The 115343-nt window shown below is 64.9% G+C and carries 108 protein-coding genes and 2 tRNA genes (2 of these 110 cut by a window edge); 39 read left to right on the forward strand and 71 right to left on the reverse strand.

The window, feature by feature from the left end:
- The 5 genes in view from F562_RS0108200 to F562_RS0108225 are tightly spaced (at most 58 nt apart) and all read right to left on the reverse strand, a layout consistent with a single transcriptional unit that may run on beyond the window.
- On the reverse strand, positions 1-925 hold the 5' portion of the coding sequence (locus F562_RS0108200) for a 2Fe-2S iron-sulfur cluster-binding protein (RefSeq protein ID WP_018156466.1). Its footprint begins 41 nt before the window's first position; 925 of the gene's 966 nt are visible here — the first part of the coding sequence; its start codon is at positions 923-925; its stop codon lies beyond the left edge, outside the window.
- Positions 922-2778, reverse strand: a complete 1857-nt coding sequence (locus F562_RS0108205) for an NAD(P)H-dependent oxidoreductase subunit E (protein ID WP_018156467.1) — start codon at positions 2776-2778, stop codon at positions 922-924. The genes F562_RS0108200 and F562_RS0108205 overlap by 4 nt, the downstream gene beginning before the upstream one ends.
- Positions 2779-2780: 2 nt before the next feature.
- Entirely contained in the window at positions 2781-4862 is a 2082-nt protein-coding gene (locus F562_RS0108210) for a molybdopterin oxidoreductase family protein (protein ID WP_483782826.1), read from the reverse strand.
- A 58-nt stretch (positions 4863-4920) separates the two neighbouring features.
- Positions 4921-6261: an aspartate aminotransferase family protein gene (locus F562_RS0108220; protein WP_018156470.1), complete on the reverse strand. Its 1341-nt coding sequence runs from the start codon at positions 6259-6261 to the stop codon at positions 4921-4923.
- Positions 6254-7777, reverse strand: a complete 1524-nt coding sequence (locus F562_RS0108225; RefSeq protein WP_018156471.1) for a CoA-acylating methylmalonate-semialdehyde dehydrogenase — start codon at positions 7775-7777, stop codon at positions 6254-6256. Before F562_RS0108225 ends, F562_RS0108220 begins: the two co-directional genes overlap by 8 nt.
- A gap of 113 nt (positions 7778-7890) precedes the next feature.
- Here F562_RS0108225 and F562_RS0108230 point away from each other — a divergent pair, with 113 nt between their 5' ends.
- Positions 7891-9486, forward strand: a complete 1596-nt coding sequence (locus F562_RS0108230; RefSeq protein ID WP_018156472.1) for a PucR family transcriptional regulator — start codon at positions 7891-7893, stop codon at positions 9484-9486.
- A gap of 15 nt (positions 9487-9501) precedes the next feature.
- Here F562_RS0108230 and F562_RS20135 read toward each other — a convergent pair whose 3' ends face one another.
- Both F562_RS20135 and F562_RS0108240 read right to left on the reverse strand, forming a co-directional pair.
- The gene (locus F562_RS20135) at positions 9502-11220 is read right to left on the reverse strand and encodes a YihY/virulence factor BrkB family protein (RefSeq protein ID WP_018156473.1); all 1719 of its coding nucleotides are present in this window, start codon (positions 11218-11220) and stop codon (positions 9502-9504) included.
- A 94-nt stretch (positions 11221-11314) separates the two neighbouring features.
- Complete coding sequence (locus F562_RS0108240) at positions 11315-12220, reverse strand: LysR family transcriptional regulator (protein WP_018156474.1); 906 nt, start codon at positions 12218-12220, stop codon at positions 11315-11317.
- 72 nt (positions 12221-12292) lie between these two features.
- Between F562_RS0108240 and F562_RS0108245 the strand changes: the two genes are divergently transcribed.
- The 4 genes from F562_RS0108245 to F562_RS0108260 are packed head-to-tail and all read left to right on the forward strand — an operon-like array spanning position 12293 to position 18709.
- Entirely contained in the window at positions 12293-14332 is a 2040-nt protein-coding gene (locus F562_RS0108245) for an NADH:flavin oxidoreductase (RefSeq protein ID WP_018156475.1), read from the forward strand.
- Between the two features lie 19 nt (positions 14333-14351).
- A complete protein-coding gene (locus F562_RS0108250; protein ID WP_018156476.1) occupies positions 14352-15617 on the forward strand; it encodes an aromatic ring-hydroxylating oxygenase subunit alpha in 1266 nt (421 codons plus the stop codon).
- Positions 15614-16702, forward strand: a complete 1089-nt coding sequence (locus tag F562_RS0108255; RefSeq protein WP_018156477.1) for an FAD-binding oxidoreductase — start codon at positions 15614-15616, stop codon at positions 16700-16702. Before F562_RS0108250 ends, F562_RS0108255 begins: the two co-directional genes overlap by 4 nt.
- A gap of 54 nt (positions 16703-16756) precedes the next feature.
- Entirely contained in the window at positions 16757-18709 is a 1953-nt protein-coding gene (locus F562_RS0108260; RefSeq protein WP_018156478.1) for a BCCT family transporter, read from the forward strand.
- 65 nt (positions 18710-18774) lie between these two features.
- On the opposite strand, the gene F562_RS0108265 is transcribed toward F562_RS0108260, so the two are convergent.
- Positions 18775-18850 (reverse strand) — tRNA-Lys (locus F562_RS0108265).
- Positions 18851-18986: 136 nt separating this feature from the next.
- On the opposite strand from F562_RS0108265, the gene tdh reads away from it, so the two are divergent.
- Together tdh and F562_RS0108275 are read left to right on the forward strand one after the other, a co-directional pair.
- Positions 18987-20024, forward strand: a complete 1038-nt coding sequence (gene tdh / locus F562_RS0108270; protein ID WP_018156479.1) for an L-threonine 3-dehydrogenase — start codon at positions 18987-18989, stop codon at positions 20022-20024.
- A 55-nt stretch (positions 20025-20079) separates the two neighbouring features.
- A complete protein-coding gene (locus tag F562_RS0108275; protein WP_018156480.1) occupies positions 20080-21276 on the forward strand; it encodes a glycine C-acetyltransferase in 1197 nt (398 codons plus the stop codon).
- 68 nt (positions 21277-21344) lie between these two features.
- Here the strand turns inward: F562_RS0108275 and F562_RS0108280 are convergent, their stop codons facing one another.
- Together F562_RS0108280 and F562_RS0108285 are read right to left on the reverse strand one after the other, a co-directional pair.
- Positions 21345-21644 carry a GroES family chaperonin gene (locus tag F562_RS0108280; RefSeq protein WP_018156481.1) on the reverse strand — a complete coding sequence of 100 codons (300 nt, stop codon included), beginning with the start codon at positions 21642-21644 and terminating at the stop codon, positions 21345-21347.
- Between the two features lie 31 nt (positions 21645-21675).
- Positions 21676-21945: a DUF3618 domain-containing protein gene (locus F562_RS0108285; protein WP_018156482.1), complete on the reverse strand. Its 270-nt coding sequence runs from the start codon at positions 21943-21945 to the stop codon at positions 21676-21678.
- A gap of 76 nt (positions 21946-22021) precedes the next feature.
- Between F562_RS0108285 and bcp the strand changes: the two genes are divergently transcribed.
- Positions 22022-22492 carry a thioredoxin-dependent thiol peroxidase gene (gene bcp, locus F562_RS0108290; RefSeq protein WP_018156483.1) on the forward strand — a complete coding sequence of 157 codons (471 nt, stop codon included), beginning with the start codon at positions 22022-22024 and terminating at the stop codon, positions 22490-22492.
- A 21-nt stretch (positions 22493-22513) separates the two neighbouring features.
- On the opposite strand, the gene F562_RS0108295 is transcribed toward bcp, so the two are convergent.
- Entirely contained in the window at positions 22514-23938 is a 1425-nt protein-coding gene (locus F562_RS0108295; protein ID WP_018156484.1) for a GntP family permease, read from the reverse strand.
- Positions 23939-24052: 114 nt separating this feature from the next.
- On the opposite strand from F562_RS0108295, the gene F562_RS0108300 reads away from it, so the two are divergent.
- Positions 24053-24134 (forward strand) — tRNA-Leu (locus tag F562_RS0108300).
- A 32-nt stretch (positions 24135-24166) separates the two neighbouring features.
- Here the strand turns inward: F562_RS0108300 and F562_RS0108305 are convergent.
- The 6 genes from F562_RS0108305 to F562_RS0108330 all read right to left on the reverse strand — a co-directional run bounded on the left by F562_RS0108305 (position 24167) and on the right by F562_RS0108330 (position 29608).
- Positions 24167-25726, reverse strand: coding sequence for a molybdopterin-dependent oxidoreductase (locus F562_RS0108305; protein ID WP_018156485.1), 1560 nt, complete (start codon positions 25724-25726; stop codon positions 24167-24169).
- Position 25727: 1 nt separating this feature from the next.
- A complete protein-coding gene (gene rdgB, locus F562_RS0108310) occupies positions 25728-26336 on the reverse strand; it encodes an RdgB/HAM1 family non-canonical purine NTP pyrophosphatase (RefSeq protein ID WP_018156486.1) in 609 nt (202 codons plus the stop codon).
- Positions 26336-27094 (reverse strand): ribonuclease PH, encoded by a 759-nt coding sequence (rph, locus tag F562_RS0108315; protein ID WP_018156487.1) that lies wholly within the window; start codon positions 27092-27094, stop codon positions 26336-26338. The genes rdgB and rph overlap by 1 nt, the downstream gene beginning before the upstream one ends.
- Before the next feature lie 86 nt (positions 27095-27180).
- Positions 27181-27954: an MBL fold metallo-hydrolase gene (locus tag F562_RS0108320; protein ID WP_018156488.1), complete on the reverse strand. Its 774-nt coding sequence runs from the start codon at positions 27952-27954 to the stop codon at positions 27181-27183.
- Positions 27951-28775 carry a glutamate racemase gene (gene murI / locus F562_RS0108325; protein WP_018156489.1) on the reverse strand — a complete coding sequence of 275 codons (825 nt, stop codon included), beginning with the start codon at positions 28773-28775 and terminating at the stop codon, positions 27951-27953. Before murI ends, F562_RS0108320 begins: the two co-directional genes overlap by 4 nt.
- Positions 28776-28831: 56 nt before the next feature.
- Complete coding sequence (locus tag F562_RS0108330; protein WP_018156490.1) at positions 28832-29608, reverse strand: fumarylacetoacetate hydrolase family protein; 777 nt, start codon at positions 29606-29608, stop codon at positions 28832-28834.
- Between the two features lie 33 nt (positions 29609-29641).
- Here F562_RS0108330 and F562_RS0108335 point away from each other — a divergent pair, with 33 nt between their 5' ends.
- Positions 29642-30526, forward strand: a complete 885-nt coding sequence (locus F562_RS0108335; protein ID WP_018156491.1) for a hypothetical protein — start codon at positions 29642-29644, stop codon at positions 30524-30526.
- Here the strand turns inward: F562_RS0108335 and cimA are convergent.
- From cimA to F562_RS0108385, 10 genes are all read right to left on the reverse strand, one after another.
- Entirely contained in the window at positions 30501-32078 is a 1578-nt protein-coding gene (cimA, locus tag F562_RS0108340) for a citramalate synthase (protein WP_018156492.1), read from the reverse strand. The genes F562_RS0108335 and cimA overlap by 26 nt on opposite strands.
- A gap of 247 nt (positions 32079-32325) precedes the next feature.
- On the reverse strand, positions 32326-33150 hold the full coding sequence (locus F562_RS0108345) for an HAD family hydrolase (protein ID WP_018156493.1): 825 nt from the start codon (positions 33148-33150) through the stop codon (positions 32326-32328).
- Positions 33150-34244, reverse strand: a complete 1095-nt coding sequence (locus F562_RS0108350; RefSeq protein WP_018156494.1) for a branched-chain amino acid aminotransferase — start codon at positions 34242-34244, stop codon at positions 33150-33152. The genes F562_RS0108345 and F562_RS0108350 overlap by 1 nt, the downstream gene beginning before the upstream one ends.
- 94 nt (positions 34245-34338) lie before the next feature.
- Entirely contained in the window at positions 34339-35391 is a 1053-nt protein-coding gene (locus F562_RS0108355; RefSeq protein ID WP_018156495.1) for a 3-isopropylmalate dehydrogenase, read from the reverse strand.
- Between the two features lie 182 nt (positions 35392-35573).
- Positions 35574-36515, reverse strand: coding sequence for a quinone oxidoreductase family protein (locus tag F562_RS0108360; protein WP_018156496.1), 942 nt, complete (start codon positions 36513-36515; stop codon positions 35574-35576).
- Entirely contained in the window at positions 36512-37489 is a 978-nt protein-coding gene (locus F562_RS0108365; RefSeq protein ID WP_083915612.1) for a DMT family transporter, read from the reverse strand. The genes F562_RS0108360 and F562_RS0108365 overlap by 4 nt, the downstream gene beginning before the upstream one ends.
- 85 nt (positions 37490-37574) lie before the next feature.
- Positions 37575-38279: an alpha/beta hydrolase gene (locus F562_RS0108370; protein WP_026181120.1), complete on the reverse strand. Its 705-nt coding sequence runs from the start codon at positions 38277-38279 to the stop codon at positions 37575-37577.
- A 384-nt stretch (positions 38280-38663) separates the two neighbouring features.
- Positions 38664-39695 (reverse strand): ketol-acid reductoisomerase, encoded by a 1032-nt coding sequence (gene ilvC / locus F562_RS0108375; protein WP_018156500.1) that lies wholly within the window; start codon positions 39693-39695, stop codon positions 38664-38666.
- A gap of 63 nt (positions 39696-39758) precedes the next feature.
- Positions 39759-40274 carry an acetolactate synthase small subunit gene (gene ilvN / locus F562_RS0108380; RefSeq protein ID WP_018156501.1) on the reverse strand — a complete coding sequence of 172 codons (516 nt, stop codon included), beginning with the start codon at positions 40272-40274 and terminating at the stop codon, positions 39759-39761.
- Position 40275: 1 nt separating this feature from the next.
- A complete protein-coding gene (locus F562_RS0108385; protein WP_018156502.1) occupies positions 40276-42150 on the reverse strand; it encodes an acetolactate synthase large subunit in 1875 nt (624 codons plus the stop codon).
- A gap of 358 nt (positions 42151-42508) precedes the next feature.
- Between F562_RS0108385 and F562_RS0108395 the strand changes: the two genes are divergently transcribed.
- Genes F562_RS0108395 through F562_RS0108415 form a run of 5 tightly spaced genes read left to right on the forward strand, consistent with a single transcriptional unit; the run spans position 42509 to position 46461 of the window.
- Positions 42509-43018, forward strand: a complete 510-nt coding sequence (locus F562_RS0108395; protein ID WP_018156504.1) for an FBP domain-containing protein — start codon at positions 42509-42511, stop codon at positions 43016-43018.
- Positions 43019-43064: 46 nt separating this feature from the next.
- Positions 43065-43508: a winged helix-turn-helix transcriptional regulator gene (locus F562_RS0108400; protein ID WP_026181121.1), complete on the forward strand. Its 444-nt coding sequence runs from the start codon at positions 43065-43067 to the stop codon at positions 43506-43508.
- Between the two features lie 57 nt (positions 43509-43565).
- Positions 43566-44924: an MFS transporter gene (locus tag F562_RS0108405; protein ID WP_156822586.1), complete on the forward strand. Its 1359-nt coding sequence runs from the start codon at positions 43566-43568 to the stop codon at positions 44922-44924.
- Positions 44921-45457: a PaaI family thioesterase gene (locus F562_RS18530; protein ID WP_018156507.1), complete on the forward strand. Its 537-nt coding sequence runs from the start codon at positions 44921-44923 to the stop codon at positions 45455-45457. The genes F562_RS0108405 and F562_RS18530 overlap by 4 nt, the downstream gene beginning before the upstream one ends.
- Positions 45454-46461 carry an NADP-dependent oxidoreductase gene (locus F562_RS0108415; protein ID WP_018156508.1) on the forward strand — a complete coding sequence of 336 codons (1008 nt, stop codon included), beginning with the start codon at positions 45454-45456 and terminating at the stop codon, positions 46459-46461. Before F562_RS18530 ends, F562_RS0108415 begins: the two co-directional genes overlap by 4 nt.
- A 53-nt stretch (positions 46462-46514) precedes the next feature.
- Here F562_RS0108415 and F562_RS20140 read toward each other — a convergent pair whose 3' ends face one another.
- From F562_RS20140 to F562_RS0108445, 6 genes are all read right to left on the reverse strand, one after another.
- Positions 46515-47912 (reverse strand): HNH endonuclease signature motif containing protein, encoded by a 1398-nt coding sequence (locus F562_RS20140; RefSeq protein ID WP_245553633.1) that lies wholly within the window; start codon positions 47910-47912, stop codon positions 46515-46517.
- A gap of 142 nt (positions 47913-48054) precedes the next feature.
- On the reverse strand, positions 48055-49647 hold the full coding sequence (locus F562_RS0108425) for a hypothetical protein (protein ID WP_018156510.1): 1593 nt from the start codon (positions 49645-49647) through the stop codon (positions 48055-48057).
- The gene (locus F562_RS0108430; RefSeq protein WP_018156511.1) at positions 49617-50399 is read right to left on the reverse strand and encodes an ABC transporter ATP-binding protein; all 783 of its coding nucleotides are present in this window, start codon (positions 50397-50399) and stop codon (positions 49617-49619) included. Before F562_RS0108430 ends, F562_RS0108425 begins: the two co-directional genes overlap by 31 nt.
- A 49-nt stretch (positions 50400-50448) precedes the next feature.
- Positions 50449-52200 carry a dihydroxy-acid dehydratase domain-containing protein gene (locus F562_RS0108435; RefSeq protein WP_018156512.1) on the reverse strand — a complete coding sequence of 584 codons (1752 nt, stop codon included), beginning with the start codon at positions 52198-52200 and terminating at the stop codon, positions 50449-50451.
- A 45-nt stretch (positions 52201-52245) separates the two neighbouring features.
- Positions 52246-52770, reverse strand: coding sequence for a SixA phosphatase family protein (locus F562_RS0108440; RefSeq protein ID WP_026181123.1), 525 nt, complete (start codon positions 52768-52770; stop codon positions 52246-52248).
- A 17-nt stretch (positions 52771-52787) separates the two neighbouring features.
- Positions 52788-53705: a 2-hydroxyacid dehydrogenase gene (locus tag F562_RS0108445; RefSeq protein WP_040385661.1), complete on the reverse strand. Its 918-nt coding sequence runs from the start codon at positions 53703-53705 to the stop codon at positions 52788-52790.
- 61 nt (positions 53706-53766) lie between these two features.
- Between F562_RS0108445 and F562_RS0108450 the strand changes: the two genes are divergently transcribed.
- Entirely contained in the window at positions 53767-54879 is a 1113-nt protein-coding gene (locus F562_RS0108450) for a PQQ-dependent sugar dehydrogenase (RefSeq protein ID WP_018156515.1), read from the forward strand.
- Here F562_RS0108450 and F562_RS18540 read toward each other — a convergent pair.
- From F562_RS18540 to gatC, 7 genes are all read right to left on the reverse strand, one after another.
- A complete protein-coding gene (locus F562_RS18540; protein ID WP_018156516.1) occupies positions 54857-55468 on the reverse strand; it encodes an HdeD family acid-resistance protein in 612 nt (203 codons plus the stop codon). The genes F562_RS0108450 and F562_RS18540 overlap by 23 nt on opposite strands.
- A gap of 144 nt (positions 55469-55612) precedes the next feature.
- Positions 55613-56026, reverse strand: coding sequence for a class F sortase (locus F562_RS18545; protein WP_281164209.1), 414 nt, complete (start codon positions 56024-56026; stop codon positions 55613-55615).
- A gap of 321 nt (positions 56027-56347) precedes the next feature.
- Positions 56348-56950, reverse strand: a complete 603-nt coding sequence (locus F562_RS0108465) for a class F sortase (protein ID WP_156822588.1) — start codon at positions 56948-56950, stop codon at positions 56348-56350.
- A gap of 5 nt (positions 56951-56955) precedes the next feature.
- Complete coding sequence (locus F562_RS0108470; RefSeq protein ID WP_018156520.1) at positions 56956-57576, reverse strand: hypothetical protein; 621 nt, start codon at positions 57574-57576, stop codon at positions 56956-56958.
- A 170-nt stretch (positions 57577-57746) separates the two neighbouring features.
- The gene (gatB, locus tag F562_RS0108475; protein WP_018156521.1) at positions 57747-59252 is read right to left on the reverse strand and encodes an Asp-tRNA(Asn)/Glu-tRNA(Gln) amidotransferase subunit GatB; all 1506 of its coding nucleotides are present in this window, start codon (positions 59250-59252) and stop codon (positions 57747-57749) included.
- Positions 59249-60799, reverse strand: coding sequence for an Asp-tRNA(Asn)/Glu-tRNA(Gln) amidotransferase subunit GatA (gatA, locus tag F562_RS0108480; protein WP_018156522.1), 1551 nt, complete (start codon positions 60797-60799; stop codon positions 59249-59251). The genes gatB and gatA overlap by 4 nt, the downstream gene beginning before the upstream one ends.
- A gap of 51 nt (positions 60800-60850) precedes the next feature.
- The gene (gene gatC / locus F562_RS0108485; RefSeq protein WP_018156523.1) at positions 60851-61147 is read right to left on the reverse strand and encodes an Asp-tRNA(Asn)/Glu-tRNA(Gln) amidotransferase subunit GatC; all 297 of its coding nucleotides are present in this window, start codon (positions 61145-61147) and stop codon (positions 60851-60853) included.
- A gap of 224 nt (positions 61148-61371) precedes the next feature.
- Here gatC and F562_RS0108490 point away from each other — a divergent pair, with 224 nt between their 5' ends.
- A complete protein-coding gene (locus F562_RS0108490; RefSeq protein WP_018156524.1) occupies positions 61372-62124 on the forward strand; it encodes a D-Ala-D-Ala carboxypeptidase family metallohydrolase in 753 nt (250 codons plus the stop codon).
- 41 nt (positions 62125-62165) lie between these two features.
- On the opposite strand, the gene lepB is transcribed toward F562_RS0108490, so the two are convergent.
- Positions 62166-62822 (reverse strand): signal peptidase I, encoded by a 657-nt coding sequence (gene lepB, locus F562_RS18550; protein WP_018156525.1) that lies wholly within the window; start codon positions 62820-62822, stop codon positions 62166-62168.
- Between the two features lie 123 nt (positions 62823-62945).
- On the opposite strand from lepB, the gene F562_RS0108500 reads away from it, so the two are divergent.
- Genes F562_RS0108500 through F562_RS0108525 form a run of 6 tightly spaced genes read left to right on the forward strand, consistent with a single transcriptional unit; the run spans position 62946 to position 66513 of the window.
- Positions 62946-63566 carry a DUF6230 family protein gene (locus tag F562_RS0108500; RefSeq protein ID WP_018156526.1) on the forward strand — a complete coding sequence of 207 codons (621 nt, stop codon included), beginning with the start codon at positions 62946-62948 and terminating at the stop codon, positions 63564-63566.
- Between the two features lie 15 nt (positions 63567-63581).
- A complete protein-coding gene (locus tag F562_RS21040) occupies positions 63582-64112 on the forward strand; it encodes a DUF6114 domain-containing protein (protein WP_211206441.1) in 531 nt (176 codons plus the stop codon).
- Positions 64102-64776 (forward strand): DUF6230 family protein, encoded by a 675-nt coding sequence (locus tag F562_RS0108510; RefSeq protein ID WP_156822589.1) that lies wholly within the window; start codon positions 64102-64104, stop codon positions 64774-64776. Before F562_RS21040 ends, F562_RS0108510 begins: the two co-directional genes overlap by 11 nt.
- Entirely contained in the window at positions 64773-65168 is a 396-nt protein-coding gene (locus F562_RS0108515; RefSeq protein ID WP_018156529.1) for a DUF6114 domain-containing protein, read from the forward strand. Before F562_RS0108510 ends, F562_RS0108515 begins: the two co-directional genes overlap by 4 nt.
- Positions 65165-65824 (forward strand): hypothetical protein, encoded by a 660-nt coding sequence (locus F562_RS0108520; RefSeq protein WP_018156530.1) that lies wholly within the window; start codon positions 65165-65167, stop codon positions 65822-65824. Before F562_RS0108515 ends, F562_RS0108520 begins: the two co-directional genes overlap by 4 nt.
- A complete protein-coding gene (locus F562_RS0108525) occupies positions 65821-66513 on the forward strand; it encodes a DUF6230 family protein (protein ID WP_018156531.1) in 693 nt (230 codons plus the stop codon). The genes F562_RS0108520 and F562_RS0108525 overlap by 4 nt, the downstream gene beginning before the upstream one ends.
- Before the next feature lie 6 nt (positions 66514-66519).
- Here the strand turns inward: F562_RS0108525 and F562_RS0108530 are convergent, their stop codons facing one another.
- The 4 genes from F562_RS0108530 to F562_RS21275 are packed head-to-tail and all read right to left on the reverse strand — an operon-like array spanning position 66520 to position 70017.
- Positions 66520-67113, reverse strand: a complete 594-nt coding sequence (locus F562_RS0108530) for a TetR/AcrR family transcriptional regulator (protein ID WP_211206442.1) — start codon at positions 67111-67113, stop codon at positions 66520-66522.
- Between the two features lie 2 nt (positions 67114-67115).
- Positions 67116-68321 carry an NAD(P)/FAD-dependent oxidoreductase gene (locus F562_RS0108535; protein ID WP_018156533.1) on the reverse strand — a complete coding sequence of 402 codons (1206 nt, stop codon included), beginning with the start codon at positions 68319-68321 and terminating at the stop codon, positions 67116-67118.
- Complete coding sequence (locus F562_RS0108540; RefSeq protein ID WP_018156534.1) at positions 68318-68509, reverse strand: ferredoxin; 192 nt, start codon at positions 68507-68509, stop codon at positions 68318-68320. Before F562_RS0108540 ends, F562_RS0108535 begins: the two co-directional genes overlap by 4 nt.
- Positions 68506-70017 (reverse strand): fatty acid desaturase, encoded by a 1512-nt coding sequence (locus tag F562_RS21275; protein WP_281164102.1) that lies wholly within the window; start codon positions 70015-70017, stop codon positions 68506-68508. The genes F562_RS0108540 and F562_RS21275 overlap by 4 nt, the downstream gene beginning before the upstream one ends.
- 137 nt (positions 70018-70154) lie before the next feature.
- Between F562_RS21275 and F562_RS0108550 the strand changes: the two genes are divergently transcribed.
- The 4 genes from F562_RS0108550 (at position 70155) to F562_RS0108565 (ending at position 72718) form a co-directional block, all read left to right on the forward strand.
- Positions 70155-71237 (forward strand): beta propeller repeat protein, encoded by a 1083-nt coding sequence (locus tag F562_RS0108550; protein WP_051080161.1) that lies wholly within the window; start codon positions 70155-70157, stop codon positions 71235-71237.
- 84 nt (positions 71238-71321) lie between these two features.
- A complete protein-coding gene (locus tag F562_RS0108555; protein WP_018156537.1) occupies positions 71322-71624 on the forward strand; it encodes a hypothetical protein in 303 nt (100 codons plus the stop codon).
- A gap of 35 nt (positions 71625-71659) precedes the next feature.
- Positions 71660-72154 (forward strand): helix-turn-helix domain-containing protein, encoded by a 495-nt coding sequence (locus tag F562_RS0108560; protein WP_018156538.1) that lies wholly within the window; start codon positions 71660-71662, stop codon positions 72152-72154.
- A 3-nt stretch (positions 72155-72157) separates the two neighbouring features.
- Positions 72158-72718 carry a PIN domain-containing protein gene (locus F562_RS0108565; protein WP_018156539.1) on the forward strand — a complete coding sequence of 187 codons (561 nt, stop codon included), beginning with the start codon at positions 72158-72160 and terminating at the stop codon, positions 72716-72718.
- Positions 72719-73110: 392 nt separating this feature from the next.
- Here F562_RS0108565 and F562_RS0108575 read toward each other — a convergent pair whose 3' ends face one another.
- From F562_RS0108575 to F562_RS0108600, 6 genes are all read right to left on the reverse strand, one after another.
- A complete protein-coding gene (locus tag F562_RS0108575; protein ID WP_018156540.1) occupies positions 73111-73578 on the reverse strand; it encodes a mycothiol transferase in 468 nt (155 codons plus the stop codon).
- Between the two features lie 129 nt (positions 73579-73707).
- Positions 73708-75840 (reverse strand): NAD-dependent DNA ligase LigA, encoded by a 2133-nt coding sequence (ligA, locus tag F562_RS0108580; RefSeq protein ID WP_018156541.1) that lies wholly within the window; start codon positions 75838-75840, stop codon positions 73708-73710.
- A 39-nt stretch (positions 75841-75879) separates the two neighbouring features.
- Positions 75880-76881, reverse strand: coding sequence for a uroporphyrinogen decarboxylase/cobalamine-independent methonine synthase family protein (locus tag F562_RS0108585; protein ID WP_018156542.1), 1002 nt, complete (start codon positions 76879-76881; stop codon positions 75880-75882).
- Positions 76878-77798, reverse strand: a complete 921-nt coding sequence (locus F562_RS0108590; RefSeq protein ID WP_018156543.1) for a septum formation family protein — start codon at positions 77796-77798, stop codon at positions 76878-76880. The genes F562_RS0108585 and F562_RS0108590 overlap by 4 nt, the downstream gene beginning before the upstream one ends.
- 49 nt (positions 77799-77847) lie before the next feature.
- Positions 77848-78936, reverse strand: a complete 1089-nt coding sequence (gene mnmA, locus F562_RS0108595) for a tRNA 2-thiouridine(34) synthase MnmA (RefSeq protein ID WP_026181129.1) — start codon at positions 78934-78936, stop codon at positions 77848-77850.
- The gene (locus tag F562_RS0108600; protein WP_018156545.1) at positions 78933-80141 is read right to left on the reverse strand and encodes a cysteine desulfurase family protein; all 1209 of its coding nucleotides are present in this window, start codon (positions 80139-80141) and stop codon (positions 78933-78935) included. Before F562_RS0108600 ends, mnmA begins: the two co-directional genes overlap by 4 nt.
- Before the next feature lie 104 nt (positions 80142-80245).
- Between F562_RS0108600 and F562_RS0108605 the strand changes: the two genes are divergently transcribed.
- Complete coding sequence (locus F562_RS0108605) at positions 80246-81412, forward strand: hypothetical protein (protein ID WP_156822592.1); 1167 nt, start codon at positions 80246-80248, stop codon at positions 81410-81412.
- 85 nt (positions 81413-81497) lie between these two features.
- Here F562_RS0108605 and F562_RS0108610 read toward each other — a convergent pair whose 3' ends face one another.
- The 4 genes from F562_RS0108610 to F562_RS0108625 all read right to left on the reverse strand — a co-directional run bounded on the left by F562_RS0108610 (position 81498) and on the right by F562_RS0108625 (position 84629).
- A complete protein-coding gene (locus tag F562_RS0108610) occupies positions 81498-82454 on the reverse strand; it encodes an electron transfer flavoprotein subunit alpha/FixB family protein (protein WP_018156547.1) in 957 nt (318 codons plus the stop codon).
- A 26-nt stretch (positions 82455-82480) separates the two neighbouring features.
- The gene (locus F562_RS0108615) at positions 82481-83263 is read right to left on the reverse strand and encodes an electron transfer flavoprotein subunit beta/FixA family protein (RefSeq protein WP_018156548.1); all 783 of its coding nucleotides are present in this window, start codon (positions 83261-83263) and stop codon (positions 82481-82483) included.
- A gap of 74 nt (positions 83264-83337) precedes the next feature.
- The gene (locus F562_RS0108620; protein ID WP_018156549.1) at positions 83338-84126 is read right to left on the reverse strand and encodes an enoyl-CoA hydratase/isomerase family protein; all 789 of its coding nucleotides are present in this window, start codon (positions 84124-84126) and stop codon (positions 83338-83340) included.
- Positions 84123-84629 (reverse strand): hypothetical protein, encoded by a 507-nt coding sequence (locus F562_RS0108625; protein ID WP_018156550.1) that lies wholly within the window; start codon positions 84627-84629, stop codon positions 84123-84125. Before F562_RS0108625 ends, F562_RS0108620 begins: the two co-directional genes overlap by 4 nt.
- 81 nt (positions 84630-84710) lie before the next feature.
- Here F562_RS0108625 and glgX point away from each other — a divergent pair, with 81 nt between their 5' ends.
- The 5 genes from glgX (at position 84711) to F562_RS0108650 (ending at position 89485) form a co-directional block, all read left to right on the forward strand.
- Positions 84711-86840, forward strand: a complete 2130-nt coding sequence (glgX, locus tag F562_RS0108630; protein ID WP_040385271.1) for a glycogen debranching protein GlgX — start codon at positions 84711-84713, stop codon at positions 86838-86840.
- Between the two features lie 58 nt (positions 86841-86898).
- On the forward strand, positions 86899-87090 hold the full coding sequence (locus F562_RS0108635; protein ID WP_018156552.1) for a hypothetical protein: 192 nt from the start codon (positions 86899-86901) through the stop codon (positions 87088-87090).
- Between the two features lie 32 nt (positions 87091-87122).
- Positions 87123-88046: a peroxiredoxin family protein gene (locus F562_RS20145; protein ID WP_018156553.1), complete on the forward strand. Its 924-nt coding sequence runs from the start codon at positions 87123-87125 to the stop codon at positions 88044-88046.
- A gap of 66 nt (positions 88047-88112) precedes the next feature.
- The gene (locus F562_RS0108645; RefSeq protein WP_018156554.1) at positions 88113-89015 is read left to right on the forward strand and encodes a diacylglycerol/lipid kinase family protein; all 903 of its coding nucleotides are present in this window, start codon (positions 88113-88115) and stop codon (positions 89013-89015) included.
- A 29-nt stretch (positions 89016-89044) separates the two neighbouring features.
- Complete coding sequence (locus F562_RS0108650; RefSeq protein ID WP_026181131.1) at positions 89045-89485, forward strand: SRPBCC family protein; 441 nt, start codon at positions 89045-89047, stop codon at positions 89483-89485.
- 9 nt (positions 89486-89494) lie between these two features.
- Here the strand turns inward: F562_RS0108650 and F562_RS0108655 are convergent, their stop codons facing one another.
- Both F562_RS0108655 and F562_RS0108660 read right to left on the reverse strand, forming a co-directional pair.
- Positions 89495-90682, reverse strand: a complete 1188-nt coding sequence (locus F562_RS0108655; protein ID WP_018156556.1) for an ABC transporter permease — start codon at positions 90680-90682, stop codon at positions 89495-89497.
- On the reverse strand, positions 90679-91557 hold the full coding sequence (locus F562_RS0108660) for an ABC transporter ATP-binding protein (protein WP_018156557.1): 879 nt from the start codon (positions 91555-91557) through the stop codon (positions 90679-90681). The genes F562_RS0108655 and F562_RS0108660 overlap by 4 nt, the downstream gene beginning before the upstream one ends.
- 121 nt (positions 91558-91678) lie before the next feature.
- Here F562_RS0108660 and F562_RS0108665 point away from each other — a divergent pair, with 121 nt between their 5' ends.
- Positions 91679-92794 (forward strand): MBL fold metallo-hydrolase, encoded by a 1116-nt coding sequence (locus tag F562_RS0108665; protein WP_245553635.1) that lies wholly within the window; start codon positions 91679-91681, stop codon positions 92792-92794.
- Here the strand turns inward: F562_RS0108665 and F562_RS0108670 are convergent.
- On the reverse strand, positions 92791-93204 hold the full coding sequence (locus F562_RS0108670) for a hypothetical protein (RefSeq protein WP_018156559.1): 414 nt from the start codon (positions 93202-93204) through the stop codon (positions 92791-92793). The genes F562_RS0108665 and F562_RS0108670 overlap by 4 nt on opposite strands.
- Positions 93201-93566, reverse strand: a complete 366-nt coding sequence (locus F562_RS20570) for a hypothetical protein (RefSeq protein WP_083915614.1) — start codon at positions 93564-93566, stop codon at positions 93201-93203. The genes F562_RS0108670 and F562_RS20570 overlap by 4 nt, the downstream gene beginning before the upstream one ends.
- A gap of 112 nt (positions 93567-93678) precedes the next feature.
- On the opposite strand from F562_RS20570, the gene F562_RS20770 reads away from it, so the two are divergent.
- The gene (locus F562_RS20770; protein WP_156822593.1) at positions 93679-94323 is read left to right on the forward strand and encodes a hypothetical protein; all 645 of its coding nucleotides are present in this window, start codon (positions 93679-93681) and stop codon (positions 94321-94323) included.
- Here the strand turns inward: F562_RS20770 and glgP are convergent.
- Together glgP and F562_RS20575 are read right to left on the reverse strand one after the other, a co-directional pair.
- Positions 94320-96914 carry an alpha-glucan family phosphorylase gene (gene glgP / locus F562_RS0108685; RefSeq protein ID WP_018156562.1) on the reverse strand — a complete coding sequence of 865 codons (2595 nt, stop codon included), beginning with the start codon at positions 96912-96914 and terminating at the stop codon, positions 94320-94322. The two genes, F562_RS20770 and glgP, sit on opposite strands and share 4 nt — an antisense overlap.
- An 80-nt stretch (positions 96915-96994) precedes the next feature.
- Entirely contained in the window at positions 96995-97372 is a 378-nt protein-coding gene (locus tag F562_RS20575) for a hypothetical protein (RefSeq protein WP_018156563.1), read from the reverse strand.
- 151 nt (positions 97373-97523) lie between these two features.
- On the opposite strand from F562_RS20575, the gene F562_RS0108695 reads away from it, so the two are divergent.
- Genes F562_RS0108695 through F562_RS0108710 form a run of 4 tightly spaced genes read left to right on the forward strand, consistent with a single transcriptional unit; the run spans position 97524 to position 105376 of the window.
- The gene (locus F562_RS0108695) at positions 97524-99578 is read left to right on the forward strand and encodes a maltotransferase domain-containing protein (protein WP_425386853.1); all 2055 of its coding nucleotides are present in this window, start codon (positions 97524-97526) and stop codon (positions 99576-99578) included.
- A gap of 3 nt (positions 99579-99581) precedes the next feature.
- On the forward strand, positions 99582-103355 hold the full coding sequence (gene glgB, locus F562_RS0108700) for a 1,4-alpha-glucan branching protein GlgB (RefSeq protein ID WP_018156565.1): 3774 nt from the start codon (positions 99582-99584) through the stop codon (positions 103353-103355).
- The gene (gene pgm / locus F562_RS0108705; RefSeq protein ID WP_018156566.1) at positions 103352-105001 is read left to right on the forward strand and encodes a phosphoglucomutase (alpha-D-glucose-1,6-bisphosphate-dependent); all 1650 of its coding nucleotides are present in this window, start codon (positions 103352-103354) and stop codon (positions 104999-105001) included. The genes glgB and pgm overlap by 4 nt, the downstream gene beginning before the upstream one ends.
- A 48-nt stretch (positions 105002-105049) precedes the next feature.
- Positions 105050-105376, forward strand: coding sequence for a hypothetical protein (locus tag F562_RS0108710; protein ID WP_018156567.1), 327 nt, complete (start codon positions 105050-105052; stop codon positions 105374-105376).
- 152 nt (positions 105377-105528) lie between these two features.
- On the opposite strand, the gene F562_RS0108715 is transcribed toward F562_RS0108710, so the two are convergent.
- The 10 genes from F562_RS0108715 to meaB form a co-directional block, all read right to left on the reverse strand.
- Positions 105529-106770: an ATP-grasp domain-containing protein gene (locus F562_RS0108715; protein WP_018156568.1), complete on the reverse strand. Its 1242-nt coding sequence runs from the start codon at positions 106768-106770 to the stop codon at positions 105529-105531.
- Between the two features lie 30 nt (positions 106771-106800).
- On the reverse strand, positions 106801-107553 hold the full coding sequence (locus F562_RS0108720) for an esterase family protein (RefSeq protein WP_018156569.1): 753 nt from the start codon (positions 107551-107553) through the stop codon (positions 106801-106803).
- 44 nt (positions 107554-107597) lie between these two features.
- Complete coding sequence (locus F562_RS0108725; protein WP_083915505.1) at positions 107598-108344, reverse strand: alpha/beta hydrolase; 747 nt, start codon at positions 108342-108344, stop codon at positions 107598-107600.
- Between the two features lie 15 nt (positions 108345-108359).
- On the reverse strand, positions 108360-109397 hold the full coding sequence (locus F562_RS0108730) for a co-chaperone YbbN (protein WP_018156571.1): 1038 nt from the start codon (positions 109395-109397) through the stop codon (positions 108360-108362).
- A gap of 82 nt (positions 109398-109479) precedes the next feature.
- Positions 109480-111237, reverse strand: coding sequence for a coenzyme B12-dependent isobutyryl-CoA mutase large subunit (gene icmA / locus F562_RS0108735; protein ID WP_026181133.1), 1758 nt, complete (start codon positions 111235-111237; stop codon positions 109480-109482).
- 491 nt (positions 111238-111728) lie between these two features.
- Positions 111729-112247 carry a MarR family winged helix-turn-helix transcriptional regulator gene (locus F562_RS0108740; protein WP_018156573.1) on the reverse strand — a complete coding sequence of 173 codons (519 nt, stop codon included), beginning with the start codon at positions 112245-112247 and terminating at the stop codon, positions 111729-111731.
- Positions 112248-112279: 32 nt separating this feature from the next.
- Positions 112280-112813 (reverse strand): GNAT family N-acetyltransferase, encoded by a 534-nt coding sequence (locus F562_RS0108745; protein ID WP_018156574.1) that lies wholly within the window; start codon positions 112811-112813, stop codon positions 112280-112282.
- A gap of 6 nt (positions 112814-112819) precedes the next feature.
- Positions 112820-113125, reverse strand: coding sequence for an MTH1187 family thiamine-binding protein (locus F562_RS0108750; RefSeq protein ID WP_018156575.1), 306 nt, complete (start codon positions 113123-113125; stop codon positions 112820-112822).
- A 21-nt stretch (positions 113126-113146) separates the two neighbouring features.
- Complete coding sequence (locus F562_RS0108755) at positions 113147-114823, reverse strand: NAD(P)/FAD-dependent oxidoreductase (RefSeq protein ID WP_018156576.1); 1677 nt, start codon at positions 114821-114823, stop codon at positions 113147-113149.
- Between the two features lie 47 nt (positions 114824-114870).
- A protein-coding gene (gene meaB / locus F562_RS0108760) for a methylmalonyl Co-A mutase-associated GTPase MeaB (RefSeq protein WP_018156577.1) crosses the window boundary here: on the reverse strand, positions 114871-115343 show its final stretch. 490 nt of this gene lie beyond the right edge of the window; 473 of the gene's 963 nt are visible here — the last part of the coding sequence; its start codon lies off the right edge, out of view; it ends in the stop codon at positions 114871-114873.

A 115343-nucleotide genomic window follows, 5' to 3' on the forward strand; every position in this document is an offset into this window, starting at 1 on the left:
GCTGGAAGCCGAATCGCCCTTTAATGCAAAGGTTTCCGTGGCCGACGGAGTGATCGTGCGGCGAGGAGACCTTGACGATCTCGTTGTCCTGTACGTGCAGCGTGAGGTTGCAACCCACACCACAGAAGGTGCATACCGTCGTGGTCTCGGTCTGCCGCTCCTCGTCCCAGGTGCCAGCGTCGCGCATGTCGAACTCCGACTTGAACGACAGCGCACCGGTGGGGCAGACCTCGACGCAGTTGCCGCAGTAGACGCAGGCCGAATCGGGAAGCTCGACGGAGAATTCGGTTGAAATCTGGGAGTCGAATCCGCGTCCCGCCACCTGGATGGCAAAGGTGTTCTGCCACTGCTCGCCGCAGGCGTCGACGCACTTGTAGCACAGAATGCACTTGCTGTAGTCGCGCACATAGAGGTCGTTATCGACCTTGACGGGCTGCTCCATCGTGGCCGCGGTCGACCCGTCAGGCAGGTGGTGCTCCCCCGGCTCGTGCACGTCGCGGTCGAATTGTTCGCCAGCGGGTGGACCGAATCGCTCCGGATCGGCGGCATAACGCACCATCCAGTCCGCGACCCGCGGTGTGGTCGATAGGTCGACCGAGGACCCAAGCATTTCCAGCACGAGCCGGCGGCTGTGCCGCACTCGCTCAGTGTCGGTCTTGACCTCCATGCCTTCCTGCACCCGTCGGGAGCAGGACGGGACGAGCACGCGTGACCCTTCGACCTCGACCATGCAGACGCGACAAGCGTTCTTGGGCGTGAGGGTGTCGCCGTAACACAGCGTCGGGGTGTCCTCACCCGCTGCGTCGCAGGCAGCCAGGATGGTGCTGCCTTCGGGAACGCTCACCTCTCGCTCGTCGACGCTGACTGTCACGAGCCGGGTGGGCATACCCATGTGCACAGGTGCCCGGTTATCGGTGGTGGTCATGTCGACTCCTCCAGAACTCCGACTCGGTCGATCGCGGACTCCACCGCATTCCACGCTGCCTGACCCAGGCCGCAGATTGAGGAGTCTTTCATCGCCAAGCCCACATCGCGCAGCAACAAGATGTCCGATGCCGTGGCGGTCGGGTCGTCGTCCCGGCGCGTACTGATGCGCACGAGCGCCTCCTCCTGCCGGACCGTGCCGACCCGGCATGGCACGCATTGACCGCACGATTCATCTCGGAAGAAGCGAGCGATGCGCACCAGGATGCTCGGCAGGTCAACCGTGTCGTCGAAGGCCAGCACCACTCCCGAGCCGAGTGTCGTACTGCGCGACCTGGTGCCTTCGAAGGTGAGCGGGATGTCGAGCTCGTCTGGTCGGACGAATCCACCGGCAGCACCACCCAACAACACCGCCTGAAGCGAATTCCCCTGCGACACACCGCCTGCGAGCTCTAAAACCTCACCGAGGGTCACCCCGAATGGCACCTCGTAGACGCCAGGCCGCGCTACATTGCCGGACACGCAGAAGAGCTTTGGCCCCGTCGAATCCCCGGTGCCGAGCTCGGCATAGGCGGTACTGCCGATCCGCATGATCAGCGGGACATTGACCAACGTCTCGACGTTATTGACCACGGTCGGCTTCCCAAAGAGCCCCGCCTCGAACGGGAACGGGGGCTTGCTGCGCGGTTCGCCGCGATAGCCCTCGATCGAGTTGAAGATCGCGGTCTCCTCACCGCAGATGTACGCCCCAGCACCGCGCCGGATCTCAATCTCGAAGGAGTAGCCACTGCCGAGGATGTCTTCTCCGAGATAGCCATGTGCGCGCGACTGCTCAATCGCGTTGCGCAGCAACCGAAGTGAGCGTGGGTATTCACCGCGCAGATAGATATAGCCGCGCTCGGCACCGATCGCATATCCGGCGATCACCATCGCTTCGATCAGCGAGAACGGATCGCCCTCGAGGATCGCGCGATCCTTGAACGTACCCGGCTCGCTCTCGTCCGCGTTGCACACGAGATAGCGCGGCGTCGCCTCCTGAGCGGCAGTGCTTTCCCACTTCACGGCAGCCGGGAAGGCGGCACCGCCCCGTCCGAGCAGCTTGGCCGCCTTAACTTCTTCAACGACCTTCGCCGGCTGCAGTTCAAGGGCCCTACGAAGACCCGAATATCCTTCTGCGGCAACGAAATCGGTCAGGCTCTCTGGGTCAACCGCACCGACCCGCTGCAGCAAAAGCAAGCCGTCTTGTCCGGCCTGGGGAACGGCCATCGTGGCCGCGGCCTCGGAGGTCACGGCAGCAGGTCCGATCTCCAGCGCTTGCAGCACTTCGTGGGATGTGGTCGGCCCGAGGGTGCGCTCGATCGCCGGATCGCCGGCCTCCACGGCGAGCGCCGCTGGCGATCGCTCACAGATACCCAGGCATGGGCTGTGCTTCCAGCCGGCCACCGCGCTCGGAGGGCCGAGTCGCTCCTCAAGATCGGCGCATACTTGCTTCGAGCCTTTCGCCTCGCAGGCAATGTCGGTGCACACGTGGACGATTCGCCGAGGCCGTGGGTGCGTCGAGAACAACGCATAGAACGTCGCCACGCTGTAGACGTCGGCGGGCGGGATGCTCAAGCGGCGACCGACATAGTTGAGCGCACCGGGGCTGATCCAACCCACCCGGTCATTGACGGCGTGCAAAGCCTCCAGAACCAGGTCCCGCCGCGAGCGCGCACTCTGCCCACCAAAGGATCGCCGGTGGTCTTCGGCGGCACGCTCGCCGCCGTACCACCCGCTGTCCGCGACGCCAATCAGACGATCGACAGCCTCGCGTTCGTCCGCACTTGGCTCAGCATCGGTGAACTTCAGGTCCAAGGTCAGGTCTCCTGTCCGGCGGTGACCAGGTCGGTCGTCTCGACCGGTGTGTGCACCTTTTCCAGTTTGACGGCAGTGGCCTTGAACTCGGCCGTTCCCGCGATCGGGTCGTTCGCTTCGATGGTCAGGGCATTGGTGTCAACATCGTCCGGGAAGTTGCACACCATGAAGACCAGGCCGGGGCGCAGTGCCGGTTCACGGCGGGCGGGCGCCTCGACTGAGCCTCGCCGCGAGGCGATGCGGACCAGGTCTCCATCGTTGAGCCCGTAGGCCGCTAGGTCTTCGGGACACATGTCGACGGTCGTGCCGAGGCGGAGCGGGGAGTTATAGCCGCCGGACTGCACGCCCGTGTTGTAGTCACTTAGCCGGCGACCGGTTGTCAGCCTCAGCGAGAACTCCTCGTCAAGCTGATCGACCGGGAGCTCGTGCTGGACGATGCCAAACGGCGCTGGCCGGCCGCGCAAGTCCGGATCCTGCTCCCACAGTCGAGCGTGCAGGAACATGGTCTCGGGGCCGTCCTCGTCTGGGAAGGGCCATTGAATGCCGCCGCGCTTCTCCAACTGTTGATAGCTCATACCCGCGAAAGCCGGTGAAAGAGAACGCACTTCGTCCCAGATCTGCTCAGACGACCAGTCCTCCCAGCCGGAGCCCATCCTGCGGGCGATCTCCTTGATGATGGTGATGTCATCCCGGGCTCCCTCGGGTGGTTCGAGGGCCTTGCGTACCCGCTGAACGCGCCGCTCACTGTTGGTGAACGTCCCCTCGCTTTCACACCACGCCGCGGCTGCGGGCAGCACCACGTCGGCAAGTTCAGCAGTTTTGGTGAGGAAGATGTCCTGCACCACAAGGTGATCCAGATCGCCCAGTCGTTTCCGAACCGCGGCTGAGTCCGCGTCCGATTGCACGGGGTTCTCGCCCACGACGTAGAGGTGCGTGAGGTGCCCCTCGTCCATCGCCTCCATCATTTGCGACAGATGCATACCTTTGGTCGGAGGCAAACTGACGCCCCAGGTGTCCTCAAACTTCGCTCGCGCCTCGTCGTCCTCGACATCCTGGAAGCCGGGGAACTTGTTGGGGATGGCACCCATATCGCCACCACCTTGGACATTGTTCTGTCCCCGCAGCGGCACCAAGCCGGAGCCATACTTCCCGACTTGGCCGGTGAGTAGCGACAGGTTGATCAGCGCGCGGACGTTGTCCGTTCCGTTGTGATGTTCGGTGATGCCGAGCGTCCAACACAGTTGCGCGCGCTCGGCTTTCGCATAGTCATGGGCCAGCGCCTTGATGAGTTCGGCAGGCACACCGGTCTCACGCTCGGTGGCCTCCAACGTCCACGGTTCGGCCGACTCGGCAAACGCCTCAAAGCCGGTCGTCCCCCGTTCGATAAAGGTGCGATTGACCAGCCCGGCATGGATGATCTCGCGGGCGATGCCGTAAGCCAGCGCGATGTCGGTACCGACATCGAGACCGACCCACGTATCAGCCCACTCGGCCGTCTTGGATCGACGCGGGTCGACGACGTAGACCTTGGCTCCGGAGTTGATCGCCTTCAGCGCATGCTGGAAGAAGATCGGGTGCGCTTCACGGGCGTTCGACCCCCAGAAGACCAACAGATCGGCGTCTTCTGCTTCGCGGTAGGAAGTGGTGCCACCGCCAGCACCGAACACTGCCACCAGACCGGCGACACTAGGAGCGTGTCAAGTTCGATTGCAGGAGTCGATGTTGTTGGTGCCGATCACCGATCGGGTGAACTTCTGCGCCATGAAGTTCATCTCGTTGGTCGATCGTGAGCACGAGAACATCCCGAACGAATCGGGTCCATGCTCCCTGAGGTTGCGTTGGAATCCGGCGGCGGCCCGGTCGAGGGCCTCGTCCCAACTCGCCGGTCGCAGCTCGCCGTGCTCGCGGACCAATGGCTGGGTCAGTCGGGTGTAGTTGCGTGGCATGGCCTCGTCCTTCGTGCCGAGCGTCCAGGCGGGTACGCCTGCACCTCCAATTCCACCACGACACCTAGGGTGTTGGCAGCCCATCGCCAACCTCGTTCTGTGCCGACTGCGCGATGACGCGACGCAGGGCCTAGACATGCAGTTGCCCCGGACGCAACTGAGGCGTCCGGGGCAACGAGCAGGGGCATTCTTGGTGCTATCCCGCAGCGGCGGTCAGCGCGTCATCCAAGATCGAGATTCCTTCAGCAGCCTCGTCCGGCGAGATATTCACCGGCGGCACCAGGTGAACCCGGTTGAAGTTGGTCATCGGCAGCATCCCGCGCTTCTTGCACTCGGCGACGACTGCTGACACCTCCGGGCTACTGCCGCCATACGGCGCCAACGGTTCCCGAGTCTGCGAATCCCGCACCAATTCGATGGCCCAGAATGCGCCCGTGCCGCGGACCTCGCCGACCCACTCGTGCTTGTCCACGAGCGCCTTCAGGCCCGGTTCAAAGACATCGCGACCCAATGCGGCCGAGTGCTCGACGGTGCCCTCGTCTTCCATCGTCCGGATGGTGGCGACTGCGGCGCCACAAGCCAATGGGTGACCCGAGTAGGTCAACCCGCCGGGATAGGACCGCTCCCGGAAGGTCTCGTAGATCGCGTCGCTGATCGCCACGCCACCCAGTGGGACATAGCCGGAGTTCACCCCTTTGGCAAAGGTCAGGAGGTCTGGAACGACATCATCCCGATTGATGGCGAACCACTCACCGGCACGTCCGAAGCCGGCCATCACCTCATCGGCGATGAGCATGATTCCGTGCTCATCGCACAGCTCCCGGACACCCTTGAGGTAGCCGGGCGGCGGGACCATGATTCCGGCTGTTCCCGGGATGGACTCCAGCAGGATCGCCGCGATTGTGCTCGGCCCTTCCAGCGCAATGAGCTGCCGCAGGTGCGCCAGAGCGCGGCTGCACTCTTCCTCCTCGGTGGTCGAGTAGAACGCGCTGCGATACAGGAACGGCCCGAAGAAGTGGATCGTGCCAGCCGTCGCATCATCACTGGCCCAGCGCCGCGGGTCACCTGTCGCGTTGATCGCGAGGTGGGTGCCGCCGTGGTAGGAGCGGTAACGGGACAACACCTTGTGCCGTCCGGTATGCAGCCGCGCCATCCGAATCGCGTGCTCGTTCGCGTCGGCCCCACCGTTGGTGAAGAAGACGCGGTTGAGGTCACCCGGGGTGTGGTCAGTGATGAGCCGAGCAGCCTCCGAGCGGGCGGCGTTGGCATACGGCGGAGCCACCGTGCACAAGGTCGCCGCTTGCTCCTGGATTGCTTTCACCAGTCGAGGGTGCTGGTGCCCAAGGTTGGTGTAAACCAACTGCGAGGTGAAGTCGAGGAGCCGGTTGCCCTCGCCATCCCAGATATGACTGCCCTGCGCCTTGGTGATGACGATGGGGTCCAACGCACCCTGGGCAGACCAGGAATGAAAGACGTGCGCCCGGTCGAGTTCGTACGTGCGCTCGGGGCTGAGGTCAGCGAGATCCGAATCAGTCATTTTGCGGGAACCCCAATTCCAGTCCGCCGGCAGGGCGTGCTGCCGGATTGATCCACTTGGTGGTGACGGCCTTCGTCCGCGTGTAGAAGTGGACACCGTCGGGCCCGTAGGCGTGGCTGTCGCCAAAGAGGCTGTTCTTCCAGCCGCCGAAGGAGTAGTACGCCACCGGCACGGGAATCGGCACGTTGATGCCGATCATGCCCACCTGCACATCCTGCTCGAAACGGCGCGCGGCTCCGCCGTCGTTGGTGAAGATCGCGGTGCCGTTGCCGTACTGATTGGCGTTGATCAGCTCCAGCGCCTCGTCGTAGGACTGGACCCGAACGACCGACAGCACCGGGCCAAAGATCTCCTCGGTGTAGATGTCCATGTCGGGCTTCACCTGGTCGAACAGCGTGGGGCCGAGCCAGAATCCGTCCTTGCCGCCGCGAGCCTGGACGCCGCGTCCGTCAACGACGACCTTGGCGCCAGCCTCCTCACCAGAGTCGATGAAGGCAGCGACCTTGTCGCGGTGAACCTTGGTGACCAAGGGGCCCATGTCGGCTTCCTTGCCCTCACCGGTCGCGGACTCGCTGCCGTCGCCGACGACGATGTGCCCGGTGCGCTCGGCGATGCGGGCCACCAGATCATCGGCAATCGGCTCGACGGCGACCAGGACGCTGATGGCCATGCAGCGCTCGCCAGCGCTGCCGAAGCCAGCGTTAACCGCGGCGTCAGCGGCGAGGTCAAGGTCAGCGTCAGGCAGGACCACCATGTGGTTCTTGGCTCCGCCGAGTGCCTGCACGCGCTTGCCTGCGCGGGTGGCCTCCTCGTAGACGTACCGAGCGATGGGGGTGGAACCGACAAAACTGATGGCCTCGACGTCCGGGGAGGTCAGGAGCGCGTCAACGGCGGTCTTGTCGCCCTGCAGGACATTGAAGACACCGTCCGGCAGACCGGCTTCCTTCCACAACTCGGCGAGCCAGATGGCCGACGAGGGGTCCTTCTCGCTGGGCTTGAGGACGACCGTGTTTCCTGAAGCAATCGCGACGGGGAAGAACCACATCGGCACCATGGCCGGGAAGTTGAACGGGCTAATGATGCCGACGACACCAAGCGGTTCCTGACGGGAGTGGACGTCGATGCCGGTCGAGGCGTTTCCAGAGTGGCCACCCTTGAGCAGATGCGAGATGCCACAGGCGAATTCGACGACTTCCTGGCCGCGAGCGATCTCGCCCAAGGCGTCACTGTGGACCTTGCCGTGCTCGGCGGTAATCAGCGCTGCCAGTTCCTGCTTGCGCTCAGCGAGTAGTTCGCGAAAACGGAAGATGATTGACGTACGCCGCGCAAGCGAGGTGTTGCCCCACTCGGCTGCCGCTACCTTGGCCGAGGCGATGACGTGTTCGGCGTCCGCAGAACTCGCGAGCGCGACCTGGCCGCTGACCTCGCCGGACGCGGGGTTGGTGACATCGCCCCATTGCTTCGACGCGCCGTCATAGCGGGCACCGTCGACCCAGTGCGGAATGGTGCTGGACATGGGTCCTCCGTTTCGATGACTGATGTGACTAAGGATGGCGGAGGGAGCCCCTGGCCGGAAGGAGTCAATGTGTAGGCTTCAGCGCGAATCAACGTCAAAGTGTCGGAGTTGTCATGGACGAGCGTCCCGCCAGCACCTTGAGTGTGCGCGACGTGCTCGCGACGCCGGTACTGCGCGCCGCGGGGCCCGAGGTGGTGGCTGGGCACGACGGCCTCGCCGGACGCGTCCGATGGGTCCACTCTGCCGAACTTGCCGACATCGCGCCTCTGTTGCGACCCGATGATCTCCTGCTCAGCACTGGTATCGCCATGCCGGACACCCCTGCAGAACTTGCCGAGTTCGCCTCCAGCCTCGCCGATACCGGCGCCTCGGGGATCGTCATCGAACTCGGTCGGCGCTGGCAGCGCATTCCCCAGTCGCTCATCACGGCGTGCGACAACCTGGGCTTGCCGCTGGTCGCACTACGGCAAGAGGCCAGATTCGCCGCGATCATCCAGGACGTCGGCGAGCGCCTGGTCGCCTCACAGATCGCTGAGCTGCGTGAAGCGCAGCGCGTGCACGAGACGTTCACCGAGTTGAGCGTTGCCGAAGCAGGACCGAGGGACATTCTCGAAGCAGTGCAACGCCTTTCGGGCAGCACCGTTGTCTTGGAAAACGAGAACCACCAGATTCTCGACTTTCGCAGCGGCACGGACGATCCAGCAGACATGCTGCTCAACTGGGGCCCCAGTTCACGACGGTTGCAGGTACATGGCCGCACCAGTTGGGACGCCGACGGCGGATGGCTCATCAGTCGCGTCGGCCGCCGCGAACGGCGGTGGGGCCGGCTACTCATTCGCGCCACCCAACCCCCACCGGGTCGACTGTTCGCTGTCATCGAGCGCGCCGCGGCGGCACTCGCGATGGATCGCCTTCATGCCCGCCAGCAGGACAGCGTCGTGCGGCGCACTCATCACGAACTCATCGTCGGTCTTCTCTCCGACCCGCGTTCGCCAGACCTAGCCAAGCGGTGCGAGCTCGCCGAATTTCCTGTCGAGCGAAGGCAATTCGTGGGAGTCACCATCAATCCCCGACCCAATCCGGGTGAGAACATTTCGCGCACTCCTGACGTGGATGAGTTGGTCGCGGCCGCCGTCCACGCCGCCCACGAGCAGCGCACTCCTGCCTTGGTGTGTGAGGTCGACTCCGACGTGCGCCTCCTGCTCTCACTGGATGCTGGGGCGCAGGTCGCACCGATTGTCACCGCGATCACCCGCGCTCTTGAGCACCGGGGCCGCATCGTCGCCGGTGCCGGTCGTCCCGTGCCGCGGCTTACCCAAGCCGACCGCACGTTGCGGGAATCCCACCAGGTCGTCCAGGCCGTACGCGGTGACAGCGCCGGAGTCCATTGGCTGGAAGACGTCCACCTGCGCGGACTGCTGGCATTGCTCGCCGAAGACGACCGGCTCGGCTTGTTCGTCGACCGCGAGCTCGCGGCGCTTCGGGACTATGACGCCTCCCACGGCACCGATCTGGAGGCCGCCGTCCGCGCCCTGCTGGAGCACCCGACCAGCAAGGTCGCCGCCGCCGCGGCCCTCCATCTGTCCCGACCGGTCTTCTATGACCGGATCGCCAAGGCTGAGCGCGTTCTCGGAGTCGATGTGGACGACCCGCATATTCGCGCATCACTCCACGTCGCGATGCTCGCGGCTGAGCTCACTCCACCCTGAGTCCCCTGGCGTGGGTTAGGACGAGCCCTTCACATCCCGACGCTTCGGAAGCGGCACAACCTCGGGCTGTCGAGGGTTCTCGTCGTACCAGGTGTGGCGACGCTCTTCGCGACCATTCACGATGTCATCGCGCAGCGGGCTGGGCATCGGCACCTTGACGGGCTTGGGCGGCTTGGGTGGCGGCGGGTTGGCTGCCTTCTCCGCCTGCTCGGTACGGAAGGTCACCCGGCGCTTGGCACGCTCGATGTCCGCGGCATCCCGCTCTGGCGTGCGGCGCGGGGCATAACGGGCTCGGACCATCTCCCGGTGCGCCCACTCTTCCTCGATCGGCGTGGGCTCTTCCTTTGGCTCCTTGGCCGCTTGCTTCGCCGCCTCCTTGGCGCGCTTCTTCTCCCGCTCTGCTTCGACCTTGGCGGCCTTGCGCTCCTGGTCCTCAAGTCGGTCGCGGATGACCCGCTGGCGCCGCATCTCAGCCAGTTCAGCGGTCCTGCGCTCGTGGCGCTCCTGCTCGATGGTGGCGCGCATCGCAGCGGTCGTCACCGGCGCCGGTTCCTGATTCGTCACGTCATCTCCTGCGTCGTCGGCGGTCGTTTTCGCGGCTCGCTGGGCCTCAAGCGGGTCCTGCGACTCGCCCCCGTCTGCCACCTTGCGCACCGCGGCCGGGGGCTCCCGATCCAGCACGGGCATACCGCGCTCGTCCAAAGTTTCTTCGGCGTCGCGGCGCAGGACGTATGCCTCGGTGACGTTCTGGTCGAGTTTCTCCTGGGCCTTGATGATGGCCGCATCGTTGCGCAGCGGCAGCAAGATCATCGTCTCGGCCGGGAGTCCCGACTTGAGTTGGCGGGTGCGCTCAAGTTCGGCATCGAGCTCGGCACCAAACAGCATGATGAGGTTGGTCAGCCACAGCCAGAACATGAACAGCGCTGCGGTCGCGAACGGGCCGAACGTCTCCTGATATTTCGCGCCCGCGGACAGGCCGACGTAAGTAGCGAAGCCGATCGTGGCCAGGATCCACGTGACAAACGCGAACAGCGCACCCCAGGAGAAGAACATCCGCCGCGGCTTGCGCACGTTCGGCGTTGCCCAGTAGAGCAGCCCGATGATCGTGATCACCATGAACGCCATGAACGGGAGCTTCACCATGTCCCAAAGGCCCGCGGCCTCAGTGCCCAGCCCGACAGCATCGAAGATGGTCTTGGCCAAGGAACCGGACAGCACGGTTGCCACGATGATCGTCACGATCATCAGGGCCTGAATGGCGGTCACGACGTAGAGCCATGGCCGTAGCGCAAAAACGGGCCGTCCTTCCTGGACGTTGTAGATACGGTTCATCGCCCGGCTGAAGCCGCCGACATACCCGGAGGCCGACCACAAGGCCGTCACCACACCGATAACCAGGGTGAGGCCGGCGCCTTTGCTGTCCGCGAAGTTGTTGACGATAGTGCCGACCGTGGACAAGTCCTCCCTCGATTTTCCGGTCAGCTCAACAAGAATGTCCATGATTGCGTCCGGCTTGACCACCTGGCTGATCAACGCCACCACCGCCGCGAGCGCCGGGAACAACGAGAACAAGCCGTAATAGGTCAGGGTGGCCGCGGTGTCAGTGCTGCCGTCTCTGCCGAACTTCGCAATCGCTCGCTTGAACGCAACTTTCACGTCAGGCTTCGCAGTTACCTGCGGTATCTCGGTGGGTCGCTCGATGACGTCCGGGGTCTCCAAGGCATCCACGGCCATGTCTGAACTCGTTCCTTCATGACGGACAGGTCTGGGAGCCAACCTATCTGCGGACCACGATGCCGTGCGCGATCGGGTGCAACCGCCCGTGATCTTATGCGTCCATTTGTGCCCGGGTGCGAAGATGAGCCAGAGCCGCAGACAGCATGGGCTGATCCGCGCTGCCCCGTCGGATCGCAGTGAGGATGTGCCGCGCTGGCGGCGGATCACCCCCCAACGGCACCCGTTTCACCCGCGGATCCTCGGGCAGGCGCCCCAAGCGCGGCACGATCGCGACACCGAGACCCGCGCTGACCAGGGCCGCCCCGGTATCCCACTCAGCCGACTCATGCGCGATGGACGGCGTGAAACCGGCGTACGCGCAAGCCGCCAACACCAGGTGACGGTAGGGACTGCCGGGCCGATCCAGAATCCAGTCCTCACTGGATGCGTCCTGCAGTAGCACCGAATCTCGCTGGGCAAGCGGGTGATCTGCCGGAACCAGCAAGTCGATCGGGTCATCCAGCAGCGATTGTTGCTCGAATCGGCTGTCATTTCGTCGAGGCGTCGAATCGGTCGCCACGATGACGGCGAGGTCGGCCCGCTCGGCCAACAGCAAGTCAAAGCACTCCGCCGGATTCGCCTCGACGATCCGCACTGTCCCAAAGGGGAACGACTCTTGCACCGCGAGCACCGCACCCGGTAACAGTGCCGCCGCTGCCGTCGAGAATCCGCACAACGTCAGCAAACCGCCGTGCTCACGGACGTTCGCCGCAATCTCGGCCCGCAACTCCTCCCAGCGCGCATTCATCTCATCGGCGCCCTCCAGCAGGATCTGGGCCGCAACCGTCAATCGGACGTTGCGGCCGTCCGGCTCCAACAACGGAAAGCCCAGATCGCGCGACAGCGCGCGCAGTTGGTGTGAGACGGCCGACGGTGTGTATCCCCAGGCGTGCGCGGCCGCCGTCACCGTCCCCAGTTCGGACACTGTGCGGAGTACCCGGATCCGCTGATCAATCATGCAGAAACCGTACGCTTTTACATGCAAAATCGTGCGCTTTTCTTCAGCAGTGATCCGCGTCACGCTAACGGCATGGCTACCTTCGACCCGCTGCTGGAGCCGTACGACCTCAAAGGCGTCAGGCTGCGGAACCGCGTCGTCAGCACGTCGCACGAGCCGGCGTACGGCGACGCGGGCATGCCCAAGGAGCGCTACCGCGCCTATCACGTCGAGAAGGCCAAAGGCGGCGTCGGTCTGACCATGATGGGTGGATCTGCGGTGGTCTCCCCCGACAGCCCGCCGTCCTTCGGCAATCTCCTGCTCTGGCAGGACGAGATCGTGCCGTGGCTGCGCGATCTCGTCGACGAAGTGCACGAGCATGGCGCGGCCGTGATGACCCAAATCACCCACTTGGGGCGACGCACAAGCAACTACACCGACGACTGGCTACCGCTGGTCTACCCCTCGCCGCTGCGCGAGCCTGCACATCGCGCGTTTCCCAAGGCTGCGGAGCGGTGGGACCTGGACCGCATCACGAGAGACTTTGCCGATGCCGCCGCCCGATGTCAGGCGGCTGGCCTCGACGGGATCGAACTCGAGGCGTACGGCCACCTGCTCGACGGATTCTTGTCACCGCTGACCAACCACCGTACGGACGAATATGGCGGAGACTTGCAACACCGCATGGCGTTCCCCCGTCAGGTGATTCGCGCGATCCGGGAAGCCGTCGGCCCTGAATTCATCGTGGGCATCCGGATGTCCATGGACGAGGACCGCCCTGGCGGCCTCCAGCCCGAGGAGACCTTGGAGGCGCTGCGTCACTACGTCAGCGACGGCGTCGACTTTCTCAGCCTGATCAAGGGCACGATCGACAGCGACGCCACCCTGGCCAAGGTGATTCCCTCGATGGGAACGCCCTCCGCACCGTTCTTGGAGTTCGCCGGACAGATCAAGCGGGCGGTGGAGATCCCCGTGATGCACGCCTCGCGAATCTCCGATGTCCCGACCGCACGCCACGCCATCCGCGAGGGACTCCTCGACCTCGTCGGCATGACCCGCGCCCAACTCGCGGACCCTTACCTCGTAGCCAAGGTCGCCGCGCGCGCGGAAGACCGCATCCGGCCCTGTGTGGGGGCGAATTACTGCCTCGATGCCATCTACGAGTCGGGCGACGCCAAGTGCCTGCATAACCCGGCCACCGGACGAGAGTTGAGCCTCCCGCAGGTAGTGCAGATCTCCCCTGGTGCCAAGCGTCGGGCCGTCGTCGTCGGCGCGGGACCCGCGGGCCTTGAGGCTGCGCGCGTCCTGGCCGAGCGTGGGCATCGCGTGACCGTCCTCGAAGCCGCCGACGAACCCGGCGGTCAGGTCCGGCTGGCGTCCCAATCACCCCGTCGACGCGACCTCATCGGAATCACCGACTGGCGGGTTGCCGAAGCACAACGAGCCGGGGCCACCATCAAATACGGCGTCTACGCCGAGACCGACGACGTCCTGAACGAGGAGCCCGACCTGGTCATCGTGGCGACCGGCGGCATGCCAAACCGCGAATTCCTCGACGGCGGAACGTCTTTGGTAAGCGACAGCTGGGACGTGCTGGAGGGGTCAGTTCGCCCGTCGGGTGACGTCCTGGTCTACGACGACAACGGCACCGAACCTGGCCTTGACGCTGCCGAGCACCTCGCCAGCGCTGGCGCACGGGTCCACTTCGTCACCCCCGAGCGCACCCTCGGCATCGGCGTCGGTGGGATGAATGCCCCCGCCTACTTGAAGGCCTTCGCGGAGCATGACGTGGAGGTGAGCCTGGCATACCGGCTGGAACGGGTGACCCAACAAGACGGCCGACGGGTAGCGCACCTTCGCCACGAGTACGCCAACCGCACCCGCGAGGTGGTTGTCGATCGAGTCGTCGTCGAGCACGGGACCCTCCCGAACGACGAGCTCTACACCAAGTTGCTTCCCCACTCGGTCAACCTTGGCGAGGTCGATCACGAAGCGCTCCGCGCCGGGACCGTCCAGTCCATCGCCACCAATTCCGCGAGTGGGTATCAACTTTTTCGCATCGGCGATGCCGTGGCGAGTCGCAACATCCACGCCGCGATCTACGACGCGCTCCGCCTCTGTCACCCGTTCTGAACGCTAGGAGTCACCCGCCATGACCATGCTCGACGCCGCACCGACTGCACTGTCGGCATCCACCAAACTGCACCAGCGGCGGCGACCTGGGCATGCCTTAGACGGTGAGTTCTACACGTCTCCAACGGTTTTCGAAGTCGATATCGATGCCGTCTTCTCCCGAACGTGGATCTTCGTCGCGACTGAAGCCGAGATCAGAGAACCTGGCGACTACCTGACCGTTGAGATCGGCCGCTCGTCAGTCATCGTTCTGCGCGACGACGACGAACAGGTCCGCGCTCTTCACAACGTGTGTCGGCACCGGGGCTCGCGACTGCTCACCGAGGCGCGTGGGGACGTCGGCAACATCGTGTGCGGCTACCACCAGTGGACCTATTCCACCGATGGCACGCTCCTGCACGCCGGGCAGCAGGCTCCGAGCTTCGACAAATCATGCTTCGGCCTCAAGCAGGTCGCGGTCCGCTCCGAAAGCGGACTGATCTTCATCTGTCTCGCCGACACCCCTCCGACCGACTTTGACGAGGTGTCCGCTCGCGTCTCGCCATACCTCGCGCCCCACGCACTCGAACGCACCAAGGTGGCGGCACAGATCGACCTCGTCGAGCACGCAAACTGGAAGCTCGTGATGGAGAACAACCGGGAGTGTTATCACTGCGAGGCTGGCCACCCTGAGCTGACCGAAACATTCTTCCCCACGTATGGCTATGCGCCAGAGGACATCCCACCACGACTGCTGCCCGCACATGCCCGCTACCTCGCTGCCGAGGCGGAGCTCAAGCGGGTGTGCGACGACCGGGGGTATGCCCACGAACTCATCGAGGAGTTGTCGGGCCGCCCGTCGGCCATTCGCGTTGAGCGCGCAGCCCTTGACGGCGCAGGCGAGTCCTACACGATGGATGGAACCGCCGCATGCCGGAAACTGCTTGGCGATCTGGACACCGCCCGCCTCGGACGGATGAGCCTGCATCACCAGCCGAATATGTGGTCCCACTTCATGGCCGACCATGCTGTGGTCTTCTCCGTTCTGCCGCTCGCAGCAGACCGCACGCTGGTCCGCACCACGTGGCTCGTCCACCAGGACGCGGTTGAGGGCGAAGACTACGACCTCGACCACCTCACCGACGTCTGGATCAAGACCAACGAGCAGGACGCGACCTTCTGCCGTCGCGCCCAAGAGGGCGTCACTGATCCGGCCTACGAGCCTGGCCCCTATGCCCCCACCGAATACCACGTTGATGCCTTCGTCACGTGGTACACGGAACGACTGCAGGAGGTTTCACGATGACGGAAATCATTGGTTCGCAGGTCTTTTCGAGGACCGTCGACCACACCCCAGCCCTCGTGCACGAGGTCGACGGGGTGTTGCTCTGCACAGCAATTGACGACATCACCCACGACGTCCGCTCGTTCACGTTCGCCATTCCTGGCGGAAGCGGACTCGACTTCGATCCCGGTCAGTACCTCACCCTCAACCTTCCGGTCGATGGTGCATACGCCGAGCGCTGCTACACCATCTCTTCCACGCCGACTCGACCTGAGGCCCTGACCATCACGGTCAAGCGAGTGCCCGGCGGGCCGGTGTCGAACTGGCTACACGACCACCTCTCGGTGGGCGACACGGTCTTCGCCCGCGGCCCCTTTGGAGACTTCAGCCTGGCGCACCACCCAGCCGATCACTATCTGTTCCTGTCCGCGGGCAGCGGCATCACCCCGACAATGTCAATGCTCAGGTCACTCGTCGACCGCGCGGATTCCACGCAGGTCACATTCGTCCACAGCGCACGGACCCCCGACGACATCATCTTCCGTGCGGAGTTGGCCGAGTTGGCGGGATACGCCAACGTCAACATCGCCATCCTCTGCGAGGATGACGCCCCACACGAGGTATGGGAGGGACCACGCGGTCGACTTAACCCGTTGGCTCTCCTGACGGCGTGTCCCCAACTGCTCACCACGGAGATCTTCACCTGCGGCCCCCCGCCCTACATGGCCGCGGTGCGCGAGTTGGCCGACCTGCTCGGCGTCGACCCCGCCCGCTATCACCAGGAGTCTTTCCTGCTCGGGGCTGATGACACCGGGCAGTCGGAGGTCACCTCGACCACGTCGGTCTCCCACCAGGTCACCTTCCAGCGCAGCGGGCGGGTGATCGAGTGCGCTGAGTCGACTCCACTCCTCACGGCGGCAGCTCATGCGGGCCTGTCTCTGGCGTCCTCGTGCGGCGAAGGTGTTTGCGGCACTTGCAAACTCGATCTTCTCGAGGGGGACGTCGACATGCAGCACGCAGGAGGAATCCGCCCACGTGAGATCGCTGCGGGAAAGATCCTCATGTGCTGCTCAACGCCGTGCACTGACCTGGTGATCGACGCCTAGACCGCCTACGGTGGCTGGGACAAAACTGCCAGGACCCCGACCTGAGGAGCTCCGATGAGTGCACCATCCAGTAGTGCGACCAAGACTGAGAGCCCACCGGGCGGAGGACTATCGGAGGGAATCTTCAAGCCCGTCTTTATCCCGGCATCGGTTGCGATCCTTGGCTTGATCACGATCGTGGTGATCTTTCGGGACCAAGCCGAGGATGCCACCGGGACCCTCAATCAATGGGTGACCGACGGGGTCGGCTGGTGGTACGTCATCGCGGTCAACATCTTCCTTATCTTCTGCTTCTACTGCGCCTTCTCCCGTATTGGCCGCATCCGCCTCGGCCGCGACGACGAGCAGCCCGAGTTCGGCATCGCATCCTGGTTCATGATGCTGTTCAGCGCCGGAATGGGTATTGGTCTGGTGTTCTTCGGCGTAGCGGAGCCCCTGACCAACTTCATCACTCCGCCGGAGGCCTACGGCGATGCACCACAGAGCATGGAGGCCGCTCAGCACTCCGTCGGACTGATGATGCTCCAGTGGGGCCTGCACCCGTGGGGAATCTACGCGGTGGTCGGCCTCGGTCTGGCCTATATGTCGTTCCGGCGCGGCCGTCCGCTTGCCGTGCGGTGGCTGCTCGAGCCGCTCATCGGCCGTCAGCGTGTCGAAGGCTGGATGGGACACGCCATCGACACCATCGCGATCGTCGGAACCCTGTTCGGCATCGCCACGTCCTTCGGCTTCGGCGTCAGCCAACTCATTGCTGGCTTGGAGTTCCTTGGCTGGGCCGAGGAGTCCAACGAGCTGATCATCGGTCTCATCGCAGCCATCACCGGCATCGCGATCTGGTCGGTTGTCTCCGGTGTGCACAAGGGCCTGAAATGGTTGTCCAACATCAACATGACCATCGCCGCGAGCCTGGCGCTGGTCATCTTTATCGTCGGGCCGACGATTTTCTTCTTGAAGGCGATTCCGGACAACTTCGGCGAGTACATCACCATCCTTCCCGACAGCATGTTCCACACCGGGCCGTTCTCGTCCGACGGCTGGGAGGCCACATGGCCGCTCGGCTACTGGGGCTGGTGGACCAGCTGGGCGCCCTTCGTGGGCATGTTCATTGCACGAATCTCGCGCGGCCGTACTATCCGCGAGTTCATCGTGGGGGTCTTGCTCGCGCCCACGATGGCCAGCCTGGTGTGGTTCACCATCTTCGGCGGCGGCGCGATCTTCGAGCAGCGGGAGAACAAGTCCGTCATCACCAACCCTGATGAGGGCGTGAACAGCACCACGGCGCTGTTCCAGTACTTCGACACCCTGCCGATGACCACCGTGCTATCGATCACTGCGATGGCTGTGGTGGTCTTCTTCTTCGTCACGTCCTCTGACTCTGGGTCACTGGTGATCGACATGCTCGCCAGCGGTGGACGCGTCGACACTCCCGTGGCAACCCGGGTCTACTGGGCGGCACTGGAGGGTGTGGCCGCTGCCGTACTGCTGGTGGTTGGTGGCGACGCTGCCTTGACGGCACTCCAAACGTTGTCTATCTCCACTGCGGCGCCGTTCTCGGTGATCATGGTGCTCGGCTGTGTCTCCATGCTGCGAGCGTTCCGGCACGATGTGGCGAACATGCCCAACTACATCCAGGTGATCCCCCGGTCAGAGGACCAGGAATCGACCGAGATGCCCCAGGTCTTCGGTTCGGGAGCCAAGTCGCGACTGCGCAGCGAGGTACGAAGCATGGCTGGGGTGAGCAGCACGATGGGCGGGCTCTCACCCGCGGCGGGCCAAGCGACCGAGGTCCAGGACCCGCAGATCATCTCGTTCCGAAACCTCGATGCGAGCGACATGACGATCGACCCGGAGACCGGGGAGCACCGACTGGACAACGAGGTCGTGGACCCGCTGGCTGGCGAGGTCTTCGACACCCCAGAGTTCGAGTCCTCCCAGGAGTACGTCAACCAGGGCGGCGTCGTGGAGGTCGCCCAGGATGAGGACGACCAACCCGAACCCACGCGTTGAACTCTGGCTGCTAGCAACCGAGCACACGAAGAAGGGCCCGGCCAGGAGGCCGGGCCCTTCTTGGGTGGTGCGCCATCAGGGACTCGAACCCCAAACCCGCTGATTAAGAGTCAGCTGCTCTGCCAATTGAGCTAATGGCGCCAGACCGTTGCCGCCGCGAGGCGGAGCAACGAGGCAAAACACTAGCAGCGCCTGGACCTGGAGCGAAATCGAGATGAGTCCGATCGGGCGTGGCCCTGGTCTCACTCCTCGGACGGTATGCGGCAGACTGACGCAGGTGCGTGCGCTAGCGAAGACGAGCCCGGGACCGGGCCTGGAACTGATCGACCTTCCGGAGCCGACTTGCGGCAGCCGTGACGTCAAAATTCGGGTCCTCAAGGCAGGCCTCTGTGGCACCGACCTGCACCTTGAGGCCTGGGACGAATGGGCCGCGGCCACCGTCAAACCGCCGCAGATCATCGGCCACGAGTTCTACGGCGAGGTCGTCGAAGTCGGGTCCAGTGTCGACTCGGTGCGAGTCGGCCAACGGGCGTCCGGAGAGGGTCACGTCGTCTGTGGAGAGTGCCGCAACTGTCGGGCCGGCCGCCGCCATCTGTGCATCCGTACCGTCGGCATTGGCGTCAATCGTGACGGAGCGTTCGCCGATTACGTCGTGATACCTGCCAGCAACGTCTGGGTGCAGCCCGATGACCTCGATCCTGATGTCGGCGCCGTCTTCGATCCGTTCGGTAACGCCGCGCACACAGCGCTGTCCTTTCCGATCGCCGGGGAGGACGTTCTGGTCACCGGAGCGGGCCCCATCGGAGTGATGGGAGCCGCCATCGCGAAGCACGTCGGCGCACGGTACGTCGTCGTCACCGACGTCAGCGACTACCGGTTGGAGTTGGCGCGCGCGGCCGGTGCCGACAGGGTCGTCAACGTTGCTCGTGAACGCATCGCCGATGCGCAGCAATCCCTAGGAATGCGAGAGGGATTCGACATCGCGCTCGAGATGAGCGGGCATGCGTCGGCAGTCGAGGAGACGATCGCCAACATGAACCACGGCGGACGGATCGCCATGCTGGGCCTACCCGCCGCTCCCTTCCCAATCGACTGGGGCAAGGTCATCACGCACATGCTCGAGATCAAGGGCATCTACGGCCGCGAGATGTACGACACCTGGTATCGCATGAGCGCCATGCTCGCATCATCCGCGAGCCTGGAGACAGCCGTTCGATCGGTCATTACCCACCGCTTCCCCGCAGAGCAATGGCAGGACGCCTTCGACACCGCCCGATCGGGTGAGTGCGGCAAAGTGATCATGGACTGGAGCTAACCGCCGGTCGAGCTCAGCTAACCGCCGGTCGAGCCCGTCGAGACCAAGGAGAACGATGTACCTCATCAAGGACGACCTAGCCCGCGAGCTGAACGACATCGAAGAGGCCGGGCTCCTCAAGCGCGAGCGCCAGCTCACGTCTGCTCAGTCCGCGCATGTCACGACCACTGAAACCGAGGCACTCAACTTCTGCGCAAACAACTATCTGGGGCTTGCCGATCACCCTGAGGTGCTGACTGCCGCACGAGATGCGTTGGACCAGTGGGGGTTTGGCATGGCGTCCGTACGCTTCATCTGCGGGACGCAATCGCAGCACCGCGACCTGGAAAAGCAGATCGCGGAGTTTGTGGGCCAAGAAGACGCGATCCTCTATTCGTCCTGCTTCGACGCCAATGGCGGCCTGTTTGAGGTGCTCTTCGGGGCCGAGGACGCGATCATCTCTGACGCCCTCAACCACGCCAGTCTCATCGACGGCATCCGCCTCTCCAAGGCGCGTCGCTTCCGCTACGCCAACGCCGACCTGGCTGACCTACGCGCCCAGCTTGAGGCGGCACGCGGCGCGCGACGCACTGTCATCGTGACTGATGGCGTGTTCTCGATGGATGGCTTCTACGCACCGCTGGACGAAATCTGCACTCTGGCAGAGGAGTTCGGTGCCTTGGTGATGGTTGATGACTCGCACGCTGTCGGCTTCGTCGGAGATGGCGGTCGCGGGACGCCTGAACTCATGAAGGTCATGGATCGAGTCGACATCATCAGCGGAACGCTCGGTAAGGCACTCGGCGGAGCGTCCGGTGGCTATATCGCCGCGCGACGGGAAGTGGTCGACCTCCTGCGCCAGCGGTCGCGCCCGTACCTCTTCTCCAACGCCGTGGCTCCCTCGGTGGTGGCCGGCTCACGCAAAGCACTCGAGTTGGCCGCGAGTTCAACCGAACAGCGCGAGGCGCTGGGCCGCAACACCACGCTGTTCCGCGAATTGATGGATGACGCCGGGTTCGAGTTACTCCCGGGCAGTCATCCGATCACGCCCGTCATGTTTCGTGGTGACGACGGGGCGCGCCAGGCGAGCCAGATCGCGGACGCCATGCTGGACCGCGGGGTCTATGTCATCGCCTTCTCCTACCCCGTTGTCCCCAAGGGGCAGGCTCGGATCCGGGTCCAACTGTCCGCGGCCCACAGCGAGGAGGACGTACGCACCTGCGTCGCAGCCTTCATCGCCGCCCGGGACGACGTCCTCGCCCCCGGCAACTAACTGCGTTAGGTGCCCTTGACTGGGAAATTTCCCGGTCAAGGGCACCTAACGCAGTTAGATCCTCCTGGTCAGAGGTAGAGGCCGGTGCCTGAACCCGCGGTGTCGCGCTCCTCGCCGACGGCGTGGATGTCGCGCTCACGCATCAGCAGGAAGTCCTTGGATTGCAATTCGACCTCAGCAAGATCCTCGGGATCGAAGAGCACACGGTCGCCCAGCCCGACCTGGCGTACGTGAGCGCCAATGGCGACCACGGCGCCCCACGAGAGTCGGCGCCCCACGCTTGCCGTCGCCGGGATGACGATCCCGCCTCCGGACTTGCGCTCCCCTGCCTCATCGGATTGCGACACCAGAACGCGGTCGTGCAGCATCCGGATCGGGAGATTCCCGGAGGTTGCGGGCTCAGCCACGAGCGCGGCGGATCAGTGCGATCAGCACCACCGCAGCGAGCACTCCACCGGCGATGGTGCCGACCTTCTTTGAGTCGAACTCGCCGTCGGGCGTGTGCGTCGCGTCGTGCACCTTGAGCTTGACGTCCTCGGTCTGGCGCTTGACCAGTTCCTTGGGCTGGGCGCGGAACGCCAGTTCGTCGATGGTGGACGCCAGGCGATTACGGCTCGCCGCGAGGTCAGCCTCGATTTCCTTGGCGGTCTTGGCGCGCTGCTCAGCCATGGGTAACTCCTTTGTCGTCGGACCTGGATGCGACCCTAACCTAGGCACCCCACCGCACGACGAAGAGAGGCACCTCATGACACGACTTGAGACAGGCGACGCCGCACCCGAGTTCACTCTGACGAGTGACAAAGGGCAGGAGGTCTCGCTGTCCGACTACCGCGGCCGCAAACTCGTGATCTTCTTCTATCCGGCCGCCATGACACCGGGATGCACCAAGGAAGCCTGCGACTTCCGGGATTCCTTGGAGCCGCTTCGCCAGGCGGGCTACGACGTCGTCGGCATCTCGCCCGACTCCCCCGACAAACTGGCCGAGTTCGCCGGGCTGGAATCGCTGACCTATCCGCTGCTGGCCGACCCGGACAAGGCGGTCCTTGAGGCGTACGGCGCCTACGGCGAGAAGAAGCTGTACGGCAAGGTCGTCGTCGGTGTCATCCGCTCAACCATCGTGGTCGATGAGGACGGCAAGGTCGCGCTCGCGCGCTACAACGTCAAGGCCACGGGCCACGTCGCCTCGCTGTCCAAGCAGCTCAAGGTCGCGGTGTAACCGGCTCGGGAGACGAACCGGCTAGAGGACCGTACCCAGCGCGAGCACCATGGGCAGCGACACGATCGCGCCCAGGCTCGTCGCGACGGTCAGCGTCTTCAGCGCACCAGAGGTCGACAGCCCCAGCAGCGACTTGAACATCCAGAAGAAGTTGCTGTTGACGTGCAGGGCGAACATCGCGCCAGAGGCGATCGCGAGTGCGATCGCCACTGGCTCGACGCCCGTCGAGGCCACCACCGGGGCGATAATTCCCGCTGCGGTGATCGCGCCGACCGAGACCGAACCGATCGCAAAGTGCAAGACAGCGGCGATGAACCAGGCGAGCACGATGGCCACGAAGGCAGGCGCACCGGAATCGGCGGAGAAGAGTTCGCCGAGCGTCTTGTCCAGGCCGGTCGCGGTGATCACGGCACCCAAAGAGCCGCCGATACCGGTAATCAACAGGATCTCACCCGTCGTCTTGAAGCCGCGCGAGAGCGCGTCATCCGTGCGATTGCCCCCGAGCGCGCGGCGCCCAATCCCAAAGGCGATGAGCAACCCGACGAACAACGCAAAGTTGGCGTCGCCGACGAACGCGATGAACGGGTTGGAAAAGGACAAAACGTCCGCGAACGCGCCGAAGGCGATCATCACCAGCGGGACCAAGATCGGGAGCAGCCGCACGACCAGTGGCAGCGCCATAGCGCGTTTTGGAACCAACTCTCCATCTTCAGTCCGCGCCGCCTCAGGTTCAGTAGCAGCGCCCGCCTGGGACAGGAGACGCTCCTGGAAGACGGCGTGCTCCGGGTGATCTGGGTGCTCGACCTCGCTGGGATCAATGTCCTTGTGGGGGTTCCACATGCGCTCAGACCTCAGCAGCTGACGGAACAGCCACGTCACCAGGAGTGCTGTTGCCAGCCCGATCGGCACCCCAAAGAGCAGGTAGGTGCCTAGCGACACCTTCAGCAGACCTGTGACGGCAACGGCCGCCAGCCCGGGAACCACGAAGACATAGCCAGCGAAGATGCCGACGCCAAGGGCAGCCGCCAGCCAGGGCAGGCCAGTTCGCTTGTCCACCACGGGCGCGGCTTGACGCGCCATCGGAGCCGCTAGCACGACCTGCACGTCAACGTAGATCGAGGGAAAGATGGTCGCCAGCGCGGCGCTAATGGCGTACGGCAACCGGCCGCCGACTTTCTGAGCGATCACCGAGACCAGCGTGGCGAACGTTCCCGTCGACTGCAGCAGCGAGCCGATCAGGACGCCGAACCCAATGAGGAGTCCGACCTCGGTCATGATCTCGCCGAATCCGCCAGTGATCTCCTCGACGGTCTTGGCGAAGCCAAGACCGGCAGCCAGGCCCAAGTAGAGCGAGGCCACCACCAACGAGATCACCGGATCGATCCGGAATCGAATGATCATGATGATGGCGGCGCCGATGGCTATGGCGGTGTGCAGGATCTCCACGGCTGCTCCTTCTTGATTCGGCAGGTTTCGGCGACTGTAGTCACGGGGCTTATCGCACGTCACAGGGCGCCTGCCCGCACCACCAAATCGTGCCCTGTCTAGGCTAGGCGGCGCGCGCGAGTGGCGGAATTGGCAGACGCGCCAGGTTTAGGTCCTGGTGCCTTCGGGTGTGCGGGTTCGAGTCCCGCCTCGCGCACAGACGTGGCGTGCTGGTCGGCACCGACGGCCCTAGTCGGTGACGGTGACCTCGATGGTGTGGTGACCGGCCGAGCCATCTGGCGCTGGTGGGGCGAAGTCCGGTGTTTGCCACTCGCCCGTGCGGTCTTGGGCGCGTACGGCCAGGCGATAGGTCCCCGGCCGCGCTTCCCAGCGGTAGACCCACTGCCGCCAGACGTCGACATTGGCCTCGGCGCCGAGCCGTGCGGCGCGCCACGGGCCGTCATCGACGCGCACCTGTACGGCGCGGATGCCGACGTGCTGCGCCCACGCCACTCCGGCCACGGCAACCGAACCGGCCTTCACCGAGGCCCTCTCGGCCGGGACGTCGATACGGGAGGAGGTCTTCACGGGTCCACGCGCGGACCAGCCTCGCGGAGTCCAGTAGCCCTCATCCGCATCGAAGGTCGTGACCTTCAGGTCGGTAACCCACTTGGTGGCGCTGACATAGCCATACAAACCAGGGACGACTAGGCGAACGGGGAAACCATGCTCGGCAGTCAGCGCCTGGCGGTTCATCGCGACGGCAATAAGCGCATTGCGATCGTCCGTGAGTGCTGACATCGGCGTTCCAGCGGTCCACCCGTCGACACTTGTCGATAGGACCATGTCAGCGCCCGCCTTGACCCCCGCTTCTTTCAGCAGTTCGCGTACCGGCCACCCGGTCCAGATCGCATTGCCGTTGAGCGTGCCACCCACCTCGTTGGACACACACATGAGCGTGACCATCGCCTCTTGCATCGGCTTGGAAAGCAAGGTTTCCCAGTCGAGTTCAACCTCGCGATCCACCATTCCGTGCACCCGCAATCGCCATTCGCTCGGGTCGACCTGCGGGACGCTGAAGGCGGTGTCGATGCGATAGAAGTCGGCCTGCGGAACCACGAACGGAGTGACGCCTCGGACGCCGACGTCCGCCTCGACCGGTGCCTTCACCCGTCGCGCCACCGATGGCAGCACAAAGCGCTCGCGCGCCACATCCACCGCGCGTCGGCTTGTGCTGACCCACTGGCCGCCCAGCGCCGCCAATGCGCCCACCGCGGCTCCGCCAGCTGCCAGGGCAAGCACCGAGCGTCGCCCTGGACTACCCGGCTGACCGGCCTCAGAGTTCAAGCGCTCAGCCTCGCTCCGGTCGGCGAGCGCACTCAGCAGACCTAGCCCGCAGAGCGTGCCGATGACCGTCGGTATGCCATCCGGCCAGGCCGCGCCCGGTCGGGTCATGACCGCCGCCAGGCCTACGGCGCCCAGTGCCGCGTACGCACCGAAGGCCCAGGGGCGACGGCGCACCAGGAGCACGCCCACGACGGCGCAGACACCCGCCAATACGAGCGCCATTCCCATGCCGAGAACCAGTTTGTCGCTGGTCCCGAAGGTGTCGATCGCGAAGTCTTTCAACCACGCTGGGGTTCGGTCGATGAAGGCGCCACCGACGGCGAGCACGGGTGACGGCTCGCTGCCTGACCAGCCGAATCGAGTGATCAGGCCCGCGAAGAGCTCGCCCACGCCAAGCGTGAGGGCGCCGGCCGCCAGCCCGTAAGGGGCACCCTTGGCGATGTCGTGCCGAAGACCGTCCATGTCAGGAACCCAGGAGGTCCACGAGGTCCGGGATCAACGCGCGAAAGGCGTTGCCCCGGTGTGAGATCGCGTTCTTCTCGGCGTCTGTGTATTCCGCCAGAGTGCGACCATCTGGCAGTTCAAAGATTGGGTCATAGCCAAAACCGTTGGCACCGCGTTGGGTTCGCGTGAGTCGGCCCTCGACGCGGCCGGCACGCACTCGCTCGGTCCCGTCCGGCATGGTCAACACGACAGTGCTGGAGAAGTGCGCGGTCAGGCGTTCCTCATCCACCTCAGCAAGTTGGGCGAGCAGCAGGTCAATATTGGCCTGATCGTCGCCTGAGCGCCCGGACCACATCGCGCTCCACACTCCGGGAGCGGCTCCGAGAACGTCAACCGTCAAGCCCGAATCATCAGCAATCACAGGAAGTTTCGTGCTCGATGCGACCGCAGCCGACTTAAGTCGAGAATTCTCCTCGAAGGTGACACCAGTCTCGGCGACTTCTGGAACGCCCTGCAGATCACCGACGCCGATAACCTCGAGATGTGCGAGGTCTGGCACTTCGGCGAGCAGCTGTCTTAGCTCTTTGACCTTGCCTTGGTTGCGGGTCGCCAGGACGAGTCTGTCCATCAGATCGAGCGCTCGCGCGCCGGAGCGTCAAGTGCTGCCTGCTGACGGACGGTGAGGTCGGCAATACCTTTGGTGGCGATGTCGAGCAGAGCATCCAACTCGGCACGATCGAAGGCGGCACCCTCGGCGGTGCCCTGCACCTCGACAAAGGTGCCTTCCCCGGTCATCACGACGTTCATGTCGGTTCCGGCAGTGGAGTCCTCGACGTAGTCCAGGTCCAAGACCGGCCGACCGTCGATGATGCCAACGCTGACGGCAGCAACCGAACCGGTCAAGGGCTTGGCTGACTGCTTGATCAGCCCTCGGCTGCGGGCATCTTCGATCGCATCGACCAGCGCAACGTAGGCACCGGTGATTGAGGCCGTGCGCGTCCCGCCGTCGGCCTGCAAGACGTCGCAGTCCAGCACGAGGGTGTTCTCACCCAGCGCTTCCATGTCGATTACGGCGCGCAGGCTGCGGCCAATGAGTCGGGAGATCTCGTGCGTACGACCGCCCACCTTGCCCTTACGCGCTTCGCGGTCCGAGCGGGTGTTGGTCGAGCGCGGCAGCATCTCGTACTCCGAGGTGACCCAGCCTTTACCTTGGCCTTTCAGCCAGCGCGGCACGCCCTCGGTGAAGGATGCGGCGCACAGCACCCGAGTACGTCCGAACTCCACGAGCACACTGCCTTCGGCGTGGTCCAACCAGTTGCGTGTCAGACGCACCTCCCGCAGGTGGTCAGGTGCGCGTCCGTCATGGCGAGGGGTCGAATCAGTCATACCCCGAGCCTAGATCCCGCGGCTCTGCACACCTTCGGCAAGGCCTTACGACTCCGTGACGCTTGGCGCGCCGAGGAGGGCGGCGCCTACAGCTCGTAGGTCCGACCAGCCTCAGCAAGCTCGACTTCGCCGGGCCACACCTCAGCGGCCTGCGCGCGACAGATTTCTGGGTCGTTCCACGCCGGAATATGGGTCAGCATCAGTCGCCGTACGCCGCCGGCATCGACCGCGGCCTGAGCCGCCCGGCTGCCACTGAGGTGGATGCCCACGACCTCGTCGCGGCCATCGATGTAGGCCGAATCGGTCAGCGCAAGCGTCGCTCCTTGAAGGAGTGCATTGAGCTGAGGAGTGGAGTCAGTGTCGCCGGTATAGGCCAGCACCGCACCGTCTGCCTCGACCCGAATCCCGTAGGCCTCCACCGGATGCTCGACCCGATGAGGAGTCAGCGTGAACGGGCCCACGGTGAAGGACTCCTGATGCGCCAGGTCGTGAAAATCGAACCGGTCGCGCAGGTGCTCTGGCTTCTCTTCATCATCGAGCGCGTGCACCCGGCTCAACCGGGCCGCAGCACCATCTGGCGCGTGCACCGGCAGCATCGGCATCACGCCATCAGGGTGGAAAGTGCGCACGATGTAGTAGCCGGCGAGGTCGACACAGTGATCGGGGTGGAGGTGACTAATCACGACAGCGTCGACATCTGCTGGGTCAAGATGGCGATGCAGTGCGCCCAGCGCTCCGTTACCGAGGTCCAGGAGCACACTCCAGGTGCGGCCGGCGTGCTCGGCCTGCACGAGGTAGCACGATGCGGCTGAGTCGGGACCGGCGAATGAGCCCGCGCATCCGACGACGGTCAATCTCATGGAACCTCCACCTGGGTGCCGCGAAAGGTGTTGTGGAAGACGTGCTCGAACTCCGGGCCGAGCCCAAGGAACCGGCGTGCCAACGTCCGAAAGGTCTCCGGATCACCGGTGGTGGTGAACGAGTGTGATGCCGTACGGCCAGGCACGGCCAGCAGGTCGGCATCAGCCAGCACACGGAAAACGTCCTTGGCCGTCTCGTCAGCCGACGATACCAACGTCACCGCGTCGCCCATGACATAGGAGATGACGCCGGTGAGTAGCGGATAGTGCGTGCAGCCCAAGACCAGGGTGTCCACGTCGCGCTCGCGCAGCGGACCCAAATACTCGCGGGCGACCTCGATGATCTCGGCACCCCCGGTCACGCCAGCCTCCACGAACTCCACGAATTGCGGACACGGCACCGACGTCACCTCGATCTGGGGCGCGGCGGCAAAGGCGTCCAGATAGGCGCGGCTCTGGTGAGTTCCCTTAGTCGAGATGACGCCAACCCGCGCGCTGGTGGTCGCCCGGGCGGCCCGGCGCACCGCAGGACGAATCACCTCAACGACGGGAACGTCGTAGCGCTCGCGCGCGTCGTGGAGCACCGCCGCGCTGGCGGTGTTGCACGCAATCACCAGAATTTTCACGCCGTGATCCACGAGTCGGTCAAGGCACTCGAGCGCGTAGGCGCGCGTCTCGGCAATCGGGCGCGGACCGTACGGCGCCCGAGCGGTGTCGCCGAGGTAGGCGACCGATTCGTGGGGCAACTGATCGAGGACTGCGCGGGCGACGGTCAGGCCGCCATACCCGCTGTCGAAGATCCCGATCGGTGCGTTAGACACAAACCCCAGGGTAGGGCGAGACCCAGGTCACTATAGGACGGACCCGACGCTCACCCCTACGCGGAATGCCGAACGAACGGATTGGACAGGGACCCAATCTGGTCAATCTCAATGGTGACCCGCTGCCCGGGATCGACAAGCCCGACTCCCTCCGGTGTTCCCGTCAAGATGACGTCACCGGGCAGGAGGGTGAACGCGTGGGAAGCGTACGAGATCAGCGACCACACGTCGTGAATCATGTCGGCGGTCGTGCCGTCCTGCTTGACCTCGCCATCCAGGGTCGTCTTGACGACGGCGCGGTCCAGGTCGACCTCGGTCTCGATCCACGGTCCGAGCGGACAGAAGGTATCAAAGCCCTTGGCGCGAGCCCACTGACCGTCAGATTTCTGCAGATCGCGTGCCGTCACGTCGTTGGCGCAGGTGTAACCGAGGACGACTTTGCGTGCTTCCTCGGGCGAGATGTCCTTGCAGACACTGCCGATGATAACGGCGAGCTCACCCTCAAAACTGATCCGCTCACTCTGGGGCGGCATGACCACCGGGTCGCCAGGCCCTACGACCGCGGTATTCGGAATGAGGAACATCAGCGGCTCGGCCGGCGCCTCCCCGCCCATCTCGGCGGCGTGCGCGGCGTAGTTCTTGCCAATGCCAATAATCTTGCTGCGCGGGATGACTGGCGCGAGGAGACGAACCTCGTCGACCGTCGTGGTCTCGCCGGTCAGCTCGATCTTGGTATAGAGCGGATCACCGGAGATCTGGGCGATCTTCTCGCCAGCCCCGTCAACCAGCCCGTACGTCGGATCGTCACCAGTGGTGTACCTCGCAATGCGCATAACCCGAGACTACGACTTACCCTGGCGGGTGCCATGACCGTCCTCTCCCGCGCCGAGTGGACCGCCCGCGAGGCGGCCCACCATGCCCGCGTGGACAGTGCAACGGCTCACCACCGAGCACGGCGCCAGGACGGCGTCAAACATCCGGTCGAGGACTTCCTGTTTCGGTACTACTCCCACTCCCCCGCGCAACTTCGGCGCTGGCACCCAGGAGTCGGAGTTCGCCTGGAGGGTGGCGAACGGCCTTGGAAGTTCTACCGATTCGAGGATGACTACGGTTTCGTCGACCAGGCGGACTTCGTCCGGTCGCGCGGCCAGAGCCTGCAGTTCATCCGGCGCCTACTCAAAGCGACCGCACAGCGAGCGCCGCATCTCGGGTGCTTCGGGATGCACGAGTGGGCCATGGTCTATCGACTCAGCCCCGAGCAGGTCCGGCATACCGACTGGCCACTTCGGCTCTCGCCCGCTGAGACTGACGCCGTCGTCGAGAGTCACCGCATCGGGTGCTCGCACTTCGATGCCTTCCGGTTCTTTACTGACCCAGCACGCCCGCTGAACACCCTTGCACCCACTCGTGATTCGCAGGTGGAGATGGAACAACCCGGCTGCCTCCACGCGGGTATGGATGTCTACAAGTGGGCCTACAAACTCACCCCCGCCGTACCCTCGGAGCTGCTGATGGACTGCTTCGACCTTGCCCGGGAGATTCGCCACCTCGACATGGCCGCGGCCCCGTACGACCTCCGCGACCTGGGCCTAGACCCGGTGCGCATCGAAACCACCGACGGCAAGGCCGAGTACGTCCGACGCCAGCGTTCCTTCGCCGAACGCGGACAGGCGCTGCGGCAACGACTACTCGCCGTCTGTGATCAGCTGCTGGACGACGCCCCGATCAGCGCGGCTCGACACCAGCCTTGAGCAGTCCGTAGGCGAAGGAATCCAACAACGCCACCCAACTCGCCTGCACGATGTTGGGGGCAACGCCGATCGTGGTCCAAGTTCGCTGGTCGTTCCTGGTGTTGATGAGCACCCTTGTGACCGCGTCGGTGCCGTGGGAGGCGTCCAGGATGCGCACCCGGAAGTCGACGAGCTCAAGCTTTTCCAACTCCGGGTAGGCACTGGCGAGCGCCTCGCGTAGCGCATGGTCCAACGCGTTGACGGGGCCGTTGCCCTCCCCGGTCGCGATGACTCGACGTCCGGCCGCCTGCAGCTTGACGGTGGCCTCGGACGTCCCGCCCTCCTGGCCGGACTCAGAAATGACTCGCCACGACTCGACCTGGAAGTAGGACAGCGGTTCACCGACCACCTCATCGCGCAGGAGCAGTTCGAATGACGCGTCTGCGGCGTCGTAGGTCCAACCCTGGTTCTCTCGCTCCTTCACCTTCGACACCATCCGGGCGAGCAGCTCAGGTTGACCTGTGAGGTCATAGCCAAGTTCCTTGCCCTTCAACTCGATTGACGCCCGACCGGCCATGTCGGAGACCAGCGTGCGCATCGAGTTGCCCACGAGCGTCGGATCGATGTGCTGGTACAGGTCGGGGTCGACACGCAGCGCGCTCGCATGCAGCCCCGCCTTGTGCGCGAAGGCGCTGTGACCGACATATGGCTGTCGACCATGGGGGGCGATGTTGGTGATCTCGCTGATGGCGTGCGCCAGGTGCAGCGATTGGGCGAGGCGTGCCGGTTCGACCAGGTCGTACCCGCGCTTGAGCTGGAGGTTGGCCACCACGGTCAGCAGGTCGGCGTTGCCCGTCCGCTCGCCGTATCCGTTGACCGTCCCCTGGACGTGCATCGCGCCGGCCGCGATCGCGGCCATCGAGTTTGCGACCGCGCACCCCGTGTCATTGTGGGCATGGATCCCCAGGTTGGCTCCGGTCTGCTCCACGACATCGGCGACCGCCTCCGACACCTGGGTAGGCAGCATTCCACCGTTGGTATCGCACAACACGACCACCTCAGCGCCAGCCTCAGCAGCCGTACGCACGACAGCCAGTGCGTAGTCCCGATCGAGCGCGTAGCCGTCGAAGAAGTGCTCACAGTCGACGAACACCCGACGCCCCGAGCCGTGCAGAAAACTCACGGTGTCACGCACCATCGCCAAGTTCTCCTCGGTGGTGGTTTTCAGCGCGCGCTCCACGTGGCCGGAGTGTGACTTGGCGACCAGGCATACGACCGGTGTTTGCGCGTCAAGAAGTGCCTGAACGAGCGGATCGGATGCTGCCTCGCCACCGGCCCTTCGCGTCGAACCGAAAGCGGCCAGGACCGCATGATTCAAGGTGAGCTCGCCCGCAGCAGCGCGCGAAAAGAACTCGGTGTCTTTCGGATTGGCGCCTGGCCAGCCGCCTTCGATGAAGCCGACTCCGAGGTTGTCGAGGTGCACGGCAATCGCCAGTTTGTCGGCCACTGAAAGGTTCAAACCTTCCTGCTGAGCGCCATCCCGCAGGGTGGTGTCGTAAACCTGGACAGTCATCGTGTTTCTCGCTTCATGACAGGGGGCAGAGTGGTGAGGGCCTGGTGACGTCACCTCCGGTGGCGCTCATTCCGTCGGCAAGGGTGGCCTGGGAACGAAAAAACCTCCCGGGGTACGGGAGGTTGCGCGCCGGAGTGAAATCCAGCGCGCTAGCGGATAATGATCGTCGTTGCGGGGGTGACCGCACGATCCAGGCTCATCACGCGGTGATAGTTGCACGCCGATCTCGCATAGGGATACCGGCGTCTCACTCCCCGGACGTCCTCCCGCTGGGTGGCACGAGACTTTCCAGGATCCGCGCGACGCCGTCGTCGTCATTGCTGGGGCACTGGTGGGTGGCCGCAGCGAGGACCTCAGGATGTGCGTTGGCGACCGCATAGGACCGCCCAGCCCAGGCCAGCATCGGCAAGTCATTGGGCATATCGCCGAACGCCCAGACGTCCTGCGCCGCCACCCCTCGCTCGTCGCACCAGGACTGTAAGGCAACGCCTTTGGTCACGCCCGGCGCGCTGATCTCAGCGAGGGCTCCTACTCCAGAGAAGGCCACCTCAGCTCGGCCTGCGATCAATTCGGTGACCACGCTTACGAATTCCGGATCTGGCTCGCCCGGTCGCGCCGCAAGGAGTTTGCCCACGACAAGGTGGTCGGCCAACTCCTCGATCGGCTGAAACGGCATGTCGGGTAAGTGCTCGGCGTGCGGGTCCGGATAGCCCGGCTCGCGGTACATCCCATCGGCGCACTCGACGGCAAACCCGACGTCGGGAAAGCGATCGCGGAGGAGCGCTGCGACCTCAAGCACGACCGAGCGGGGCATACCGCGCTCGTCGACCACGGCGCACTGACCAACGTCATAGGTGAAGGCGCCATTGGTGCAGATAGCCAAACCGTGTGTCCCGACGATGTCGCGCAGTGGGTCAATCCAGCGCGGCGGACGTGCGGTCACCAGAACGGACTCGATGCCTAGTTCACCCAACCGCCGCCACGCCGCGGCAGTCCGGGGGCTCACGCTGCCATCAGTGGCCAGCAACGTCCCGTCGAGATCGGTTGCGACCAGGCGTGGACGCTCGACCATCACGCCAGGCGGGTGAGCCAGCCGCGCGTGTCCTCGGCCCGCCCTGTCTGGATGTCCAAGAGAGATTCACGAATTCGCGTCGCCACCGGTCCACCGTCGCCTTCAGGCCCGGTGCGGAACTCGCCCTTGGTCGACAGGAGACGCCCAATGGGCGTGACCACCGCGGCCGTGCCGCAGGCGAACGCCTCGGTGATCTGCCCCGACTCGGCGTCAGCACGCCACTCTTCCAGCGAGATTCGCTTTTCCTCGGGACGAAGGTCGAGGTCCTTGGCCAGTTCGATGATCGATGACCGGGTGATTCCCTCCAGGATCGAGCCGGTGAGCGCAGGAGTCACGATGCGGCCGTCCTGGTACACGAGGAAGACATTCATCCCACCGAGTTCTTCAACGTATTTCTGCTCCACCGAATCCAGGAAAACGCTTTGGTCGCAACCATTTTCGGAGGCTTCGATCTGCGCCGCCAGGGATGCGGCGTAGTTGCCTCCGCACTTCGCGTCCCCAGTTCCGCCCTTGCCTGCGCGTGAGAAGTGCTCGGAGATCCAGAGCGAAATGGGCTTCAAACCGCCGGTGAAATAGGAACCCGCCGGCGAGGCAATCACCGAGTAGGTCACTTCCTGAGCGGGGCGCACACCAAGGAAAGACTCCGAGGCAAACATGAACGGCCGCAAGTAAAGCGAGGACTCACCGCTGGTCGAATCTGGGACCCAGTCGACGTCGAGTTGGACGAGTTGCTTCAGCGACTCAAGGAAGTCGGCCTCTTCCAACGGCGGAAGCGCCAGCCGCTGAGCCGACCGATTAAACCGCGCCGCGTTGGCCTCCGGACGGAACGTCCACACCGAGCCATCGGCATGCCGGTAGGCCTTCATGCCCTCGAAGATCTCCTGTGCGTAGTGCAGGACGGCGGCGGCCGGGTCGAGTTGGAAGGGACCGTACGCACACACCTGAGCGTCATGCCAGCCCCGGTCACCAGTCCAGGTCGAGCGCACCATGTGGTCAGTGAACTGCTTCCCAAATCCGGGATTGGCCAGGATCGCGTCGCGCTCCTGCGCCGGACGGCGATCAGACCGTTCATGGACGGCGTACGACAACGACATCTTGCACTCCTCGCGACGGTGAACGGAACCGATACTAGGACGCCCTAGATTCTGCCCCGAGACCCTCCCCGCGCTGAGTCAGCGGGCGGGTGCCTCAGAGACGGCTGGCGATCGCGTCGCCGACCTCGCTGGTGCTGCGCGTGGCGTCGCCCCGCTCGGCGAGGTCTGCCGCGACGGCGTCTTCGACTCGGGTCGCTTCGGACGTACGCCCCAGGTGCGAGAGCATCATCGCCACCGACAAGATCGCGGCGGTGGGGTCTGCCTTGGCCTGGCCCGCGATGTCGGGCGCGGAACCATGCACCGGCTCGAACATCGACGGAGCGGTGCGGTCGGGGTTGATATTGCCCGACGCGGCCAGGCCGATACCGCCAGTGACCGCCGCCGCAAGGTCGGTGACGATGTCGCCGAACAGGTTGTCGGTCACGATGACGTCGAAGCGACCCGGGTCCTGCGCCAGATAGATCATGGCGGCATCGACGTGCGCATAGGCGGTCTCGACGTCGGGGAACTCGGTTGCGACTTCCTCCACCGTGCGTCGCCACAGGTGGCCAGCGTGCACCAGCACGTTGTGTTTGTGGACCAGCGTGAGGTGCTTGCGCTCACGAGCCTGGGCGCGAGCAAAGGCATCGCGCACCGCGCGCTCGGCACCAAAGCGGGTATTGACGCTGACCTCGGTCGCAAGCTCGTGCGGCGTACCGACGCGCAGCGCGCCCCCGTTGCCGGTGTAGGGACCCTCGGTGCCTTCACGCACCACGACGAAGTCGATCCCATCGGGCGCGATGCGGGCGACGTCGAGCGGCGACGAAACGCCCGGGAACAGCTTGGACGGGCGCAGATTGACATGGTGGTCGAAGTCAAACCTGATGCGAAGCAACAGGTTTCGCTCTAGCAAGCCACTCGGGACGCTGGGATCACCGATCGCACCAAGGAGGATCGCGTCGTGCCCGCGCAACTCTTCCAAGGCCGTGTCCGGGAGAACCTCACCGGTCGCGTGCCAGCGCTTCGCGCCGAGGTCGTAAACGGTCTGGTCGACGGTTGCGGAGGTCACCGCTTCGAGGACCTTGAGGCCCTCGGCTACGACCTCTGGGCCGATTCCATCGCCGCCGATGACGGCCAGATTGATCCGTTCGCTGCCTGCCTCAGTCATGACGCGAGCGTAGGTCGGGGTCTTGCATCGTGAAACTTAGGTCTCACGATCCGGGCTGCTGGACCGTGGTGCGCACGCACCAGTCGATCAGCCGCCCACGTCAAGGATTCCGTTCAGCCGCACCCGGTGCGGCTGAACGGAATCTCAATGCGCCGAGGACTAGTTCACCATCAACCGTCCAGTCACGGGAGGAGCAGCAGCTTGCCGGTGGTACGCCGCCCCTCAAGGTCGGCGTACGCCTTCGCGGCGTCAGCGAGCGCGTACCGACCGCCGATCTCGACCTGCAGCGAACCACCGGCCACGGCACCGAGGATCTCGCCCGCTCGCCACTCCAACTCGGCGCGATCCTGCAGGTAGTCACCGAGCTTGGGGCGGGTCACAAAGACCGATCCCGCCTTGTTGAGGCGCTGCAGGTCGAATGGCGGCACCTGGCCGCTGGCGCCGCCAAAAAGCACGACCATGCCGCGTGGGCGCAGAGATCCGAGCGATGCCTCGAAGGTCGACTTGCCCACCCCGTCGTAGACCACGTCGACTCCGCGACCACCGGTGGCGTCGCGTACGGCCGCCGTCAGGTCGATGTCAGCGGTGTAGTCGATCACGGTGTCCGCGCCGAGGTCGGACGCCTTCTGGCGCTTCGCCTGCGTGCCGGCCGTGGCGATCACCCGTCCACCGCGGGCGGTGATGAGCTGGACGAGCAGCTGGCCCACTCCCCCGGCCGCGGCGTGCACGAGCGCGACATCGCCCGCCTTAATCGGGAAGGTGCTGGAGATCAGGTAATGAGCCGTCAACCCTTGGAGCATCACCGCGGCGGCGACATCCAGGTCAACGCCGTCAGGTACCGGAACCAGTGCCTCGCGTGGCACATTCACTAGACCTGCACCGCTGCCCAGATGCTGTGCCCAGGCGACCCGTTGGCCGTCCCGTGTCGTACCAGCACCCTCCGAACACAGCACGAACGGGGTGGGCACCGGATACACACCCTGCCGCTGGTAGACATCGATGAAGTTGACGCCGATGGCCGCCACCTCAACCTGTTGTTGGTCGGCCGCCGGCTCCGGGACGTCAAAGTGCTGCAGAGCAAATTGGTCCGGACCGGTGACTACAAGTGCGCGCGTGGTCGTCATTCATCGATGCTAGATCTCAAACGCACGACGCGATGCACCCGGCCATGGGAGGTCATGATCCCCACAACGACCAGTGTCGCGCCGAGCGGTTGGTTCCAGGTGAGCGGCTCGCTCAGCACGATGACGCCGAGGGCGACACCCACGATCGGCGATAGATAGGTCACAGCCGCGCCGTTCGTGGCTCCCCACGACGTCACGATGTTGGTGTTCCAAACGTAGGCGAACCCGGTTCCGAAAACACCGAGCACCACCATGCTGACGACCACCCGCCAACTCAGCCCGTCAACAGGCGAGCTCGCCACCCACGGCGCGGCCAGGATCATCATGAGCGCACCAATCAGGATCTGGATGAACGCCAACGACGCCGCGGGAACTCCACGTCCCGCCACATAACGGCGCAAATAGGCGAAGGCCACCCCATAACAGGTGGTCGCGCCGAGGCACGCCAGTTGCGCCGACACGCTTCCGCCTCCCAGACCGCCGAATGGCCCGATGATGATGACCACGCCGACGAATCCGAGTCCGAGTCCGACGACCCGCTCTCGAGTCAGGCGTTCGCTGGTCAGCATCACGGCCGCCGCCACCATCGCGATGAGCGGCGTCGTGGCGTTGAAGATGCTCGCCAAGCCCGAGGAGATCTCCTGTTCCGCCCACGCGAATAGCGTGAACGGCACGACGCAAAGCAAGGTCGTCACGACCGTCAAGTGCCCCCAGAGCCGGAGATCTCGCGGTATTGGGCTGCGGGTGGCTGTCGCGAAGACTCCGAGCGCCGCGGCACCGAACACCATGCGCGCGAGGACAACCTGCGTCGGAGACAGTTCCTCTAGCCCGATTTTGATGAACAAGAAGCTCGAGCCCCACGCCAGCGCGAGAAGCACGAACTGGACGACTACGCCGCTTCCAGAGAGCACGCCACTCGACGCTCCTGAGGGGTGCGGGGTTGCAGCGCGGGTCGAATTAACGGTCGATGACATGACGACCATTCCACCCCTTGCCATCGAAGAGTTCCGGCCGATTTCCGACATCAAGCGGCGCGTTGCGCGGCGGCCAACTGCGTTCTTACACTTCGCGATCCAGCGGCAGCCAGGCCAAGAAGCGTTGGATGTGCTCGTCCCAGAACTCCCAGGTGTGTTCCCCAGGATGCTCCTCCGCGGTGATGGCGATCCCCCGCCGCTCTGCCGCCTCGACCACGGTCCGCTGATGGCTAATCAACTCATCGTCGGTGCCGCAGGTTGCCCACAGGGCCGGGAGCGCCGCCGGGTCTGCTGCCCGCAGGAGCTCAACAAGGTCGTCCTCCGCCGGCGGGCCGCCCGCGCCCCAGATGTTGGCAACCAAGTCCTCACGCGAGCCAGACTCGTGCACCGCGCAAATGTCGAGCGCGCCGGACAGCGAGCCCGCTGCGGCGAACCGGCCGGGTTGGCGCAAGGCCAATTTGAGTGCGCCGTACCCGCCCATCGATAGGCCCGCGACGAAGGCCCAATAACGCCCGCCGCCGTGGGCCAGGTCGGTATAAAAACTGCGATGCACCTGAGGCATGACGACCGCGATCCCGAGTTCGGAGGCGTACCGCTCGATGCTGGTACGCCGCATCCAGGCGGTGTCATCGTCTGAAAGCCCATGGAGGAGATAGAGCACGGGCGCTTGTCCCTCGCGTGACGTGCCACCCATACCGATCTGGGTCGACGTCGACTGCGGCATCAGCACGGTCATCGAGGTGCTCAGCTCCAACGCGTCGGAGAAGAAATCGCAGCGCATATGAATCATGCGCGCACCCTAAGTCCGGGGACGAACCCTCCCCGAGACATGGCGGAGCCCCTGGCCGATGTCCACGGTCGGCCAGGGGCTCCCAATCTCCTACAAATCCTGCGCGAGGAGATCAATCACGCAGGTCTAGTGACTCCTGCAGCGCGCGGCGTGCGTCCAGCTGCTCTTCAGTCATGTCGGTGTCCTTCACGTTCGGCGCCGCCACGAGGCGGCCAGTAACTATGAGTGGTCGGGAAGCAACTCGTGCGGGTTCTCCGCGACGGAGTGTTGCCTCATATCGACCTGACGCCGCGCCGAAGGATGAGGCGCGAGCGACAGGCCCTAAGGTACGGCGGCGCGTCCACGTTCTGGAACCCGTTTCTCAGGATGAGAGACGGGTTCAGGTCAGCGAGACGACGAACCTTCGACGTAGTCGGTGTCCTGATCGGTGTCGATCCAGGCCATGAGCTCGCGCAGGCCCTTGCCGGTCTTCTCGATCGGGTGCTGGGCGGCCTTCTCGCGGAACGCCTTGAACTCCGGCGCCCCGGCATCCTGGTCATCGATGAATCGCTTGGCGAAAGCGCCGTTCTGCACGTCCGCCAGCACCGCCTTCATATTTTCCTTCACGCTCGGGTCGATCACCCGCGGGCCGGAGACGTAGTCGCCATACTCCGCAGTGTCGGAGATCGACCAGCGCTGCTTGGCGATACCGCCCTCGACCATGAGGTCGACGATGAGCTTGAGTTCGTGCAGGCACTCGAAGTACGCGACCTCCGGCTGATAGCCCGCCTCGATCAGCGTCTCGAAGCCGTACTGGACCAGCTGTGACGCGCCACCGCAGAGCACGGCCTGCTCGCCGAACAGATCCGTCTCGGTCTCTTCGGTGAAGGTCGTCTTGATACCGCCAGCGCGAAGACCACCGATGGCCTTGGCGTAGGACTTCGCGAGCGTCCAAGCCTCGCCGGACGGGTCCTGCTCGACGGCCACGATGACGGGAACACCTCGCCCATCAACGTATTCGCGGCGCACCAAGTGTCCTGGGCCCTTGGGTGCCACCATGAAGACATCGGAAGTTGCCTCGGGCTTGACGTAGTCATAGCGAATGTTGAAGCCGTGACCAAAGACCAGCGCCGTGCCCTCGTTGAGGTTGGGCTTGATCTGCTCGGCGTAGACCGTGCGCTGCACCTGGTCGGGGGTCAGGATCACCACGACCTCAGCTTCCTTCACCGCCTCGGCCACGGTCAGGACACGGAGGCCTTCATTCTCGGCCTTCTCGCGGCTCTTGGAGCCCTCGGCCAGTCCGACGCGGACGTCTACGCCACTGTCGCGCAAATTCAACGCGTGCGCGTGGCCCTGGCTGCCGTAACCAATGACGGCCACCTTCTTGGCCTGGATAGCGGTCAGATCGGCGTCGTCGTCATAGAACATCTCAGCCACGGTGAATCTCCTGTATTTCGTGTTGTCCAGCTTGTGGATGTGGGGTCATTGGGCGGTCGAAGGTCATGCCGAACGGAGTGACCGGTCGGTGATCGAGCGAGAGCCACGGCCCATCGCGATCACGCCGGACTGCACCAGTTCACGCACACCGTACGGCTCCAGCGCCGCGAGGAAAGCGCCGACCTTGTCGCGCGCTCCGGTCGTCTGAATGATGATCGAATCTGGTTGCAGGTCAATAACATTGGCTCGAAACACTTCGACCAACTGAAGCACTTGCGACCGGGTCGTCGGATCACAGCGCACCTTGATGAGTAGCACCTCGCGCTGCACCGAGGAGTCGCCCTCCAACTCGACGACCTTGCGCACCTCGATGAGCTTGTTGAGCTGCTTGGTCACCTGCTCGAGCGCAATCGACTCGACGTCAACCACGATCGTCATGCGCGACACCTCGGGCTGCTCGGTGGGGCCCACGGCGAGCGATTCGATGTTGAATCCACGACGCGCGACCAAGCCCGCGATTCGGGCGAGCACGCCGGGCTGGTTTTCAACCAACACGGACAGCGTGTGATGGGTGGGCATGTCAGAGCTCCTCTGCGGTCTCGTCGCTGGCTTCGTCGTCTTCGCGGTCCCAGACCGGAGTCATGGCCCGCGCCATGGTGACCTTGTCATTGCTGACCCCCGCGGGGACCATGGGCCACACCATCGCATCGCGCTCAACAACGAAGTCGATGACGACTGGACGGTCATTGATCTCCAGCGCCTGTTTGATCGTGGCGTCCACGTCTTCCGGTGTCTCGCAACGCAACCCGGCACATCCGTATGCCTCCGCCAGCTTGACGAAGTCGGGCACCCGACTGCCGCCCGCCGAGGTGTGCAAGTCGGTGTTGGAATAGCGCTGGCTGTAGAACAGGGTCTGCCACTGGCGCACCATGCCAAGGCTGGAGTTGTTGATGATCGCGACCTTGATCGGGATGTTGTTAATCACGCAGGTCGCGAGTTCTTGGTTGGTCATCTGGAAGCAACCGTCACCATCGATGGCCCACACAACCCGGTCTGGTTCGGCTACCTTGGCACCCATAGCGGCTGGCACGGCGTAGCCCATCGTCCCGGCGCCGCCGGAGTTGATCCAGCTGTTGGGCCGCTCATACTGCACAAACTGAGCCGCCCACATCTGGTGCTGACCCACTCCAGCCACATAGGTCGCCTCCGGTCCGGTCAACTCACCAATGCGTTGGATCACCGCCTGCGGCGCCACTCCTCCCGGCTCGGGATCGGCGTAGCCCAGGGGGAAATCCTTCTTCCAGGTCGCCGTCCGCCGCCGCCAAGCGGTGTAGTCGCCCCCCTCGCCTGCCTCGATCGCAGGGCTCAGCATGTCGACAAGCGCGCGAATGACCTGCTTGCAATCACCGACGATCGGCACGTCGGCTGCGCGGTTCTTGGAGATCTCGGCTGGGTCGATATCAGCGTGAATCACCTTGGCGTACGGCGCGAATGAGCTGAGTTGGCCAGTGACTCGATCGTCGAATCGAGTGCCCAGCGCAATCAGCAGATCGGCTCGCTGGAGAGCAGTCACCGCCGGAACCGAGCCGTGCATGCCAGGCATTCCCAGGTGCAATTCATGGCTATCGGGAACCGCGCCGCGCGCCATCAAGGTCGTGACCAAGGGGATCTGCGCGAGGTCGACCAGTTCGCGAATTTCCGCGGACGCCTCGGCGCGGATCACGCCGCCACCGACATACAGCACCGGGCGCTCGGCGGCCCGAATCATCTCGGCAGCGGCCTTGATCTGTTTGTGGTGCGGCCGGGTCGTGGGGCGGTAGCCCGGAAGGTCAGCCGCATCGGGCCACACATGGGTGGTAGTGGCCGTCAAGGCGTCTTTGGTGATGTCCACGAGCACGGGGCCGGGTCGGCCTGTCGATGCCACGTGGAACGCCTCGCGAATGGCCCGCGGGATGTCCGCAGGGTCTGTGACGAGGTAGTTGTGCTTGGTGATCGGCATGGTGATGCCGCGAATGTCGGCTTCCTGAAAGGCGTCAGTTCCGATCGTCTTGGAACTAACCTGCCCGGTGATAGCGACGATCGGCACCGAGTCCATGTAGGCGTCGGCCAAAGGCGTGACCAGGTTGGTTGCCCCAGGTCCGCTCGTGGCCATACAGACCCCGACTTTGCCTGTTGCCGCCGCGTAGCCCTGGGCCGCATGCCCGGCGCCCTGCTCGTGACGAACCAGAATGTGGCGCACCGTCACCGAGTCCAGCAGCGGGTCATAAGCCGGCAGGATGGCGCCGCCGGGGATCCCGAAGACGGTGTCGACTTCGGCGGCCTCCAACGCCAGGACGAGGCTCTGGGCGCCGGTGACTTCTACCGATTCGGGGCGCACCTGGGAGGCGATATCGGCGGGCGAGGGAGCACGTCGGTCTTGGGCCTTCAGGTCAGTCACGGAGGTCACCGCTTTCATGTGTCGTTCGTCGGGCACAAAAAAACCCTCAGCCCGGAAGGGCAATGAGGGTGAGCGCGCAGGGCCGGAGGCCTAGCGCGCTAAGGAAGTACGAGAATTCGTGCCACGACCTCATCTTCTGTTGGCCAGACTCAATGGTCAACATCGTGAGACAGGCATCTCACTATCCGGTCGCCCCAAAATGACGTGGCATGGCCGGACCCCGATGAGGCAGAGTGCACTCGGCACGTTTCACCGTCGAACAAGGAGCACGCGATGCGCAGCAGCGCCGCAGGATGCGGGGTGGCCGGACTGGCCAGCTTCGGCCTGGTCAGGCCCGCCATCTCACCTCCCCGCCATCGACCGAAAGAGCCGTGCCATGAATCCACTGACCGCTGACGCCATTCGCGCGAGCCTGATCAACACCAGCAAACGAGAGCGCACCCAGGCCACCCTCCCCGACCTCGACATCATTCGCTGGGACCGTCTAGATCTGCTCGGGTGGATCGACCCTAAGCGCCCGCAACTCGCGTATGTCGTGCTCGAGCATGAGGGCACGCCCACCGGAATCATGCTGCGGACGAACGAGCCGTCCGCGCGTAGACGGCGTAAAGCGGTGTGCTCCTGGTGCGAGGACGTGATCGAGACCGACGACGTGTCGATGTACGTGGCTCGCCGCGCCGGTGCACCCGGCCGCCGTGGCGATTCGATCGGGACGCTGATCTGCACCGACTTCCGGTGTTCGCGCAACGTGCGGCGTCAGCCGACCGAGTCCGAGGTCTTCAGCAATGACGAAGACGACAAAGAGATGTACCGGCAACTGCGGATCGCCGGACTACAAGAGCGATCGAGCCGATTCGTCAATCGCGTGCTCGGCGCGAGTGGCTGAGCCTGAGCGGGTTGTGCGTTCCAACTCACGACCTACTATTCGGAGTATGACTTCCGACGTGCGTGAGTGTTCAGTCGCGCGGACTCTGGAACTTGTTGGCACCAAGTGGACCTTGCTGGCGGTGCGCGAGATGCTGATTGGGTGCCATCGATTCGATGAGATCGCGCGCCACACCGGTGCGCCGCGCGACATCCTCACCGATCGTCTTCGCAGGCTGGAGGCCGAGGGTGTCGTGCGGCGGGTGCAATACGAGAAACGCCCTCCACGATTCGAATACCACTTAACTGAAATTGGTCGGTCACTGACGCCCATCATCGCCACGATGCGGGAGTTCGGCGATCGCCACCTCGCCGGGGAGTCCGGCCCGCCCGTGCGCTTCGAACATTCTTGTGGCTCGGAGTATCAGCCGGTCCTTGCGTGCAGGGCTTGCGGAGACATTGTCAGGCACGGCGAGGTCTCCATCGCCGAGATGCCGTCCGCTACTCGTTGAACGGGCTTTCACGCGCCTGACGCACGCCGCCTCGCTCGTAGCGGTAGAGTCACGCTGGTGAGTTGGAAAATCCAATCTAGTCGCTCGGGGCATGGCACGCTCGCTGCCGTGGCCGCGGGGACGGCACTGGTTCTCGTCACGTATGTGACGCCGATGGCGACACTTCCAGTGACCTCCGAAGACGTCGGCGCGGGCGCTGTTGCGCGAGCCTGGATTCTGAGCTCGATGAGCGTCGGCCTTGCGGGCTTCCTGCTGGCTGGGGGGCTCCTAGGGGACCGGCTTGGTCGACGGCGCGTGTATCTCCTGGGGTTGGCCGGCGTCATCGTGGGCGCCGGAGTCGTGGCGGCGAGTTGGAACCCCTGGGTTCTGGTTGGCGGACGACTCATTCAGGGCGCGGGAGGCGCGGCGGTGCTGGCCTGCGGACTCGCCCTACTCGCGCACGCCTACCCGACTGGACCGAACCGCGTCCGCGCTACCTCTGTGTGGGGCGCGAGCGTCGGGGGCGGCATCGCCGGCGGTTCGGTGCTTGCGGTGGTCCTCGATGTCGGTACCGGCTGGCGGGAGAACTACGTAGCCACCGCGGTCGGCGGCGTTGCCATCTTGGCCCTGTCGATGCGCCGGATTCCCGACTCGCGAGCGCAGTCGCCGCGCAGGATCGATGTAACTGGCCTAACACTGCTGTCGTCCGGGCTCATTCTCGCGGTCTGCGCAATGACCGAGGCCCGTACCGGGGTAGGCGCCTCGGTCGTGGTCCTGGCAACAGTCGCCCTGCTCACCTTCGGAGCGTTGATCATCGTGGAGCGGCGAGTACGACAGCCGCTGATCGACCCCGACCTGCTGCGGCTACCGCGATTCCTTGCCACGACGGTCGGCGCGTTGGTTTTGGGCGCCGGGATGATCGGCATGGCGTCATTTCTCCCGACCGTCGCCCAAGCCGGGTTTGGAGAGTCCCTTCAAGCGGCCAGCATGCCCCCTCTGGCCTGGGCGGTCACCAGCACCGTGGCTGCGTTATCGGTGAGAAGGCTGCCGTTCGACCTGCATGGGCCAGGGGCGATCGCCGCGCTGCTGGCCCTCACCGCGTTCAGCATGCTGACGGCCCTGTGGTCGGACTCTTCGGCGGGCTTGGTGGTGCCCCTGGCACTCGCCGGAATCAGCACCGGCTGGCTGAACGCGATACTCGGGCGTGACGCGGTCGCGAGCGTTCCAGCCGACCAGGCTGCCATGGCCAGCGGCGCGAACAACACCGCGCGCTACCTCGGCGCTTCCTGTGGCATCACCCTGTTCGCGATGATCGCGACGTACAGCGGAAGCGGCATCGTGGAGGGCTGGCGGAACGCGGTCGTCGCGTCAGTCATTCTCACGCTGGCTGGGGCGTTTGCCCTCGCGATCCAATCACTGAAGGAGCCGAACTCATGACCCGCGAACGTACCCACACGTGGAGCGACCCGCGCATCCTGGCCCGAGCGGCGGGAGAGTTGGATGGCATCGAATTTTTGAATCAGATCAGCGGGGGTGAGTTACCGCTGCCGCCCGTCAGCTCAACAACTGGGATCATGCCGGTTGAGGCTGGCGACGGGTGGGCCGTTTTCGAAATGGAACCGGCCGAATGGCACTTCAACCCCATCGGCTCGGTCCACGGCGGCATCCTCTCCACGATTGCCGACTCAGCGCTCGGCTGCGCGGTCCAGACCAGGCTTCCCGCAGGAACTGGCTATACCTCCTTGGATCTGACGATCAAGTTCACTCGGGCAGCCAACCTCGACAGCGATCTGCTCCGATGCCGCGGTGACGTCGTGACGATGGGACGCCGTACCGCCACCGCTGAAGCCACCATCGTCGATGCGAAGGGCCGCACCGTTGCCCATGCAATGGCCACCTGCCTGCTGTTTCCCATCCCTCCAGACTCAACGACGTCACAGCTCGCGCAGAAAGACGGAACAACCTCGTGAAGGCATTCGTCGCGACCCACTACGGCGTTGACGGACTGACGCCCAGCGAGGTGCCTACCCCTGCAGTTGGGGCCGACGACGTCCTGGTCGACGTGCGGGCCGCCAGCATCAACCCGCTGGACAAGATGGTCCGAAATGGCGAGTTCAAGCACCTACTGAAGTACAAGACTCCGTTCGTCCTCGGCCACGACGTCGCCGGCGTCGTAACGCAGACTGGCACCAACGTCGCGCGGTTTGCGGTGGGTGACGAGGTGTACTCCCGACCTCGCGATCTGCGGATAGGCACCTTTGCCGAGCACATCGCTATCGACCAGGCCGACGTGGCCCTGAAGCCGGCATCGCTGTCCTTCACCGAGGCTGGCGCAGTTCCGCTCGTCGCCTTGGCCGCGTGGCAGGCGCTCGTCGATGTCGCCAAGGTCCAACCCGGCCAGAAGGTTCTGGTGCACGCAGGGGCCGGGGGGCTCGGCTCGACGGTCATTCAGGTTGCCAAGCACCTGGGCGCTTACGTCGCCACGACTGCGCACACTAGAGACGTGGAGAAGGTCACGGCCCTCGGCGCTGATCAAGTCGTCGACTACACCCAGCAAGACTTCTCCGACGTCCTCTCCGCGTACGACCTGGTGCTGGACTCGCTCGGCGGAGACAACCTGAAGAAGTCCCTCACGATTCTCCGGCCGGGTGGTCTGGCCATCAGCGTCGTCGGCCCGCCTGACCCGGCTTTCGCCGCACAGCTCCGCCAGCCGCTGCTCAAGCCAGTCATGGCGCTCCTGAGCCGGTCGGTACGCAAGCGGGCCACGAAGTTGGGCGTTCGATACTCCTTCCTCTTCATGCAGGCCAATGGAAGCCAACTCGCGCACCTTGCCGACCTCTACGACAGCGGCGCGCTCAGGCCCGTGGTCGACCTCAGCTTCGACTTCGACCGGACGTTGGACGCCATGGCCCACGTCGAACAGGGCAAGGCACACGGCAAGGTCGTCATTACCCGCGGTGAGCCCACGCCATGAGTCAACCTCGGCGCCGCGCAGTGAGGCGAGGGTGTTGTCCGGGGCTTCTTCCGTTAGTCCCAGGACACCCCGGATCGCCCAACAGTCGCGGTGTGTTTCTCGCGGTGGACGGTGGCGTGGTGGGTTTGGCATAGCAGGGCTGAGTTGGTGAGTGAGGTTTCGCCGCCGTTGTGCCATGGAATGACGTGGTGGACTTGGCACCAGCTGGGTGGTCTTGCGCATCCGGGGTAGGTGCAATGGCGATCTCGTTCGATGACCGCGGCGCATAGCCCGCCGCTGACGAGTCGTTGCCTCCGGCCAACGTCTAAGGGTTCGCTGTCGGATCCCAGGACCATGGGGAGGATGTCCGCGTCGCACGCGAGTCGACGAACCTGACCCGGGTTGAGTGCTGCGCCGGCCTCGGTGCGCCCGAACCCGCGCAGGGTGCCGGTCAGGACGTCGTGATCGATCGTGATGACGAGTTTTGCTTGGCCGCTCGTCACGATGGCGCCATCGGCATCGATCTGGTCCGCGCCGCGGGTGAGCAGCAGCATCAACCCATCAGCGCGGCGTTTACCAGGGGTCCGGTCATCCGGCTCTCCGGTGCGTTCTCCACCGGTGTGGCGGTGGAACACCTGCTCACAGCACGTGTTGCCCGGCGCGGGCCTGGATAACGCGTCAATCGCGTGTTCTACCTGGGCAGCGTGCAACGGGCCCAGGTCGGCTACCAGTCGTGTCATCCCGTTCGGCAGGTCCATCCACGTCACCGTTTCGGCCGCATCGAGTTTGCGGTCCGCGTCATCCAGATAGTCCTGGTCCGCGAACGTGGCGATCACCCGTTTACCCAGTTCACGGATCGCCCTCGACCCTGACCCTGCTGGTAACGCGAGGAAGTACCCGAACACCTCATCACGGGTGCTACCCGGCAGCACGGGCATGATCTTTTCGACCTCGACGAGCGCGGTACTCGCTGCGGCAACCCCGACCTGGCCGGTCCTCAGCGCGGTGACCAGCACCTCGTTCTGAGGCTGGGTACACGCGGCCGCAACCTTCGCGATTCGTGCCGCGACCACTGGCTCCACCCCCGGCCAATCAACCCGTGCCGGTTCACGACGCGCAGGGTGCACCGCATCAGGAAGCAAACGCCCGATCGGTTCACCAGATGCCAGGCGGGATACCCACTGTGTTGCTCCGGCAGCGGTCGAGTCATCGATCACACCCCGCTGTATTGCTTCAGCGACCAAGCCGACAGCTGCGGACTCGGCCAACTGCAGCACCGCCAACACCTCCTGAGTCAGCACCGCTAACTGCCCACTCGAGGCCTGATACCGAACAGCAGTAATCCCCGTTAACGCCTCAAGTACGGCATGCACCCGCCCAGCACACTCATGAACACTCATCCCAGCGTCCGCGGGCACACCGCCCACCGTCAGGGGCGTCACATCAGCCAACAACGGCACATCCACAGACACGAATCACACCTCCCCGCCAACCAGTAATCCGAACTAGTGTTCGAACTACTCCCCACACTAACCCCGACCACCGACAGCATGGCGCGACCGTTCGCCGTCGCCGAGTATCTCGAAGGAGGCGAGCCGCATAAGGCCGCCGGCCTCAGGCCTTCCCGACGCTCACCTTGGTCAGGATCTCCGGCCAGGTCTGCTCTAGGCGCCGTCCGCCAGCCGTCACGCCCAACCGGAGGATGAGCAGGCCCCACGCCAATCCGACGGCGAGCAGGATGGCCGCAACCAGGGTGTCTGACCCCCAGATCATCAGCGGAATCAAGATCGGCGCGGCAAGCACGACGGTCGCTAGCCCCGCGCCGAAGAAAATCAGCATCGTGAGGACGCCCGCTCCGGAGCCGCCCGTACCAAAGGGGTTTGTTCCGGGCGGTGGCGCCTGGCCTGGATTTATGGCCCCGACCCACGAACACACGCCGAGGCCGCCGAACAGCAGCGGTGGTAGCGCGGCAAGCAGCGGCAGCCACAGGTCGGCGCGCCCGCTCATCGCGAGGGCAGCGGCGTAGCTCAACACCAGAATGGGGGCAGTGATCGTCAGCACCGCGAGGATCCGGCCCATCCGATCGGCAACGGCGGGAGCGCCCAAGGCGACGTGGGTCCAGAGTGCCGAGTGGTCGTACGCCAAGTCGGCAACCAGCCCCACCCCGACGAGGGTCGCAAGGATCACCGGCATGGCGAACGCCCCAAGTCCCGCACCTCCGGGGCCAAATGTGCTCGTCACGCCGATCATGAGCGGCACGACCACCAAGCTCACAAGCGAGACCGAGTAGCGGGGGTCGCGTCGCCAGTAGCGCAGGCAGCGTGCGGCAATGGCACCCGCGGGGGTCGCCGGATAGATCCGGTCAGCGAATCCTCCGGCACCGGCCGCGGGTGCCGAACCGGCCTCAATGGCTGTGGTCAATGCGCGATGCAGTGCGCGACCCCAGACCACCCACAGCAAAACCACGAGCGCGAGCGCAAGAACCAACCGTGCGGCGGCCACACCCCACTGCTGCTGCGCGACGTCTCCGGGCACCGCGGCCGCCCACCCGAGTGGCGTCCACCCCAGCACGGCCGCCGAATCCTCCATCAGTCCGGCAGTTCTGTCTGGGTCGGCGGCCAGGCCATTGGTCAGCAACTGCGATCCCAACCCGAACGAGACGACGAAGATGCCCAGCACCAACGCCGAGAAGTCCTGAAAACGACGAGAGGAGAGTGCGGCCGCGAACCACGAGGTCAACGCGCGTGCCGCCAAAAAGCAGGTGAGCAGGAGCACCGGCGCCATCAGCAGCGCCACGACAATAGTCAGAGCAGACTGTCCGGTCCAGGCCAACAGCGAGCCGAGCAAGACCAGGGCGGTCAGGACACCGGGAACCCCGCACAGCCCGGCGGCGAGCAGTGCAGGGCGAAGTTGGTTGATCGTCAACGGGAGTAGCGCGAATCGTGCCGGGTCCAAAGTCGCGTCGACCCCAAAAAGCAGCAATGGCAGCACAATCCACGCAATCACCACGCTCGTGAGGATGGCAACCGTAAGGCTTTGGATCTGCGCGGCGGAGTTGGACGCGCTCACCGCAAAGGTCACGACTATTGCGGTCACGGCCACGAGACCGAAGAACGCACCGAGCAGAAGTCCGATGACGCGACCGGGGCTCTGTCGCAGGCCCCGGGCCATCAGAGTCAGTTGGAGCCGGGCGAGGACTGCAACCACGACAGCACCTCTCCTTCCCCGGCCCGCACCCCAGCCAGCCCGAGAAAACGTTGCTGGAGTGTCTGGCCCTGTCGTACGTCATCGAGCCCGCCCTCAGCGACCACCTGACCGTCGACGATGACGGCGAGGTGGTCGCACAGACTCTCCACGAGTTCCATCACGTGACTGGACAGGACCACCGTGCCGCCCCCGGCGACGTACTGCTGCAGGATCTGCCGGATGACCTGGCCCGACACCGGATCGACGGCTTCGAAAGGTTCGTCCAGCAAGAGCACTCTCGGCGCGTGGATCAACGCACAGGCCAGACCGATCTTCTTGGTCATACCGGCGGAGTAATCCACCACCAACTTGTCACCGGCATCGGCCAAACCGAGCGACCCGAGTAATTGGTCGCGACGCTCAAGCACGGTCGGCTCCGGCATGCTGCGCAACAGGCCGTGATAGCGCAGCAACTCCCGGCCGCTCAGCCGGTCAAACGTCCGTAGCCCGTCGGGCAGCACGCCCATCAGTGACTTCGCCTTCGCCGGGTCGCTCCACACGTCGTGGCCCAGCACGACTGCGCGTCCCAGGTCGGGACGCAGTAGCCCGGTCACCATCGACAGCGTCGTGGTCTTGCCCGCGCCATTCGGCCCGACTACGCCATACATCGAGCCGCGCGGAACGCGAAGTGACAGGTGATTGACCGCGACTTTGTTGCCGAACTGCTTGGTCAGCCCGTCCAGGACCAGTGCCTCATCCCCGAGAAGAGTCATGTCTCGAGTCAAGCACAGTCCTTGACACCCGGGCCCGGAACTTCTCCGATCAGGTCGTCATCCCCGCGCCCTCGATGGCAGGGCTGGCCAGGGCACGCATCCGCTTCAGCAAACGGCTGTCGACCGGCCGAACATTCGGATGCAAGCCTCCTGCGGCATCGACCTCCGCTTGCCAGCGTTCCTGACGCGTGCGGAAGACCTCCGGATCCTGCAGCTCCTGACACATCAACGTGTCGGCATTGAGATCGACGACGATGGTGTCGCCATCCTCGACAAGGGCGATGGGCCCTCCCGCGGCGGCCTCCGGTCCAACGTGTCCAATGACCAAGCCCACTGACCCGCCAGAGAAGCGGGCGTCCGTCAGCAGCGCGACGGTGATGCCCCGCTCCCGACACAGAGCAGTGATCCGCGACGTGGGGTCGAGCATCTCGGGCATTCCCGGCGCCCCGCGCGGGCCCTCGTACCGAATGACCACCATGTCGTGATCGGCGAAACTCTCCGGCTGATCGATCAGCGCCGCCAGGAGGTCGACCTCGCTATTGAACACGCGGGCCTTACCAACAAACTGGTTGTTGGCATCGATGCCGCCTTCGACACCAGCCAATTTGAGCACCGCGCCGCCGTCAGGGCTGAGGTTCCCGCCGAGCACGCGTAGACCTCCGGTGTCTTTGAACGGCGCACTCATCGGGTGGATGACGTCGCCGTCGGGAGCCGGCGGGTCGAGGGACGCAACCTGCTCGGCCAGCGTCTGACCGGTGCAGGTCATGGTGCTGCCGTCGATGAGGCCCGCGCCCAGCAACTCCTGGAGGATCACCGGCAACCCACCACGGTCTTCGATGTCGACCATGGAGTACTGCCCGAATGGGCGCGCGTTGATTAGGACGGGCAGCGAGTGAGAAAGCCGGTTGAACTCCGCTGGACTCATCACGTCGGCCCAGAAGTCGATGCCGGCCGCACCCGCGATCTTCGGGGCGTGCAGCAGCACGTTGGTCGAGCCGCCCATCACGATCGCGACGATGGTCGCGTTGCGCAGCGCGGCTGGCGTGACCAGATCGCGCGGACGCAAACCGCGATCGCTCATCACCTGCAGGCAGTCGACCAGTTGCTCCGGGAACAACTCCAGCCGGCGCGGATCATCGGAGCCAGGCGCAACCATGTGAACTGGTTCAAGGCCGATGGTGGCGATGAAGGACTGCATCGTGTTGTACGTGAACATGCCGCCGCACGACCCGATACCGGGGCAGGCATGACGAGCCCAGCGCTCTCGCTTGGCAAGGTCAGGGTCAGACGCCACCTGGAAGCAACCGACCAGATCGATCGTCTCGCCGGTTTCCGGGTCATGGCCGGGGCGGATCGAGCCATCGGACATCACGACCGCAGGTACGTTGTGCTCCAGTAGCGCAGCAACGGTTCCCACCGGCGGCTTGTCGCACGCGACCACCGCGATGACGCCCTGCAGGTCGCTGCCTTCAAGATGCACCAACATGCCGTCGTGGACGGTCTCGCGGCCGATCAGCGAGTAGCGCATCTGCGGTGTCCCGTTGCGCTGGCCGTCCGAAATACCGCTGGCAAAACTCGGGGCAATCAACCGTCGGTGCAACTCACGCTCGCGGATGCGACGGCCCAACTCCTCGTGCACAGCGCTGACCTTGTCGGCGACACCGCCGTAGCAGATGGAGTCACCGAGCGTGCCGACCACACCCCAGGTGTCGCCGTGGACGTCGTCGGGGTCCTGTCCCAGCAGGTGAGCGGTGGCGACCGCTTGGCAGTCCTGGCCGGGTTTCCAGATGGTGGTACTCATAATGTCGATTATGACTCAGCGCCGTATGTGCTGACGCGGCGGAACTCATGCTGAGAACCGCGACGTGCGCACCTCCACCAACTCCGCCGAGCCCGCGGCAAGATCCGCCCAGGCAGTGCTGATGCGGAAGACCGCCGCGGTGCAGGTCGGGAAGCTATCTCCCAGGCTCGCACGAGCAACTTGATCCCCGTTGCCGTCATCCAGTAATGCCGCGAGCATCGGCACCCCTGGCGAATGACCAACCAACGCAACGGTGCTCGCGTTGTCGTCGGTCTCACGCAGGACCTGCAACAACTGCTCGTCGGAGGCGTTATAGATGCGCTCATCGTGGTCGACTAGGCCCCCCTGGCCGGTCGCTTCGACGACCGCGCTCCACGTCTGCCGGGTGCGAAGCGCGGGGCTGCAGAACACTTGGGTGGGCAGCAAGTTTTCGTCTTTGAGCCACTCCCCTGCGGCTGTGGCGTCGGCGACCCCACGCTCGGTCAGCGGCCGGTCACGATCGGCCCGCCCTTCAGGGTCGGCAGCCTTGGCATGGCGCAGCAGGATGAGCACGCGAGTCGAATCCGTCATGGCTCCATGGTGACGCATCACGCGACGATGTGACTCAGTCGCTCACCACGCGCATACCGAGTCAGTTCGCGGCGCAAGAAATCCACCGCACGCGGCTCGAACGCCGTCGAGGCGCCGCCCACATGTGGACTGATCAGCAAGCCCGGGCAGGACCACAGGGGGTGACCGTTCGGCAGCGGCTCCGGGTCAGTGACATCGAGCGCGGCGCGCACCTTCCCCGCCTGCAACGCCGCGACAAGCGCGTCAGTGTCGACCACCTTGCCGCGGGCGACATTGACGACGAGCGCTCCATCAGGAAGCGCCGCCAAGAAGTCGGCGTCTACCAGGCCTTCAGTGGCGTCAGTCAGAGGAACGATCAGAATGACGATCTCGGCGCTCGGGAGCAGGTCAGGTAGATCCTCGATCCCGTGCACCTCATCGACGAACTCGTCCCCGGGACGACGCCGTGAGGCCACCGCCGTGACGTTGGTCTCAAAGGCATTCAGGCGCCGAACGATGGCTCGACCAACAGAGCCGTACCCGAGGACGAGGACGTTTCGGTCAGCCAGGGACGGGAGGCCAGCGGCGCGCAGCCACTCGCCACGTTCCTGAGCCCGCGCAAAATCAGGGAGGCCGCGCTGCGCGGCGAGGGTCAGTCCGAGCGCTAGTTCGGCAGTCGACGTGTCGTGAATTCCCGCGCCGTTGGCGAGAACCACTCCGTCTGGCAGATACCTCAGCGCGTGCTCATATCCCGCAGTCACCAATTGGACCGCACGCAGCTGAGGCAACTCGGCCAGCCACTCAAGACGCTTTGGCGAGGCCATATAGGGGCCGACGACCACCTCGATGTCCTCGCGCACTGGGGCCGCGCTGAGATCCCAGTGGACGAACTCGACATCAGGGACATCGCCAAGTGCAGCGACCCAGTCCAGGACGGGGAGGGAGACGACAGTCATGGACTCACCGTAGGAGACGCCGTTGTCACCGCGTGCACAGGTCCGAAGGTGATAATCACCCATGCTGACCAACGCCCGTCGCACCGGCGCCCTTCTCGTCGTGATCAGTTGTGCCCTCGCATCATGCTCGAGCGCCGACCCAGCGGAAAACACTCGCACGGTCACGCCATCGGCACCTGCAGCGTCCGCCACTCCCGGCCCCACGGGATCACATCCCTCATTCGGAAGCACGGTCGTGACGGGACTCGATGTTCCATGGGGACTCGCGTTCTTGCCAGATCGCTCAGCGCTCGTCACTCAACGCGACCAACGCTCCGTCCTCCACCTACGCGCAGGCGTCCAGCCGCGCACGGTTGCCACGGTGAGTGATGCTCGCCCCGACCAGGAGGGAGGTCTGCTTGGCATCGCCGTGTCCCCCGAATTTGCCACAGACAAAAGGGTATTCGTCTACTACACCGCCGCGGGCGACAACCGAGTCGAACGGATGAAGTGGACGGGCTCAACGCTGAAGAGTGACAAGGTCATCCTCTCCGGCATCCCCAAGGCGTCGTTTCACAATGGTGGCCGATTGGCCTTCGGACCGGACAACCAGTTGTACGTCACCACTGGCGATGCGGGGGTGCCCTCCCGCGCACCTGACATCGAGAATCTCGGCGGCAAAATCTTGCGGATCACCCAGGACGGCAAGGCAGCGACCGGAAACCCCATCTCGGGGTCGAGGGTGTGGTCCTACGGGCACCGAAACGTGCAGGGCATCGCCTGGGATGACGACCGCCGGATGTACGCCACGGAGTTCGGCCAGAACACCTTTGATGAGTTGAACCTCATCACGCCGGGAAAGAACTACGGCTGGCCCACCGTAGAAGGAAAGGCCAACCGACGCGGCTTCATCGACCCGCTCGTCCAGTGGCGTACGTCTGAGTCCTCCCCCAGCGGCCTCGCAATTAACGGCGACAACGCGTATGTCGCAGCCCTGGCCGGTCAACGTGTGTGGCAGGTGCCGTTGCGGGACGGCAAGGCGGGCACACCCGCCAGAGCGAGTATGCCCGCCCTCGGGAGGGTACGAACGGTTCACGTCGATCCGTCCGGCGCCTTATGGGTGATGAGTAACAACACCTTTCGCGGTGATGCCCGCGACGGCGACGATCGAATTATTCGCTGGGAACCGAAGTAGCCGCCGCCGGTGCCTTCTTGCGAGCCGAGCGCAGCGAGAATGCGAGCCCAATCTGCGTGGCACCAATGAAGATCAGGAAGATCGCGGAGAAAATGGTCAGCATCGCAATCGAGCTGAGCGGGCTCACGATCAGGACGACACCACCGATGAATCCGATGACACCGCTCACGATGGCCCAACCGCGGCCTGCCTGCTTGGGTGCCGAGAGCGCCTGAATGGCACCACTCACGCCGCTGATGATCCACCCGATCCCGATCCAGACGGCCAAGAAGACCAGCGACTGCAACTCCGAGCGCAGGCACATCACGCCAAGAATGATGGAAATGACGCCGCTCAGCACACCAAGGACCCGGAAACTGCCGGGAGTGTCTGGGCCGAACGCCGTGATCAGGTCAAGGATTCCCCGCGTCAGGAGGTACGCCCCAAACATGATGGCCACCACGAGCAAGGTGGGTGCTGGCCATGCCAAGGTCATGATGCCCAGCAGCATTGCGAGGACTCCCACACCTAGGACATAGGTCCAGCTCTTCTGCGCAATACGCGCTAACGGGGATTCCTGGGCAGGGTCGAGCTCAGTCGCGGAAGTCATGAAATCTCCTGTTGAGGTGGCCTGCCTGACAGGCCGGGACAGCGAATGCTCCCCCACCATCAATCGTCGCGGCACACCTCGCACACCGCCATGTCGATTCGACCAACCTTGCCTAGATCGGTTGTCGTCGGCTCCAACCCGCGATCAGACCGGCGCAGCCCACACGACGTAGTTTCGGACGCTATGCCCGTTGTTGGATGGCGCATCGTCATCACACGTGATCAGGGCGATGACTGGCTTGGCGGACTGACCCCAGACTCGGGGGTCGCGTTGGAGTGCCTTCTTGCCTACCGGCTCCTTGTTGTAGATCCGGAACGTGCGCTCTCCACCTCCGGCATAGCCGATGGTGATGCGGTCGCCCGGTGACAGGTTCGGCAGAGTGGAAAAGATGCCCGGTCGTCCACCGTATGCACCGACGTGACCCGCAATGACCGAAATCCCGGGCGCACCGGGTCGAGGTGAGGCCGTGTACCACTGGACCACGTGCGGGGGCGGATTGATCGCCCCGTTGCTCAGGCCCATGGCGCGGACCGGCTCGTTGAGGCCCACGCTCGGCATGGTCAACCGAACGGGCACTCCGCTGGCCACCTGACGGGAGGTGGCTGTTGGTGCAGGCTTGGTCGTTTTCGGCGCCGGTGGCGTGGTGCTGGTCGGCTTTGCCGTGCTGGTCGTGCTGCTCGTGGTCGCCGTGCTCGTCGTCGCTTGAGGCGCCTTCGTCGTCTTCGTCGCCGTCGCTCGCACAGGCGAGGTGATGGATGACGAGACGGTCGGTGTCGTACCCCCTGCCGAGTCGGAGTCCCCGCAGCCGGTCAACGCCCCAGACGCCGCGATGGCCAGAACCCCCGCTGACCATGATCGAAACACCTTCACCGAGTCCCCTTACACAGGTTTTGCCCACACGACATAGTTGTCGACGTGGTGCCGATCGACGACCTGCGAATTGGCATCGCACGTAATCAGGGCGAGAACCGGGGTATCTGAGGACCCCCACACGCGGCCGTCGGTCTGAAGTTTGTTCTTGCTAATGGCTTCTTCGGCATAGACCTTGAACTTCCTGGTCTTGCCGTCGCCGTAGGACACCGTCACCACGTCACCCTTGTCGAGTTCGTCAAGGTCGTGGAAGACATCCGGTCCGTCGTACTCCACGTGCCCGGCAATGACCGAGATTCCCTTGGCACCGGGGACGACCGACTTGTTGTACCACTGCACCACGCCAGCGGGCGGGTTGATCGTGCCCTCTTTCGAGACACCCATCGACGCGACCTTCTCGTCAAAATCGATGCTTGGCATTGACAGCCCGGCAGGCTTACCCGCCGGCGCTTGGGTGCTCGAAGCGGTGGGCCCCGGCGCAGCACCGTTCAACCCGGTGCTGCCACCGGCCGACACCGACGGCGACGAGGGGGTGCCCGTGTCGCTGCCGGCACAGCCGGTCAACGCGATCAGGGCCACCGCAATAGTCGTCGCCGTCGATGTCCGACCCATGCGAATCAGCGCTTGTTGAGGCGAGTGGTCGCAGCGGCGCCAGCGGCCACAACACCCATGGACAGCAGGCCGACGAGAGCCAGGGTGCTGCCGTTGGTTCCATCGGACACCACGCCGGTCTCGACCGGGGGGCCGCTCGGCGCGTCGGTGTCTGCCGGCGCGGAGCTGGTGGCCGTCTCGCTCGGATCAGCTGAACCCTCCGGGCCGACTGCCTGGCCTTCCCAGTCCGTCTTGGGACGCTCAGTCGGCAGACCGTTGCAGCTGGTCGGAACCGAAACCGGGACCGTGATGCTGTCGCCGCTCTTCTTCGTGGAGAACGTGATGCTGACCTTCGTCCCACCCAGGTCGCGGATCGCGTACACGTAGCCGAAACGCTTCTTGGGCTCGAACTCGCCGAGTTCCTTGGACTGCCCACCAACGGTGTAGCTGACCGTGTCCGTCGAGTTCAGCGTGCGCGTGTAGACGACGAACTTCTGCGCGCCACCCTCGCAGTAGTACATCGGGTTACTGGTCTCGAGGTTTCCCTCGACAGCAGCAGATGCCGTGGACATACCGGCCACGGACAAACCGCCAGCAATCGCAACCGCTGCAGCGACGCGCGTAGAGCGCGACGTCATGTTCTTCATGTGATTCCTCCCTCAGGACGGCCGCGACGGTCACGGCCATGAGTCGATGCGCCTCCGGAGTGCCCCTTCCGACCCCCACAGCGGCGCATGCTGCCGTCAGCGTACGCAACGAATCTGGCGCCGTCTTCCTCGTCCCATGAATCTGGCGTGAATTCGCGCTGCCGGATGACTCAGGAACTCAGCCGGGCCATGATCAGCTCGCGAACCTTGGCGGCATCGGCCCCACCCTTCATCGCCTTCATCACGTGGCCAATGAGCGCCCCGGCAGCCTGCACTTTGCCGTCTCGGACCTTCTGCGCGATGTCGTCGTGGTCGGCAATGACCTGGTCAACGGCGGCCTCGAGAGCACCATCGTCCTGGACGAGTTCCAGTCCGCGTGCATCAGCCACTTCAGTCGGACTGCCTTCGCCCTCGATCACGCCTTCGAGCACCTGGCGGGCCATTGAGTCGTTCAACCGGCCGGCACCAACCATCGCGTCAAGCTCAGCGACGTAGGCCGGAGTCACGTTGAAGTCTTCGACCGATTTGCCTTCGTTGTTCGCTCGTCGGGCCAACTCACCGGTCCACCACTTACGAGCTGCAGCCGGGCTCGCGCCGGCAGCGACCGTCTGCTCGATGATCTCCACGGCACCGGCGTTCATCACGTCGCGCATCTCGAGATCGCTATAGCCCCAAGCCGATTGGAGCCGCTTACGACGCTCGGCGGGCGGCTCGGGAAGGGTCGCCCGAAGCTGTTCGACAGACTCCGACGTCGGCGCAACCGGCACCAGGTCCGGCTCTGGGAAGTAGCGGTAGTCGTCAGCGTCAGATTTCGGCCGCCCCGAGGTGGTGACCCCAGTGTCCTCATGCCAATGGCGGGTCTCCTGGGTGATCGAGCCACCGTCAGTCAGGACCGCCGCGTGGCGGCAGATCTCGTAGCGCACCGCCCGCTCAACCGACCGAAGGGAGTTGACGTTCTTGGTCTCGGTGCGAGTGCCGAGCGCATCGGAGCCCTTCGGCATCAGCGAGACGTTGGCGTCGCAGCGCAACGACCCTTGCTCCATCTTGACGTCGCTGACCTCGAGCGCCTTCAGCAGGTCTCGGAGGGCGGTAACGTACGCACGCGCCACCTCGGGCCCGCGCTCACCGGCTCCGCGGATCGGCTTGGTGACGATCTCGATGAGCGGGATACCCGCGCGGTTGTAGTCGACCAGTGAGAATGCCGCCCCCTGGATGCGCCCGGTGCTGCCGCCGACGTGCAGCGACTTTCCGGTGTCCTCCTCCATGTGGGCTCGTTCGATCTCGACGCGGAACATCTCGCCGTCGTCCAGCTCGACATCCAGATATCCCTCGAAAGCGATCGGCTCGTCGTACTGGCTGGTCTGGAAGTTCTTCGGCATGTCCGGGTAGAAGTAGTTCTTCCGCGCGAATCGGCACCATGATGCAATCTCGCAGTTGAGCGCCAGCCCAATCCGAATCGCCGACTCGACCGCCGTCGCGTTCACCACCGGGAGGGCGCCGGGCAGTCCCAGACAGACCGGGCATACCTGGGTATTGGGATCGGCGCCGAACTCAGTCGGACACCCACAAAACATCTTGGTCGCGGTGCCGAGCTCGACGTGAACCTCGAAGCCCATCACCGGGTCGAAGTCCTTAAGCGCCGCGTCGTAGGCGAGAACCTTGTCCGTGGTGCTCATGCCGATGCCCCTTCCTGGCGCGAGGCGCCCAGCTCCGGCGGGGTCAACGGCCCACCCCATTGGTCTCGCAATGCCGCCTCGAGGGCTGCGCCGACGGTATACATGCGCTCGTCTTTGGTGGCCGGCGCGAGCACCTGGAAGCCCACCGGGAGACCGTCGTCCGCCAGACCCGACGGCAACGAAAGTCCAGGAACACCAGCGAGATTCGCAGGGATGGTCGCAGTGTCGTTGAGATACATCGCCATCGGGTCGTCCAGCTTTTCGCCAAGTTTGAATGCGGTCGTCGGGGCCGTCGGACTGACCAACACGTCGGCCTGCTCAAAGGCCTTGGCGAAGTCGCGGGCAACCAGGGTGCGTACCTTCTGCGCCTGGCCGTAGTAGGCGTCGTAATAGCCAGCAGAGAGGGCGTACGTCCCCAGGATGATCCGGCGCTTCACCTCGTCGCCGAAGCCCGCGTCGCGGGAGGCCGCCATGACCTGCTCAGCGCTCGGGCGCTCGACACCCTCTGGGCCGACTCGCAGCCCGTATCTCATGGCGTCGAACTTCGCGAGGTTGGAGGATGCCTCGCTCGGGAGAATGAGGTAGTACGCCGCGAGGGCCTGCTCAAACGTCGGGCACGACACCTCGACAACTTCTGCGCCGCGGGCGGTCAACAACTCGAGCGCCTCTTCGAAGCGCTGCCGCACGGCTGGCTGGTACCCCTCCCCGGTCAACTCCTTGACGATGCCGATTCGCATCGGCCCCGACTCACCCGGCCGGTCGAGCTTGTCGAGACCACCCCTGCGCGCAGCCTCGACGACCGAAGGAACCGGCTGGTCAATGGAGGTGGAGTCCATCGGGTCGTGCCCGCCGATCACCTCGTGCAGAAGTGCCGCGTCGAGCACCGTACGCGTGCACGGCCCGGCCTGATCCAGCGAAGACGCGAGGGCGATGAGGCCATACCGCGACACGCCGCCGTACGTTGGCTTGACGCCCACACTTCCGGTGACTGCGGCCGGCTGACGGATTGACCCGCCGGTGTCGGTACCGATAGCCAGGGGCGCTTCATAGGCCGCCACCGCCGCCGCGGAACCGCCACCCGAACCTCCGGGGATGCGGTCGAGGTCCCACGGATTGTGGGTGGGGCCGTAGGCGGAGTGCTCTGTGGAGGAGCCCATCGCGAACTCGTCCATGTTGGTCTTGCCCAGGATGGGCATCCCTGCGGCCTTGAGACGGGTCACCAAGGTCGCGTCGTACGGCGGGATCCAGCCTTCGAGCATCTTCGAACCCGCTGTGGTGGGCAGGCCCTGCGTGGCGACGACGTCCTTGACCGCTACCGGGACGCCGGTCAGCGCAGCGACGTCCTGGCCAGACGAACGCCGTTCGTCAGCGGCCTTGGCCGCGGCGAGCGCGCCCTCGGAGTCGATATGGAGGAAGGCGTGCACGTCGCCATCGACCGCCGCGATGCGGTCGAGGTGCGCTTGGGTGATCTCGACCGAGGTGGTCTCTCCGGCGGAGAGGCGATCGGCGAGGTCGGCTGCGGAGAGCCTGGTGAGGTCGTCAGTCACGTCAAAGTCCTGTATCTATTGCTGGTCGAGCATGCCCGGGTCGCGGCCCACCTACTCCTCATCGAGGATCCGCGGCACCTGGAATCGCTGCTCTTCTTGATCAGGAGCACCGGACAATGCCTGCTCCGCCGTGAGGCAGGGACGGACCACATCCGGCCGCGTCACATTGGTTAGCGGCAGCGGATGCGACATGGGCGGCACATCGTCGGCGGCAACCTCACTCACGCTGGCCACGAATTCCACGATCTGGTCGAGTTGTCCGGCAAGGTGATCCAGCTCGGAATCGTCGAGCTGGATACGGGCGAGCATGGCGACATGCGCGACGTCGTCGCGGGTGAGAGCGGACATGAGCGGCAGTCTAATGCGGGCCTTCCGAGCACCGCCCAGGACGTTGGATTACGGGTGATGTTCGTCTTTAACATCACGGAACCCCACCAGGTGAAAATTATCCGCTGCGGTTCCCCCGCACCCCGATCCGTCAACCTAGGGTTCAACCATCGGGTAGGTCGCACGGCCTCCTACCAGGTCGTGAAGAGCTCCCGGCACACCGCTAGTTCGAGGAGAGGTACGACATGAACCCGTCACACCTGGCAACACCCGCCCGTTCGCTCACGAAGCCGCTGGCAACGACCGTTGCGGCGCTCCTGACCTCCACCGGGATCCTGATGGCCACGCCCGGCGAGGCGCAGGCGTACGACTGGAAACGCACGCTTAAGGAAGGCAGCACTGGCGCCGACGTCAAGGAACTGCAGATCCGGGTCGCGGGTTGGGCGGCTGACAGTGCAAGCAAGACCCACGTCGGCGTCGACGGCGATTTTGGCGCCGGGACCAAGGCCGCGGTCACCCGCTTCCAGAAGGCATACGGGTTGAGCGCCAATGGCACCGTCGACGCGAGCACGCAGAAAGCGCTCAACGCACTCGAAGACTCCGATGGCACCAAGAACTTCAACTTCTCGGAGTTCCACTCCAAGGACGGCTCGAAGTTCTCCGGCGGCAAGGTCTCGGAGGCCACCGTCAAGGAAAACGTGCGCCGCATGATGTACAAGCTGGAAGCCATGCGTAAGAAGTCCGGCAACAAAGCGATCAGCATCAACAGCGGCTTCCGCAGCATCAAGCACAACACGAGCGTCGGCGGCGCGTCCAACAGTCAACACATGTATGGCATCGCGGCCGACATCGTGATCAGCGGCAAGTCGGTCAGCAACACGATCTCCTACGCCAAGACCTCCGGGTACTCCGGGATCATCCGGTATGCCACGTTCACCCACGTCGACAACCGTGCCGAGCACAGCTACGGCAGTTCGGCCTATTACTGGAAGGACTGACTGGCTCGGCCCTCCCTGTCGTGACCTTCCAATGGCGACGGTTAGGGCCGCAGCGCGATCCCGTCTTTCGGCACCGGACCGAGTCTCGACAACGGCAACACGCGCAGGTTGAGCGTGGCGCCGATCTCCTCAACCGGGACGAAACCGAAGGTTCGGGAGTCGTCCGAGGCGTCGAGGTTGTCCCCGAGGAGCCAGACCGAACCCTCGGGGACCCTCGTCGAAGCGACTTCGGAGGCACCGCGCCCGCGCGCGTCACAGCACAGGCGATCCTGGCGCGCCGCTTCCCAGGCTGGGTTTGTCACGCGGAACCACTCCTTTGCGCCGGCGGGCGCGACCTCGACGGTCGTTCGGCCGTTCTCGTGGCGAATGCGTACGCGATCGCCGGGCAGCCCAATCACCCGCTTGACCGACTGTTGCCGGTCTGGGCCGAGGCGGGCCTGAACGATGTCGAAGCGACTCACCTCCGACCCACTCGTCAAGGCATTGAGGAACAACCGGTCTCCCACTCGCAGCGTGGGTTCCATGCTGGACCCGACGACCGTGACCGAGAACGTCATCAGCACCAGGACGGCCAGGGCTATCAGCGCGACCGGCGGGCCGGCGAGTATCGCCCACCGGACATGCCTCGGCTTGGCTCGTAGCCAGGCGCGCGCTGACGAGAAGGCCCCACGCCCGGAGCCCACTTCACCGGTGCTCACCGTCGACCTCTTGACATTAACGTGAACTATGTCACGCTTTCGACCCAGGGATTGGTTAACAAAACACGCCAATGTGTACATCTGCGGGCCACGCACGGGGTGGCAAGGACAAAGGAGAAGCTTGTGATCGAAAACGGTATGGGGCGCGTTCGCCTCGGACGCTTCCTCGTCGTTGCTGCCCCGGCGACGGTGGTCAGTCTCGGCTTCGGGGTGGCGATCATCCAGGGCTCGGTCGCGGCGTCCTTGTCGTCGGCAGAACCCTTCTCGTTGACCACGGACAATTTGAAGGCCGACCAATTGGGATTGTCGCTGGCCTCGACCACCGCCTCCGCATCCGTCGGCGACGACTCCAGCACCACCAAGAAGGCTGCGCTGGCGCGGGTCAAGGGCGGCAATTTGTCCGACCTGTGCATCGGCGCCAAGCAGAAGTTCCCCATCCTGGGGACCATCGGCCTCAAAATCGCCTCCAATTCGCCCGTCAAAGTCGGCAACATCGACCTCAACGCCGACTCCCTCGGCTCCTCCCGCGCCAAGCTCCCCCCGACCAACATCGGCACATCCGCAGGCGACAAGGCGGTCGGTGGAACCCAGGGTGGATTCGGTCTGCGAACCGACAACACCAAACAGGGCATCAGTTTGAACAAGCTCGATGCGAAGGCGTACGGCATCCGCCTCAACAGCGGTATCAACCTCGAGTCGCTGAGCATCAACCCACAGTTCGGCGCACCGAAGTGCACGAACTAACCCCGGCTGATGACGATGGACGAGCAGAAGACCCCACCGAACGGGACCGCTCGGCTCGACCAGTGGATGGACTCCGAGCACGACGATCCCACCCTGGAATCTGACCAAGTGGCCGAGCCAGCAGCCCGGCACGCGGCGCCTACCTGGCAGGGCCGACTGCAACGCGCCCGACTGCGCTTCCGGCAGTGGCGCCGATGCCGCCCCTTCTGGGGTCCGGTGCTCCTCGCACTCGGCGGATGGTTCGTGGTCCGTCCGGTGCTGAGTTCCATGTCAGCCGTGGTCCAACTCGGCTCCGGCGGTGTCGTAGCTTATGTCCTCGGCGGCGGCATGGTGCTGGCAGCGGGGGTGGCGATGTTCCGACCCGAACAACGGCATTTTCCCGCGCTCATGGCCGTCCTGCTCGCGGTCGCGTCCCTTCCGCTCGCCAACCTCGGCGGATGGGTGATCGGGATGGTTCTGGGCATCGTCGGTGGCGCGATGACCTTTGCCTGGACACCGTTCACCCCCGATCAGGTCGCTGCCGCCGAGGCAAAGAATGACACCTGAAAGGACTCCTGGTGGTGCGCAATTCGGCACCCGCCGCCGCGTTGCGGTGCCACTCGTCGCGGGGTTCGCTGCCCTGGCCAGCCTCGTCGGTATGGCCCGCCAGGAAGTTCTTGCCGTCAGTTTTCCGACCGCGACATCCCAGTACCGCATCTACTCCGACCAGTTGAACGGGTCTTCGATCGCAGGCTATGCCGGGTCGCAGGAAGCGAGCGACGGGAGCACCACCGGCGCCATGCATCTCGCGTTGGGGTCAGCCCAACTCAAGGGACTGTGCATCATCGCTTCCCAGGACCTCGCGGGGCTAGGCAAGGTTTCGGTCGTCCTGACCGCCGGGGAGCCCGTCGATGGCAGACCCACCTCCGCTGCACCAGTGGACCTGGACGGGCTACAGGTGACAGCAACCAGCATTACCGGCGATGGCTCCGGCTTCAGCCAGCTCGACCTTGGCCGGGCGGCCGAGACATTGCAGGCCGGCGATCAACCGTGGAAGGGCACGCCGGGCACTGGCGGCATCCAGGCATCGACCCTGACCCTGACGTCCAAGCAGATCCAGGCAGCGGGCCTGCGCGTCGATGGCGCGCTCTCGCTTCCGGGGCTCAGGGCGAAGACGGTTTTCGGTGACGCTGGCGTCACAGACAACGGGACTCCAGGAGCCTGCTCATGACGATCACCCTTCCGTCCACGCGCGGACGAGTTCGAGACTTCCGGCAAACGCGCCCGTTCTGGGGTGGCCTCCTACTCATCCTGGCGGGCGCAGCCATCATTCACTTTGCTGGAACGCCGGTCAGCCTGTCGATGGCGACCGAGTGGAATAGCAGTGCCGGGTACGTCCTCGGCGGCGGCCTCGTCCTGTTTGGCCTGGTCAGTTGGCTCTCCCCTGACTATGCACCCCTCCTTGGACTCCTCGGCGTGCTTGTCGCGCTCGTCGCCTTCGTGTCTGCAAACTTGGGCGGTCTCCTGATTGGCACCGTGCTCGGCATCGTCGGTGGATCCATGGTGTGGGCGTGGGGCGAGAAGAAACCCGCCGAAGCGGGCTTGGGCGGTGAATCGCCTTGACCCAGAAGCGTTTTGCCCACCACCGTCAGCGAATCATCGTCCTTGCGAGTCTCATCATCTTTGCCCTTGCCGCGGCTTTTGTTCTACCTCGTGCGGCGCCGGCCGACTCCGCCATCGGCGCGCAGTGCGGTCCAGGCGACTCGCATCGGGCCAGTCTCACGGCCTATCACGGCTCGCGATCGGTGAATCCCTGCATCTCTGGGACGACTCTGCGCCTTACGATCAAGGGCCGCTGGACCGTTCAAGAGATCCGCCGCGTCGGCAAAGAAGAGGTCACCATCGGCGGCAAGACCGAGACGTTGCTGCACTTCTCCTTCAAGAGATTCCAGATCGTGCGTGGCGGCGACCTGCGGACCACCGATGCCGCCGGCAAGAACCTCACGATCGAACCGCAAAATTTCGCCCAGATCGGCGGCGAAAATGACGCGGGCGAGGCGATGTATACCGACTTCTGGATCACCGACGGAAAGTTCTCGCTCACCGGCCTGGACCAGATCCCCGCCGACAGTCCCCTGCTGGAATTGGTCCAAGGGGCAAGCCTGCTCGGGACCGCCCTGGAGCTCGACATCAAGTACCTCGTGACCTACAGCGCCAAGGCCAGTTCCAAGGGCAACTTCCCCGTCCGCCTCCCGCGCACAGATCTAGGACTGTCATGACCGCGCCAGTTCGGCCTCGCTATGGCACCCGATGGAAGCGCGCGTTGTGCGTACTCGTACCCGCAGTTGGCCTCACTGTCGGTGCGGCAACTTTCACCGCACAGGACGTCATGGCCAGCGCGGTGGTCTTTCAGGACAAACCGTCGTCCATCGCCACCGGCGGACTCATCGGAGACAAAGCCGGGATTGGGGTCGTGCAGACCAAGCGCAGCGTCGGCGGCGATGTCACCACCTCGGACGTCATTCGGGTCAGCCTGGCATCGATGCGGATCGACGGGCTGTGCATATCGCAGCAACAAGACATCGCCGGGCTGACCTACACCGTGCGGGTCACCGCTGGCGACGGGAAGGCGGGGACGTACGAGACCACCGGCAGCAACGCCACCCTCGACATGACCGAGATTCGCGGCGATGGAGACCCGGGGATCAATCTCGATGGCCTGGTGGAACTGGGCGTCAGTGCCGAATCTCTGACCACCACGGAATCCAGCGGCAAACCCGACCCGAATCCCCTAGATGCCCCCTCCGGGACGGGTTGGTTCGGCATTGATGCCGACGTGGGTTCCTTCTCCGATGTCCGCGGAACGACGCATGGCCTGCGCTTGGAAAGCCTGGCAAAGATCCCCGGCTTCACCCTGTCAGTCGAGCCAGGGGACAAACCCTGTTCGAGCGACCCCATCCCGCACTAGCGGCGACTAATACCCGACGATGCGGCCGGTGATCCACGCCAGCTCATCGGCAACGTCTTCTGGGCTCCCCGAGGGCTGCATCGCGTGACTGAGCACGAGGCGGACGACGGTGTCGATCGCGATACCGATCTGCCCACCCGTCAGCGGCGTCTGATAGTGCCGTAGGCCGTGCGCGACCACCGCCCTGGTCTGCGCCAGCAGCGGGCCAGCATGGGTCGTCAGGAGCGGCAACAGGTCGGTGTCGGAGCCGTGGGTGGCGGCCACCACCGATCGCAGGATTCGACTATCCACCGCGAGTTCCAGGACGCCCACTGTCGCAGCCCGGACGGCATCGACGAGGGAGTCGGTGTGCTCTTCGAAGGAGTTCTCCACGACAGAGAGGAATCGGCCGAGTTCGGTGAGGACCACGGCCTTGGCCAGTTCCTCTTTCGACCCCACGACGTTATACACGGTCTGTCTGCTGACCCCGACGTCCTGGGCCAACCGACTCATCGTGACCGCCGACCATCCCTCGGCGGCGGTGATGCGAGTCGCAGCATCAATAACCCGCTCCGACATGGATGCCAGCGGTTTCGCTGCGGGGTCAAGCGCGTACGCCACCACTACGCGACCTTGAGGACGTCGGCCCAGGCCGTCTGTCGGGTGATGTGTCGACGCAACTTCATGATGTCGCGGCTCCTGTCTACGGTGAACGCTCCGACCAGTCGATCCCCACGACGATAGAGCGCGGTGAACCCGACTGTATCTGGATTGGTCACAACTACGTCGTCGGCCAGCGTGGTTCCCACGAACTGGAGCCGGTGCTCATACCAGTCTGACCAGAAGTACGGAATCAACGAACATGGTTGTGGTGCAATGGGATTCAGCGCATTGCGGGCTGCTAAGGCACCCATCTCCGCCGCCGCGGTCCAGTGCTCTAACCGAAGAGCGACACCATCCGCTAACGGATTCGGCACATGTGCGACGTCACCGGCGGCATACACGCCAGGGACGCCAGTCCACAGGCTCTCGTCGCAGATCACCCCACCGTCCCGCGAGTGAAGCCGCACGCTGCTGCCTTCGAGCCAGTCCGTGGCGGGCCGAACGCCCACACCGACCACAACGACATCTGCGGGCAGCCGCGATCCGTCGGCCAGGACTACCGCGCTGACTCGACCGTCTTGTTGCTCAACCCCGACCGTCGGGACCCCAAGTCGCATCTGGGTGCCATGGGCGCGATGAATATCGGCACACACGGTACCCACGTCGGGGCCGACCGACCGCACGAGAGGGAGGTTCGCGCCCTCGACCACCGTCACATCGAGGCCCCGCGCCCGCGCAGCCGAAGCGATCTCTGAACCGATGAAACCGGCGCCGATCACCACTACTTTCGGGCCAGCCTCCAATGCTGTCCGCAGTGCACGCGAGTCGTCGACCGTACGCAAGTAGAAGACGCCAGGGACCTGCGCTGACAGCCCGGGAAGCTCGCGGGCCTGGGCGCCCGTGGCGATGATGAGCCGGTCATAGGGCACTTCCCGCTCACCGACCAGCACCGATCGCGGATCGGGTTGGAGTCCGCGGGCAGGCTGGCCGAGCAGGACCTCGGTCGCGAGATCCTGCTCCAGTTCAGCACGGGTCCGATACGGAGGGTGGTCCTCGTCACCGCCGGCGTGCAGGAACTTCTTCGACAGCGCAGGACGGTCGTACGGCAGATATGGTTCAGCGCCCACCAAGGTCATCGGGCCTGCGAACCCGCCCCGCCGTGCCGCCTCGACGGCGCGCAAACCCGCGAGCGAGGCGCCGACGATGACGAGCCGGTCGTCGCTCACTCCTGCAGCGACAGTGCCAGGACTGGGCACGCGTCGACAGCGGCGAGAACCTCGGTGCGCTCGCTCTCATCAGGGGTCTCGTTGAGCACCTGCACATAGCCGTCGTCGCCGACCTCGAAGAAGTGGTCAGCCATCGCCTCGCACATCCCGAGGCCCTCGCACTTGTCGCGATCCGGAACGATCTTCATGGGGCACCCGCCGTCTCCACAGGGATAAAATCAACCTTCTCGCGTACGCCACAGTCTGGGCAGCACCAAGAGCTTGGTACGTCTTTCCATGGCGTGCCCGCAGCGAAGCCCTCGTGCTCGTCGCCGATGGCAACCTCATAGAGGTAGGAACATCCAGGGCAGCGTGCCGCGAGCACCTCGTCGCTGAACTCCTGCGCAGTCAGATCGGCCGACGTGCCATGTTCGACCTGGGGAACCGGGTACTTCGCCAGCACCTTGTCTCGCTTTCGCGGGCTGATGTTGGCCCGGCTCATGTCACCGTCGAAGTGGTCGAGCACGCGTGGATCCATGATCCTCCGCCAGAGCGCCGGGACGATCGTCAAAACGATCATTCCTGCGTAGCCGGTGGGCAGGACGGGCGATTCTTTGTAGTCGCGCAAGGCCTGGTAGCGGCGCGTGGGGTTCGCGTGGTGATCGCTGTGCCGCTGCAGGTGATACAGCAGAACGTTGGTGGCAATGTTGTTGGAATTCCAAGAGTGACTGGGGTTGACCCGCTCATAGCGCTGGCGCCCTTGCTTGCCCACCAGTTGGCGCCTCATCCCGTAATGCTCCATGTAGTTCACGACTTCCAAGAGCGACAAACCGACGACGGCCTGGATCAGCAAGAAGGGCGTGATCTGCCAGCCAAAGAGGGCGATCAGCACGCCGAAGAGGACGGTCGACATGAGCCACGCGTTGAGTACGTCGTTGCCAAGGTGGAACGGGTGCGTCCCCTTGCGTGCGTAACGCTTCTTCTCGATGTCCCAGGCGCTCTGAAGCGAGCCGAAAACGGTACGCGGCCAGAACTGGTAGAAGTTCTCTCCCACCCGCGAGCTCGCGGGGTCCGGTGGAGTCGCGACCCGCACGTGGTGGCCTCGGTTGTGTTCGATGTAGAAGTGTCCATAGAAACTCTGCGCCAGGGCGATCTTGGACAGCCAGCGCTCGTTAGCTTCTTTCTTGTGACCCAACTCGTGCGCGGTGTTGATGCCGATGCCCCCGACGCAGCCGATGGAGACGGCCAGGCCGATCTTGTCGACGAGGCTGAGTGTCATGTTCTCAACGACAAGCGGCGCACCCCAGGACGTTCCCTCAAGCCAGGCCGTGAGGTGGAGCAGGTCGGCGACCCACAGCACTGGATTATGGCCAGCCACGATGGCCATTGCGCCGATGAGGCCGACGTACTGCAGCGGCAGGTACGCATAGGTGATCCAGCGGTAGTACCGGTCGTTCTCCAGCGCCTCGATCACGTCGTCCGGCGGGTTGGATCGGTCGAGCCCCGCGATCAGGTCGATGAGGGGCACCACAACCAGAATCAAGATGGGGCCAAGCCAGAACAGCCACTGCCAACCGGTCCACAGGTAGCCAAGGATCACGGCGACTGCGGCGAACGGAATCACCAGACCGACAAGCCAGAGGTAGCGCTTCTTGTCTTTCCACCGCTCAGTCGAGCCCTCGATGAGGGTCCCTGACGGGCCCATGGCTGGTTTCACTACGACCTCCTCGCCCGATTTACAGAAGACTAGCGTTTGTATATGACCTATACAAGGGTCACGCATATGTAAATGTGCGCCAGATCACTTCGCTGTCGTTCGCCCCGAAAGCCGACGCCTACGCCTAGGTTGCGTCTATGACACGTCGCGAAGTGCTGTCCGTCACCATCGTCGCCCTCGCTCTCAGCGGGCTCTCGACCGTCGCGCAGGCGAACCCGCAGGCTTCCGGTTTTGACTGGGCCGACCGTTCCACTGGGACCGACGAGCAGTTCCGTGGCTTGTCAGCCCTCGGCGACCGGACTGCGTGGATCAGTGGCGAGAAGGGCGGAGTGATGCGCACGAGTGACGGCGGCCGCACATGGAAGGACGTGTCGCCCAAGACGGCGCGAACCGACGAACTCGCCTTGCGCGACATCCAGGCGTGGGATAGCCGTACCGCGGTGGCGCTCTCCATCGGTCCCGGCGAGGACTCGCGGATCTTCCGCACGGACAACGGCGGCAAGACCTGGCGAGAGACCTTCCGGAACACCGATGAGTCCGCCTTCTTCAACTGCATCGCGTTCAATCGCAACGGAACTGGGCTGGCGGTCAGTGACCCGGTCGATGGCAAGTTCCGCATTCTTCGCTCGACCAACAAGGGCAAGTCGTGGAAGGTGTTACCGACCAAGGGAATGCCTGCCGCGATCGACCCCGAGTTCAACTTCGCCGCATCGGGCACGTGCCTCGTGAGCGCTGCACAGCAGAGCGGGCGCACCAAGGACAACTTCTGGATGGTGTCTGGCGGCGTCTCTCCGCGGGTGTTCCACACCAAAGACGCCGGCAACACCTGGGCGGCACACACCACCCAGATCCGCGGCGGCGAGGCGGCCGGGATCTACAGCGCGGCCTTCAAAAACTCCCGCGAGGGCGTGATCGTCGGGGGTGACTACACCGCCGCCGAGGACGGATCCGATGCTGCCGCGACATCACGCGACGGCGGCTCGACGTGGACGCTCAGCCGCAAGCCGGTCGGCGGCTACCGCTCCGGGGTGGCGTACGACCCGCGCAACGGCCGCACCCTTCTCGCGGTGGGCCCAACCGGCTCTGATGTCAGCCGCGACGGCGGTCAGACCTGGCGCACCTTCGACACCACGGCCTACGACGGAGTTCAGTGCACCAAGCGCGGCGCGTGTTGGGCGTCCGGGCCCAATGGCGCTGTCGGGGTGCTGAAGCGGCGTTGAGACCGCGGACGCTCCGCAGCGACATACCCTGCGGACCATGACGACGCCAGAGGGACGAGGCCCGGCTCGCCGCCGAAGCCACCCTTGCGCACGTCATCTGCGACGCCAACGACGATCTGTCTGCCGAGTCCTGGCGCACGCAGGTCCGCCAACTTCCTGTGTTTTGACCCCACAGGCCTTCGCGCCGCGCAGGTCGACGCTGTCACCGGAATAGAGAACTCTCTGGTCAAGCGGCAGCGCGACCGCTCGCTGCTGCAGATGGCCTCCGGCGTCGGCGCTCAGGTCGACCGGGCCGTCACCCTGTGTCGCCTCGACGAGCACTTCTTCGAAGACCTTTGGCACAGCCAACCTCCCCTCACCAACGGGGTGTTCGTTTTGTTCGTTTGAGGTACGGTGAGGGCATCATCACCTGGGAGGTAGCCATGAGTCGCGCAACCGCAGTACCCGCACCACGCACATACCTGACGGCCAATGAAAACGACGCTGAGATCCTCGACTTCGTGCGCGCTCTGGAGGCCGCCGGTGGCAAGGCAGCAGATGCGCGCCCGTCATTAGTAGCAGCTGACGGCACTCGTCTTGAGCTCCCGCCAGCCATGTTCGATGTGCTCAAACTGGTGGCCGAGGCGATGGCTGGCGGAATGGGGGTCAGCATCGCGCCGCTCAACGCGTTGCTCACTACCCAGGAGGCGGCTGACTATCTCGGCGTTTCCCGACCGACCCTCGTCCGGATTCTCGAGCGTGGGGATCTCCCGATGGAAAAGCCAGGGCGGCATCGCTTCGTCCGGTTGAGCGACCTGGTCGACTTCCAGGATCGGCAGCGGGTCGAGCGCCGTCGCGCACTAGATGAGATGCAACGGCAAGGTCAGGAAGATGGCCTCTACGACCTCACCGACGGACCCGCGCCACGCACCCGCTAACCCGTGGCCTTTCCTGTCTTCTTCGACACCTGTGCGCTGTTTGGAGGCACGCTCAACGACACGTTTCTGCGGCTCGCAGAGCGTGGGGCGTATCGCGTTCTCTGGTCCGAAGGCATCCTCGCTGAGCTTGAGCGGAACCTGTGCGACCGGGCCGGTCAAGCTGCCGCCACCCACCGTCTGGCGGCAATGCGTGGCGCCTTCCCGGACGCCGCGGTGTCCGATTATGAAGATCTCGTTCCGGCCATGACCTGCGACCCGAAAGATCGCCATGTGCTCGCGGCTGCGGTGCGCGGGAATGCCGAAGTCCTCGTGACGTTCAATACCAGGGACTTTCCGGCATCATCAATCGAGCCGCACCGCATTACGCTCGCTGATCCAGATGACTTCCTGCTCGATCAGCTCGACCTCCACCCATCCCACGTGCTCAGCGCGCTCAGCGATCAGGTCCGCGATGCGCGAAGGCCACGACTGACCCTGTCGCGACTACTTGACATTCTCGAACGATCCGATGTGCCCAAGTTCGCCGCGGAGCTCCGGCGAAACGAGTTCAACGGCAAGCGATGAGGTGCTGACTGACTCACGCCGCCTGGTAGACAACTGACCTACCTCCTGTTGATGAAGATGGCGCATGATCGCGCGAATCGAACGCTCGCCCCGGAGCGGATCGTCCCGGAGAAGTACTCCTGGAAGCGGCTTGTGGACGCCCACGGTGACCAGCTCGAGTCCGAGTACGCCAGCATCCTCACCGGGCTTTCCCGCGAGGACGGTGTCGTCGGCACGATCTTCTGGAAGGCTCAGAACCGGCTACTCACCGACTTCAAGCTGCACACAATGTTGCGTCTACCGACCGGCATCTCCTACGCCAACGGCGTCAAGGCCAATCCCCCTCGCCCGACGTCATCGCGCGCGAGATCGTCGAAGACCTCACCGCGGACTACCGACCGGCACCCTCAGGCTCAGGTGCGGACGAGGTCTGCGGTCACCTCGAGGTGGCCCCGGTGCTGGGACAGCTCCTCATAGATGTGCATGAGGACACCGCCCTGGGTACGCGTGAACTCGGGCATGTCGTCCCGATCGCGGTCCGGTACGGGCCCACGCGGTGGCGCGGCACCGTCGAAGTCAGCGAGGTCTGTGCCGAGTTGCACTCGCGCACTGATGATCCGGTCGAGCAGGTGGTCGACCTTGCCGCGGGCGGTGAACTCGGCCGCGCGGTCCCTGGTGACCTCCCGATCGGCGATCACTTGACCGCCCCAGAACTCCATGACGCCGAGGCAGTGGGTGACGATCTGGAACGGCGAATTGGCACCACTGAGGTCGGGCGACTCGTTGGCTCGGTCATCGCCCAGGTCGATCAGCGTCTCGGCCATCCCGCGCAGCGCCCGGTCGACGTGGGTCACGACGTCATCAAGCTGGACCGTGCTCATGAATCTCCTTGGTCTCGATACGGGCTCACTTCGTTCGCCCTACTCGACCGGCGTTGTATTGGCCGACTTCGTTCGCCCTATTCGACCGGCGTTGTATTGGCCGACTTCGTTCGCCCTACTCGACCGGCGTTATACGGGCTCGACCGGCGTTGCGGGCAGTCCCTCGACCCGTCCAGTGGCGAGCAACTCCTCGAACTGGTCCTCGTTCAGGATCGGGACACCGAGCGCCTCAGCCTTTTCGGCCTTGGATCCGGCGTTTGCGCCGGCGACGACATAGGCGGTCTTCTTGCTGACCGACCCGGCGGCCTTGCCACCGCGGGAAATGATCGCCTCCTTGGATGAGTCCCGAGAGAACTTCTCCAGCGAGCCCGTCACGACGACCGTCATGCCCTCCAAGGTCCGCTCGATCGATTCGTCGCGTTCGTCAGCCATCCGTACTCCGGCGGCAGCCCAGCGATCGACAAGCGTCTGATGCCAGTCGACCTCGAACCAGCGCACCACCGACTCTCCGATGACCTGCCCAACCCCGTCGGTGGCGGCGATGCGTTCCGTGTCGGCCTCCCGCAGCGCGGGGATAGAACCGAACTCCGATGCCAGCGCACGGGCTGCGGTGGGGCCAACGTGACGGATCGATAGGGCCACGATGACTCGCCACAACGGCTGTTGCTTGGCCGCCTCAAGGTTGTCGAGAAGCCCAATTCCACTGGCGGAAAGCGTTTTTCCGTCCACCACGTGCTCGGGATCATCAGTCTTCTTCGCCGCCCTGGTGTAGAGCGGGACCTTCATCAAGTCATCTCGTGTGAGGTCGAACAGGGTCGATTCATCGGCAAGCACTCCCGATTCCAGCAGCGCGACCGCGCCCTCATATCCGAGTGCCTCGATGTCGAATGCTCCGCGCCCGGCCAGCCCGAACAAGCGCTCCTGCAACTGCGCCCGGCAGGTCCGCGAGTTGGGGCACCGGATGTCCTTGTCGCCCTCCTTCTCGTAGGCGAGGGTCGTCCCGCAGGCCGGGCACTCGGTCGGCATCACAAACTCGCGCTCGCTGCCATCGCGCAGGTCGGTCACCGGGCCCAACACCTCCGGGATGACATCGCCCGCCTTGCGCAACACGACGGTGTCGCCGATGAGAACGCCTTTGCGCACCACCTCGAACGCGTTGTGCAAGGTCGCCTGGCTCACGGTGGAACCCGCGACCACGACCGGCTCCAGGACGGCGAACGGCGTCACCCGCCCGGTGCGCCCCACCCCTACCGCGATGTCGAGCAGGACGGTGTTGACCTCCTCAGGCGGGTACTTGTAGGCGATGGCCCATCGAGGCGCCCGTGAAGTCGAGCCGAGTTGGCGCTGGACCGCGACCTCATCGACCTTGACGACCACCCCGTCGAGCTCGTGCTCCATGCCGTGGCGGTTGTCGCCAGCGTGGAGGACGTAATCCTGAACCGCCTGGCGATCAGTGAGCACCGTGGCGTGGGTCGAGGTCGGCAGACCCCATTCCTGCAGCAGCGCGTAAGCCTCGGACTGGCGGGTGATGTCGAAGCCAGCACGCGCCCCGATGCCGTGGACCAGCATCTTCAACGCGCGCCGAGCAGTCACCCGAGGGTTCTTCTGCCGCAGCGACCCGGCAGCGGTATTGCGAGGGTTGGCGAACGGGGGTTTGCCCGCCTCGACCAAGTCGGCGTTGAGCTGTTCGAAGTCGCTCATCGACATGAAGACCTCGCCGCGCACTTCCACGAGCTCGGGAATGTTGTCGCCGATGAGCTGGTGCGGGATGGCGTCGATGGTCCGGACGTTTTGTGTGACGTCCTCCCCCGTTGTGCCGTCTCCCCGAGTGACTCCGGAGACCAGGTTGCCGTTTTCGTAGAGCAGGTTGATCGCCAATCCATCGATCTTGAGCTCACACAGGTAGGACACCTCCGCGCCACCGGCCTCGCGCTGAATCCGGTCGAACCACTCGTCCAACTCTTGCGGGCTGAACACGTTGTCCAGACTGAGCATCCGCTCGCGATGAGTGACCGGCGCAAAATCGGTGCTGAAGGTCGCCCCGCCAACCTGCTGGGTCGGGCTGTCCGGTGCGCGCAGGGTCGGGTAGGTCTCTTCCAACTCGGTCAGTCGGTGGAAAAGTCGGTCGTACTCGCCGTCGCTGATCGTCGGCGAATCCTTGACGTGGTAAGCGAACTGGTGTGCCCGCAGGTCGTCGGCCACGTCGGCCCACTCGCGGCGAGCGTCATCCGGAGGCGTGTCGGCGTTGGTCACGGAGCCCATCTTCGCCCATACCCCTGACATCCCACGGGAGGCCTGGTGTCAGGCGCTGCGCTCAGCGAGCAACCGGGCCACGGCGTGCGCAAGGCGCTGCGCGCGGACGGCGTCCTGCGGAGTGAGTCCCGCCAACCCACAGGCCGGGGTGACCACCACGTTTTCCAGATGGTGCTGCTCCAGTCCGTAGCGCTCCCAGGCCCGCAGCAAGGGGTCGAGCGCAGTGTCCGGCGTCAGATCCGGGCTATCGGTCGGAACCAAGCCTGCCCACAAACGCGTACCGGCCTCGATGGACTCCGCCAACTGCTCCCAGGTCGCGGGCGTGGCGAGCGCCAGGTCGAGCGAGACACCGCCTGCCCCAGCGGCTCGCAACAGCGGTACGGGCGCGTCTGGGGCGCAACAGTGCACGAGCGTTTCCACCCCCTCCGGCACGGCGGCAAGCACGGTCGTGAGCGCCTCTTGCGCAACCTGGTCTTCAACCGCGCGCAGCCGGCTAAAGCCAGACACCGTCGGGAGGTGTCCCGCCAGCACCGCAGGAAGGGAGGGTTCGTCGATCTGGGCGATGAGTCGGGCACCAGGCACCAGGCGGGCTACGTCGGCCAGGTGTCGGCGCAGGCCCTCCGCAAGACTGCCGGCCAGGTCGCGGGCCGCGCCGGGATCGTGCAGTGCGCGCTCGCCCCGTGGCAGGGCAACTGACGCCGCCAGAGTCCACGGACCGGCGACCTGGACCTTGAGCGGTCCCTGCCAGCCGTCGAACGCCTCCGCGGCTTCGTCAAGGTCTTCGCGCCGAAACCCATAGGCGCGGCGCAGGTCGCGGCCGGGTGCATCCGTGAGGCGCCATCCCGAGGGCTGGAGGTCAACCGGCAGGTCCACGAGAAGACCTGCGGCGCGACCAATCAGGTCAGCGCCGGGCCCACGCGCTGGCGTCTCCGGGAGATACGGCACCTGGTCGACGTCCCCGGAGCCCTCGCTCAAAACATCGGCGACCGTACGAACAGCGTCTCGCGCTGACGACCCCGGCCAGGATCCGATTCCGCTCGCAGCGGTCACTTGTAGGACTTCAACGGCTTCTTGCCGATGCCTTTCAGCGACTTGGTCACCGTGGAGCCGTCCTTGGTCTCGACAAAACAGCCCGACACCATGTCGCCCCTAGCCCACGGGCCAGGGCCACCAGAGTTCTCCGCAAAGGTGATGTCGCTGCGAGTGGCCCCGAGGTACTTCTTGGCCAGCGGCTGGCAGTACTTACGCGCGTCGGCGTGAATCTTGTTGTCGCCACCCTTGGGGAACGGATCGCCCGGCTTGCCATTGATCTTCCCGCCGACCGACTCGCCTGCGTGCGGCTCAAGGCAGGACACGAGTTTGAGGTCGGTATCGCTGGCCTTTCCCTTAGAGCACAACTGGTATTTGTTGTATTTGTCGCCCTTGAGCGCGCCCTTCAGTGAGGTGGCGCTGGAGACCAAGCCGCGCAGCGACGTGCGAAATTCCTTGGCCATGCAGGCGATACGTGACGAAGAATCTGGGTTCACGGTTGCGGGCGCCGGATCCACGTCGACCCGCGAGACGAAGAAGCCGGTATTTCCGAGGAACTTCGCGCCCTCGGTGTTGCAGGTGGCTTTCACCCACGCGCCGCGCTTGACCAGGTTGTCGGCCGAGGTCTTGTCGTCCTTGACGAAGAAAACCTCGAAGGTATGCGCCTCATTGCACTTGACCCGCGTGTAACTGGGCGCGGGTCCAAGACAGTCACCCGCCGCGATCGGCTTGGCAGGCTCCGTCGTCGTCGACGACGACGAACTCGAGGAGGTCGAAGGGCTCTCAGTGGTTGGCGCCGAGGTCTCTGTGGGTGTCTGCGAGCCGCTTGCAGGCGTCGAAGGAAGGGTCACCGTGGGGCCCTTGTCCTGGCCACAGGCGCTCAGCGCCACGGTCAACAAACCTGCCGATGTCGCCGCGACGAGTGATGCGCGCTTCATGGTTCCTCCCGGATTGCCCTGTGATGGCGCCCAGGATAGCCCGGTACCGCTACCCCGGAGCGCCAATCCGCCCGACCTGGCGGATCGTTGCCGAACCGACGACTCGGGTTCCGCCATAAAGCACGACGGACTGCCCGGGAGCCACACCCCGGATCCGACGCTCGAGGTGGACCTGAACGCCCTCGCCGTCACGCCAGGCTCGACACGGAATCTCTTCGCCATGGGCGCGTACCTGGGCACCGAACGTGGACTCACCCTCGGGCAGTGCCCCACACCACCGGGCATCGGCGCCCTCGATGTGGTCGACACCGAGCAACTCTGCCGTGCCAACCACGACGGTATTGCGCTCCGGCTGAACCTCGACGACGTACCTCTTCGCGTGATCCTCGCGTGGCACCTTCAGGCCCAACCCGCGGCGCTGCCCCACGGTGTAGGCATAGGCCCCTTCATGGCGGCCGACCACGTCGCCTTCAGTGTCGACGATGTCCCCCGGCTGTTCACCGAGGCGCTTGGTCAACCAACCCTTGGTATCGCCATCGGCGATAAAACAGATGTCGTGGCTGTCCGGCTTCTTCGCCACCGAGAAGCCTCGGGCGGCCGCTTCCTCGCGGATCTGGGGCTTCGTGGTGTCGCCGAGCGGAAAATGGGCTCGGGCGAGTTGGTCGGCGGTCAGCACTCCCAGGACGTAGGACTGGTCCTTGGCCGGGTCGACAGCGCGGTGCAATTCCCGCCCGTCGGGGCCCTCCACGATCTGGGCGTAGTGGCCGGTGGCGACTCCGTCGAAGCCCAACGCAAGCGCCTTGTCCAGGAGTGCCGCGAACTTGATGCGTTCATTGCAGCGCAGGCAGGGGTTGGGAGTGCGGCCGGCGGCATACTCGGCGACGAAGTCCTCCATGACGTCCTCGCGAAAGCGGTCGGCCATATCCCAGACGTAGAACGGGATGCCGAGTCGGTCCGCAACCCGCCGCGCATCGCCCGCGTCCTCGATGGTGCAGCACCCGCGCGCTGACTCGCGCAACGTTGCCGCCGACTGAGAGAGCGCGAGGTGTACGCCCACGACGTCATACCCGGCGTCGAGCATCCGAGCGGCCGCCACCGCCGAATCCACACCGCCACTCATGGCTGCCACGATTCTCATGCGCTGCTCCGACGGCTGGCATCGACGGCGCTTCGGGCACGGGTCACCGCGGCGGGCAACGCAGCCAGGAACCGGTCGACGTCATCCTGGGATGAGGTATGTCCGAGGGACAGCCGCAGGGCTCCCCGAGCATCTTCTTCGGGGATGCCCATCGCGAGCAGCACATGGCTGGGGCGGGGCACCCCGGCAGTGCAGGCCGAGCCGGTCGAGCAGGCGATTCCGGCCGCATCGAGCAGGTAGAGCAGGGAGTCACCCTCACAACCCGTAACTCGCAGATGAGCGTTGCCCGCAAGCCGGTCGGTGGTCTCCCCCGCGGTGTACGCGCCGCTCACCTCGACCCCGATGCCGAGATCCAGGGCTCCCTTCACCAGCCGATCACGCAGCGCTCCAATGCGATGCGCGTTGGATTCGCGTTCGGCAACAGAACGCTCGACCGCTAGGGCGAAACCGGCGATTCCGGCGGCGTCAAGGGTGCCGGAACGCAACTGGCGTTCTTGTCCCCCGCCAAAGGTCAGCGGCTGGACCTGCGCGTCACGGCGGGCCAGAAGCGCGCCGGTACCGACCGGACCGCCCAGCTTGTGCCCCGTCAGGCTCAATAGATCGACACCGGACTTAGCGAACGAAACCGGAACCTGGCCCACCGCCTGAACCGCGTCGGTATGCACCGGAACGCCCGCCTCCTGAGCCAGATCGGCGAGTTGGCGAATGGGCTGGACCGTGCCCACTTCGTTGTTGGCCCACATCACGCTGATGATCGCGAGCTCTGCGGCATGCTCGGCAAGCAGGTCACTGGCGACATCAAGACGTACCCGGCCGGTGCCATCAACCTCTAGCCACCGAACCGTGGCGGCTTCGTGTTCGAGGAGATATTCAGCAGAGTCGAGGACTGCATGGTGCTCAATCGTGCTCGCGGCCACGGTCGTCCGCTGGGGATCGGCGGCGCGGCGAGCACGGAAGCCGCCGACGACGGCGAGATTGTCTGCCTCGGTGCCACCAGAGGTGAAGATCACCTCAGAGGGCCGGGCATCGAGAGCCTGGGCGATGCGCTCGCGCGATTCCTCGACCGTGCGGCGAGCCAGCCGGCCACTGGCGTGCAGTGCCGAAGGATTACCCAGGTGGCGCATGGTCGTGGCGATCTCATCGACCACGTCCGGACGTACCGCCGTCGTGGCCGCGTGATCGAGGTATACGGGCTCGACAGACACCCTCACATCGTACGTCCCGCCACGCGGCAACCACCGGCCCGCACCATGCGGCGGACACATTTGTCACACTGTCCTTTGACTCCGCCGATCATCCGAGGTTTTTCATGCGCTCCGCTTCCCGCCGTCTCCTGGCAACGGCGAGCCTAATGTCGTTGGTTGCCGTCACCGGCGCCTGCTCGTCCGACTCTGGGCCCGACGCGTCTCCGAGCCCCACCAAGCCGACAGGGTGTGACGGCAAGAAGGCACCGACCTTTAAAGGCACCAAGCAGGCCTTTGAATCGGTGGCCTCCGTGGGTGAGGGCAAGGCCGTCGGCATCCAGGCCGCTGCTCCGCAACTGACCAAAGCCTCCAGCGGCGCCGAGGGTTGGTCGGTCGCGACCATCTCTATCCACGCCCGGGTTCTGACCAACGGCATTTTTGCGGTCACCCCTGACTCGGTGATGTTGATCGACGAGAAAGGCCGGCAGTGCACCCGACCGCGCACCAATGCGGTCAAGTCACCACTACCGGTGGGCGAGATCGATGAGGCAGAGTCCGCCTCCGGCAAGGTGTCCTTCCTTGTTCCGGACGATGCCCAACTCTCGAAGTACACCGTGATGTATGCCGATGACCCGGCGTCGCCCGCGGCCGACGCGGAGTGGTCGCGCCAGGGCGTCGCGCCGTCGGCTAACGCAGCCACCTCCTGCGCTCCCGGGCGGACCTCACCGATGAAACTCGGAGAGATCGAGCGCGAGGACTGGGGTGAGTCCGAGGTCGTGGGCTCAGAGGGTGCGCAGATGCGGATCACCGTCGAGAAGCCGACGGTGAAACCCCTCAACCCGAGCAGCAAACACCCCAACGATGTCGATGGGCTGGCCGTCAAGGTCAAAATCGAGGCGCTGGGATCCGCGGCTTTCGTCGATCGCAACATGTTTCAGATGGTCGATGGCGAGGGCAGCCTGTGCCGATACGCCCCCCTTGGCACTGAGGGCGAGACGCTGACCACTGACCTCATCCAGTCTGGTCAGAGCCAGACCTACACCTTGATCTTCTGGGCCCCTAAGGGCGCGGCGGATCAGGTGAAGAAGTTGCAGGTGATCCACCGGGCAGACACCTCCACCACCACCGGTGATGCGGGCTGGCACGACCCCAAGGAGAAGGCGCCGTACCCGACCGGCAGGCCGAAGCCGAAGCCGAGCCCATCAAGTTCGGCGAGCCCGTCAACCTCAGGCTCGGCGGCACCGTCCTCATCCGCGCCGGCCTCGACGCCTACGCCCTTGAGCACTCCGTAGACGTACGGGTTCCGCGACCCGCAGACATACGTGCGCCCGCCCCAGATGTGGGGCGGGCGCACGTATGACGTCGGGGCTGTGATCGTCAGGAACGGCCCTTCTTGACCGCTTCATCGGCTTGCGGCAACACGGTAAACAGGTCACCGACGACACCGAAATCAACCAATTCGAAGATCGGTGCCTCGTCGTCCTTGTTGATCGCGATGATCGTCTTGGACGTCTGCATGCCCGCGCGGTGCTGGATGGCACCGGAGATGCCACACGCGACGTACAACTGCGGTGAAACCTGCTTGCCGGTCTGCCCGACCTGGCTGCTGTGCGGGTACCACCCGGCATCGACCGCGGCACGCGAAGCGCCCACAGCAGCACCGAGGGTGTCGGCGAAACCTTCGACAGGTGAGAAGTCGCCGCCGGTTCCCCGGCCACCAGAGACCACGATGGCGGCCTCGGTCAACTCGGGGCGGCCCGACTTCTCCTTGGGCTTACGCTCCGTGACCTTCGCTCCCTTGGCTGCATCGCTGACGGTGAAGTCAACGGGCACCACGGTGGCCCCGGCCTGCGCGGCCTTCGGCGGCACCGTGTTGGGCTTGACGGTCACGATCGGCGTGCCAGTCGTGACCTGCGACTTCACGGTGTAGGACCCAGCGAACACCGACTGCGTCGTGGTGACGTCGCCTTCGCTGCCTTCCACGGCACCCGCGTTGGTAATCAGGCCCGAGCCGGTCTTGACCGCCAGGCGGGCAGCCGCTTCGTTGTTGTCGGGGCTCGCCGGCAGCAGGACGGCGGCAGGCTTGGCCTGCTCGACGACCGCGGCCAGTGCCTCGGCCAACGGGGCCACCAGGTAGTCCGAAAGGTCGGAGTGATCGACGACGTAAACCTTGTCGGCGCCGAACTGCGCCAGACGCGGACGCGCCGCCTCAACTTCGCTGCCGACAAAGATTGCCGACGGGGTGCCGAACTGACGAGCCAACGTCAGGAGTTCGGCAGTGTTCTTCTTGACCTGACCACCTTCGTGGTCGACCAGGACGAGTACTTCAGCCATGGGAGTTCTCCTCTTCCTCGTCCGACTCAGACGAACTTCTGGGCGGACAGGAATTCGGCGAGCTTGGTGCCGCCGTCGCCTTCATCGGTCACAATCTCACCCTGTTCACGGGGCGGACGCGCCGCGAAGGAGAGCACCTTGGTCCAGGAGGCCTCCAGGCCAACCTGACCAGCGTCCACACCGATATCGCTCAACGACCACGTCTCGACCGGCTTCTTCTTTGCGGCCATGATCCCCTTGAAGGAGGGGTAGCGCGGCTCGTTGGTCTGGTCAGTCACCGACACGACCGCAGGCAACGACGCCTCGATCGTCTCGCTCGCGACATCGCCGTCACGGCGACCGCTCACGCTGCCGTCGTTGACCTCGATGGTCGAGACCTGGGTGACCTGTGGGAGGCCAAGTCGCTCAGCGACCATCGCCGGGACGACACTCATCGTGCCGTCCGTCGACGCCAGGCCCATGAGCACCAGATCGGGGTTACCGATCTTCTTGATAGCTTCAGCGAGCACCAGCGAGGTGGCTGGCGCGTCCGAACCAGCGATGGCTTCATCGCTGACGTGAACGGCCTTGTGAGCGCCCATCTGCAGCGCCTTCTTCACGGCGTCCGCCGCCTGGCCCGGCCCCACAGTCAGGACGGTGACTTCGCTGCCTTCGTCTCCGTCGACGATCTGCAGCGCCGCCTCCACGGCGTACTCGTCGAGTTCGGAGAGCAGTCCGTCGACGCCCTCCCGGTCAGTCGTGTTGTCTTCGGTGAAGGTGCGATCGCTTTGAGCGTCGGGCACATGCTTCACACAGACGACGATGTTCATCTCGCGCGTCTCACTTTCTTCGGGATGCTACGTGGCTCCGCGGCATATCCTACTGACGCGAACTAAGCGACCGCTCAGCGGCCGGAGAACCGGGCCTTGCCCGGACCTTCTTCGACAAACGACCGCATGCCGGTGGCCCGGTCTTCGGTCGCGAACAACCCGGCAAAGAGTTGCGATTCCATCGCCAGTCCGGTGTCGAGGTCGACGTCCTGGCCACGGTCGATGGCTTCTTTGGCCGCCCGGATCGCCAGGCTCGCTGCACCGACGTACGACGACATCCGACGCTGCGCCGCGGCGTAGACCTCGCCCGCGGGGACAACCTGATCGACCAGACCCATCGCGAGCGCCTCGTCGGCCTCGACGAAGCGACCGGAGAAGACGAGGTCCTTGGCCCGCGCTGGGCCCACAAGGCGGGTCAACCGCTGGGTGCCGCCCGCTCCGGGGATGACTCCCAGCAGCACCTCGGGCTGGCCCAACTTGGCGCCTTCGCCCGCGATGCGGAAGTCACAGGTCAGCGCCAGTTCGCACCCGCCACCCAGGGCAAATCCCTCGATGGCTGCGACGGTGGGCTTCGGGATCTGTGCCACCGCGCTGAAGCAGGCGCTGAGCCGGCCCGAGCGCTTGACCATGTCGGCGTAGGTCATGGCCTCCATCTCTTTGATGTCGGCGCCGGCAGCAAACGACCGCTCGCCGCCGTAGACGATGACCGCACTCACGGCGTCGTCGTCACTCACCTCGTGCGCTGCTTCCAGAATGCCTTCCTGGATGGCGGCGTTGAGCGGGTTGAGTTTTGGACGATCGATGCGCAGCGTCGCGATGCCGTCCTCGACATGCGTCGAGACGAACTCCCCGAATTGGGTCACTGCGCATCACCTTCGGCGGGCGGCTCCTGCAAGAACTGCGGCTGCCCGCCCGTCGCGACGTGGTCACTGTCCCCACCGGTCACCGACGAGTGCCACATACCCACGGCCTGTAGGAGCATCTGGACGGTCGACTGGATCAGCATCTTGAGGTCGGATCCTGGGTGAACCAGGTGCTCGCCCGTCACGACCAGCGTGCCGCCAGCGATCCCCGTCTTGATGATGTTGAGCGAGAGGCTCACGTCGTTGCAGGCGTTCAGCCACTTGGTCAAGTCCTGTGGCTGATCGTCGGCTATCTGCCACTGGCCAAAGACGCGCATCAGGGGAACTTCGCCATCCATGCATTTCACGAACAACTGGTTGCCCTGCGCCTTGAAACTGACGTCGCCGTCTTCGTCGATATCGGGTCGGAAGCCTTCGTCCTGGAGAACGTCGAGGACGCGTCCGCGCAGCGGGGACTCATCGGACGGCGGCGGGAAGTTGGGTAGTGAAGTGGGATCAGTCATAGTCCCCAACGTAACGGGTTGCGCTCCCTGGATGACACACGGTGTGAGGCCACGTTTGGCTCTCACTTACAGTTTCGCTCCATGCCTGCTCCGCGCCGTTTCCCTGACGCTCCCCCGCCCTACGGTGCGCACTGCGCTGACGGCGGGGTGCAATTTTGTGTCTACGCCGGGCATGCCGAGGCAGTCGCTCTGTGCTTGGACACCGACGATCAAGAGCGCCGCATCCCGATGCGCGAACATGCCCACGGCGCGTGGTCGGTGTGGGTTGACGGTGTCGGCTCCGGGCAGCGTTACGGCTATCGAGTCGATGGACCGTGGGCACCGGCCGAGGGCCACCGGTACAACCCGGCGAAGTTGTTGGTCGACCCTTACGCCTACGCAATCAGTGGCGAAGTCGATTGGCGCCCAGAGGTTTTCGGCCATGTCGTCGATGACTCGTTGAGTGGTGACGGTGACATTCGTGATGACCGCGACAGCGCACCGTACGTCCCCCGCAGCGTGGTCGTGAACACCGATTTCGATTGGGGCGACGATCACCGCCCACAACACTCCTGGCCCGACAGCGTGCTCTACGAGGCGCATGTCGTGGGCCTGACCCGGACCCTTCCGGGAGTTCCTGATCACCTGCGCGGGACGTATGCCGGGGTGGCACATCCCGCGATGGTGGCTCACCTGCACCGCGTCGGAGCGACGGCCGTTGAACTGCTCCCGGTCCATGCCTTTACCCACGAGCCAGCCCTGGTCCAGCGCGGCCTGACCAACTATTGGGGGTACAACACCCTCGGCTTCTTCGCGCCGCACGCCCGCTATGCCTCAACCGCCGATCCGCAATGCGCGGTCGAGGAATTCAAGGGCATGGTCAAAATCCTGCATAGCGCCGGAATCGAGGTGATCCTTGATGTGGTCTACAACCACACCGGGGAGCAGAGCGCAGCAGGCGGGGCGACGTTGTCCTGGCGCGGGTTCGACAATCGAGCGTATTACCGCCTGGATCAGCATGGCCGGGATGAGGACGTCACCGGGTGCGGAAACACCATCGACGTGCGCCACCCGATTCCGATGCGAATGGTGCTGGACTCGTTGCGCTATTGGGTGCAGGAGATGCATGTCGACGGCTTCCGGTTCGACCTGGCGGTGGCGCTGGGTCGGGGGAAGAGCGGTGCGTACCACCCAGACAATCCGCTCCTGATGGCGTTGCGCAGCGACCCGGTGCTATCGCAGGTCAAGCTCATCGCCGAGCCATGGGATGTCGGGCCGGACGGGTGGCGTACGGGCCAGTTCCCGCCACCATTTGCGGAGTGGAACGACAAATATCGCGACACGGTACGCACCTTCTGGCTCCCCGATGTTGCCCGTTCGGCGGCGGGCCAGAGCGGTCATGGGGTGCGCGAACTCGCGACGCGGCTCGCCGGTTCGGCCGATCTCTTTGCCGCGTCTCGGCGCGGACCGATGGCGTCGATCAATCTCGTGACGGCCCATGACGGTTTCACGATTGCGGATCTGACCGCCTACAACGACAAGCACAACGAAGCCAACGGCGAGGACAACCGCGACGGCACGGGTGACAACCGGTCGTGGAACCATGGCGTCGAGGGCCCTGCCGAGCCTGACGACCCGATCGCGATCATGCGACGACGTACCCAGCGCAATCTCCTGGCCACCCTGTTGCTGTCCTCGGGGGTCCCGATGATCGTCGGCGGCGACGAGATGGGCCGGAGCCAAGGGGGTAACAACAATCCGTACTGCCAGGACAACGAGATCAGTTGGTACGACTGGAGTTTGGAACCATGGCAGCAGGACCTGGTCGATACCACCGCCACGCTCGCTCGGTTCCGTCGGGACCACCCGGTGCTGCGGCAGCGGCACTTCTTTCCAGGCGAGCCGGAAGCCGGTGACGAACGTGCGGCGCTGTGCTGGCACCGAAACGACGGGGCGCTGCTCACGACGGAGGACTGGCACTCTGCCGACCTGCGCACTCTGCAGGTCGTCTTCGACGGCCAGGACGTCGGTGACACTCAGGTACTCCTGGTCTTGCACGGGGACGCGGCCCCTGCAGAGATTGTCCTGCCCAAGCACGATGGTGTGACGCAGTGGCAGTTGCGATGGAGCAGCGTTGCCGAACGGCCGGATGCGGTGCCTGACGTCACGGCAGAACCGGGCGCTCCGATCGCGGTGGATCCGGCCAGCCTCCTGGTGTTCGAGCGCATTTGAGGAGGCGACCCACCTCCTGGGCTTCTCGCCTCGCACGGCGCCGGGCTACGATGGGCCGGTGATCGACTTCCTCACCGGCGTCATTGTGACCGTGGCCTTCCTCGTCTGCCTGGTCGGCGTACCGATGTGGGCATCTGGTCTGGTTCGTGGAAAGGGCAGCCCGGGGCGCACCCCGTCGGACTTCTCCGATCAGCCCGAGGGCGCCAGCGGCACCTTCTCCACCCACACACCGCACCAGATCGAGCAGTGAGCCTTTCACCACTCACCGTCGTCTGACGATCCATGACCTCGGCGTTTCTCCTGCTTGCGGCGGCGCTCGCTGGTGGCAGCCTGCTCCTGAGCGGCATCCTCAAACTTGGGCAACCGACCCTCGTCGTCCGAGCGATGCGCGAACTGCGGGTCCCCGAGCGACTAGTCCGCCCCGGTCTTGCCCACGCGGTGCCGATTGTCGAGGTTCTGATCGGCCTGGCGGTGCTCCTGGGCACCGGTGCCGTCCGCACCACGGCGGCGCTGCTCGCAGCGGGCATCCATCTGGTGTACCTGTTCATCGTCTCCCGCGCTGTTCACGGGCGGTGGGCCGTAGAGTGTCACTGTTTTGGTGACCTGAGCGCAGGGCCAGTCACCGGCCGGACGATCGCCCGAAACGCCGTACTGCTCCTGTCCGCGCTGCTGGTCGTCGGCGCACCCGTGCTGTTGCCGTCTGCCGACCCATCCCTCGTCACTCGCGTGGTGGCGGCTGTCCTCCTGGTGGTGGCCGCGGCGTGGCTACGAATCCGGTCCCAAAAGGCCCGACAAGCGGCCACTGAACAACTCACTTTGCATGATGTGGATGGTGCGCCCATCCCCCTTGCAGAGTTCGAAGATCCACCGGCGGTGCTGGTGTTCTTCAGTTCCTCGTGCGCGGCGTGCCATGACTTAGTGGACCGGTTCCGTTGGTGGCCCAACGCGCTCCCCGAGGGCCTCGATCTCCAGCCCGTTTTCTTGGGCCGACCGGAGGCCTTCGCAACCCGCGAGCGCTTTGAGCCGCTCGCTCCCTACGCCTGGTACGACCACGACCGCGCGGTCGCGAACGCCGTCGGCGTGCGTGCCGCCCCGGCTGCGGTCCTGATCAACTCGCAGAATCCGACTGGCTCGGGTGCGGTCAGCGGGCGAGGCAAGATCGAAGACCTGCTGATCAGCCACGGCGCCCACCTCCCCCGCGATTAAGGCGTGTACGTTGCCACCGCGGCATCGACGGAATCACCATCACCACCAGGACGAGAAGGGCGCAGCATGCAGCGGGCAGCAGTCATAGCTAACCCGACCAAAGTGCGGCGGCCAGCGCGATTGCGCGCGGACATTGAGGGTGCCTTCCGTCAGTGCGGATGGGCGCCCCCGTTGTGGCTTGAGACGACCGTCGATGACCCTGGATTCGGCCAGGGCCGGGAGGCAGTGGCGCAGGGCGTCGATCTGGTCCTGCCGGTGGGCGGCGATGGCACGGTGCGCTGCGTGGCGGGGGCGCTGCGCGGCACCGGGGTCACGATGGGCCTGCTTCCTGCTGGCACCGGAAATCTGCTCGCCCGCAATCTCAAGGTGCCCGTACGCCGGCGTTACGTCGACGGCGTCCGCCGCGCCATCGATGGCCGCGAACGCAGCATCGACGTCGGCGTGGCTGAGTTTCACCGCAACGGCGTCGCTGAGGAGCAGGTCTTCCTGGTGATGGCCGGGATCGGTCTCGAGGCGGACATGTTGGGCGAGACACCGGAGGCACTGAAAGCCCGCCTGGGGTGGATGGCCTACGTCGTGGCCAGCGCGCGGCATCTGCGCACCAAACCCGTCGAAACCCGCGTCGTCGCCGACGGCCACGACTTGGGCACTGCTCCCCTGACGAGCGTGATCATCGGCAACTGCGGCACGCTCACCGGTGGCGTACGGCTCATGCCCCTCGCCGAGGTCGATGACGGCCGCTTGGACGCGGCACTCTTGCTCGCAGGTTCCTTTCCCGACTGGGGGCGCCTGGTGTTTCAGGTTCTGAGCAAGCGCAGCAATAACGTGCAGGTCCGCCATGTCTCCGCCCGGGAGTTCGACCTCACCACCAGCACACCACGGTCAATGCAGGTCGACGGCGACATCATCCGCGAAGTGACGCACTTGCGGGTGCGGGTCGACTCGCGCGCGCTGCGTATACGAGCGTGACAACGCGGCCACACCCCTACGCTGACGAGGTGGCGCACCTCTTCCGCTTCGCCGGCGAATACCCCGTCGCAGCTCCCCGTGACCGTGTGGTGGCGGCCTTACGCGATGCCGACCACTGGCCACAGTGGTGGCCGCAGATTCGTTCCGTGGAGCGCATCGACGCAGAGCGCGGTCTGGTCACGATCCGTAGCCTGCTGCCTATGACGTTGCGGCTCACCCTGATTGCGCAGGTCGATGACGTGGAAGCGGGCACCTTTAGAGCCGGTCTCGACGGCGACCTCGTGGGGTGGATCGAGACCCGCGTGAGCGCTAGCGGGTCGGCACTGTCGCAGGTGGCCTACGAGCAGGAGTGCCACGTAGCCAAACGCGGCGTTGGTCCGATCGCCGCTGCTGTCCGCCCGATTCTGACGCTCAACCACACCGCCATGATGCGATCGGGTATGCGCGGCCTGGGCACCTACGCCCAGTAGCGCACGGCGCTATGCGTCGCCAGCCTTGAGCGCCTGACGCATGGTCAGCCGGCCACCGGTCTGCATCAGCGATCGGCGATAGACCTTCTCGGCCAGCAGGACCAGCGCCGCCCCTGCGAGGCCCAGAATGACCAACGACACCAACGGTTCCCAGACGGGCACGTCGCCCGCGACAAGGCGCGTCGGCATCGCCACGACGTTGACCATCGGCACGAACGACGCGAGCCGTTGGAAGCTCTCGGGAACGTAGATCCCGGCGAATAACACCAGCGTCAGGAGCATCATGACGGGGTTCTGAGTCTGCTGGAGGTCTTCGTTTCGGGTTGCGAGCGCCCCGGCTGCCGCCCACAGTGCGGCCAGCGCGACGAAGCCGACGAGGTAGAAGGCGACGAACCACAGGCCCGCGCTGCCGATCCCCGGAATATCGGCCGCCAGCCCAGTGACTCGGGCGCCCACTAGACCGACGAGGACGAAAATCACCAACTGACCTACCGCGAGCACGGTGTTGCCCGCGATCTTGCCGATGAGCAACTGCCGAATCGGCAGCAGACCCGCCAGGATCTCTACGATCCGGTTCTCCTTCTCCGCCACGACGGACTGGGCAATGAACAGTCCGAACAGCACCGATGACATGAAGAAGGCGAAGGCGAAGACGAATCCCGCGATGCGTACGACCACGCTAGACACCGAATCCGGCTCCAACGTTTGGGTCCCGAGGTCACTCCCTGCGGTGAGCGCCGCCACGGTCGTACCAGCGTCCTTGGCGTTCTTGGCGAGGCGGTCACTCGCGTAGGCCTGCTCCAAGAATGGCGTGGCGTCACTGTCAGTCGACTCCAGTCCGACGAGGGTCAAGGCTCCATCTTTGCCGGGCACCAAGGCCAGGTCAGCGGCCTCCGAGGTCAACTTCTCCCGAACGGCGGCGCTGTTGGCAGTCGTCGACGGCGTGATCGTGAGTTCGTCGCTATCAGCCGCGGCCAACGTGCCCGCTTGCTTCACCACCTTCTCCGCATCGGCATTCTGCACGGCAACCGTCACGCTCTCGCTCTGCCCAGACAGCAGGGTGGAGAGCCCAAAACTTGCCAGGACCATGACGATCATCACGGCGAAAGACAGCAAAAACCCCTTGTCACGGAGTTTGAGACTGATCTCGCGCTTGGCGACCAGCGTCCACAGACTGTTGGTGTTGGAGGAGCTCATGCCGTCACCTCGCGGTAGATCTCAGACACGCTTCGTCGCAGCTCGGAGAGTTCGAGCACGCTTCCGCGGCCCATTGCCTTCTGCAACAGGTCATTCGGGGTGAGCGTCTCGAGGCGAACCACCGCCGATGAGCCGTCCACGCTGAGCACGTCTAGCCCGGCAAGGTCGCGTATCCAACCGACATCACCCTCAACCGTGAGCCGGTGTCGCAGAGGCGCCGATCCGCGCAGCTCGGCGGCCGTCCCCTGGGCGACGACTTTTCCCTTGGCAAGGATGACCAAGCGGTCGCATACCCGTTCCACGACATCGAGTTGGTGGCTGGAGAACAAGATGGGGATGCCGCGGGCCGTATGCTCGTGCAGGAGCTCGACCATCGAGTCGACCGCCGCTGGATCGAGCCCGGAGAAGGGTTCGTCGAGGATGAGGGCCGAAGGTTCGGACACGACCGCTGCGGCAATCTGCACGCGTTGCTGGTTGCCCAGCGACAGAGATTCGAGCGCATCCTTACGTCGGTCCGTCAGCGTGAAGCGCTCCAGCAGTTCATCGGTCGAGCGGGTTGCCGCGTCGGACTCCATGCCGTGCAGCCGCCCGAGGTAGATCAGCTGGTCCCGGATCGCCTGCTTGGGGTAGAGGCCGCGCTCCTCGGGCATGTATCCGAAGTTGCGTCGGTCCGCAGCCGTCACCGGCTGTCCGTCCAGCAACACCCCGCCGCCGTGGGCTCCTAGGACGCCCATCATCATGCGCATGGTGGTCGTCTTGCCCGCCCCGTTACCGCCCACGAAACCGACAAGCTCGCCGTCGGGGACCTCGAAATTGATCTGGTCGACAGCGACATGATCACCGAATCGACGCGTGAGGTGGTCGACAGCCAGCATTTTCTTAGCCTCTCGAGTGGTCAGTCCTACGGTCACGCTCGCGCCATTGTCTCGGCGCTCTGCGGACGGCGAGCACTCGCCCCCGTCATTCCCACACCGAGCTGAGTGTGACACTTCCATCGTGACGTTTCCTCGGATGACGGCCGCGCTCGGCGGTCTCGGCATTGCAGGCTGGATGTTCCGCGCGGGACGAGCAGTTCCGGACGCCATGGGAAGCCGCGACCTCGGGAGTCGAGCGCCACGCCTGCAGGCCTCGCCGGAGTGGTCGAACGGGACCTTCCACAATCAGCACGAATCCGCACCGGCCGAACTCGAGTTGCGGACACTCCCCGGCACGCTGCGCGAACTGATGACCGACCGGGAGTCCCGTCGTCCCGCCCGCGACGTGCCACTCTCCAGCCATCCGGTGGCCCCCGCATCGACCGGTACGCACCTGACCTGGTGCGGACATTCCAGTGCCGTGGTCCAACTTGACGGCACGGTCATCCTGCTGGACCCCGTATGGAGTGATCGGTGCTCGCCTTCGCAACAGGTCGGTCCCCGCCGGTTGCATCCGGTGCCGTTCGCACTGAGCGACCTTCCGCCGGTTGACGCTGTTGTCATCTCGCACGACCACTACGACCACCTGGACATGGACTCCATCAAGGAAGTGGCCGCAACCTGGCCGCAGACCCGGTTCGTGGTCCCGCTGGGCGTGGGCGCGCACCTGGAGACGTGGGGCGTGACCGCCGACCGAATCGACGAACTCGACTGGCACGACGAGGTTTCGGTGGCGGGCATCCGCCTCATCGCTACCCCAGCACAGCATTTTTCTGGGCGCGGGCTGAGCCGAAACGGCACCCTCTGGGCATCCTGGGCGCTGATTGGCCCGGAGAGCAAAGTCTTCTACTCCGGCGACACCGGATATTTCCCCGAGTTCGCTGACATCGGCGCGGCGTACGGCCCGTTCGACCTGTCACTGATCCAGGTCGGCGCCTATGACAACTCGTGGTTGGGCGTTCATATGACCCCAGAGCAAGGCATCCAGACTCATCTGGATGTCCGCGCAGACACGATGATTCCGGTGCACTGGGGGACGTTCAATCTCGCGTTCCACCCGTGGGCCGAACCAATGGAACGCCTTCAAGCCGAAGCCGAACGTCGTGGCGTCACCGTGGTGGTTCCCAAGCCGGGCCAGACCGTGGACATCGCTCACCTCCCGGAGGATCAAGCCGACTGGTGGCGCGAGATCGTTTAGCGCCCGCCAGCGTTGCCAGTCCGCCGAAGCCACCACAGGCCGAGCACTGGAAGCAAGAGCGGGACGTACCCGTACCCAGAGCCGAAGTGCGACCAGACGGTCTTGTCGGGGAAGGCATCCGGCTGCAGATAACTCCCCAAACCCACGCCGAGTACGCCAGCGAGTTCGACGGAGATGGTGATCAGCGCAACCCGCGCTGAAGTGCGGTCTCCGCGGGCCAGCGCCACCGTGGCGACGAGGTAGATCACGGCCGCCAGGGCGGACAGGCTGTAGGCCAGGGGCGCGCGATCGAAGTACTCCACGATCTGAAGGATGGAGCGTCCGGTCGCGGCGAGCGCGAAGAGGGCATAAACCGCGACCAGGAGCCGCCCTGGGCCACTACTGGTGCTACGTCGTTCTTGATAGCTCATCCCTGCCCATTCCAGATCTGCACCAGTCGGCCGACCATCACCATAAGGCCGAGTGCGGCGATGGTGAGCACGCCTGTCCCCCAGCGAGATTCCCGATCTGCTAGCGCCCAAAAGAAGGCTGCTGGTGGCACTACTGCCATGCCCGCAAGGTAGGCGACGAAGAGACCGGTCGACAGGCCGTGTGGCGCCTCACCCCTGATGGCGATACCGACGACTAACTGGATCACCAACAGCAACTCGACCAGGCAGATGGCATAGAACGTGGGGTTGTCGACCTGTCGTCCACGCACGGTCGACAGACCGCTCAGTGCCGCGACCGCCAACAGACCCACGATCAGCGCGACGGTGAGGGCAGGAAGCACCCCGCTAGCGTACGCGCCCGCTGCCGAGCCACCCGCCCGTGCCCGAGGAGCCACCTGGGCGTCGCTTAGCCTGGCTGGGCACGCCAGAAGACAACCGAGATGGGAACCCGCGATGCGTACTCCTGGTCTGATCGCCGCCGTAGCACTCCCCTGCGCCCTGATCCTCTCGAGTTGCAGTAGCGACTCCGGAAACGGTGAGTCCTCGGGCAGCCCGAAGTCGCCGACGGGCACCGCAGCCCCGGACAGTGCCGCACCCTCCAGCGAGGGCGCAGCCGCCTCGTCACCTGCGGACACCTCCGCCGCTCCATCCAGCGCGGGCGCTGACTCTCCGAGCGCTGACTCTTCGGGCACGTCCTCGTCGGGCACTGACTCTTCGAGCGCCGCCGGCACGGGAGCGGATGACTCGGGAGCGGCCGACTCGGCTGGTGTGATCAAGAAGGGTGCCAGCGGCAGCCTCCCGAAGTCGGTCACCGGATGGAAGCTCACCGGCCCGGCCTACACCAAGGGCAGCAAGTTCATCGGCGTCACGGTAATCAACGACGCGAAGTTCGAGGACGTCGACAAGGTCCTTAAAGGCAAGAAAAAGACCAGCGGTACGGGCGCGTGCGGAACCGCAGCCTCCCCTGACTACATCGTCTGTTACCTCAAGGCTGAGGACGGGGTCCTCGGCCTCACCGCCGCCAAGAAGAGCGCGGACCTTCCGGCCATGGTGAGTTTTGCCAACGACCTCACCACCCAACTCGGCACGACGAGCTAGGCGTTCACCACCAGGCCGAGCTCGGCGTCTGAGGCGAGTCCGGGATGCCGCGGCAGGATGCGTACGGTGTAGCCGAAGGGCCCCGTCCGCGCGATGCGCACCGGCGCCTCGAAGCCAAAGCGACCGTCCCCGTGTTCTTCGAAGGCGGTCATTGGGACCGATTCCACGTCGGACAACTCGTCGCGTTCAGACACTCGGCCGTAGGCGACGCGTACTGCAACATCATCGGGCGTGAGAGAACCGAGGGACACGTAGGCACGCACTCGCACCTCGTCGCCAACCTGAGGTGCATCTGAGACACCTTCGGTATCAACGTGATTCACCGAGACATCGCCAAAGGCCGCACGCGCCCGCGCGGTGTAGTCGGCGAGGTCACGCGCCTGCGCGAAGTCGTCCTGTGCCCGCTCGCGGGCCGCGTGCGCCGCTGCTGCATACAACCGTTGGGTGTAGTCCTTCACCATTCGTGTCGCGAGCACCTTGGGACCGAGTTCTGCCACGGTGTGCTGGACCATCGACAGCCAACCCTGCGGGAGTCCGGCGTCGTCACGGTCGTAGTAGAGCGGTGTGACCTGGTTCTCCAGGAGGTCATACAGTGCGGCCGCTTCAAGATCGTCGCGACGGTCCTCATCCATGGCGGACTGGCCCGCGTCGGTCGACGAATCGGCAGTCGGGATCGCCCAGCCATTGCGACCGTCGAACCACTCATCCCACCATCCATCGAGGATGGACAGGTTGAGCGCGCCATTGAGCGCCGCCTTCATGCCCGAGGTCCCACACGCCTCGAACGGGCGCAGCGGGTTGTTCAACCACACATCGCACCCCGGATAGAGCACACTTGCCATGCCGATGTCGTAGTTGGGGAGGAAGACGATGCGATGCCGAATCTCGGGATCGTCGGCGAACCGGACCATCTCCTGAATCAACTTCTTGCCGGTGTCATCGGCCGGATGCGACTTACCAGCGATGACGAGCTGGATCGGCCTATCGGGATGCAGGAGAAGGCGCTTAAGGCGCTCCGGGTCGCGCAACATCAACGTGAGCCGCTTATAAGTCGGTACGCGCCGGGCGAAGCCGATCGTCAGGACGTCGGGGTCGAGGATGTCCGACGTCCAGCCGAGTTCGGCTGCCGAGGCCCCGCGGGCTTCCCACGAGGACCGGGTGCGCCGACGCACGTCGGCCACCAACTGCTCGCGCAGCTCACGCTTGAGCGACCACACTCGCGCTGGGTCGATCTGCTCGACCCGCCCGAACGCGGTCTCGGCGCGGACGTCTTCGGCGCCAGCGACGTCACGTCCCAAGTCGATGACTTTGTCATCAACCCACGTTGGAGCGTGAACTCCATTGGTAATGCTAGTGATCGGAACCTCGTCGTCATCGAAGCCTGGCCACAGACCATCGAACATTCCGCGGCTGACAACGCCGTGTAGTTGGGAGACACCGTTGGCACGCTGCGCCAACCGAAGGCCCATGACCGCCATATTGAAGACCCCGGCCGAACCGCCAGGGTAGGTCTCAGCGCCGAGCGGCAGGATCCGGTCGACCGGCACTCCGGGCAACGCGCCTGCACCGGAGAAATACCGCTGGACCTGATCTGCACCGAATCGATCGATGCCCGCGGGAACCGGTGTGTGCGTAGTGAATACGGTGCCGGCTCGCGATGCCTGCATGGCCGCGTCGAAGTCAAGCCCATGCTGAGTGACCAGTTCGCTGATGCGCTCCAAAGACAAGAAGCCGGCGTGACCCTCGTTGCAGTGGTAGACCTCCGGAGTCGCAGCGCCCGTGAGCCGCGACCACACCCGCAGCGCGCGTACGCCACCCACCCCGAGGAGCATTTCTTGCTGAAGTCGTTGCTCGCCAGCACCGCCATACAGCCGATCCGTCAGTCCACGGAGCTCACTGTCGTTGTCCTCCACGTCAGAGTCCAGCAGCAGCAGCGGAACTCGTCCCACCTGTGCCCGCCAGATGCGTGCGTGCAGCATTCGGCCTTCGGGGAGCGCCAGCGAGACGGTCGCGAGACTCCCGTCGGCTTCGCGCACGGCCGCTAGTGGCAGATCGTTGGGGTCCAGAACCGGATAGGACTCCTGCTGCCAGCCGTCGGCCGACAGTGACTGCGCGAAGTAGCCGGAGCGATAGAAGAGACCGACACCGACGATCGGCACCCCGAGGTCGGAGGCAGACTTCAGGTGATCTCCGGCCAGAATCCCCAGGCCGCCCGAGTACTGCGGAAGCACCTCATCGATTCCGTATTCGGCCGAGAAATAGGCGATGGCAGCCGGGCCACGGCCATCTGCGCCCCAGTCCTGAAACCATTGGGGCGCAGCGAGATAGGCGTCCAGATTGGCGGCTGCCTCTCGGATCCGGGCGACGAGAGCCTCGTCGTTGGCCAGACTGTCCAGTTCATCCGCCGAGAAGGACGCGAGTAGCGCGACCGGGTCGCGCCCGACGGACTCCCAACGGTCTGGGTCGATGTCGCGGAACAGCGCGCGCGTGCGCGCGTGCCACGACCACCGCAGGTTGGTAGCGAGCTCGCTGAGCGGCTGCAGAGCCTCGGGCAAAACGGTGCGGACGTGGAAACGTCGGATGGCCTTCACGGAGGGGATGCTAGGCGTCCGACGGCACGCGGCTCGACACCGCCCCACCCGTGGAATGAACAGCGTTCACGGAACGAACATCACAGCGTGTCGGGCGCAAAGGCGGCCAGCACCCCACAGACCAAGGGCAGCAGCACACTCAACACGCTCAACACCCCGGCCCCGGGCCGCTCGCGGCGCCAACGCCCGAACCCCCCGAGCGTGGCGCCCGCCAGGCCCCCGGTCGATGCGACCAGAAACACGTCCTGGAAGAGCAACTCGTCGTAGTGGCCGCTCAGAATGCTCGCGGTCGTCATGCCCCCGCCGGCCACCGCTGCGGTCAACAGCCACTGCCGGCCGCCGAAGATCGCCTTCTCCTCATCTCCCCTGGACCGAACGAGGGTGATGCAGAGCAGCACCACCCCCACCAGACTGACGACGACGGTCACGGAAAAGACGATCTGGAAGGCGAGATCCATTCCTCCAGGCTCCCAAACCCGTCCGCCGGGCAATGGCACCGGCACGCCGGTACCCGCGAACTCCTGCTCAGGTGAGCGCGCGATGTCCACACCGCAAGCAACGCGTCTGGAAGCGCGCGGAGCAGGCGCTCGACCGAGTAGCGTCGGGTGTGTGACTGAGCAAACTCGCCCGGCCCATCGTCCGGCGACCCAGGTCGACTCCGGAGCCCCGGACCCCCGACCACTGGGTCGAATCCCCGTGCAGAACATCAAACCGCAGGTCGACGGCGGGGCCCTCCCGATCAAGAGCGTCGTCCACGAGCCGGTCGAGGTCGTGGCCACCGTGTTCCGCGAAGGCCACGACGCGGTCAGCGCAACGGTGGTCGTGACCGACCCGGACGGTGCCGCCACCCACGTCCCGATGACGTGCACCAATCCCGGCTTGGACCGGTGGGAAGCCACGATCGTCGCCGACCGTACTGGCCTTTGGAGTTATCGCGTCGAGGGCTGGTCTGACCCCTACGGCACGTGGAGTCACGACGCACCGATCAAGGTCGCTGCCGAGGTCGACACCGAGTTGATGCTGAAGGAGGGTGCGCTGCTGTTGGAGCGAGCTGCCGCCGAGCTCGAACTCTCTAGCACTGACCGTGATGCCATCGCTGCAGCCGCCACCGCCTTGCAGGCCAATGAAACTCCCTCCCAACGGCTCGCCGCAGGCCTCGGTGACGACGTCCAGCGCATCCTGGCAAACTCCCCGCTTCGCGACCTGGTGAGTCCCAGCGATGTCTACGGCTGGGTCGTCGAGCGCGAGCGGGCTCTGACGGGCGCGTGGTACGAGTTCTTCCCCCGCAGCGAGGGTGCGACCTTCGACGAGAAGACGCAGACCTGGACCTCGGGCACGCTGCGTACGGCGATGGACCGCCTACCTGCTATCGCTGACATGGGATTCGACGTCGTCTACCTGACGCCGATCCACCCCATCGGCGACACCAACAAGAAGGGCAAGAACAACTCCCTGGAGACCGAGCCGGGCGACCCGGGCTCGCCCTACGCCATCGGCAGCGCCGACGGCGGCTACGAGGCGATCCATCCCGAGTTGGGGACCTGGGATGACTTCGACGCATTCCGGGAGGAAGCCGAGCGCCTGGGCATGGAAGTCGCGCTCGACTTGGCCCTCAACTGCTCCCCCGATCACCCTTGGGTGACTAGCCACCCCGAATGGTTCACCACCCGGGCTGACGGCACGATCGCGTACGCGGAAAACCCGCCCAAGAAGTACCAGGACATCTATCCACTCAATTTCGACAACGACCCCGAAGGGCTCTACGCGGCAATCCGCGCCGACCTCGAGGTGTGGTTCAGCCACGGCGTACGCATCATTCGGGTGGACAACCCGCACACCAAGCCCACCGAGTTCTGGCAGTGGTTGATCGCGGACGTCGAAGAGTCTCATCAGGGGGTGATCTGGCTAGCTGAGGCGTTCACCCGGCCCGCCATGATGCACACGCTGGGAAAGATCGGCTTTCAGCAGTCCTACACCTATTACGCCTGGCGCAACGAAGCTACCGAACTGCGCGAATACTGCGAAGAACTCGCCGGCGACGCCTCCTATTACATGCGGCCCTCCTTCTGGCCGACCACCCACGACATCCTCACGCCGTTCATGCAGTTCGGCGGCCCCACCGCCTGGAAGATGCGCGCGGCGCTCGCTGCGACGCTCGTCCCGACCTATGGCATCTATTCCGGCTATGAGCTCATGGAGAACGTGGCTCGTCCCGGCGCCGAAGAACAGATCGACAACGAGAAGTACGAGTTCAAGGACCGCAAGTGGGCTGACTACGCGCCTGGTGGCGCCAAGGCGGGAGAGTCGCTAGCGGGCTATCTCACCCGGCTCAACGCCATTCGGCACACCCACCCGGCCCTGGACTGGATGCGCAACCTGAGGTTCCACGAGGTCGACGATCCGACGATGCTGTGCTTCTCCAAGCGCCGGGTCCTGGACGACGGCAGCGAGGACGTCATCATCGTCGTTGCAGGCTGCGAGCCGCACAGCGTGCGTCAGTCTTGGATCCACCTCGACCTAGCCGAACTCGGGCTCGGCCACGACGAGAACTTCGTCGCCCACGACCTCATCACCGATGCAACCTGGCATTGGGGCGCGCACAACTACGTCGAACTCGGCGTCGGCGCAGAGCCGGTCCACATCATCCACGTCCGGAGGTTCTGACCAATGGCGATTGTTCATCAAGCCACGCTCCATCCCGACAAGGTCACCATGGTGTCGCGGTGGATCGGCGACCAGCGCTGGTACACCGGCAAAGGGCGCACGCCCGAGCTACGCAAGGTGGGCGCCTTCCGATTCGATGACCCCGCAGGCGAAGTCGGGATCGAGACGCTCTTCCTCGTCGATGAAGCCGGACGCGACCCGGTGGTCTACCAGGTGCCCCTGACCTATCGTCACGCACCACTCGAAGGCCTTGCCGACCACGCCTTCCTGGGCACCATGGAGCACTCGGTTCTGGGCACGCGCTATGTCTATGACGCCTGCCACGACCCGGTGTATGCCACCGAGTTGCTGCGCACCATCGTCAATGGCGCGACCGAAGCTGAGCGTTCGGATGGTCTTGTCGAGGGCACGTGCGGCGGCAGTGGCATCGTGGGCGCCGTTCCCCGCCAATATGACGTGGCGATGCGATCGCCTCAGGTGCTGATTGGCGAACAGTCCAATACCTCGATCATTGGTCGCCTCATCGTCGACGGCGAAGAGCACGACATCATTACCAAAGTGTTTCGGGTCGTCCACGAAGGGCGTAATGCGGACGTCGAGGTGCAAGGCAGTCTGACGGCGGCCGGAAGCGACCGCGTACCAGAACTGGTCGGCTGGCTGTCCGGGAGTTGGCAGGACAGCGGCGCGGGCCAGTGTGGCGGCGACCTTGCCTTCGCCCAACGTTTCTTCCCCGATGCCCAGGACGGCTGGCGCCAGGCGGTGTCCGCAGCCGAGTCAGGCAAGGACTTCTCCGCGCAAGCGCACGCCCTCGGCGTCGCGACCGCCGAGATCCACGCACAGTTGGCCACATTTCTGCCCACCGCCGCCCCTCAGCCAGAGCGCATCCGGGCCATCGCCGCCGAATTGCGCGCACGCTTCGCTACCGCCGCCGATGCCGACCCAACGCTCGCGTCCCACCAGGAGGAGGCCGAGGCGATCTACACCGAGTTGGAGAACGCGAATTGGCCCACTCTGCAACGCATTCACGGCGACCTACACCTTGGCCAAGCACTCGATACCAAGGAAACCGGGTGGGTTCTCATCGATTTCGAAGGCGAGCCGCTGCGGGCCCCAGGCGACCGGGCCGCGCCCGATGCCCCAGCACGTGACATCGCCGGGCTACTTCGATCCTTTGACTACGCGGCTGGCTCGATCGCTGCACACGGACCGACGGATACCGCCGCATGGTCGAGCGGGGCACGAGCGGCATTCCTGGCCGGCTACTCAGAGTCAAGCGGACTTGATGTGCAGGGGCAGGCGGCACTGCTGCGGGCCTATGAGCTCGACAAGGCCGCCTACGAACTTGTCTATGAAACCCGCAACCGACCCGACTGGGTCGAGATCCCGCGTACCGCTCTTACTCGCCTCCTCAGCGATGACCCGTACGGTGACAACGCTGCTGGCCCCGACCACTCAACTGAAGGAGACGACGTGCGGATTCCTCTTCCCGGGCGCGCCCAACCACGGGAGGAGAAGCCGATCGCAGAACTCCCTAAGAACTCGAATAGTTCTGGACCGCAACCGGTTTCGCTTGACCGCTCGGAAGCAGACCTCGTGCTCCGCGGGCTTCACCGTGGCCCGCACTCCGTTCTGGGCGTCCACCCTGGCGAAGCTGGCACGACCGTTCGGGTCCTTCGCCCACTCGCGGCCTCAGTGTCCCTGGACCTAGGCGAAAGCGGCCGGGTTGACCTCCAGCATGAATATGAAGGCATCTGGTCCGGCGTTGTACCGGGCACGGATATCCCCGACTATCGCGTCGTCACGACCTATGAGGACGGCGTCGAACACATCGTCGACGACCCCTACCGCTTCCTTCCGACAATGGGAGAGGTCGATCTACACCTCATCGGCGAAGGCCGACACGAGCAGTTGTGGACCGTCCTGGGCGCTCACATGCGGACCTATCCCAGCGTTCTCGGCGAAGTACGCGGCACCTCCTTCGCGGTATGGGCGCCCCACGCCCGCGCCATCCAGGTGATTGGCGACTTCAACCGCTGGGACGGTGGCGGGCACTCGCTCCGCGTCCTCGGATCCTCTGGTGTGTGGGAGTTGTTCGTCCCTGGCGTCGAGCCCGGGTCGGCGTACAAGTTCAATATCTTGTGTGCTGATGGCGTCTGGCGCCAGAAGGCTGACCCCATGGCCCGCCAGGCGCAGGTGGCGCCCCAGACCGCCTCGGTTGTCACCGACAGCGCCTATGACTGGAACGACGAGGACTGGCTCAGTCAGCGCGCGCAGCAGGACCCCGCGAAGCGACCCATGAGCACCTACGAAGTACACCTCGGCTCGTGGCGCCAAGGTCACTCATACGCCGACTTGGCTGAGCACCTCGTCAACTACGTGCAGGATCTCGGGTTTACCCACGTTGAACTCATGCCCGTGATGGACCACCCCTACCCTCCATCGTGGGGCTATCACGTCACGAGTTACTACGCGCCCAACTCCCGATTCGGCGACCCCGACGGCTTCCGCTATCTCGTGGACACGTTGCACCAGAACGGAATTGGCGTCATCCTCGACTGGGTCCCGGGACACTTCGCAACCGACCCATGGGCATTGGCCCGATTCGACGGGACACCGCTATACGAGCACCCAGACCCGCGCCGCGGATGGCACCCCGAATGGGGCTCCTACATCTTCGACTTCGGTCGACCCCACGTCCGCAACTTCCTGGTCGCGAACGCGCTCTACTGGATGGAAGAGTTCCACATCGACGGGCTGCGCATCGACGGCGTCGCCTCAATGCTCTATCTGGACTACGCCCGCGAGGGCGGCGAGTGGTTGCCCAACCAACACGGCGGCAAGGAAAACCTGGAGGCTGTTCAACTGCTCCAGGAGACGAATGCGACGGCATACAAACGCATTCCGGGCATCGTGACCATCGCCGAAGAGTCCACCTCATGGCCCGGCGTCACCTCGCCGACCAGCGAGGGCGGACTCGGATTCGGCATGAAATGGAACATGGGCTGGATGCACGACTCCCTCGACTACCTGGCCGAGGAGCCCATCAACCGTCAGTGGCACCACCACAAGGTGACCTTCGGTCTGACGTACGCCTTCAGTGAGAAGTTTGTTCTGCCGATCAGTCACGACGAGGTCGTCCATGGCAAGGGCTCACTGTTGCGCAAGATGCCGGGCAATCGGTGGCAGCAGTTGGCCAACCTGCGCGCCTACCTTGGTTTCATGTGGAGCCACCCCGGCAAACAACTGCTCTTCATGGGCTGTGAGTTCGGCCAGGAGGCCGAGTGGGCAGACGGTCGCAGTCTCGACTGGTGGTTGCTGGATCAGCCAGCGCACTGGGGTGTCCATGCCTTGACCAAGGACCTCAACCGTATCTACCGCGAGCACCCTGCGCTCTGGGAACTCGACCACTCATCAGAGGGTTTCACCTGGCTGGATGCCGATGATGCGGCTGGCAATACCTACGCATTCGTGCGTCAAGCCAGTGGTGAGGATGCCGACGCGATCGTCGCGGTGGTGAACCTCAGCGGGTCAGAGCGGGCAGACCTCCCGATCGGGTTCCCGCGCGCCGGCCGATGGGTCGAGGTACTCAACACTGACGCCGAGCATTACGGCGGAAGTGGTGTGGGCAACCTCGGCGCTGTCGAGGCGACCGCCCAGGAGCACCAGGGCCAGCCTGCCGCTGCAACGGTCACCGTGGGTCCGCTCTCCACGGTGTGGTTCGCCTGGGGCGGCGAGCCGATCGAAGATACTGCCGCCACTAAGGAGGCTCAGCTATGACTCAGACCCGAGCGGGCCAGGTCGCACAACCGCGCGACCTCGTCGACGTCGCGGCACTCGTGACGGCGTACTACACCACCCAGCCCGACCCAGAGAACATCGACCAGCAGGTCGCGTTTGGCACGTCGGGGCATCGCGGGTCGTCGTTCAAGTCCTCGTTTAATGAACTCCATATCCTGGCCACAACCCAGGCCATCGTTGACTACCGCCGGGAGCAGGGCTTCGATGGGCCGCTCTTCATCGGTCGCGACACCCATGGGTTGTCTGAACCTGCCTGGGCTTCTGCTCTGGAAGTGTTGATCGCGAACGAAGTCACGGTGCTCGTTGACGACCGTGACGGTTACACCCCGACGCCCGCGGTTTCGCACGCAATCCTTCGTGCAAATCTTGGAAAAGACCTGTCCCAAAGGGGAATTGGCCTGGCCGATGGAATTGTGGTGACTCCTTCTCACAACCCACCGGCCGATGGTGGATTCAAGTACAACCCGCCGCACGGTGGCCCCGCCGACACCGACGCGACGTCAGTCATTGCCGCGCGAGCCAACGACTACCTACGCGCCAATCTGGACGGTGTGCAACGCATCCCATACTCCCGTGCGCGCGCCGCGGCTCAGTCATACGACTTCATGGGCACCTATGTCGACGACCTTCCACAGGTCTTGGACCTAGCCAAAATCAAAGATGCGGGCATCCGCATCGGTGCGGACCCCCTGGGTGGAGCGGCGGTGGCGTACTGGGGCGAGATCGCGGACCGACACGGCCTGGATCTCACCGTCGTCAATCCACTGGTCGACGCGACCTGGCGATTCATGACGCTCGACTGGGACGAGAAGATCCGGATGGATTGTTCTTCACCGTCGGCAATGGCTTCCCTCATAGCTCAAAAGGACCAGTTCCAGATCGCGACTGGCAACGACGCCGACTCCGATCGACACGGCATCGTCACGCCAGATGGCGGCCTGATGAACCCCAATCACTATCTGGCTGTTGCCATCCAGTACCTCTACGGCGGCGCGCGGCCCGGTTGGCAGTCCGGGCGAATCGGCAAGACCCTGGTGTCCTCCTCCATGATCAACCGCGTGGCGGCTGATCTTGGCAAGGAACTGTGGGAGGTGCCCGTGGGCTTCAAGTGGTTCGTGCCTGGTCTACTCGACGGGTCGGTTGGCTTCGGTGGTGAGGAGTCGGCTGGCGCCTCGTTCCTGCGCCACGACGGCAGCGTCTGGACGACCGACAAGGACGGCATCATCCTCGCGCTGCTCGCGTCCGAGATCCTTGCGGCGACGGGCAAGAGCCCGAGCGAGCACTACGCCGACTTGGTTGCCGCGCACGGTGACCCGGCGTACGCCCGCGTGGACGCTCCGGCCAATCGCGACCAGAAGGCCAAGCTGAAGAACCTCTCCCCCAGCGATGTCACTGCCGAATCCCTTGCGGGAGAATCGATTACGGCTAAGTTGACTGAGGCTCCTGGCAACGGCGCCAGCGTTGGCGGGCTCAAGGTGACCACCGAAAGCGCGTGGTTCGCTGCGCGCCCGTCCGGCACCGAGGACGTCTACAAGATCTATGCCGAGTCGTTCCGCGGACCAGACCACCTTGCGCAGGTGCAGGCCGAGGCACGTGAGGTCGTCAGTGCCGCCTTGGCCGGCTGAGCCGCACCTCTCGACTGAGGGCGCCGCTGACAGGAGGGCGAAAATCTCATGACCGATGAACCGCACCCGCCCGCCCTCCTTCTCTTCGGACTGTCGCTCTTGTTCACCCTGCTTGGCCCTGTCGTGTCGATCGGAATCTACGCCGGGTGCTGGACGCTGGCCGACCCGGACACCTGCGAGTCCACCTCGCTACTCAGCCTCTACCTCTCGTTCGGAGCGCCAGTTCCGCTGGCGATCACAGGCATGGTCTGGTCGGCGCGCCGGCTGGCAGTAGGGACACCCCACCCGCTCCGCCCCATGACATACGCGGGGTCAGCGGTCGGTGTAGTCGCGTTCGGCGTGCTCATACTCTGGGCTCTCGCCTCCGGATCGTGAGCCAATCTCGCCATCTGAGGTGGCAGTTCGCCGCGGCGCCGACATATCGACTGGCAGTTCGCTCACCTCTCGAAGAGGAACCCGCGGAATTCCGGGATTCCGGCACCAGTCGTCAAATGAACTGCCAGTCCACATGGCGCCCCAGCCGCGGGTCAGCCGAGTTTGCTCGCCTCGTCCTTTGCCCAGAGTCCAGTGAGGCCACGGAAATGCGCCAAGAAGCGCTCGTGCTCATGGGCGGGGTAGGTCGCGCGGACCGTCTCGACCAAGAGCCGGTCGAAGTCATCCGAGGTCACCCAGTCCAGGACCAGCTCGGGCACGTGCGACAACGAGTTTTCGCAGAACTCCCAGTACTTCTCCGTCTCGAAGTGCTCATCGGCCAGCTTCTGGTAGGCGCCCAACTTGTCGCCGTAATCGAGTGACTCGTTATCGGCGATCGAGAACCAGGCGTCGGGGTCGACCTGCGTCTTCGCCTTGCGGTCGTGCACGACGCAGAACGCCGACCACCGCAGCAACGCTGTCATCGCCCACGGGAAGTAATAGTGCAATGAGGTCAGCGCGACATCGGGACAGGCGTTGGCGTAGTCGATCGGATAGACGACGCCGTCCTTGATTAACATCTCGCAGGAGTTGAACTCCCACCGGAAGAACGCATTGACGGTCTGGGCGATCGTCACGCACTCCTGGCCGACCTCGGGGCTGAGGAAGTCGTAGGCCACGGCATAGCGGTTGTGCATGGGCTCATCGGGCTGAAACTTCATCGTCATGGTCTCGGGACCGATGGTGAGCGAGCGCGCGAAGACCTCATAGCCCGGCACCGCCTGCTGCAGGTGCATCAACATCTCGCCGGACTCGTCATACGAGCGGTGCAAGTCATCGCGGTTCTTGACCTGCGAAACCCCGCGCCAGCCACCGCCGTCGAAAGGCTTCATAAACATCGGGTACCCCAGCGGCTCCGCGATCTCTTCAAGGTTGAAGTCGCGGTTGTATTTCGCTGAGGTGTAGGCCCACCTGACGTTGTCGACCGGGTTCTTGTACGGCACCAGCACGGTCTCAGGAACGTTCATGCCCAGGCGCATCAGTGCGCAGTAGGCCGAGTGTTTTTCCATTGACTGGAATGTGAAGGGGCTGTTGAGCAGGTAGACGTCATCCATGAGCGAGGCCTTCTTGAGCCACTCACGCGGGTGGTAGTACCAGTGCGCGAGCCGATCAATCACCAGCTGATGGCGCGTCTTGTCCCGTAGGTTGAACGGCTCGATCGTCAGCCGCTCCGTCGTCAGCTCATGGACAGTGCCGTCAGCCGCTGTGATGGGGCCGACGCGGCGTACGAGCTCCTCAAGGGCCCGCGGCCAGTCTTCTTCGGCGCCCAATAGGAGTCCGATCAGGTGCTCATTCATTCTTGCTCCTTCTCAGCAGATCGTCGCGGTTCAGCAAAACCGCGGGAGGTGGTGCGCCATTTGCTTGCGCCACCACGGCCAGTCGTGGGCAACATCGTGTCCCCACAGGTCGAGTTCGACCGGAATTCCCTTGTCGTGCAGGAGTTCTGCGAATGCTTGGCTGGAAGGGAGCGCCTTGGTGGGCTCCACCTCGAAGGGTCCCTGCCCCACGGTGAGAAGGATGGAGGCGTGCTGCCTCAACCAGTCCAGATGCTCCCCATGCATCCCCGCGACATAGCTCATCGGGTTGGCGAAGTAGGTCGCGTCACCGAACTCACCGTGGCCGTGCCATGAGGTCACGTCGTAGGACCCGGACATGCCGATCGCCAGGGGCGCAACGTGCGCATGGGTCAAGGTGAAATGCACTGCGTGGTAAGCCCCTAGCGACACCCCCAGGGTCATCAGTTTCAACCCAGCTCCGCCGGTCTGAGCACCGATCCAGGGCAGGACGGCCTGCTCAAGCCATGCGGTGTAGTGCTGATGGCGCCTCGCGCGCTCTTCGGTGGGTGCGGCGTTATCCGACCAAGAGAACGCGTCCGCTGAATCCACACAGAAAAAGCTCACGCGCCCGGCGTCGACCAAGTCCTGGACGGCTTCCACCATGCCGTTGCTTGCGAAGTCCTGTGCGCTGCCCGCCTCGCTGGGAAAGACCAAGACGGGTCGCCCCCAGTGCCCGTACCGGATGACGCCCAAGGTGCTGTCGGTTCCAGGCACCTGGAGATCGACGCGTTGCTGTTCACTCACGGTCCTCATCCTGTCTTACGACGGGCCCCAACGGGCGCTTTTCGTCACCAGGTCTCAGCCAACAGATTCGACCAGATCGGATCAAGGGCGCTGCGCCAAGAGGGATAGTCGTGCCCGCCGCCGACGGCCCGCCAATCGACGCGCAGTCCTTGGCTCCGCAGCGCGGCCTGCACCGCCTTGTTGTTCTCAAAGTTGCCCTCGCGCCGACTGCACGTCATCGCCACCCGCAGGTCGGTACGCGCCCGTCGCCGCTCCCCGGCCTTGATGGCATCGGCGTGCCGCACCACTCGGTCGAACCACCGCCATTCGACTTCTGGGCCTTGGCGCCAAAAAAACGAACCTGATTGCGACAGAACGGCGCCCACGTCGGGGCGGCGCAACGCGACCAGCATCGAGGTCAGGCCACCGAGGCTGGCCCCCATGAAGGCCAACGGCCGTTCGATGGCATAACGGTCGCGCAGAGCATCCACCGCACGATCGACCGATCGCAGGTAGAGCGGCGAGCCCGAATACCACTGCATGCGATGCACCGGACTGGCGAGAACGAGCCGAAATGGGGGCAACGAACCATCCTTGATGTGGGCACCTGCCCACTGCAGCACGTTCGCCTGCTCTACGTAAGCCGATCCGTCGTGGCACCACAGCAGCGGCGCTGGCGTCTGTGCGCGCAGGCCCTTGGGGGCCCACACCTCGACTGGGAGCGGGTGGGTCAGAGCGCTCGGTAATTGCAGCGGCGTGCGCCGACCAGAAACAGCCGGTGCGGTCAGCCAAGACGGCGATCGTCCTGACACTTGTGCTGGCCGGCCTTAGTACAGCGCCGACATCAACGCGGTACGCGCCTTGCGTACCCTCTCGTCACTCGCCCCGACAATCTCGAACAAGCCCAAGAGGTGTTCGCGCGCCTGCGTTCGCTCGTCGCCGGCGGTGAGTTTGACGGTGTCGATGAGGCGCCCGAAGGCATCCTCGACGTGGCCGCCCACGAGGTCCAGGTCGGCCACCTGCGTCGCCAGGGTCACGTCTGAGGGGTTTGCCGCAGCTCCGGCGCGCACCTCGGTGGCGTCCAGGCCCTGCGTCCGCTGGTAGAGCACGGCCTGACCGCGTCCGTAATGCGCTTCGAGGTCGTTCGGGTTCTCAGCCAGCGCCTGGTCATAGGCGCTGATCGCCCCATCAAAGTCGCCTTTCTCGAAGGCTTCGTACGCGGCGTCGTGGTGCGGTGACGGGGCTTCTTCTTCGTCGCCTTCAGCTGCGTCGTCGACACCGTCGGCGGCATCGTGATCGCCGGGTACGCGGCCCGCAAGACCGTTGGCCACCGACACCTTGAGGATTTCTTCAATGATCTGCTTGGCCGCGGCTGCATCCTGCAGTGGCGGCAACGGCATCGGCTGCCCCTGCAGGAAGGCGACCGTCGTCACCATGCTTCCCGCAGGCAACTGACCGCCTTGGGCCAACTGCTGGCCGAGCTGTTGGAAGGCTTGGGCCACTTCAGGAACCTGGTCGATATCGACCACACCAAGTTGAACCCGCCCTGCCTGAGCCCGCACCACGGCCGCCAACTCATCGGCTGGCGCCTTAGACGCTGGCTGTGATCCGGCGAAGAGGGTGATGATCACCGGGAAGCGCATCGAGGCGTTGACCAGGTCGCTGAAGGCCTGCGCGTCGGGCACGTCGACGACAAGGCCGCTACCAGAACCCGATGCACCACCGGAGGCAGGCGGAGCGCCGCCAACTCCCGCAGCACCGCCCGCGGGAGCTCCTGCTGCGCCGCCGTGGGCGGGACGCTTGGAAAGTCCGGACAGGTCGACCGCGCCGCGCAGGGCCGCGGAATTAATGGGCTGGTCACTCATGGCTACATTCTGTCCGATGCGCTCTGGTGTTCCCACCCCGGCTGCCCACGACCGACGCCCAGCGCCAGCGCGGTCGGTCGAATCAGAAGCGCGCGGGCTCGCGGTATTCGCCCCACACGTCACGGAAGGCGTCGCAAATCTCGCCCAGCGTCGCCTCGGCGCGTACGGCATCCATCATCGGCTCGATGAGATTGCCCTCGCCGCGGGCGACCTGCTGCATGGTTGCCAGCGCCGCCGTCACGGTGGCATCGTCGCGACCGGCCTTGCGCTCTGCCAACTCGCGCACCTGCTCGCGCTCGATCTCGTGGCTGACGCGCAGGATCTCAAGTTCGTGGGCGAGTGACTCGGTGTGGCAGTTGACGCCGACGACCTTCTTGTCGCCCTTCTCCAGCGCTGTTTGGTACTGGAAGGCCGCCTCCGCGATTTCCGACATGAACCAGCCATCCTCGATGCCCCGCAGGAGACCCGCGGTGATGGGCCACTGCGCGACATTGGCTTCGCCAGCGGACTCCTGCACGGCCGCTGCGACCGCACTGTGATCGGAAGCGCTGAGCGTTGATCCGCCGAGTTGAAGCACCTTGTCGAAGATGGCGTAGGCCTCGGCCTCGATCTTGTCGGTCAGGGCTTCGACGTACCAACTGCCGCCAAGAGGGTCGGCCACATTGATGACGCCGGTCTCCTCCATCAAGACTTGCTGGGTACGCAAAGCGACTTCGGCCGACTGATCGGTCGGCAGCGCGAGCGTCTCATCCAGGGCGTTGGTGTGGAGCGAGTTGGTGCCGCCGAGTACGGCAGCGAGCGCCTCAACAGCGGTACGCACCACGTTGTTCATGGGCTGCTGAGCGGTCAGCGAGACGCCCGCCGTCTGAGTGTGGAAGCGCAACCACTGCGACTTCTCCTTCTTCGCGCCATAGACGTCACGCATCCAGCGGGCCCAGATGCGGCGCGCTGCCCGGAACTTCGCGATCTCTTCGAAGAAGTCGAGGTGGGAGTCGAAGAAGAACGACAGACCAGGTGCGAAGTCGTCGATATCCATACCGCGCGAGAGGCCCAGCTCGACGTATCCGAAGCCATCGGCAAGGGTGAACGCGAGCTCCTGTGCGGCGGTCGAGCCCGCCTCGCGAATGTGGTAGCCGGAGACCGACAGCGGCTTGTAATCAGGGATCTTGGCGGAGGTGTACTCCATCAGGTCGCCGATCAAGCGCAGGTGCGGCTCGGGCGGGAAAAGCCATTCTTTCTGCGCGATGTATTCCTTGAAGATGTCGGTCTGCAGGGTGCCGTTGAGTTTGGTGAGGTCGGCGCCCTGTCGCTCGGCCGCCACGAGGTACATACAAAAAGCTGGGACCGCTGGGCCCGAGATGGTCATCGAGGTGGTGACGTCCTGCAGCGGGATGTCACTGAACAACACGTCCATGTCAGCCGCGGAATCGACTGCCACGCCGCAGTGTCCTACCTCGCCGAGTGCGAGACCGTCGTCGGAGTCGCGCCCCATCAAGGTCGGCATGTCGAAGGCGACCGACAAACCACCACCGCCACGCTCAAGAATCATCTTGTAGCGCGCATTGGTCTGCACGGCATTGCCAAAGCCGGCAAACTGCCGAATCGTCCAGGCGCGCCCTCGGTAACCAGTGGGGTAAAGGCCTCGGGTGTAAGGAAATTCGCCCGGCCACCCGATGCGCTCTGGCGCCTCACCATCGGTCGGGCCGTAGGCCGGCTCAACCTCCACGCCGGACAGCGTGCTGAAGTCAGCATCCCGCACGCGCCCAGCCTCCTGCGCCGCGGTGAAGCGCTGCTCCCAGCGCGAACGACCAGAGGACAGGACAGTCGGCGTGGTGGTCATGCCCACAGAATACTAGGACGTCCTAGTATCTGGCGAACCCACCGCGAGCCGTATCGAAACCCCACCCCACGCCGGTCGAGTAGGCGAGCGCCCCAGCGCGAGCCGTATCGAGACCCCACCCCACGCCGTATCGAAACCCCACCCCACGCCGGTCGAGTAGGCGAGCGCGTAGCGCGAGCCGTATCGAGACCCGCCCACGACCCCCACCCCACGCCGGTCGAGTAGGCGAGCGCCCAGCGCGAGCCGTATCGAGACCCGCCCACGACCCCCACCCCGCGGTGCACTCACGCAGCGGCAATGACGTGGAAGGCAGGCTCCTCGTATGGGTGAGCGCGGCGCAGTGCTGCGACGACGGCCTGGTCGCGGATCGCACGTGGCAGGACCAGTTCGCAGCGTTCCTCATCGACGGTCTCCAGGTCGCCGACCGAGCCGATCGTGGGGTTCGCGCCCGCCAGTGGACGGAACTGGCCGGTCCCCCGCGTTCGGCCACGTCAGTCCTCCCTAAAGTCGCCCTGCTCGGTGCGCACCGCGTGCAGCAGTTGAAACAGTTCGCGATGCTGATCCTGGTTCAGAGAACCCAAGCCGAAGTCGATGTCGTGCAGGGCTGCCGTGCACGTCTCCACTACCTCGTTCCCCGCCGGGGTGATCCGGGCCAGCGTGCCTCGACCGTCGCGTGGATTCGGGACCTGCTCGACGAGGCGCTGCGCGGCAAGGCGCCGCACGATGTTGGTGACACTGGTCGGGTGGATCATCAACCGCTCACCTACCTTGCTCATCGGCATCTCGCCACGGCGACTGAAACTCAACAACACCAACGCCTCGTACCGCGCAAAGGTGAGGTCGAATGGCGCGAGCGCGGCATCCAGGCGAGCCAGCAGAATCTGCTGGACCCGCATCACTGACGTGGCGGACGCCATCGCCGCGATCGGACTGTCAGCGCCGAACTGCTCCTCCCAAAGCTCGGCTGCACGCCGGATGGGATCAAACGGCAGGGTATGAGGCTCGGACACGGCGCCAACCTACCGCCGGACTGCGCACCCGGTCAGGAGCGGACCATCTGCAGGTCAGTAACCCCATGGTCGTCGTCCCACCTGGTCTCACCGTCAAGCTCGAAACCGTGCTTGCGATAAAACGCGATCGCCCGCTCGTTGCCCTGGAGCACCCACAGGTGCGCGGCGCGATCCCCGAGGGTTGCCGCGAGCAACTGCCCCGCGGCACCGGTGCCGTGGAACTTCGAATCGACGTTGAGCGCCCACAGTTCCAACGGAACCGGAGGGTCGTTGTCGCGAGACGGCGCGACGGTCGCGAAACCTGCCAGCATCCCCTCGGGGTGGACCGCCACCCGGGTCGATTTACCTGCCGCGTCGGCAAGCCCCTCGGCCTGCTCAACTGCCAGGCCACGCCAGCGCTCGGCTCGCACCGCGGGGTCTTGTCGGCGGAGGCTTTCGGCTGGCATGAGTCCTGCGTACGCCTCGCGCCAGACCTCGACGTGCAGAGCTCCGAGTTTGTCGGCGTCCTCGATCAGCAGGGGACGAATCGTGAACAGCGTGAATCCGGGAAATTCGTTGTCGGACATCGTGATTCAGGACTCGTGCAGATGCTGCTCGACCCGTTCGACCTTGGCGGTCAACTGGTCGGTCACACCAGGTCGAAGGTCGGCCTTGACGACGAGGCTGACCCGCGGTGATTTCTTGGCAACGGCGTCACAGGCAGCCTTGATGACAGGCATGCACTCGTCCCACTCCCCCTCAAGGGTGGTGAACATCGAGTCCAGTCGGTAAGGCACGCCGGATTCGCGGACGACCCTGATCGCGTCTGCGACAGCGGCACTGACTGAACCGTCCGGATCGTCGGTGGTGGCGGGCGCAACGGAGAAGGCGAACAACATGGGTTCACCGTATCGCTCGTGCTACGCGCCGCGCTCCAGATATTCATGCACCAGAGGTACGACCGCGGCGCCCTCGCCCGAAGCCGCGGCGACACGCTTCATGGATCCCGAGCGCACATCGCCGGCCACAAAAATCCCTGGCACTGAGGTCCCGAGCGCCACTGGGGGCATCTCTCCATCCCAGAACTCGGTTGGTACGTCCCGACCCGACACGATGAAGCCGTCCCGGTCCGCCGACACTGCCCCGTCCAGCCACTCCACGCACGGTGTGGCGCCCAGGAGAAGGAACAGGCCACCGGCCGCTACCTTCACGATCTCACCGGTCGGTCCCTTGAGTTTGAGCCATTCCAGGCGGGCACCCCCTCCGCCGTCGACGACCTCGGTCTGCGGACGGACCACGATGCGCGGATGAGCGTCGATCTCTCGGATCAAGTAGTCCGACATGGTCGAGGCCAGGCTTTCCCGCCGGATCAGAATCGATACCGACCGGGCAAAACGGGCCAGGTGAATCGCCGCCTGACCCGCCGAATTTCCACCACCCACGACGTAGACATCGGTGTTCGCACAGCTACGGGCGGCGGTCATCGCCGCGCCGTAATTCACGCCGACGCCGACGAGCTCTTCGATGGCAGGTACTCCCAGCCGTCGGTACGACACCCCCGTCGCGATGAGCACGGTTCGCGCCCGCAGGGACGTCCCACCCTCCAGGTCGATGCGATGCGGCTCCTCCTGCTGCCCAGCGACGAGCGCCGAAACCGGTTGTGCCGCAAAGAAACGCGCCCCAAAACGAATCGCCTGACTCCGTGCCCGCTGCGCCAACCGCATACCTGATATGCCTCGCGGGAAGCCCAAATAATTGCGAATCATCGAACTGGTGCCCGCCTGGCCACCAATGGCTTCGGCATCGATCACGACCGTGTTCAGTCCCTCGGATGCGCCATAGACCGCGGCCGCCAACCCGGCCGGACCCGCGCCGATCACCACCAGATCGATGAGCGCGTCGGGGTCGAGATCGGCTGGGTCGCCGAACATGAAGCGACCGACCTCTCGGACCGTCGGCCGCGACAAGACGCTTTTGCCGAAGGCTCCGACCAAAGGCATATCGGTGGGTATGCCAGCAGCCTGCGCCTCCTCGATCGTGCGCCGCCCGGTCGGGCTGGTGGACGTCACGACATTGGTAGGGGTCCCCATCCGGTCAAAGAAGTCCATGAGTGCGTGGGTGTGCGCGTCTCGCTCATCGAACACGACCCGCACGACGTCGACCGTCGGACCACCCGTCGTCCAGCCCCAGTCCGACAGCGACTCGGTTACGGCGGTGTGGAATTCCTCGTCGCGCACCCCGCGCGGGATGCCGATGGAGACATCGATGCGTCCTGCGGCGTACGCCTCCCGCACCGCGTCCCGGGTGACGACCCAGTCCTCCCAATGGATGAGCAGGAAGCGGCGTGCCGTCGGGATCAGCGCGTGGAGACAGTCGATCGTGACCAGACCCTGTGCGTCCGGAAGCGAACTCTCGACCGCGATCATCGCGACTGGGGCGCTGCGCGCGAGCAGGGTCTGCGCCAACGCCACCGCTGCCCCGAGGCCCTCAGCAACCTCGATGTCGTAATCGGACTGGTAGCGGCTGAGAAATTCGTGCTCCACCTGCTCCCGATGATCGGAGGTCACCAGCAGGATGGTGGGCTTTCCAGGTTTCACGCATCGGATGCTACGCGGCGTACCCGAGTCCGATACGAACGCCAGATCTACAGCGCCGCGATCACTCGATCCGCAGCGGCATAAGGATCTTGCTGGCCGGCGACCACCTCGGCAGCGAGGTCGTCCAGGGAGCGGCCGTGGCGTACCTCGCCCATGCGTGCTCGCACCTGACGGAGAGCGATCGCCTCAATCTCGCGGGAGGCGCGGTCGATGCGGCGCTGGTGCAGCACGCCGTGCTCGGTCATCCAGGCGAGGTGATTGTTCAGCCCCTCCATCAGGTCACCGGCGCCTTCACCCCGTTCGGCGATCGCCTTGATCACCGGTGGACGCCACAGGCCCGACTCGGTCCGGTCGCCGAGCGAAATCATCTGGCGAATTTCCCGGACCGTGATGTCGGCACCATCACGGTCGGCCTTGTTCACGACGAAAACGTCTCCCACTTCAAGGATTCCGGCTTTAGCAGCTTGAATGCCATCGCCCATTCCAGGTGCCAGGAGTACGACGGTGGTGTCGGCGAGCC

The organism is Demetria terragena DSM 11295 (assembly GCF_000376825.1).
Taxonomy (GTDB): Bacteria; Actinomycetota; Actinomycetes; order Actinomycetales; family Dermatophilaceae; genus Demetria; species Demetria terragena.

Excerpts from the sequence above, each read along its gene's own strand:
- F562_RS0108220 (WP_018156470.1), bottom strand. The coding sequence starts at position 6,261 with ATGACTGATTCGGATCTCGCTGACCTCAGCCCCGAGCGCACGTACGAA.
- F562_RS0108225 (WP_018156471.1), bottom strand. The coding sequence starts at position 7,777 with ATGTCCAGCACCATTCCGCACTGGGTCGACGGTGCCCGCTATGACGGC.
- F562_RS0108230 (WP_018156472.1), top strand. The coding sequence starts at position 7,891 with ATGGACGAGCGTCCCGCCAGCACCTTGAGTGTGCGCGACGTGCTCGCG.
- F562_RS20135 (WP_018156473.1), bottom strand. The coding sequence starts at position 11,220 with ATGGCCGTGGATGCCTTGGAGACCCCGGACGTCATCGAGCGACCCACC.
- F562_RS0108240 (WP_018156474.1), bottom strand. The coding sequence starts at position 12,220 with ATGATTGATCAGCGGATCCGGGTACTCCGCACAGTGTCCGAACTGGGG.
- F562_RS0108245 (WP_018156475.1), top strand. The coding sequence starts at position 12,293 with ATGGCTACCTTCGACCCGCTGCTGGAGCCGTACGACCTCAAAGGCGTC.
- F562_RS0108250 (WP_018156476.1), top strand. The coding sequence starts at position 14,352 with ATGACCATGCTCGACGCCGCACCGACTGCACTGTCGGCATCCACCAAA.
- F562_RS0108255 (WP_018156477.1), top strand. The coding sequence starts at position 15,614 with ATGACGGAAATCATTGGTTCGCAGGTCTTTTCGAGGACCGTCGACCAC.
- F562_RS0108260 (WP_018156478.1), top strand. The coding sequence starts at position 16,757 with ATGAGTGCACCATCCAGTAGTGCGACCAAGACTGAGAGCCCACCGGGC.
- F562_RS0108275 (WP_018156480.1), top strand. The coding sequence starts at position 20,080 with ATGTACCTCATCAAGGACGACCTAGCCCGCGAGCTGAACGACATCGAA.
- F562_RS0108280 (WP_018156481.1), bottom strand. The coding sequence starts at position 21,644 with ATGCTGCACGACCGCGTTCTGGTGTCGCAATCCGATGAGGCAGGGGAG.
- F562_RS0108285 (WP_018156482.1), bottom strand. The coding sequence starts at position 21,945 with ATGGCTGAGCAGCGCGCCAAGACCGCCAAGGAAATCGAGGCTGACCTC.
- bcp (WP_018156483.1), top strand. The coding sequence starts at position 22,022 with ATGACACGACTTGAGACAGGCGACGCCGCACCCGAGTTCACTCTGACG.
- F562_RS0108305 (WP_018156485.1), bottom strand. The coding sequence starts at position 25,726 with ATGGACGGTCTTCGGCACGACATCGCCAAGGGTGCCCCTTACGGGCTG.
- rdgB (WP_018156486.1), bottom strand. The coding sequence starts at position 26,336 with ATGGACAGACTCGTCCTGGCGACCCGCAACCAAGGCAAGGTCAAAGAG.
- rph (WP_018156487.1), bottom strand. The coding sequence starts at position 27,094 with ATGACTGATTCGACCCCTCGCCATGACGGACGCGCACCTGACCACCTG.
- F562_RS0108320 (WP_018156488.1), bottom strand. The coding sequence starts at position 27,954 with ATGAGATTGACCGTCGTCGGATGCGCGGGCTCATTCGCCGGTCCCGAC.
- F562_RS0108330 (WP_018156490.1), bottom strand. The coding sequence starts at position 29,608 with ATGCGCATTGCGAGGTACACCACTGGTGACGATCCGACGTACGGGCTG.
- F562_RS0108335 (WP_018156491.1), top strand. The coding sequence starts at position 29,642 with ATGACCGTCCTCTCCCGCGCCGAGTGGACCGCCCGCGAGGCGGCCCAC.
- cimA (WP_018156492.1), bottom strand. The coding sequence starts at position 32,078 with ATGACTGTCCAGGTTTACGACACCACCCTGCGGGATGGCGCTCAGCAG.
- F562_RS0108345 (WP_018156493.1), bottom strand. The coding sequence starts at position 33,150 with ATGGTCGAGCGTCCACGCCTGGTCGCAACCGATCTCGACGGGACGTTG.
- F562_RS0108350 (WP_018156494.1), bottom strand. The coding sequence starts at position 34,244 with ATGTCGTTGTCGTACGCCGTCCATGAACGGTCTGATCGCCGTCCGGCG.
- F562_RS0108355 (WP_018156495.1), bottom strand. The coding sequence starts at position 35,391 with ATGACTGAGGCAGGCAGCGAACGGATCAATCTGGCCGTCATCGGCGGC.
- F562_RS0108360 (WP_018156496.1), bottom strand. The coding sequence starts at position 36,515 with ATGACGACCACGCGCGCACTTGTAGTCACCGGTCCGGACCAATTTGCT.
- F562_RS0108365 (WP_083915612.1), bottom strand. The coding sequence starts at position 37,489 with ATGTCATCGACCGTTAATTCGACCCGCGCTGCAACCCCGCACCCCTCA.
- F562_RS0108370 (WP_026181120.1), bottom strand. The coding sequence starts at position 38,279 with ATGATTCATATGCGCTGCGATTTCTTCTCCGACGCGTTGGAGCTGAGC.
- ilvN (WP_018156501.1), bottom strand. The coding sequence starts at position 40,274 with ATGCCCACCCATCACACGCTGTCCGTGTTGGTTGAAAACCAGCCCGGC.
- F562_RS0108385 (WP_018156502.1), bottom strand. The coding sequence starts at position 42,150 with ATGAAAGCGGTGACCTCCGTGACTGACCTGAAGGCCCAAGACCGACGT.
- F562_RS0108395 (WP_018156504.1), top strand. The coding sequence starts at position 42,509 with ATGAATCCACTGACCGCTGACGCCATTCGCGCGAGCCTGATCAACACC.
- F562_RS0108400 (WP_026181121.1), top strand. The coding sequence starts at position 43,065 with ATGACTTCCGACGTGCGTGAGTGTTCAGTCGCGCGGACTCTGGAACTT.
- F562_RS18530 (WP_018156507.1), top strand. The coding sequence starts at position 44,921 with ATGACCCGCGAACGTACCCACACGTGGAGCGACCCGCGCATCCTGGCC.
- F562_RS0108430 (WP_018156511.1), bottom strand. The coding sequence starts at position 50,399 with ATGACTCTTCTCGGGGATGAGGCACTGGTCCTGGACGGGCTGACCAAG.
- F562_RS0108435 (WP_018156512.1), bottom strand. The coding sequence starts at position 52,200 with ATGAGTACCACCATCTGGAAACCCGGCCAGGACTGCCAAGCGGTCGCC.
- F562_RS0108440 (WP_026181123.1), bottom strand. The coding sequence starts at position 52,770 with ATGACGGATTCGACTCGCGTGCTCATCCTGCTGCGCCATGCCAAGGCT.
- F562_RS0108445 (WP_040385661.1), bottom strand. The coding sequence starts at position 53,705 with ATGACTGTCGTCTCCCTCCCCGTCCTGGACTGGGTCGCTGCACTTGGC.
- F562_RS0108450 (WP_018156515.1), top strand. The coding sequence starts at position 53,767 with ATGCTGACCAACGCCCGTCGCACCGGCGCCCTTCTCGTCGTGATCAGT.
- F562_RS18540 (WP_018156516.1), bottom strand. The coding sequence starts at position 55,468 with ATGACTTCCGCGACTGAGCTCGACCCTGCCCAGGAATCCCCGTTAGCG.
- F562_RS18545 (WP_281164209.1), bottom strand. The coding sequence starts at position 56,026 with ATGCCGAGCGTGGGCCTCAACGAGCCGGTCCGCGCCATGGGCCTGAGC.
- F562_RS0108465 (WP_156822588.1), bottom strand. The coding sequence starts at position 56,950 with ATGGGTCGGACATCGACGGCGACGACTATTGCGGTGGCCCTGATCGCG.
- F562_RS0108470 (WP_018156520.1), bottom strand. The coding sequence starts at position 57,576 with ATGAAGAACATGACGTCGCGCTCTACGCGCGTCGCTGCAGCGGTTGCG.
- gatB (WP_018156521.1), bottom strand. The coding sequence starts at position 59,252 with ATGAGCACCACGGACAAGGTTCTCGCCTACGACGCGGCGCTTAAGGAC.
- gatC (WP_018156523.1), bottom strand. The coding sequence starts at position 61,147 with ATGTCCGCTCTCACCCGCGACGACGTCGCGCATGTCGCCATGCTCGCC.
- F562_RS0108490 (WP_018156524.1), top strand. The coding sequence starts at position 61,372 with ATGAACCCGTCACACCTGGCAACACCCGCCCGTTCGCTCACGAAGCCG.
- F562_RS21040 (WP_211206441.1), top strand. The coding sequence starts at position 63,582 with ATGGACGAGCAGAAGACCCCACCGAACGGGACCGCTCGGCTCGACCAG.
- F562_RS0108510 (WP_156822589.1), top strand. The coding sequence starts at position 64,102 with ATGACACCTGAAAGGACTCCTGGTGGTGCGCAATTCGGCACCCGCCGC.
- F562_RS0108515 (WP_018156529.1), top strand. The coding sequence starts at position 64,773 with ATGACGATCACCCTTCCGTCCACGCGCGGACGAGTTCGAGACTTCCGG.
- F562_RS0108525 (WP_018156531.1), top strand. The coding sequence starts at position 65,821 with ATGACCGCGCCAGTTCGGCCTCGCTATGGCACCCGATGGAAGCGCGCG.
- F562_RS0108540 (WP_018156534.1), bottom strand. The coding sequence starts at position 68,509 with ATGAAGATCGTTCCGGATCGCGACAAGTGCGAGGGCCTCGGGATGTGC.
- F562_RS0108550 (WP_051080161.1), top strand. The coding sequence starts at position 70,155 with ATGACACGTCGCGAAGTGCTGTCCGTCACCATCGTCGCCCTCGCTCTC.
- F562_RS0108560 (WP_018156538.1), top strand. The coding sequence starts at position 71,660 with ATGAGTCGCGCAACCGCAGTACCCGCACCACGCACATACCTGACGGCC.
- F562_RS0108575 (WP_018156540.1), bottom strand. The coding sequence starts at position 73,578 with ATGAGCACGGTCCAGCTTGATGACGTCGTGACCCACGTCGACCGGGCG.
- ligA (WP_018156541.1), bottom strand. The coding sequence starts at position 75,840 with ATGGGCTCCGTGACCAACGCCGACACGCCTCCGGATGACGCTCGCCGC.
- F562_RS0108590 (WP_018156543.1), bottom strand. The coding sequence starts at position 77,798 with ATGAAGCGCGCATCACTCGTCGCGGCGACATCGGCAGGTTTGTTGACC.
- mnmA (WP_026181129.1), bottom strand. The coding sequence starts at position 78,936 with ATGAGAATCGTGGCAGCCATGAGTGGCGGTGTGGATTCGGCGGTGGCG.
- F562_RS0108605 (WP_156822592.1), top strand. The coding sequence starts at position 80,246 with ATGCGCTCCGCTTCCCGCCGTCTCCTGGCAACGGCGAGCCTAATGTCG.
- F562_RS0108610 (WP_018156547.1), bottom strand. The coding sequence starts at position 82,454 with ATGGCTGAAGTACTCGTCCTGGTCGACCACGAAGGTGGTCAGGTCAAG.
- F562_RS0108615 (WP_018156548.1), bottom strand. The coding sequence starts at position 83,263 with ATGAACATCGTCGTCTGTGTGAAGCATGTGCCCGACGCTCAAAGCGAT.
- F562_RS0108625 (WP_018156550.1), bottom strand. The coding sequence starts at position 84,629 with ATGACTGATCCCACTTCACTACCCAACTTCCCGCCGCCGTCCGATGAG.
- glgX (WP_040385271.1), top strand. The coding sequence starts at position 84,711 with ATGCCTGCTCCGCGCCGTTTCCCTGACGCTCCCCCGCCCTACGGTGCG.
- F562_RS20145 (WP_018156553.1), top strand. The coding sequence starts at position 87,123 with ATGACCTCGGCGTTTCTCCTGCTTGCGGCGGCGCTCGCTGGTGGCAGC.
- F562_RS0108645 (WP_018156554.1), top strand. The coding sequence starts at position 88,113 with ATGCAGCGGGCAGCAGTCATAGCTAACCCGACCAAAGTGCGGCGGCCA.
- F562_RS0108655 (WP_018156556.1), bottom strand. The coding sequence starts at position 90,682 with ATGAGCTCCTCCAACACCAACAGTCTGTGGACGCTGGTCGCCAAGCGC.
- F562_RS0108660 (WP_018156557.1), bottom strand. The coding sequence starts at position 91,557 with ATGCTGGCTGTCGACCACCTCACGCGTCGATTCGGTGATCATGTCGCT.
- F562_RS0108670 (WP_018156559.1), bottom strand. The coding sequence starts at position 93,204 with ATGAGCTATCAAGAACGACGTAGCACCAGTAGTGGCCCAGGGCGGCTC.
- F562_RS20770 (WP_156822593.1), top strand. The coding sequence starts at position 93,679 with ATGCGTACTCCTGGTCTGATCGCCGCCGTAGCACTCCCCTGCGCCCTG.
- F562_RS20575 (WP_018156563.1), bottom strand. The coding sequence starts at position 97,372 with ATGGATCTCGCCTTCCAGATCGTCTTTTCCGTGACCGTCGTCGTCAGT.
- glgB (WP_018156565.1), top strand. The coding sequence starts at position 99,582 with ATGGCGATTGTTCATCAAGCCACGCTCCATCCCGACAAGGTCACCATG.
- pgm (WP_018156566.1), top strand. The coding sequence starts at position 103,352 with ATGACTCAGACCCGAGCGGGCCAGGTCGCACAACCGCGCGACCTCGTC.
- F562_RS0108710 (WP_018156567.1), top strand. The coding sequence starts at position 105,050 with ATGACCGATGAACCGCACCCGCCCGCCCTCCTTCTCTTCGGACTGTCG.
- F562_RS0108715 (WP_018156568.1), bottom strand. The coding sequence starts at position 106,770 with ATGAATGAGCACCTGATCGGACTCCTATTGGGCGCCGAAGAAGACTGG.
- F562_RS0108730 (WP_018156571.1), bottom strand. The coding sequence starts at position 109,397 with ATGAGTGACCAGCCCATTAATTCCGCGGCCCTGCGCGGCGCGGTCGAC.
- icmA (WP_026181133.1), bottom strand. The coding sequence starts at position 111,237 with ATGACCACCACGCCGACTGTCCTGTCCTCTGGTCGTTCGCGCTGGGAG.
- F562_RS0108745 (WP_018156574.1), bottom strand. The coding sequence starts at position 112,813 with ATGTCCGACAACGAATTTCCCGGATTCACGCTGTTCACGATTCGTCCC.
- F562_RS0108750 (WP_018156575.1), bottom strand. The coding sequence starts at position 113,125 with ATGTTGTTCGCCTTCTCCGTTGCGCCCGCCACCACCGACGATCCGGAC.